At 71.5% G+C, this 113,114-nt stretch carries 108 protein-coding genes (1 of these 108 running past the window's edge); 49 read left to right on the top strand and 59 right to left on the bottom strand.

Features of this window, described 5'->3' with window-relative positions; genetic code table 11:
• A protein-coding gene (locus AB0I15_RS31975; protein WP_358103301.1) for a GNAT family N-acetyltransferase crosses the window boundary here: on the top strand, nt 1–436 show its 3' portion. 101 nt of this gene lie to the left of the window's left edge; 436 of the gene's 537 nt are visible here — the last part of the coding sequence; its start codon lies off the left edge, out of view; it ends in the stop codon at nt 434–436.
• 82 nt (nt 437–518) lie between these two features.
• On the opposite strand, the gene AB0I15_RS31970 is transcribed toward AB0I15_RS31975, so the two are convergent.
• Complete coding sequence (locus tag AB0I15_RS31970) at nt 519–1,352, bottom strand: helix-turn-helix transcriptional regulator (RefSeq protein ID WP_358103298.1); 834 nt, start codon at nt 1,350–1,352, stop codon at nt 519–521.
• 101 nt (nt 1,353–1,453) lie between these two features.
• Here AB0I15_RS31970 and AB0I15_RS31965 point away from each other — a divergent pair, with 101 nt between their 5' ends.
• Nucleotides 1,454–2,146 carry an SDR family NAD(P)-dependent oxidoreductase gene (locus AB0I15_RS31965; protein ID WP_358103295.1) on the top strand — a complete coding sequence of 231 codons (693 nt, stop codon included), beginning with the start codon at nt 1,454–1,456 and terminating at the stop codon, nt 2,144–2,146.
• Here AB0I15_RS31965 and AB0I15_RS31960 read toward each other — a convergent pair.
• Nucleotides 2,113–2,688, bottom strand: a complete 576-nt coding sequence (locus AB0I15_RS31960) for a GNAT family protein (protein ID WP_358103292.1) — start codon at nt 2,686–2,688, stop codon at nt 2,113–2,115. The genes AB0I15_RS31965 and AB0I15_RS31960 overlap by 34 nt on opposite strands.
• Before the next feature lie 58 nt (nt 2,689–2,746).
• Here AB0I15_RS31960 and AB0I15_RS31955 point away from each other — a divergent pair, with 58 nt between their 5' ends.
• Entirely contained in the window at nt 2,747–3,385 is a 639-nt protein-coding gene (locus AB0I15_RS31955; RefSeq protein WP_358103289.1) for a TetR/AcrR family transcriptional regulator, read from the top strand.
• Here AB0I15_RS31955 and AB0I15_RS31950 read toward each other — a convergent pair.
• The 4 genes from AB0I15_RS31950 to AB0I15_RS31935 are packed head-to-tail and all read right to left on the bottom strand — an operon-like array spanning nt 3,382 to nt 7,073.
• Nucleotides 3,382–3,609: a hypothetical protein gene (locus tag AB0I15_RS31950; protein WP_358103286.1), complete on the bottom strand. Its 228-nt coding sequence runs from the start codon at nt 3,607–3,609 to the stop codon at nt 3,382–3,384. The two genes, AB0I15_RS31955 and AB0I15_RS31950, sit on opposite strands and share 4 nt — an antisense overlap.
• 26 nt (nt 3,610–3,635) lie before the next feature.
• Nucleotides 3,636–4,973 carry a TRAP transporter large permease subunit gene (locus AB0I15_RS31945; RefSeq protein ID WP_358103283.1) on the bottom strand — a complete coding sequence of 446 codons (1,338 nt, stop codon included), beginning with the start codon at nt 4,971–4,973 and terminating at the stop codon, nt 3,636–3,638.
• A 40-nt stretch (nt 4,974–5,013) separates the two neighbouring features.
• Nucleotides 5,014–5,889: an aldolase/citrate lyase family protein gene (locus AB0I15_RS31940; RefSeq protein WP_358103280.1), complete on the bottom strand. Its 876-nt coding sequence runs from the start codon at nt 5,887–5,889 to the stop codon at nt 5,014–5,016.
• Nucleotides 5,886–7,073, bottom strand: a complete 1,188-nt coding sequence (locus AB0I15_RS31935) for a CoA transferase (protein ID WP_358103277.1) — start codon at nt 7,071–7,073, stop codon at nt 5,886–5,888. The genes AB0I15_RS31940 and AB0I15_RS31935 overlap by 4 nt, the downstream gene beginning before the upstream one ends.
• Before the next feature lie 68 nt (nt 7,074–7,141).
• Here AB0I15_RS31935 and AB0I15_RS31930 point away from each other — a divergent pair, with 68 nt between their 5' ends.
• Nucleotides 7,142–7,795 (top strand): GntR family transcriptional regulator, encoded by a 654-nt coding sequence (locus AB0I15_RS31930; protein ID WP_358103274.1) that lies wholly within the window; start codon nt 7,142–7,144, stop codon nt 7,793–7,795.
• Nucleotides 7,796–7,878: 83 nt separating this feature from the next.
• Here AB0I15_RS31930 and AB0I15_RS31925 read toward each other — a convergent pair whose 3' ends face one another.
• Together AB0I15_RS31925 and AB0I15_RS31920 are read right to left on the bottom strand one after the other, a co-directional pair.
• Entirely contained in the window at nt 7,879–8,682 is an 804-nt protein-coding gene (locus AB0I15_RS31925; protein ID WP_358103271.1) for an SAM-dependent methyltransferase, read from the bottom strand.
• Nucleotides 8,679–9,515 (bottom strand): helix-turn-helix transcriptional regulator, encoded by an 837-nt coding sequence (locus AB0I15_RS31920; protein ID WP_358103268.1) that lies wholly within the window; start codon nt 9,513–9,515, stop codon nt 8,679–8,681. Before AB0I15_RS31920 ends, AB0I15_RS31925 begins: the two co-directional genes overlap by 4 nt.
• Nucleotides 9,516–9,754: 239 nt before the next feature.
• On the opposite strand from AB0I15_RS31920, the gene AB0I15_RS31915 reads away from it, so the two are divergent.
• Together AB0I15_RS31915 and AB0I15_RS31910 are read left to right on the top strand one after the other, a co-directional pair.
• A complete protein-coding gene (locus tag AB0I15_RS31915; RefSeq protein ID WP_358103265.1) occupies nt 9,755–10,375 on the top strand; it encodes a hypothetical protein in 621 nt (206 codons plus the stop codon).
• Between the two features lie 34 nt (nt 10,376–10,409).
• Nucleotides 10,410–11,114, top strand: coding sequence for an HAD family hydrolase (locus AB0I15_RS31910; RefSeq protein ID WP_358103262.1), 705 nt, complete (start codon nt 10,410–10,412; stop codon nt 11,112–11,114).
• Between the two features lie 22 nt (nt 11,115–11,136).
• Here the strand turns inward: AB0I15_RS31910 and AB0I15_RS31905 are convergent, their stop codons facing one another.
• Nucleotides 11,137–11,910 carry an inositol monophosphatase family protein gene (locus AB0I15_RS31905; RefSeq protein WP_358103259.1) on the bottom strand — a complete coding sequence of 258 codons (774 nt, stop codon included), beginning with the start codon at nt 11,908–11,910 and terminating at the stop codon, nt 11,137–11,139.
• Nucleotides 11,911–11,996: 86 nt separating this feature from the next.
• On the opposite strand from AB0I15_RS31905, the gene AB0I15_RS31900 reads away from it, so the two are divergent.
• Nucleotides 11,997–12,737: a GntR family transcriptional regulator gene (locus AB0I15_RS31900; protein ID WP_358103256.1), complete on the top strand. Its 741-nt coding sequence runs from the start codon at nt 11,997–11,999 to the stop codon at nt 12,735–12,737.
• Here the strand turns inward: AB0I15_RS31900 and AB0I15_RS31895 are convergent.
• The 5 genes from AB0I15_RS31895 to AB0I15_RS31875 all read right to left on the bottom strand — a co-directional run bounded on the left by AB0I15_RS31895 (nt 12,681) and on the right by AB0I15_RS31875 (nt 16,659).
• Nucleotides 12,681–13,328, bottom strand: a complete 648-nt coding sequence (locus AB0I15_RS31895) for a DedA family protein (RefSeq protein WP_358103253.1) — start codon at nt 13,326–13,328, stop codon at nt 12,681–12,683. The genes AB0I15_RS31900 and AB0I15_RS31895 overlap by 57 nt on opposite strands.
• Before the next feature lie 87 nt (nt 13,329–13,415).
• Nucleotides 13,416–14,405, bottom strand: a complete 990-nt coding sequence (locus AB0I15_RS31890) for an aldo/keto reductase (RefSeq protein ID WP_358103250.1) — start codon at nt 14,403–14,405, stop codon at nt 13,416–13,418.
• A gap of 85 nt (nt 14,406–14,490) precedes the next feature.
• Nucleotides 14,491–15,240 carry a hypothetical protein gene (locus AB0I15_RS31885; protein WP_358103247.1) on the bottom strand — a complete coding sequence of 250 codons (750 nt, stop codon included), beginning with the start codon at nt 15,238–15,240 and terminating at the stop codon, nt 14,491–14,493.
• Between the two features lie 86 nt (nt 15,241–15,326).
• Nucleotides 15,327–15,785 carry a hypothetical protein gene (locus AB0I15_RS31880; RefSeq protein ID WP_358103244.1) on the bottom strand — a complete coding sequence of 153 codons (459 nt, stop codon included), beginning with the start codon at nt 15,783–15,785 and terminating at the stop codon, nt 15,327–15,329.
• 10 nt (nt 15,786–15,795) lie between these two features.
• Nucleotides 15,796–16,659 carry a hypothetical protein gene (locus AB0I15_RS31875; RefSeq protein ID WP_358103241.1) on the bottom strand — a complete coding sequence of 288 codons (864 nt, stop codon included), beginning with the start codon at nt 16,657–16,659 and terminating at the stop codon, nt 15,796–15,798.
• 183 nt (nt 16,660–16,842) lie between these two features.
• On the opposite strand from AB0I15_RS31875, the gene AB0I15_RS31870 reads away from it, so the two are divergent.
• The 10 genes from AB0I15_RS31870 (at nt 16,843) to AB0I15_RS31825 (ending at nt 28,180) form a co-directional block, all read left to right on the top strand.
• Complete coding sequence (locus AB0I15_RS31870) at nt 16,843–17,220, top strand: hypothetical protein (RefSeq protein WP_358103239.1); 378 nt, start codon at nt 16,843–16,845, stop codon at nt 17,218–17,220.
• Nucleotides 17,221–17,448: 228 nt separating this feature from the next.
• Entirely contained in the window at nt 17,449–19,383 is a 1,935-nt protein-coding gene (locus tag AB0I15_RS31865; protein WP_358103236.1) for a beta-L-arabinofuranosidase domain-containing protein, read from the top strand.
• Nucleotides 19,380–21,071 (top strand): ABC transporter substrate-binding protein, encoded by a 1,692-nt coding sequence (locus tag AB0I15_RS31860; protein WP_358103233.1) that lies wholly within the window; start codon nt 19,380–19,382, stop codon nt 21,069–21,071. Before AB0I15_RS31865 ends, AB0I15_RS31860 begins: the two co-directional genes overlap by 4 nt.
• Complete coding sequence (locus AB0I15_RS31855; RefSeq protein WP_358103230.1) at nt 21,072–22,007, top strand: ABC transporter permease; 936 nt, start codon at nt 21,072–21,074, stop codon at nt 22,005–22,007.
• The gene (locus AB0I15_RS31850; protein WP_358103227.1) at nt 22,004–23,002 is read left to right on the top strand and encodes an ABC transporter permease; all 999 of its coding nucleotides are present in this window, start codon (nt 22,004–22,006) and stop codon (nt 23,000–23,002) included. Before AB0I15_RS31855 ends, AB0I15_RS31850 begins: the two co-directional genes overlap by 4 nt.
• Nucleotides 22,999–23,799, top strand: a complete 801-nt coding sequence (locus tag AB0I15_RS31845; RefSeq protein WP_358103224.1) for an ABC transporter ATP-binding protein — start codon at nt 22,999–23,001, stop codon at nt 23,797–23,799. Before AB0I15_RS31850 ends, AB0I15_RS31845 begins: the two co-directional genes overlap by 4 nt.
• Nucleotides 23,796–24,608 (top strand): ATP-binding cassette domain-containing protein, encoded by an 813-nt coding sequence (locus AB0I15_RS31840; protein ID WP_358103221.1) that lies wholly within the window; start codon nt 23,796–23,798, stop codon nt 24,606–24,608. The genes AB0I15_RS31845 and AB0I15_RS31840 overlap by 4 nt, the downstream gene beginning before the upstream one ends.
• Complete coding sequence (locus tag AB0I15_RS31835) at nt 24,605–25,981, top strand: alpha/beta fold hydrolase (protein WP_358103218.1); 1,377 nt, start codon at nt 24,605–24,607, stop codon at nt 25,979–25,981. The genes AB0I15_RS31840 and AB0I15_RS31835 overlap by 4 nt, the downstream gene beginning before the upstream one ends.
• Nucleotides 25,974–27,293: an aminopeptidase P family protein gene (locus AB0I15_RS31830; RefSeq protein ID WP_358103215.1), complete on the top strand. Its 1,320-nt coding sequence runs from the start codon at nt 25,974–25,976 to the stop codon at nt 27,291–27,293. The genes AB0I15_RS31835 and AB0I15_RS31830 overlap by 8 nt, the downstream gene beginning before the upstream one ends.
• Nucleotides 27,290–28,180, top strand: a complete 891-nt coding sequence (locus tag AB0I15_RS31825; protein WP_358103212.1) for a dihydrodipicolinate synthase family protein — start codon at nt 27,290–27,292, stop codon at nt 28,178–28,180. Before AB0I15_RS31830 ends, AB0I15_RS31825 begins: the two co-directional genes overlap by 4 nt.
• Here the strand turns inward: AB0I15_RS31825 and AB0I15_RS31820 are convergent.
• Nucleotides 28,137–28,964, bottom strand: a complete 828-nt coding sequence (locus AB0I15_RS31820; protein WP_358103209.1) for an ACT domain-containing protein — start codon at nt 28,962–28,964, stop codon at nt 28,137–28,139. The two genes, AB0I15_RS31825 and AB0I15_RS31820, sit on opposite strands and share 44 nt — an antisense overlap.
• A gap of 185 nt (nt 28,965–29,149) precedes the next feature.
• Between AB0I15_RS31820 and AB0I15_RS31815 the strand changes: the two genes are divergently transcribed.
• The 5 genes from AB0I15_RS31815 to AB0I15_RS31795 all read left to right on the top strand — a co-directional run bounded on the left by AB0I15_RS31815 (nt 29,150) and on the right by AB0I15_RS31795 (nt 34,188).
• Complete coding sequence (locus AB0I15_RS31815; RefSeq protein WP_358103206.1) at nt 29,150–29,608, top strand: hypothetical protein; 459 nt, start codon at nt 29,150–29,152, stop codon at nt 29,606–29,608.
• Between the two features lie 150 nt (nt 29,609–29,758).
• On the top strand, nt 29,759–30,823 hold the full coding sequence (locus tag AB0I15_RS31810) for a hypothetical protein (RefSeq protein ID WP_358103203.1): 1,065 nt from the start codon (nt 29,759–29,761) through the stop codon (nt 30,821–30,823).
• Nucleotides 30,824–30,921: 98 nt separating this feature from the next.
• Nucleotides 30,922–32,055: a toxic anion resistance protein gene (locus AB0I15_RS31805; RefSeq protein ID WP_358103200.1), complete on the top strand. Its 1,134-nt coding sequence runs from the start codon at nt 30,922–30,924 to the stop codon at nt 32,053–32,055.
• A complete protein-coding gene (locus tag AB0I15_RS31800) occupies nt 32,052–33,581 on the top strand; it encodes a VWA domain-containing protein (RefSeq protein WP_358103197.1) in 1,530 nt (509 codons plus the stop codon). The genes AB0I15_RS31805 and AB0I15_RS31800 overlap by 4 nt, the downstream gene beginning before the upstream one ends.
• The gene (locus AB0I15_RS31795; protein WP_358103194.1) at nt 33,568–34,188 is read left to right on the top strand and encodes a hypothetical protein; all 621 of its coding nucleotides are present in this window, start codon (nt 33,568–33,570) and stop codon (nt 34,186–34,188) included. The genes AB0I15_RS31800 and AB0I15_RS31795 overlap by 14 nt, the downstream gene beginning before the upstream one ends.
• A gap of 27 nt (nt 34,189–34,215) precedes the next feature.
• Here the strand turns inward: AB0I15_RS31795 and AB0I15_RS31790 are convergent, their stop codons facing one another.
• Nucleotides 34,216–36,288: an alpha-galactosidase gene (locus AB0I15_RS31790; protein ID WP_358103191.1), complete on the bottom strand. Its 2,073-nt coding sequence runs from the start codon at nt 36,286–36,288 to the stop codon at nt 34,216–34,218.
• 134 nt (nt 36,289–36,422) lie between these two features.
• Nucleotides 36,423–37,871, bottom strand: coding sequence for an RICIN domain-containing protein (locus AB0I15_RS31785; RefSeq protein WP_358103188.1), 1,449 nt, complete (start codon nt 37,869–37,871; stop codon nt 36,423–36,425).
• A gap of 308 nt (nt 37,872–38,179) precedes the next feature.
• Between AB0I15_RS31785 and AB0I15_RS31780 the strand changes: the two genes are divergently transcribed.
• Nucleotides 38,180–39,076 carry a siderophore-interacting protein gene (locus tag AB0I15_RS31780; protein ID WP_358103185.1) on the top strand — a complete coding sequence of 299 codons (897 nt, stop codon included), beginning with the start codon at nt 38,180–38,182 and terminating at the stop codon, nt 39,074–39,076.
• A 37-nt stretch (nt 39,077–39,113) separates the two neighbouring features.
• Here AB0I15_RS31780 and AB0I15_RS31775 read toward each other — a convergent pair whose 3' ends face one another.
• Complete coding sequence (locus AB0I15_RS31775) at nt 39,114–39,893, bottom strand: hypothetical protein (protein WP_358103182.1); 780 nt, start codon at nt 39,891–39,893, stop codon at nt 39,114–39,116.
• A 141-nt stretch (nt 39,894–40,034) separates the two neighbouring features.
• Here AB0I15_RS31775 and AB0I15_RS31770 point away from each other — a divergent pair, with 141 nt between their 5' ends.
• From AB0I15_RS31770 to AB0I15_RS31760, 3 genes are all read left to right on the top strand, one after another.
• Nucleotides 40,035–40,619 (top strand): TetR family transcriptional regulator, encoded by a 585-nt coding sequence (locus tag AB0I15_RS31770; protein WP_358103179.1) that lies wholly within the window; start codon nt 40,035–40,037, stop codon nt 40,617–40,619.
• Between the two features lie 226 nt (nt 40,620–40,845).
• On the top strand, nt 40,846–41,169 hold the full coding sequence (locus AB0I15_RS31765) for an STAS domain-containing protein (RefSeq protein ID WP_358103177.1): 324 nt from the start codon (nt 40,846–40,848) through the stop codon (nt 41,167–41,169).
• Nucleotides 41,170–41,216: 47 nt separating this feature from the next.
• Nucleotides 41,217–42,638 carry an RNB domain-containing ribonuclease gene (locus AB0I15_RS31760; protein WP_358103174.1) on the top strand — a complete coding sequence of 474 codons (1,422 nt, stop codon included), beginning with the start codon at nt 41,217–41,219 and terminating at the stop codon, nt 42,636–42,638.
• A gap of 40 nt (nt 42,639–42,678) precedes the next feature.
• Here the strand turns inward: AB0I15_RS31760 and AB0I15_RS31755 are convergent, their stop codons facing one another.
• The 9 genes from AB0I15_RS31755 to AB0I15_RS31715 form a co-directional block, all read right to left on the bottom strand.
• Nucleotides 42,679–43,263 (bottom strand): helix-turn-helix domain-containing protein, encoded by a 585-nt coding sequence (locus tag AB0I15_RS31755; RefSeq protein ID WP_358103171.1) that lies wholly within the window; start codon nt 43,261–43,263, stop codon nt 42,679–42,681.
• Between the two features lie 129 nt (nt 43,264–43,392).
• Nucleotides 43,393–45,192, bottom strand: coding sequence for an ABC transporter ATP-binding protein (locus AB0I15_RS31750; RefSeq protein ID WP_358103168.1), 1,800 nt, complete (start codon nt 45,190–45,192; stop codon nt 43,393–43,395).
• Between the two features lie 410 nt (nt 45,193–45,602).
• Nucleotides 45,603–48,332 carry a DEAD/DEAH box helicase gene (locus tag AB0I15_RS31745; protein ID WP_358103165.1) on the bottom strand — a complete coding sequence of 910 codons (2,730 nt, stop codon included), beginning with the start codon at nt 48,330–48,332 and terminating at the stop codon, nt 45,603–45,605.
• A gap of 74 nt (nt 48,333–48,406) precedes the next feature.
• Complete coding sequence (locus AB0I15_RS31740; RefSeq protein ID WP_358103162.1) at nt 48,407–49,306, bottom strand: YegS/Rv2252/BmrU family lipid kinase; 900 nt, start codon at nt 49,304–49,306, stop codon at nt 48,407–48,409.
• Nucleotides 49,307–49,356: 50 nt separating this feature from the next.
• Nucleotides 49,357–50,250: a twin-arginine translocase subunit TatC gene (gene tatC / locus AB0I15_RS31735; RefSeq protein WP_358103159.1), complete on the bottom strand. Its 894-nt coding sequence runs from the start codon at nt 50,248–50,250 to the stop codon at nt 49,357–49,359.
• Nucleotides 50,251–50,281: 31 nt separating this feature from the next.
• Nucleotides 50,282–50,641 (bottom strand): Sec-independent protein translocase subunit TatA, encoded by a 360-nt coding sequence (gene tatA, locus AB0I15_RS31730; protein ID WP_358103156.1) that lies wholly within the window; start codon nt 50,639–50,641, stop codon nt 50,282–50,284.
• 29 nt (nt 50,642–50,670) lie between these two features.
• Nucleotides 50,671–50,880 carry a hypothetical protein gene (locus AB0I15_RS31725; RefSeq protein ID WP_358103153.1) on the bottom strand — a complete coding sequence of 70 codons (210 nt, stop codon included), beginning with the start codon at nt 50,878–50,880 and terminating at the stop codon, nt 50,671–50,673.
• A complete protein-coding gene (locus tag AB0I15_RS31720; protein ID WP_358103151.1) occupies nt 50,877–51,842 on the bottom strand; it encodes a WYL domain-containing protein in 966 nt (321 codons plus the stop codon). The genes AB0I15_RS31725 and AB0I15_RS31720 overlap by 4 nt, the downstream gene beginning before the upstream one ends.
• The gene (locus AB0I15_RS31715; RefSeq protein ID WP_358103148.1) at nt 51,839–52,789 is read right to left on the bottom strand and encodes a WYL domain-containing protein; all 951 of its coding nucleotides are present in this window, start codon (nt 52,787–52,789) and stop codon (nt 51,839–51,841) included. Before AB0I15_RS31715 ends, AB0I15_RS31720 begins: the two co-directional genes overlap by 4 nt.
• Nucleotides 52,790–52,827: 38 nt before the next feature.
• Between AB0I15_RS31715 and AB0I15_RS31710 the strand changes: the two genes are divergently transcribed.
• The gene (locus AB0I15_RS31710) at nt 52,828–53,895 is read left to right on the top strand and encodes a DUF3866 family protein (RefSeq protein WP_358103145.1); all 1,068 of its coding nucleotides are present in this window, start codon (nt 52,828–52,830) and stop codon (nt 53,893–53,895) included.
• Here AB0I15_RS31710 and AB0I15_RS31705 read toward each other — a convergent pair.
• From AB0I15_RS31705 to prcB, 9 genes are all read right to left on the bottom strand, one after another.
• The gene (locus AB0I15_RS31705) at nt 53,841–54,329 is read right to left on the bottom strand and encodes a DUF3291 domain-containing protein (protein WP_358103380.1); all 489 of its coding nucleotides are present in this window, start codon (nt 54,327–54,329) and stop codon (nt 53,841–53,843) included. The two genes, AB0I15_RS31710 and AB0I15_RS31705, sit on opposite strands and share 55 nt — an antisense overlap.
• 7 nt (nt 54,330–54,336) lie before the next feature.
• A complete protein-coding gene (locus AB0I15_RS31700; RefSeq protein ID WP_358103143.1) occupies nt 54,337–55,083 on the bottom strand; it encodes a helix-turn-helix domain-containing protein in 747 nt (248 codons plus the stop codon).
• Nucleotides 55,084–55,092: 9 nt separating this feature from the next.
• Nucleotides 55,093–55,443 (bottom strand): hypothetical protein, encoded by a 351-nt coding sequence (locus tag AB0I15_RS31695; RefSeq protein WP_358103140.1) that lies wholly within the window; start codon nt 55,441–55,443, stop codon nt 55,093–55,095.
• Nucleotides 55,444–55,482: 39 nt separating this feature from the next.
• Nucleotides 55,483–56,574 carry an FKBP-type peptidyl-prolyl cis-trans isomerase gene (locus AB0I15_RS31690; RefSeq protein ID WP_358103136.1) on the bottom strand — a complete coding sequence of 364 codons (1,092 nt, stop codon included), beginning with the start codon at nt 56,572–56,574 and terminating at the stop codon, nt 55,483–55,485.
• 88 nt (nt 56,575–56,662) lie between these two features.
• A complete protein-coding gene (locus AB0I15_RS31685; protein WP_358103133.1) occupies nt 56,663–57,580 on the bottom strand; it encodes an FKBP-type peptidyl-prolyl cis-trans isomerase in 918 nt (305 codons plus the stop codon).
• A 477-nt stretch (nt 57,581–58,057) separates the two neighbouring features.
• A complete protein-coding gene (gene pafA, locus AB0I15_RS31680) occupies nt 58,058–59,416 on the bottom strand; it encodes a Pup--protein ligase (RefSeq protein ID WP_358103130.1) in 1,359 nt (452 codons plus the stop codon).
• A gap of 127 nt (nt 59,417–59,543) precedes the next feature.
• Entirely contained in the window at nt 59,544–60,002 is a 459-nt protein-coding gene (locus tag AB0I15_RS31675) for a hypothetical protein (protein ID WP_358103127.1), read from the bottom strand.
• A 738-nt stretch (nt 60,003–60,740) separates the two neighbouring features.
• Nucleotides 60,741–61,571 (bottom strand): proteasome subunit alpha, encoded by an 831-nt coding sequence (gene prcA / locus AB0I15_RS31670; protein ID WP_358103377.1) that lies wholly within the window; start codon nt 61,569–61,571, stop codon nt 60,741–60,743.
• A gap of 21 nt (nt 61,572–61,592) precedes the next feature.
• Nucleotides 61,593–62,339, bottom strand: a complete 747-nt coding sequence (gene prcB, locus AB0I15_RS31665) for a proteasome subunit beta (protein WP_358103124.1) — start codon at nt 62,337–62,339, stop codon at nt 61,593–61,595.
• 317 nt (nt 62,340–62,656) lie between these two features.
• On the opposite strand from prcB, the gene AB0I15_RS31660 reads away from it, so the two are divergent.
• Genes AB0I15_RS31660 through AB0I15_RS31640 form a run of 5 tightly spaced genes read left to right on the top strand, consistent with a single transcriptional unit; the run spans nt 62,657 to nt 67,894 of the window.
• Nucleotides 62,657–64,024, top strand: a complete 1,368-nt coding sequence (locus AB0I15_RS31660) for an extracellular solute-binding protein (RefSeq protein WP_358103122.1) — start codon at nt 62,657–62,659, stop codon at nt 64,022–64,024.
• Entirely contained in the window at nt 63,999–64,925 is a 927-nt protein-coding gene (locus tag AB0I15_RS31655) for a sugar ABC transporter permease (RefSeq protein WP_358103119.1), read from the top strand. Before AB0I15_RS31660 ends, AB0I15_RS31655 begins: the two co-directional genes overlap by 26 nt.
• Nucleotides 64,922–65,740: an ABC transporter permease subunit gene (locus AB0I15_RS31650; protein WP_358103116.1), complete on the top strand. Its 819-nt coding sequence runs from the start codon at nt 64,922–64,924 to the stop codon at nt 65,738–65,740. The genes AB0I15_RS31655 and AB0I15_RS31650 overlap by 4 nt, the downstream gene beginning before the upstream one ends.
• Nucleotides 65,737–66,816 carry an ABC transporter ATP-binding protein gene (locus AB0I15_RS31645; RefSeq protein ID WP_358103113.1) on the top strand — a complete coding sequence of 360 codons (1,080 nt, stop codon included), beginning with the start codon at nt 65,737–65,739 and terminating at the stop codon, nt 66,814–66,816. Before AB0I15_RS31650 ends, AB0I15_RS31645 begins: the two co-directional genes overlap by 4 nt.
• Nucleotides 66,817–66,841: 25 nt before the next feature.
• Complete coding sequence (locus AB0I15_RS31640; protein WP_358103110.1) at nt 66,842–67,894, top strand: DNA polymerase IV; 1,053 nt, start codon at nt 66,842–66,844, stop codon at nt 67,892–67,894.
• Nucleotides 67,895–67,912: 18 nt separating this feature from the next.
• Here the strand turns inward: AB0I15_RS31640 and AB0I15_RS31635 are convergent, their stop codons facing one another.
• On the bottom strand, nt 67,913–68,599 hold the full coding sequence (locus AB0I15_RS31635) for an endonuclease VII domain-containing protein (protein WP_358103107.1): 687 nt from the start codon (nt 68,597–68,599) through the stop codon (nt 67,913–67,915).
• A gap of 346 nt (nt 68,600–68,945) precedes the next feature.
• Nucleotides 68,946–69,155: a ubiquitin-like protein Pup gene (locus AB0I15_RS31630; protein ID WP_185076845.1), complete on the bottom strand. Its 210-nt coding sequence runs from the start codon at nt 69,153–69,155 to the stop codon at nt 68,946–68,948.
• 146 nt (nt 69,156–69,301) lie between these two features.
• Here AB0I15_RS31630 and AB0I15_RS31625 point away from each other — a divergent pair, with 146 nt between their 5' ends.
• On the top strand, nt 69,302–69,706 hold the full coding sequence (locus tag AB0I15_RS31625; RefSeq protein WP_358103104.1) for a hypothetical protein: 405 nt from the start codon (nt 69,302–69,304) through the stop codon (nt 69,704–69,706).
• Between the two features lie 106 nt (nt 69,707–69,812).
• Here the strand turns inward: AB0I15_RS31625 and dop are convergent, their stop codons facing one another.
• The 6 genes from dop to AB0I15_RS31595 all read right to left on the bottom strand — a co-directional run bounded on the left by dop (nt 69,813) and on the right by AB0I15_RS31595 (nt 79,087).
• Nucleotides 69,813–71,327 carry a depupylase/deamidase Dop gene (gene dop / locus AB0I15_RS31620; protein ID WP_358103101.1) on the bottom strand — a complete coding sequence of 505 codons (1,515 nt, stop codon included), beginning with the start codon at nt 71,325–71,327 and terminating at the stop codon, nt 69,813–69,815.
• Nucleotides 71,328–71,413: 86 nt separating this feature from the next.
• A complete protein-coding gene (locus AB0I15_RS31615) occupies nt 71,414–72,493 on the bottom strand; it encodes an acyltransferase (RefSeq protein ID WP_358103098.1) in 1,080 nt (359 codons plus the stop codon).
• Nucleotides 72,494–72,577: 84 nt separating this feature from the next.
• Nucleotides 72,578–73,759, bottom strand: a complete 1,182-nt coding sequence (locus AB0I15_RS31610) for a pyridoxal-phosphate dependent enzyme (protein WP_358103095.1) — start codon at nt 73,757–73,759, stop codon at nt 72,578–72,580.
• Between the two features lies 1 nt (nt 73,760).
• Nucleotides 73,761–76,088 carry a carbamoyltransferase HypF gene (hypF, locus tag AB0I15_RS31605; protein ID WP_358103092.1) on the bottom strand — a complete coding sequence of 776 codons (2,328 nt, stop codon included), beginning with the start codon at nt 76,086–76,088 and terminating at the stop codon, nt 73,761–73,763.
• Between the two features lie 179 nt (nt 76,089–76,267).
• Complete coding sequence (gene arc / locus AB0I15_RS31600) at nt 76,268–78,031, bottom strand: proteasome ATPase (protein WP_358103089.1); 1,764 nt, start codon at nt 78,029–78,031, stop codon at nt 76,268–76,270.
• A 204-nt stretch (nt 78,032–78,235) separates the two neighbouring features.
• Nucleotides 78,236–79,087, bottom strand: coding sequence for a tRNA (adenine-N1)-methyltransferase (locus tag AB0I15_RS31595; protein ID WP_358103086.1), 852 nt, complete (start codon nt 79,085–79,087; stop codon nt 78,236–78,238).
• 55 nt (nt 79,088–79,142) lie between these two features.
• Between AB0I15_RS31595 and AB0I15_RS31590 the strand changes: the two genes are divergently transcribed.
• The 3 genes from AB0I15_RS31590 to AB0I15_RS31580 all read left to right on the top strand — a co-directional run bounded on the left by AB0I15_RS31590 (nt 79,143) and on the right by AB0I15_RS31580 (nt 82,254).
• Nucleotides 79,143–80,246, top strand: a complete 1,104-nt coding sequence (locus AB0I15_RS31590) for a GNAT family protein (RefSeq protein ID WP_358103083.1) — start codon at nt 79,143–79,145, stop codon at nt 80,244–80,246.
• A gap of 241 nt (nt 80,247–80,487) precedes the next feature.
• The gene (locus AB0I15_RS31585; RefSeq protein WP_358103080.1) at nt 80,488–80,985 is read left to right on the top strand and encodes a hypothetical protein; all 498 of its coding nucleotides are present in this window, start codon (nt 80,488–80,490) and stop codon (nt 80,983–80,985) included.
• A 435-nt stretch (nt 80,986–81,420) separates the two neighbouring features.
• Nucleotides 81,421–82,254 carry a sugar nucleotide-binding protein gene (locus AB0I15_RS31580; protein WP_358103077.1) on the top strand — a complete coding sequence of 278 codons (834 nt, stop codon included), beginning with the start codon at nt 81,421–81,423 and terminating at the stop codon, nt 82,252–82,254.
• Nucleotides 82,255–82,559: 305 nt separating this feature from the next.
• Here the strand turns inward: AB0I15_RS31580 and AB0I15_RS31575 are convergent, their stop codons facing one another.
• Together AB0I15_RS31575 and AB0I15_RS31570 are read right to left on the bottom strand one after the other, a co-directional pair.
• Complete coding sequence (locus AB0I15_RS31575; protein WP_358103074.1) at nt 82,560–84,011, bottom strand: FHA domain-containing protein; 1,452 nt, start codon at nt 84,009–84,011, stop codon at nt 82,560–82,562.
• Nucleotides 84,012–84,355: 344 nt separating this feature from the next.
• The gene (locus AB0I15_RS31570; RefSeq protein ID WP_358103071.1) at nt 84,356–85,492 is read right to left on the bottom strand and encodes a site-2 protease family protein; all 1,137 of its coding nucleotides are present in this window, start codon (nt 85,490–85,492) and stop codon (nt 84,356–84,358) included.
• A 115-nt stretch (nt 85,493–85,607) separates the two neighbouring features.
• On the opposite strand from AB0I15_RS31570, the gene AB0I15_RS31565 reads away from it, so the two are divergent.
• The 3 genes from AB0I15_RS31565 (at nt 85,608) to AB0I15_RS31555 (ending at nt 88,415) form a co-directional block, all read left to right on the top strand.
• Nucleotides 85,608–86,468, top strand: a complete 861-nt coding sequence (locus AB0I15_RS31565; protein WP_358103068.1) for a RecB family exonuclease — start codon at nt 85,608–85,610, stop codon at nt 86,466–86,468.
• Between the two features lie 109 nt (nt 86,469–86,577).
• Nucleotides 86,578–87,735 (top strand): sensor histidine kinase, encoded by a 1,158-nt coding sequence (locus AB0I15_RS31560; RefSeq protein ID WP_358103065.1) that lies wholly within the window; start codon nt 86,578–86,580, stop codon nt 87,733–87,735.
• A complete protein-coding gene (locus tag AB0I15_RS31555; RefSeq protein ID WP_358103062.1) occupies nt 87,732–88,415 on the top strand; it encodes a response regulator transcription factor in 684 nt (227 codons plus the stop codon). Before AB0I15_RS31560 ends, AB0I15_RS31555 begins: the two co-directional genes overlap by 4 nt.
• A 75-nt stretch (nt 88,416–88,490) precedes the next feature.
• On the opposite strand, the gene AB0I15_RS31550 is transcribed toward AB0I15_RS31555, so the two are convergent.
• The 8 genes from AB0I15_RS31550 to metH form a co-directional block, all read right to left on the bottom strand.
• The gene (locus AB0I15_RS31550) at nt 88,491–89,519 is read right to left on the bottom strand and encodes a dipeptide ABC transporter ATP-binding protein (RefSeq protein WP_358103059.1); all 1,029 of its coding nucleotides are present in this window, start codon (nt 89,517–89,519) and stop codon (nt 88,491–88,493) included.
• Complete coding sequence (locus tag AB0I15_RS31545) at nt 89,516–90,541, bottom strand: ABC transporter ATP-binding protein (RefSeq protein ID WP_358103056.1); 1,026 nt, start codon at nt 90,539–90,541, stop codon at nt 89,516–89,518. The genes AB0I15_RS31550 and AB0I15_RS31545 overlap by 4 nt, the downstream gene beginning before the upstream one ends.
• Nucleotides 90,538–91,551 (bottom strand): ABC transporter permease, encoded by a 1,014-nt coding sequence (locus tag AB0I15_RS31540; protein WP_358103053.1) that lies wholly within the window; start codon nt 91,549–91,551, stop codon nt 90,538–90,540. Before AB0I15_RS31540 ends, AB0I15_RS31545 begins: the two co-directional genes overlap by 4 nt.
• 84 nt (nt 91,552–91,635) lie before the next feature.
• Nucleotides 91,636–93,402, bottom strand: coding sequence for an ABC transporter substrate-binding protein (locus tag AB0I15_RS31535; RefSeq protein WP_358103050.1), 1,767 nt, complete (start codon nt 93,400–93,402; stop codon nt 91,636–91,638).
• A gap of 50 nt (nt 93,403–93,452) precedes the next feature.
• Nucleotides 93,453–94,445: an ABC transporter permease gene (locus AB0I15_RS31530; RefSeq protein WP_358103047.1), complete on the bottom strand. Its 993-nt coding sequence runs from the start codon at nt 94,443–94,445 to the stop codon at nt 93,453–93,455.
• A gap of 235 nt (nt 94,446–94,680) precedes the next feature.
• Entirely contained in the window at nt 94,681–95,208 is a 528-nt protein-coding gene (locus tag AB0I15_RS31525) for a cellulose synthase (protein ID WP_358103044.1), read from the bottom strand.
• A gap of 107 nt (nt 95,209–95,315) precedes the next feature.
• Nucleotides 95,316–95,960: an HAD family phosphatase gene (locus AB0I15_RS31520; protein WP_358103041.1), complete on the bottom strand. Its 645-nt coding sequence runs from the start codon at nt 95,958–95,960 to the stop codon at nt 95,316–95,318.
• Nucleotides 95,961–96,000: 40 nt separating this feature from the next.
• Nucleotides 96,001–99,465 (bottom strand): methionine synthase, encoded by a 3,465-nt coding sequence (gene metH, locus AB0I15_RS31515; RefSeq protein ID WP_358103038.1) that lies wholly within the window; start codon nt 99,463–99,465, stop codon nt 96,001–96,003.
• 220 nt (nt 99,466–99,685) lie between these two features.
• On the opposite strand from metH, the gene AB0I15_RS31510 reads away from it, so the two are divergent.
• From AB0I15_RS31510 to AB0I15_RS31500, 3 genes are all read left to right on the top strand, one after another.
• Nucleotides 99,686–100,147 (top strand): universal stress protein, encoded by a 462-nt coding sequence (locus AB0I15_RS31510; RefSeq protein ID WP_358103035.1) that lies wholly within the window; start codon nt 99,686–99,688, stop codon nt 100,145–100,147.
• Nucleotides 100,148–100,918: 771 nt separating this feature from the next.
• A complete protein-coding gene (locus AB0I15_RS31505; protein ID WP_358103032.1) occupies nt 100,919–101,773 on the top strand; it encodes a PAC2 family protein in 855 nt (284 codons plus the stop codon).
• Nucleotides 101,774–101,926: 153 nt separating this feature from the next.
• The gene (locus AB0I15_RS31500; protein ID WP_358103029.1) at nt 101,927–102,484 is read left to right on the top strand and encodes a TetR/AcrR family transcriptional regulator C-terminal domain-containing protein; all 558 of its coding nucleotides are present in this window, start codon (nt 101,927–101,929) and stop codon (nt 102,482–102,484) included.
• A gap of 68 nt (nt 102,485–102,552) precedes the next feature.
• Here the strand turns inward: AB0I15_RS31500 and AB0I15_RS31495 are convergent, their stop codons facing one another.
• Nucleotides 102,553–103,284 carry a CbiX/SirB N-terminal domain-containing protein gene (locus tag AB0I15_RS31495; RefSeq protein WP_358103026.1) on the bottom strand — a complete coding sequence of 244 codons (732 nt, stop codon included), beginning with the start codon at nt 103,282–103,284 and terminating at the stop codon, nt 102,553–102,555.
• Nucleotides 103,281–104,447 carry a uroporphyrinogen-III synthase gene (locus AB0I15_RS31490; protein WP_358103023.1) on the bottom strand — a complete coding sequence of 389 codons (1,167 nt, stop codon included), beginning with the start codon at nt 104,445–104,447 and terminating at the stop codon, nt 103,281–103,283. Before AB0I15_RS31490 ends, AB0I15_RS31495 begins: the two co-directional genes overlap by 4 nt.
• Nucleotides 104,448–104,646: 199 nt before the next feature.
• Between AB0I15_RS31490 and AB0I15_RS31485 the strand changes: the two genes are divergently transcribed.
• On the top strand, nt 104,647–105,162 hold the full coding sequence (locus tag AB0I15_RS31485) for a peptide deformylase (RefSeq protein ID WP_358103020.1): 516 nt from the start codon (nt 104,647–104,649) through the stop codon (nt 105,160–105,162).
• On the opposite strand, the gene AB0I15_RS31480 is transcribed toward AB0I15_RS31485, so the two are convergent.
• Genes AB0I15_RS31480 through AB0I15_RS31470 form a run of 3 tightly spaced genes read right to left on the bottom strand, consistent with a single transcriptional unit; the run spans nt 105,098 to nt 106,919 of the window.
• Complete coding sequence (locus tag AB0I15_RS31480) at nt 105,098–105,376, bottom strand: WhiB family transcriptional regulator (protein ID WP_358103017.1); 279 nt, start codon at nt 105,374–105,376, stop codon at nt 105,098–105,100. The two genes, AB0I15_RS31485 and AB0I15_RS31480, sit on opposite strands and share 65 nt — an antisense overlap.
• A 35-nt stretch (nt 105,377–105,411) precedes the next feature.
• The gene (locus tag AB0I15_RS31475; RefSeq protein WP_358103014.1) at nt 105,412–106,332 is read right to left on the bottom strand and encodes a glycosyltransferase; all 921 of its coding nucleotides are present in this window, start codon (nt 106,330–106,332) and stop codon (nt 105,412–105,414) included.
• A complete protein-coding gene (locus tag AB0I15_RS31470) occupies nt 106,329–106,919 on the bottom strand; it encodes an HAD-IIIA family hydrolase (protein ID WP_358103011.1) in 591 nt (196 codons plus the stop codon). Before AB0I15_RS31470 ends, AB0I15_RS31475 begins: the two co-directional genes overlap by 4 nt.
• A 171-nt stretch (nt 106,920–107,090) precedes the next feature.
• On the opposite strand from AB0I15_RS31470, the gene AB0I15_RS31465 reads away from it, so the two are divergent.
• The 6 genes from AB0I15_RS31465 to AB0I15_RS31440 form a co-directional block, all read left to right on the top strand.
• A complete protein-coding gene (locus AB0I15_RS31465) occupies nt 107,091–108,722 on the top strand; it encodes a carbamoyltransferase C-terminal domain-containing protein (protein WP_358103008.1) in 1,632 nt (543 codons plus the stop codon).
• A complete protein-coding gene (locus tag AB0I15_RS31460) occupies nt 108,719–109,720 on the top strand; it encodes a glycosyltransferase (RefSeq protein ID WP_358103005.1) in 1,002 nt (333 codons plus the stop codon). Before AB0I15_RS31465 ends, AB0I15_RS31460 begins: the two co-directional genes overlap by 4 nt.
• A complete protein-coding gene (locus AB0I15_RS31455) occupies nt 109,717–110,763 on the top strand; it encodes a glycosyltransferase family 9 protein (RefSeq protein WP_358103003.1) in 1,047 nt (348 codons plus the stop codon). The genes AB0I15_RS31460 and AB0I15_RS31455 overlap by 4 nt, the downstream gene beginning before the upstream one ends.
• The gene (locus AB0I15_RS31450; protein WP_358103000.1) at nt 110,760–111,947 is read left to right on the top strand and encodes a glycosyltransferase; all 1,188 of its coding nucleotides are present in this window, start codon (nt 110,760–110,762) and stop codon (nt 111,945–111,947) included. The genes AB0I15_RS31455 and AB0I15_RS31450 overlap by 4 nt, the downstream gene beginning before the upstream one ends.
• Before the next feature lie 2 nt (nt 111,948–111,949).
• Nucleotides 111,950–112,498, top strand: a complete 549-nt coding sequence (locus tag AB0I15_RS31445; protein WP_358102997.1) for an SIS domain-containing protein — start codon at nt 111,950–111,952, stop codon at nt 112,496–112,498.
• A partial coding sequence (locus AB0I15_RS31440; RefSeq protein ID WP_358102994.1) for a PfkB family carbohydrate kinase occupies nt 112,495–113,114 on the top strand: 620 nt, incomplete at its 3' end. The genes AB0I15_RS31445 and AB0I15_RS31440, both read left to right, overlap by 4 nt.

Genomic DNA, 113,114 nt, shown 5'->3' with positions numbered 1-113,114 from the left:
CCCCGCCGCCTGGCTGACCCCGGACGACCTCATCGGGGCCTGGGTGGCGACCACCCCGAACCCGGCTCTCAAACCCACCCCGACCGCACCGGCCACGACCTCAGCCCCCACCACGGCCACGGCGAACGATCACGCCCCGACCGCTCCGGCCACCGTGTTCGGCCACGTGGCCGTCACCCGGGACCTCGAGATCACCCGCCTGTTCGTCACTCCCGCAGCCCGTGGCCGTGGTCTGGCCGAAGCGCTCCTCGGCACCGTCCGCGCCGCCGTACCGGGCCCGCTCAAGCTCGAGGTCTCCTCCGAGGGCGAGGCCGCCATCCGCTTCTACGAGCGCTCCGGCTGGCGCAGGACCGGCACCACCCGCGCCACCTGGCTCAACGCGGCCGGCGAACCGGCCCTGCTGCACCACTTCGTCAGCCCACCGCCCGGCCGCTGAGGACGCACACGAGCACGCTCGCCGTTTCCGCGTCAGCGGACGCCGTGACGATCACCACCCTCAGGCCGCTTCGCCGGACCCGTCAGCCCACGAGCGACTGCGTCCCGAGGACGCCGAGCAGGGCGAGCCGCTCGGCGTCCTCGGTGCCGGGCTCGGCCGTGTAGACCAGGATGCGCAGGTCGCTGCCCGCCACGCTGAGCACGTCGCAGTCCAGCGTCAGCGCCCCTGCCTGCGGATGGTCGATGATCTTGCGGGCGCCCTGATGCCGCCCGACCACCCCCGTGTCCCACAGCTCGGCGAACCGCCCGCTGCTCTCGCGCAACCGCGCGACCAGCCGCCGCAGGTGCGGGTCGCCGGGGTAGCGTCCGGCGGTGGCGCGCAGGTCGGCGACCAGGGCGGCCTCGAACGCGCGATGCTCCTCCGGCGTGTGCCGGACCCGGCTGCCCGGCCCGACGAAGTTGCGCCACACGCCGTTGCGCTCGTGGCCGCGCCACCCGGACGGGTCGCCGAGCAGCGCCGCGTAGAGCGGATTGGCGAGCAGCAGCGTCCAGGCCGCGTCGTACACCCCGACGGCGGCGCCGGCCAGCCTGTCGAGCAGCCGCTGGACGCTGGGCGTGACGTACGCGGGCACCGTCTCCGGCCCCGGCGGCGCCAGCCCGGCCGCCTGGAACAGGTACGCCCGCTCCTCCCCCGACAGCCGCAACGCCCGGGCCAGGGCCTCGACGACCTGCGCCGACGGGCTGGTCGCGCGGCCCTGTTCGAGCCGGGTGACGTAGTCGACGGAGATCCCGGCCAGCAGGGCGAGCTCCTCGCGGCGCAGCCCGGCCGCGCGCCGGTGCCCTCCGGCGGGCAGCCCGGCCGCCTCGGGGGTGACCCGGTCCCGCCAGCGTCGTACCGCCTGCCCGAATTCGGTCATGTCACCAGTCAACACCGTGCGCCGGGGATGTGCCTGGCACCGGCGGTCCCAGGAAGAGGGGACGACTGGCTGCCCGTCCGGCCGCGCCGGAGCCTAAAGTCATGACAACGACACTGATCACCGGGGCGAACAAGGGGCTGGGCTTCGAGACCGCCCGCCGCCTCATCGCGGCCGGTCACACCGTCTACGCGGGCTGCCGGGACGCCGAGCGGGGCCGCCGCGCCGCGGAGCTGCTGGGCGCGCGGCCGCTCCTCCTCGACGTCACCGACGACGCCTCCGTCGCCGCCGCGGCCAAAGCCGTGGAGGCGGACGGCGGGCTGGACGTGCTGGTCAACAACGCGGGCATCGAGGGAGCCGTGGCCGGCGCCGCGGACTCGACCGCCGGCACGCTCCGCCCGCTGTTCGAGACGAACGTGTTCGGCGTGGTACGCGTCACCCACGCCTTCCTGCCCCTGCTCCGGCGCTCGGCGGCCCCGGTCGTGGTGAACGTCAGCAGCGCCCTCGGCTCGACGACCCTGGTCGGCACGCCGGGCACGCCCGCCTACCACTACCCGGGCATGGCCTACCCCGCCTCGAAAGCGGCGCTCAACATGGTCACCGTCCAGTACGCGAAGGCGTTCCCCGGCCTGCGGATCAACGCGGTCGAGCCCGGCTTCACCGCGACCGACCTGAACGGCCAGCGGGGCACGCAGACGGTCGAGGAGGGCGCGGAGATCATCGTCAGAATGGCCCAGATCGGCCCCGACGGCCCCACCGGCGGCTACTTCGACGCCGCAGGCCCGCTCCCCTGGTGAGCCAGCCACTCCGGCGCGAGCACCGACCAGACCTCCAGGTCGAGCCGCCTCCCGTGGTGCAGGTGGCTCTCCCTGAGCACGCCGTCCCGCGTCATCCCGAGCCGCCGCGCCACGGCGACGCTGGGCTCGTTCTCCGACGCGGCCTGCCACTCCACGCGGTGGATGCCGCGGTCCCGGACGGCCCAGTCGATGATCACGCGTACGGCCCTGGTCACCAGGCCCCGGCCGGCCGCCGACGGCTCCAGCCAGCAGCCCGCCTCGGCGGTGCCCTGTTCGACGTCCATGGTCCGGAAGAGCACCCCGCCGACGAGCCGGCCGTCCGTCCAGATGCCGTACAGGCGGCCGGTGTCGGTGGCGGCCTTGTCCGCGTACGTCCGGAGCCAGGTGCGGCCCGACTCCAGGTCCCGCACGATGTCGGGCAGCCCGACGTAGCGCCCGATGAACTCCCGTCCCCGGTCCATGTGGGCCAGAAGCTCCGCGGCGTGCCGCGGTTCGAGCGGCCGCAGTTCGGCGCCGTCGTCTCCCAGCGAGATCGCGAACATCGATGACCTTTCGTCCAGGTAATAGAACGGAACCTTACGTTCCCCGTACAATGGGGGTATGACCAGCGCACCCATGAGCGGCCGCAAGGCACAGGCCGCGCGTAACGACGAGTTGATCCTGCAGGCGGCGCGGGCCGTCTTCACCGCCGACCCCGGCGCCCCCATCGCGGCCGTGGCCGAGACCGCGGGCGTCGGGATCAGCGCACTCTACCGCCGTTACCCCAGTAAGGAAGCCCTGCTGCAGAAGCTGTGCGGCGACGGGCTGAAGCTCTACATCGCGGTGTCGGAGCGGGCGCTGGCCGACGTGGGCGATCCGTGGGAGGTGTTCGCCGGTTATCTGCGGGGCATCGTGGACGCCGACACCAACTCGCTGACGATCAAACTCGCCGGCACGTTCACGCCGACCGAGGAGCTGGGCCGCGACGCGGTCCGGGCCAGCGGCCTGGCCACCGAGGTGCATCACCGCGCGGTGGAGGCGGGCGTGCTGCGTCCCGACGTGACGGTGGCGGACATCGCGCTGCTGTTCGAGCAGTTGGCCTCGATCAAGCTCGGCGGCGAGGAGCGCACCTCCCAGCTCCGCCACCGCTACCTGGCGCTCGTGATGGACTCGCTGCGGGTGCCGCCGGCCCACCGGGAGCTCCCCGGCCCCGCCCCGGTGGACGAGGAGCTCACGGCGCGCTGGCGGCCGTCCGCCTAGTCCTCGCCCGTCTGCCAGTGGAACAGGTACGACATCACGAACCCGAGCAGTCCGGTCACCCCGGCCGACACGGTCATCGCCATGCCGAGCGCGGACACCGCGCCGGAGACCAGGCCGGGACTGCCCACGACGAGGCCGGCCGCCTGGACCAGCACGATGCCGACGCCCAGCGCCAGGAACAGCACGACGCCGATCTTGAACAGGACCATGGTGAGGCGTTTCATGGCAGGGTTTCCTTTCAGCTCGGCGGTCAGACCGGCAGCAGGCCGGTGGCCACCAGCACGCCGATGACCAGGGTCGGGATGACGAACCAGAGGATCAGCCGGCCGAACGTCCTGGCCGGGTCCACCTGGGCGATGCCGCTGGCGATGTAGATCGGCGCCGCCCCTGGCGGGGACGCCCCCTCGGTCGAGGCGAAGATCATGATCGCGGTGGCCGCGGCGGCTGGGGCGACCCCGGCCGCGGTCAGCGCACTGAAGGCCACGCCGCCCACCGCGGCGATGGTGGCGGTGCCGGTCAGCGGCGCGGCGATGATGACGAGCAGCAGGCCGACGAGGGTGGCGATGACGACGGTGGGCGCGTCCAGCGCCTGCATGATCGCGGTGAGCTGGTCGACCAGGCCCAGCTCGCCCAGGCTGGCGGCGGCCGCGAAGGCGAAGAACAGCGTCGCGCCGATGATGGCGTACCTGGGGGCCATGTCGCCGAGCAACTCGCTCCAGGCGCGGCCGGTGCGCGGCAGCCGCTTCCACGCCACCGCGAACGTGGCCAGCACGGTCAGCACCGGGATCCACACGATGATGTTGACGTCGTCGGCCGCCTCGCCGACCCGCGACTCCATGAGCGCCGCGCCGAAGTCGAGCGTCATCAGCACCGGGATCAGGATGCCCGCGTACACCAGCAGCGACGTCCACCCGGCCCGCAGCGCGGCGCGCAGCGGGACTATGTCGGCCGCGTCGGTCGCGGCGATGTTGTGCCGGCGCACCCACACGAACACCACCACGAACCGGTAGGCCACCGTCCACAACCCGCCGATCAGGGCGGGCACGAAGAGCTGGTCGGCGGTCAGCACGGGCGCCACGGCGGCGGAGCCGAGCAGCAGGAACATCGACGAGCTCGGCGGGATCGAGATGCCCAGCCCGGCGTTGCCCGCGACCAGCGAGGCCGCCAGGTCGGGGCGCCAGTTCGACCGGATCATCCACGGGATCGTCACCGAGCCCACGGACGCGGCGATGCCGGACCCGGACCCGGAGGGGCCGCCGAGCAGCGCGGCGGCGGAGGTCGAGACGTATCCGGCGCCGCCGCGCAGCCGGCCGAAGATCGAGTTCAGGACGGTGACCTGCTCCTGGATGAGACCCAGCTTGGTGAGCAGGTAGCCCATGAACACGAAGGCCAGGGCGGCGAAGACGACCTCCTCGGCGAGCGCGTCGGCCAGGCCGGCCCAGGCCAGCTCGAAGAAGCCGGTGCCGCCGAAGAGGCACACGCCGGCGAAACCGATGAGCATCGCCTCACCGATGTTGCGTTTCAGCACGCCGTTCCAGACGACGATGATGGCGATATATGCGATGAGCGCCCAAACGGCGATACCCATGGCGAATGTCCTCCAATGGGGGGTGAGGCTGGGGGTGGTCCTAGGCGTCGGAGTCGGTGTCCGGCGACGTGAGTGGGGCTGCCGCCGCCTCCCTGGGGTGGTCGGCGAGACGGCGGGCCAGGTCCAGCGTGCGGCGGGCCCTGGCGACGATCGGGGCGTCCACGAACCGGCCGTCGGGCAGCGCGACCGCGCCGATCCCCGACCGCTCGGCCTGTTCCGCCGCGGCCACGATCTCGGCGGCCCTGGCGGCCTCCTCCTCGGCCGGGCGGAACGCCCGCCTGATCACGGGGATCTGACGGGGGTGGATCGCGGTCCTGCCGAACAGCCCGAGCGCGCGGCCCGCCCGGCAGGAGGCGAGCAGGCCGGCCTCGTCCTTGACGTCCGGGTACACCGACATCGGCACCGGCGGCAGCCCGGCCGCCGCGGCGGCGAGGACGACCTGGAGCCTGAGGTGATTCATGGCCTGCTCGTCGGTGATGGCCAGCTCGGCGGCCAGGTCCTGCTCGCCCAGCGCCACCCCGGCCACGCGCGGGTGGGCGGCGATCGCGCCGGCGGCCACGATCCCGGCCGCCGACTCCAGCAGCGCGTACGCGGGCGCGCCGGTGACGGCGTCGAGCACGGCGGCCGACTCGACCTTCGGCAGCCGCACGGCGTCGGCGAGCTCCCCGACGGCGGCCAGGTCGTCGCGCCCGCGCTCGGTGACCAGGTCGTTGACCCGCACGTGCACCTGGACGCCCGGCCGCCTGCCCGATGGGCGGGAGCGCAGGTAGGCGACCGCGTGGTCCCTGGCCTCGTCCTTGCGTACGGGCGCGACCGCGTCCTCCAGGTCGATGATGACCACGTCGGCGCCGGAGTCCACGGCCTTGCCGAAGCGCTCGGGGCGGTCGCCCGGCACGTACAGCCAGGTCACGTTCACGCGATCACCCCGTCCGCACGCAGCGCGGCGATCCGCTCGCCGGAGTAGTCGAGCTCGGCGAGCACCTCGTCGGTGTCCCTGCCGAGGGCCCGTCCCGGCCAGCGGATCTCGCCGGGGGTGTCCGACAGGCGGAACAGCACGTTCTGCATGGTGACCGAGCCGAGCTCCTCGTCCGGCACCTCCACGAACGTGTTCAGCGCCGCGTACTGCGGGTCCTCGGCCAGGTCGGCGACGTCGTAGATGGGCGCGACCGCGGCCTGCACCTCCTCGAACCTGGCGATGACCTCCTCGGCGTCCCGCTCGGCGATCCAGGAGGCGACGGCCTCGTCCAGCTCGTCCACGTGCCGCACCCGCCCGGCGCCGCTGGCGAACCACGGCTGCTCGACCAGGTCGGCCCGCCCCACGAGGGTGACCACCCGCTCGGCGATGGGCTGGGCGCTGGTGGAGATCGCCAGCCAGCGCCCGTCGCGGGTCCGGTAGGTGTTGCGCGGCGCGTTGCTCGTGGACCGGTTGCCGGTGCGCCGCGGCACGACCCCGAGCGCCTTGTACGCGCTCATCTGCGGCCCCAGCAGTCCCAGGATCGGCTCGATGATCGCCAGGTCGATGACCTGCCCGCGCCCGGTCTCCTCGCGGGCCCGCAGGGCCACCATGATCGCGTACGACATGGCCAGGCCCGCGATGCCGTCGGCCAGGGCCAGCGGCGGCAGCGTGGGCGGCCCGTCCGGCTCCCCGGTCATGGCGGCGAACCCGCTCATGGCCTCGGCCAGCGTCCCGAACCCCGGCCGCTTGGACATGGGCCCGAACTGCCCGAACCCCGTCATCCGCGCCACGATCAGCCGCGGGTTGAGCGCCAGGAGGTCTTCGGGCGCCAGGTTCCAGCGTTCCAGGGTGCCGGGGCGGAAGTTCTCGATCAGCACGTCGGACCGTTCGGCGAGGTGGCGCAGGATCTCCTGGCCCTCGGGCCGCGACAGGTCCACGGCGGCGCTGCGCTTGTTGCGCGACAGCGTCTTCCACCACAGGCCCACCCCGTCCACGGCGGCGCCGTGCCCGCGCGACGGGTCGCCACGCCGGGGATGCTCGATTTTGATCACGTCGGCGCCGAAGTCGCCCAGCATCATCGCGGCGGAGGGACCGGCGAACAGCGTCGCCGCGTCGATGACCCGCAGGTCGGCGAGGCTCGTCATGAACATGTAACTTATAAGAAATATGTCATAGGTCAACCCTCCGTCTGTTGTGCGAGACACTTGGGGACATGTCACCCAGCGAGCCACGGCCGCCCATGAGCAAGGCCGAGTACGTCTACAGCGTGCTTCTCGAGGAGATCCGTTCGACGCGGATCCCCGGGGGCACGGCGCTGCGGGCCGGGGAGGTGGCCAAGCGGCTCGGGGTGTCGGTCACGCCGGTGCGCGAGGCGCTGCGCAGGCTGGAGAAGGACCGGCTGATCAGTTACGAGGCGCATCACGGCGCGACCGTGGTGGACCTGGGCGACGAGGCGGTGACCGAATATTACGGTCTGCGCGCGGTGGTCGAAGGGCTGGGGGCGCGGCTCGCCGCGGCCAGGATCACCGCCGAGGAGCTGGCCGGGCTGCGCGAGCTGCACGCGGCGATGGCCGAGGACGCCGACCTGGGCCGCAACGACCGGCTCGGCGAGCTGAGCCGGCGCTTCCACCTGCGCATCGTGGACATCGGCGGCCCGGCGTTCCTGGGCGCGCACGCCCGGTCGGTGCGCAACAGCTTCCCGGTGCCCGCCGAGGCGTCCTTGTGGCTGGACGAGACCCAGGTCAAGGCCCAGCTCGAAGCCCACGAGGGCATCCTGGCCGCGTTGGAGGCCGGCGACGCCGAGGCCGCGGAGCGCATCATGATCGACCACGTCCGCCGCGCCGGCGACTTCCGCCAGCACCACTGACCCGCCTCGGGAGACTCATCCGAGCAAAGCCCGCCACCTGCCCGCTCACCCGACGCGCGCCCGCCACCTGCCCGCGAGCCCGCTCACCCGACCCGGCCCACGCCCGTCAGCCACGCCGTCCGTTCGGGCGCTATGTCCACCTCGGTCCCGTCGGGCCGCCACTGCGGCACCCACACCAGCCCGGGTTCGAGCAGCTCCAGCCCTCCGAACAGCGCCAGCACCTCGTCCCGCCCCCGGAAGTACGCTGTCAGCCCCATCCGCCGGTTCACGTCCGTGACCGCCCTGCGCACGTCCTCCTCGAAGGCGTCCATGCTGAGCACGGTCAGCCACAGCAGACTCCCGGCGGCCAGCTCCCGCCGCAGCGCCGCCACCCACGAGGTGTCCTCGACCGGGATCTCGTGCACGGACAGCACCCCCACCGCCACCGGCTCGTCCCAGTTCACGAACGTCCGCACCACGGGGTCCGCCAGCAGCTCCGCCGGGCGCGCGAAGTCGCAGCCCACGATGCGGACCCGGTCGCCGCTCTTGCCGGTGACGGCGCGTGCATGGGCCAGCACGTACGGGTCTCGCTCCGCGTACACCACTCTGGCCTGCGGATAGACCGCGTGGATGGTCTCGTGGGCCGGGCCCGTGCTCGGCAGCCCGGTGCCGAACAGGACGAACTGCTCCATCCCCCGCGCCGCCAGATACCGCACCACGCGATGCACGTGCTGGTGGTGGGCGACGAGCGCGTTGGCGGTGTCGGCGCTGAGCCGCTCGGCCTGCTCCAGCGCCGCCCGGTCGGCACTGAAGTTCAGCTTGCCGCCCTGCGCGGCGTCGTACATGCGGGCGCCGCTGACCCCGCTGAGGATCTCGTCCGGCATGCGGTGGCCTCCGTCCCGGGTCATCCGGTGAGCGTGGCGCGCATCTCGTCCAGCACGGCGGAGGTGGCGTCGACCGGGAACGCCGAGATCGACAGCCGGGCGAACGCCTGCTGGTATTCCTCGACCCGCCGCCAGTCGTCGAGGACGATCGGGGCGTGCAGCAGGTGCAGCGCCAGCGCGTCGGGCCTGCCGCGCTCGGGGAAGCGCAGGATCGTGAACGGCGGCCCCTGGTAGAGGTAGCCGGTCTCGCCCGCGGACCGGATCACCTGCACGGCGATGTGCGGCTGCTTGGCGGCCAGCGCGACCGCGTCGAGCTGGGCGAGCCGGTCGTCGGGCGCGGGCAGCGGCGGGTCGAGCAGCCCCTGCCGGTCGGCCAGCGCCCACAGGTGCGGCCCGCGCTGCCGGTCGAGCGCCTCCTGCCGGACCGCCACCAGGCCGGCGCCTCCGGCGATCTGCTCGGACGTGGCCCCGGGGCGGAGCGCGGCGCGTACGGCGGCGGTGGCGTAGGGAGGGGTCTGCAGCAACGGGGGCACCGAGCGCGGGTAATAGGTGTAGATCACCTGCGCCTGGTCCTCCAGCTCCAGGTACGCCGACAGCCCGAGGGGCACCCCGGGCGCGTCGTACCAGCCGGCCACCCGCTCCTCCCGCAGCAGCGACAGCAGCCGGTAGGAGTGCTCGCCCTCGCCGTACAGCTCGAGGAGCAGGCGCACGGTCGACTCGCGGGGCGCGACGAGCCCGTGCTCGATGCGGAAGATCGTCGAGGTGTTGAGCCCGGCGGCCTGCGCCGCGGCCTTCATCGACAGCCCGCATCCCGTGCGCAACGACGAGAGCCGGGCCGCCACAACGCTCAACTGCATACGTACGTCATAGCCATCGATGACAAAAATCAGCGTTTACACCTGGTCTATTGCAACGGAGTGACGGGTGATGCACGATGGCCACTCTAGTGCTCTGACACGCAATGCATATGGCAATCGGAAAGGGCAGGACTGTGGCGGACGCGTGGATACTGCATCCCGACTATCGGACGCCTCCGATTCCCACAGACATGGCCGTCGCACCCGGCCCCTGGCGGCACCCCGACGGTGGCCAGATCATGAACGGGACCTATGAGCGTCCCCTTTCCCGGCGCCGGGTCGAGGTCGTGACCGTCTGGTTCGGCTACGTGCTCAGCCACTGGCGCGGCCCGCGCATGCCCCGCTTCAGCAGCCCGCTGGTGTCGGCCTGGAACCCGGTGCTGGCCCAGGGCCTGAGCGTCGACGCGAGCGCGCCGGCGCCCTACATGGACGAGCTGTGGTGCGACCGCTGGATCGCCGAGGCCCTGCTGTACGGGCGCAAGCCGTACGGCGCGTTCACGCTGCCCGCCGACGAGGCGCTGCGCTGGTTCGACAAGAGCGGCGGCACCGGCCTGGTCTATCAAGCGGAAGTGGCCGGCGACCTGGTCAGGGTCGTGGCGGGCACGGCCGACCGCTACGGCCGGCTCTTCGACCTCGACGCGCTGATCGCCGACTACCGCGACGCGCTGCCGCCCGGGCTGGCCGAGCCGGAGATCGCCGCCCTCGACTCGCACCGCGCCCAGTCCCCCGCGCTGCACTACATCCTGAGCGAGAACGCCGAGGTCCTCTTCACCCAGGCCCCGCTCTCGGTACGCGGCCTCACCCTCGGCTACCCGCCCCGGGAGACGGCCGCCCGCATCGCCGCCGGAGCCGCCACATGACCGGCGGGCCCGCCGGACGCCAGGGGGCGCGGTCGTGAGGTCGTCCCTGACCGGCGTCAAAGGGATCCTGTTCGACCTCGACGGCACCCTGCTCGACCACCGCGCCGCCGCCGGCACCGCCATCGCCGCCTGGCTCGACGAGCGCTCCCCCGGGCACCCGCGCCTGCCCGAGGTGGCCACGCTGTGGGCCGGCCTCGAGGAGCCCTACCTGGCGATGTGGCGGGCCGGCCGGTGCTCGGTCGAGGAGCAGCGGCGCCTGCGCCTGGACGCGCTCTGCCGGGAGCTGGCCGTGCCCGTCCCCGACGACCTGGACACCGCCTACGCCGACTTCGCCGCCCGCTACCGCCGCAACTGGACCCCCTACCCCGACGTGCGGGAGGCGGTGGCGCGGCTGGGCGGCTACGCGCTGGGGGTGCTGACGAACGGCGCGCAGCGGATGCAGGAGGACAAGGTCCGCGCGATCGGGCTCGGCGGCCTGGTGGGGCCGGTGCTGACGGGCGAGGTGCTGAACGGCTGCTTCAAGCCCGCACCCGCCTGCTACACGGCCGCCGCCGGCGTGCTCGGGCTGGCGCCGCACGAGGTGCTGCTGGTCGGCGACGACGTGGACAACGACGTGACCGGACCGGCGGTGACCGGCATGCGCTCGGTCTGGCTCGACAGACTCGGCGTGACACCGCCGCCCGCCGGCTTCCCCCGCATCACCTCGCTGTCCGAATTGGCCCACCTCGTCGGCGGCTGACGCTCACGGCGGCCTCGCCCGCTCACCTTCTCACCACCTCGCCCAGCGCCGACCTCTCCAGGTCGAACCCGCCCACGTGCGCCAGGTAATCGCCCCTGACCAGCGGATCTCCCACGTAGACGCCTCCTGCCTGCCGGACCAGCAGGGCGCCCGCGGCCACGTCCCACGGGTGCGAGCGGGTGCCGTAGGTGACGTCCGACCAGCCCGCCGCGACGTGCGCGAGGTTGAGGGCGGCGCTGCCCGGCCTGCGCACGGTGGCGAACGACATCACGAGACGGCCATAGCCCCGCAGCGCCTCCTCGCCGCCCGCGTCGAGGTCTTCGGGGGTCGGGTAGCTCGTCAGGAGCACGGCCTCCCGGTCGCCCGCCGCCCCGGCGCTGTCCAAGGGGGTGCCGTTGCACCAGGCGCCCTCGGCGGTGGCGGTGAACTCGTCGTCGCGTACGGGGTCGTACACGATGCCCGCCACCAGGTCCCCGCGGACGGCGGCGGCGATGGAGACGCAGAAGAACGGCAGGCCGGCGGCGAAGTTGGCGGTGCCGTCGATGGGGTCGACGTACCAGACGAGGTCGCCGGAGCCGGTGGTGCCGCCCTCCTCGCCCACGATCGCGCTGTGCGGCGCCCTGGCGTCGATGACGGCGCGGATGGTCTCCTCGGCGGCACGGTCGTGCTCGGTGACGGGGTCGTGGAAGTCGCGTTTGGTGTTCACCTCTGGGCGGGACCTGAAGGCCTTGCGCAGCCGGGGGCCGACGGCCCTGGCGGCCTCGGTGGCGATGTCGATCAGGTGAGTCGCGTCCATGCCCTCTCCCCTACCTCGCCCACGCCCTCCGCACACTCCCTTGACTCATTTGTCTGGACATTCTGACCTCGGTTAAGCTGATCAGCATGACCGCCAACCTGGCCATAGACCTGGACCGATCCAGCCCCGTGCCGCTCTATTTCCAGGTGGCCGAGCAGATCGCCGAGGCGATCAGGCGCGGTGATCTGGCCCCGGGCTCCCGGCTGGACAACGAGATCCTGCTGGCCGACAAGCTGGGCCTGTCGCGGCCCACGATCCGGCAGGCCATCCAATATCTCGTGGACAAGGGCCTGCTGGTCCGCAAGCGCGGCGTCGGCACGCAGGTGGTGCACGGCCAGGTGAAGCGCTCGGTCGAGCTGACCAGCCTCTACGACGACCTGCGCAGGGCGGGCCAGGAGCCGGCCACGCAGGTGCTGGCGCTGGAGCCGCGGCCGGTGGAGGAGGAGATCGCCCGCATCCTGGGCGTCGAGCCGGGCACGCAGATCCTCTACCTGGAGCGCCTGCGCTTCGCGGCCGGCGAGCCGCTGGCGGTGCTGCACAACTGGCTCCCGCTGGGCCTGGCCCAGCTCACGGCCGCCGCCTTGGAGGGCCGCGGCCTGTACGAACTGCTGCGCGGCGCCGGCGTGCGGATGCGGGTGGCCAACCAGCGCATCGGCGCCCGGGCCGCCACCCAGGCGGAGGCCAGGCTGCTGGAGGAGCGCCGCGGGGCGCCGCTGCTGACGATGGTCCGCACCACCTACGACGACCAGGGCCGCGCCGTCGAGCACGGCTCACACATCTACCGGGCGTCCCACTACTCCCTCGAGGTCACCCTCATCGAGCGCTGAGGCGGCGCGCCGCTTGAGATAGAGCGTGCCGGCGATCCCGAACACCACCGCCACCGCGAGCGCCACCCAGGAGAAGCCCTTCAGCCACCTCTCGGCGACGAGCCCGAGGTAGAAGATCACCGCGGTGGTGCCGCCCGCCCACACGATTCCGCCCAGCACGTTCGCCACCGCGAACTTCCAGTACGGCATGCGCAGCGCCCCCGCCAGCGGCCCGGCCAGGATCCGCAGCAGCGCGACGAACCGCCCGACGAAGACCGTCCACACGCCGAACCGCTGGAAGTAGCCCTCGGCCCGGCCCAGGTGCCGGGGCCCGAAGTGCTTGGGGAAACGGCGGCCGAGCCGGTCGAACAGGGCGGCGCCGCCCTTGCGGCCGATGGCGTAGCCGGCGGAGTCGCCGACGATGGCGCCGGCGCTCGCGCACGCCCCCACCCAGACCGGGTCCACGACACCCTTGGCGGCCAGGATCGCGGAGCTGACCAGGACGATCTCGCCGGGCAGGGGGATGCCGAGACTCTCGAACCCGATCACGAGGGCGACCGTCGCGTAGAGCCATCCGGCGGGGATCGCCTGCAGCCATTCGTCGATGTGCACCCGCGCCACCTTAGTGCCGCCGCCCGCCGCCGAGGCCGCCTTCGCGCCCTCTGCCGGGATGTGCCCGCTTGACGGCGAGCGCCGCCGTCAGCGCTCGCTGTCGAGGTGGGCCATCTGCGCCTGCGCGTACCGGGCGCCGGCCGCGGCGTCCGGCGGCACGGCGGCCTCGATGGCGGCCAGGTCCGCGGCCGTCAGCTCCACGCCGGACGCCCCCAGCGCCTCGGCGAGCCGCTCGCGCCGGCGCGCCCCGATCAGCGGCACGATGTCCTGGCCCCGCCCCAGCACCCAGGCGATGGCGAGCTGCGCCACCGTGGCCCCCTTGGCCTCGGCCAGCGCCCGCAGCGACTCGACCAGTGCCAGGTTGTGCGCGAGGTTGTCGCCGGAGAAACGCGGGCTGAAGGTGCGGAAGTCGCCCGCCGCCAGCTCCCGGTCCTTGCTCCAGTGCCCGCTGAGCAGCCCCCTCGACAGCACTCCGTACGCCGTCACGCCGATCCCGAGCTCCCGGCAGGCGGGCAGGACCTCCCGCTCGATCCCCCGGGACAGCAGCGAGTATTCGAGCTGGACGTCGGCGATCGGATGCACGGCGTGGGCGCGCCTGATGGTCGCGGCGCCGGCCTCGGACAGCCCGATGTGCCGGACGTGCCCCTTCCCGACCTCCTCGGCGATGGCCCCGACCGTCTCCTCGATCGGCACGGCCGGATCCACCCGGGCGATCCGGTAGACGTCCACGTGGTCGGTCCCGAGCCGGCGCAGCGTGTAGGCCAGCGCGTTCTTGACCGCCGCCGGCCGGCCGTCGTTGCCGAGCCAGTTGCCGTCGGGGTCGCGCAGCGCCCCGAACTTCACGCTGATCCGCACCCGCTCGCGCGGCCGGCCCCGCAGCGCCTCGTGGATGAGCAGCTCGTTGTGCCCCATGCCGTAGAAGTCGCCGGTGTCGAGCAGGTCGATGCCCGCGTCGAGGGCGGCGTGGATGGTGGCGATGGATTCGGCCCGGTCGGCCGGCCCGTACAGGTCGGACATGCCCATGCAGCCGAGCCCGAGGTCGGAGACGGCGGGTCCGCCGGTTCCCAGAGTTCTCATGCCGCCAGTATGCCTATTGGACTGACAGATTTCAATTTCTGTCAGCAAGTTAGAGCGGCGGCGGTGAGCCGGTCGGTCCCTCCGCTCAGGTGAGATCCCCGGTCTCCATGTAGACCTCCCGCACCACCTCGACCTCGGCGGTGAACCGGCGCTCCCCGATCCGCGAGACCCCCAGGAAGAACACCCCCTCGGCCCGGTCCCCCGCCACCAGCCGCCGCCCGGGCGTGTCCACCCGCCCGAACGTCACCGCCACGGGCGTCAGGAAGTCCTGGCGCAGCACGTCGCGGGGCTGCGGCGGCTCCGGCTCGTGCCGTACGGTCCCGGGGACGAGCCGTACCTCGAGGATCTGGTCGAAGTCGGGCCGCGCGGTGATCTCGTGGGCGAGATGCAGCGCGCCCGCCCGCCCGAAGCACAGGTACGCCAGCGGCGCGTCGTCGTCGTGCCGCGCCCTCGGCTCCAGCCGCCGGAAGAACGCCACCCGCTTCACCTCGGCCGCGACGTTCTTGACGAGGGGCCGGCCGCCCCGCTCGAAGTGCCCCCGGAACACGGTCCCGGCGATGGACGTCCTGGCCGGCCCGGGACTGTCCGGATCGAGTTCGAGGATGTCGAACGCCTCCGGCACGAACGTGTGGATGTCGTCGCCCGTCATGTCCCGCCGTACCGCCTCGCGCACCTCCGGCCGGAAGTCCACCTCCATGAGCACCTGGAAGCGGTGCGCGGGGTGCCGGAACATCGGCAGGTGCGAGAAGTAGAGCGGCTCGCCGCCGAACAGCAGCATGCCGTGGACGTCGAACGTCTCGTGGTTCTCGTGGTCGTGGCCGTGCTGGGTGCTCATCGTCGCCTCCGGCATGTCGTGGTCAGCGCCAGTAGAGCGCGGCCCGGCCATGAACGCCTGAGTAGACCCTACCTAGATGCCACCGTTCAGTCCTTGGCCCCCGCCAGATCGGCGTAGCCGACGATCTGGGTGGTCAGCAGGGCGATCGCGGCCACCTCGGCGAGGCGCGGGCCCAGGTCCGTCCGGATGTAGCGGCCGATCGCGGAGATCTTCTCGTCGTTGACGAGATAGGTCCAGCCGAGCACGAGCGACGCCGGTGGCAGCAACAGCAGCAGGCCGCTGTGCCCGCGCGGTTGCAGGGCGGCGGCGATGACGCCGGCCATCGAGGCCAGGGTGACGTAGATCAGGTTGTCGCGAAATCCGATGCGCGATTTCTGTTCGTCCTTGATGCGCTCGTATTCGGCGACGAGCAGGCTGATCCGCGCGGCGTCAGTGGCGTCATCGGCGTCATCGGCATGAGCGGTCACAGCTACCTCTCCGTCGCCCCGAGCCGCGTGGCCTCCCCCGGCTACGCCGATGGTCCCGAGGCGGCGGGAATCGTCCACCCTGCGGTTTTCAGAGAGGCTTGAGATTGTTGTCCCAGAAGTTGTCCCGGACCACGGAGACCTTCCGGCAGTCGGTCCACGCGCCATAAGCGCCGCCCTTGACGGAGAATTGGCGGCCGAAACGGTTTCCGACCACGCGGTAATCGCTGCTGCTCCGGCGCGGGCAATACAGCGTGTACGCCCCGCCGGCCAGGAAATTGTTCTCCACCAGCACGTTGGCGTTCTTCGTGGGGTGACTGATGATCGCCGCGGTGCCGCCGGGGGCGAATATCGTGTTGTGCCTGATGCGGATGTTCGAGCCGCCGGCGAGCTGGATGCCGTCGGCGTGGCCGGTGGCGCCCTCGTACAGGTCGTGGATGTAGGAGTCGAGCACGCTGGTCGTGTCGTCGGTGTCGAAGCCGTTCTCGCAGCCGTGGATGTCGAGCCGCCTGGCGGTCATCCCGTACGAGCCGACGCCGGTGGTGTGGTGGTCGCGGCAGTCCACCTCCACGTCCTCGATCAGCAGGCCGCCGCCCTTGTACTCCTCGACGAAGCTGCCGATGGCGTAGTGGCCGGTGCAGGTGACCTTGGAGCGGCGGATGGTCACGTTGGGGGCCTTGACGAGGACGCAGCCGCGAATGTCCTTGCCGTCTATCACCGTGCCCGCCTTGGTGATGGAAAGGTGACCGTTGACGACCGTCAGTTTGGTCCCGGCCGGAACTCCGGTGTTCGTGGCGTCGGGATATCCGCAGCGGCTGGGTTTCAGCGCGCAGTTCACCGGTTTTGCCGTTCTATTCGGCGGCGTGGCCTGCGCCCGGGCGTTCACCGTGGCGGTGAGCTGGACCGAGGAAACGATCAGCAGTAGCGCGGCGGCCTGGCGTACGGTACGCGGCATGGCGCGGCTCCCTGGAAAAGCGAGCAGTAGGGACGTCGCACACCATAGAACGCAAGAGTCTCAATGAGCCCGTAAATTCGATAATTCATCTAATTCCGGTGCAAGCGGCGATCAAGTGGCGTGCAATCCCGCCCGGTTACAACATCCTGGACGATCACCGAGACGAAGAAGCGGGGCGGGAACGTGAGCACGGGACTCTGGATGTCGGTGGCGATCACGGGCGGGACGATGCTGATCCTGGCGTGCGTCGGCCTGCCGTTCCTGATCATCGCGCGGAACGGCCAGCGGCTGCTGGCCACCGGCATTCCCGCCCAGGCGGTGGTGGAGTCGATGAGCGACACTGGGATGACGGTCAACGGGCAGCCGGTGGTCGCCTTCGCGCTCGGCGTCCGGATGGCGGACGGGCACGCCTACCGGGTCACGCATCGGCAGTCGCTGCCGCGCATCCCCATGGGCGTGGTGGCGCCCGGGGTGATGGTGCCGGTCAAGGTGGACCGGGAGCGGCGGGAGCGGGTCCGCATCGACTGGGCGTCCTGGCGGCCCACGTCGTACAACGCCTGAGCGCGCCGGCCCGAGCACACCCGAGCACGCCTGCGCACGCCGCCCCTCACGACCCGTGAACGCCCGCCCGTAGTGGCGGGCGTTCCGTCGTTTCCGGCCGGGTCCGGGCGTCGCCCCAGCCAGGTTCCGGACCGGTTACGTTCTCTTTTCGTCCATCCCCAACCCTTGGCAACACACCTCCCAGACACCTATGGTTCAGTGCAATGCCACACATTACTGGGAAGATTCATGACGTCTAAGCAGGTCAGACCCTTGGCCGGCGCCGTACGTACCGTCAGCGGGGCCGTGCGGCCGGTGCCGGGGGCGCGTATCACCGGTGGGCTGCTGCACCACTGGCAGCGCCGTAATCGCGAGGCCACCATCCCGCACACCATCGAGCAGCTCCGCGCGGCCGGCAACGTCGCCAACCTGAGCCGCCTGCTGGAGCGGGACCCCGCGCCGTACCGCGGCCGCTACCCCTTCCTGGACACCGACCTGTACAAGACCCTCGAAGGGCTGGCCTACGAGCTGGGCGGCGACCCAGCCGACGGCCCGGCCGACGACACGGTGCGGGAGTTCTTCGAGGAGGTCGTCACCCTCCTGGAGCGCGTCCAGGCGGAGGACGGCTACCTCAACTCCTTCTTCCAGGACCCGGCGGCCACCAAGAAGCCCTGGGAGGACCCGGCCTGGGGGCACGAGCTGTACAACCTGGGCCACCTCATCCAGGCCGCCGTCGCGGCGCGGCGCCGGATGGGCGACGACCGGCTGCTGGGCGTGGCGGCCCGGTTCGCGGACCTGGTGGTGGAGCGGTTCGGCGAGGGCGGGATCTGCGGGCATCCCGAGGTCGAGATGGCGCTGGTCGAGCTGTTCCGGGAGACCGGCGAGCGCGGTTACCTGAGCCTGGCGGGCGCGTTCGTCGACCGGCGCGGCAAGGGCGAGCTGAAGCACAGCATCTTCCCCGGCGACTACTTCCAGGACCACCTCCCCTTCCGCGAGCTGCCGTCGGTGACCGGGCACGCGGTGCGCATGGCGTACCTGGCGGCCGGGGCGGCCGACGTCCATCTCGAGACCGGCGACCCGTCGCTGCTGGAGGCGCTGGAGCGGCTCTGGGACGACATGGTGGCGGCCAAGCTGTACATCACCGGCGGCCTGGGCAGCCGGCACTCCGACGAGGCGATCGGCGACCGCTACGAGCTGCCGTCCGAGCGGTCCTACAGCGAGACCTGCGCGGCCATCGCCGTCATGCAGTGGGCGTGGCGGATGTTCCTGGCCACGGGCGGCGCCGCATACCTCGACGTGTTCGAGCGCGTGCTCTACAACGCCTACGCCGTGGGCCTGTCGGCCGACGGCCGGGCGTTCTTCTACGACAACCCGCTGCAGCGCCGCCCCGACCACGAGCAGCGCAGCGGCGCCGAGGCGGGTGGCGAGCCCCTGCGCCGCGCCTGGTTCGGCTGCCCGTGCTGCCCGCCGAACATCGTGCGCTGGATGGCTCAGCTCGCCGACTATGTGGCGGCCGAGCGGGACGGCGCCGTGCTGGTCGCCCACTACACCACGGCCAGGGTGGAGAGCGCGGAGCTGGACCTGGCGATGGAGAGCGGGTACCCGTGGGACGGCGACGCGCGGCTCACGGTCGAGCGCGCGCCGGACGGCCCGTACGGGCTGGCGCTGCGGATCCCCGGCTGGGCCCGCGGCGCGACGGTGACCGTCAACGGCGAACCCCAGGACGCGGAGCCCGCCGAAGGCTGGCTCACGCTCGAACGCCGCTGGTCGGCGGGCGACGAGGTACGGCTCACCCTGCCGATGCCGGTCAGGGCGCACGGCTCGCACCCCTACCTCGACGCCACCAGGGACGCGGTCAGCGTGGCCCGCGGGCCGCTCGTCTACTGCGTCGAGCAGCAGGACAGCCCGCAGGCCGCCGTCGACGACCTGATGGTCGGCGTGCCCGACATTGTTAACGCCAACATCGAGCGGCGGGACGAGGTGGTCGTCCTGCGGATGACGGCCCACGCCGCTCCCCCGCCCCCCGCGGAGCTCTATCCCGAGCTGCCGCTGGAGCGGGCGCTCCCGGAGACGACGGTCACGGCGACCTTCGTCCCCTACTTCCTGTGGGGCAACCGCGGCCCCGAGGCCATGCGGGTCTGGGTCAGGACCTTGAACGGAACCAACGGAAAGAAGGCGACATGAGGAGATCTGCGGCGCTCGTGAGCGTCACCATGACCGCCGTGCTGGCGCTCGCGGCGTGCGGCGGCGGAGGCGGCGGCAGTGCCGCCCCCGCGGCCGGCGCCCAGCCCGGCTCGGCGGCGACCCCCGCGACGGGCGGCACGGTCCACGTCCTGAGCGTCGCGGACTTCTCCCACCTGGACCCGGTACGCGGCTTCGACGGCGGCGTGAACAACTTCTACCGGCTCATCTACCGGGGGCTGACGACGTTCGGGGCGGGACCGGGCGCGGAGGGCACGAAGATCGTGCCCGACCTGGCCACCGACACGGGCACGGCCTCCGACGGAGCGAAGACGTGGACGTTCACCCTCAAGGACAACCTGTTCTTCGAGGACGGCACGCCCATCACCAGCGAGGCGGTCAAGTTCGGCTTCTCGCGGGCGTTCGACCCGGAGGCGGGGATCGGCTCGCCGTACGGCAAGCTGCTGCTCGACGCGCCCAAGGACTACAAGGGCCCGTACCTGTCGGGCGACCTCGACACGATCGAGACGCCGGACGACAAGACGGTCGTCATCCATCTCAAGAAGCCGTTCGCCGACTTCCCGAGCGCGCTGGCGCTGGCGAACTTCACCCCGTTCCCCAAGGGCACCGGGGCGGCCGCGGCGTTCGACAGCAAGCCGATCGCCAGCGGGCCGTACAAGGTGGCGAGCTACCAGCGGAACGTGTCGCTGAAGCTGGAGCGCAACCCGCAGTGGAAGGCCGAGACCGACACCGTGCGGACGGCCAAGCCGGACGCGTTCGAGTGGACGTTCGGCCTGGACGCGGCCACGATCGACGAGCGCATGCTGGCCGGGCAGGGCACCGACTCCGACGCGATCGGGTCGAGCATCCAGGCGGCGACCGTGGCACGGGTGCAGACGCCGCAGATCAAGGCGCGCACGCTGTCCGGGCTCAACGGGTGCACGACCTACATGGGGCTGAACACCACCAGGAAGCACCTGAGTGACGTGCGCGTGCGCCAGGCGATCAACCACGCGATCAACAAGGACACCATCGTCGCGGCGATGGGCGGGTCGACGCTGGCGGCCAAGGGCACCTCGATCCAGCCGCCGACGGTCGCGGGCCGGGTGGACTACGACCCGTATCCGTACGACGTCGAGAAGGCCAAGACGCTGCTGGCCGAGGCGGGCCTGTCGGGCGGGTTCTCGCTGAGCCTGGACAGCCGGGCACTGCCGAAGATGGCGGCGGTCGCCGTGGCCGTCCAGGAGGCGCTCAAGCAGGTCAACATCGACGTCAAGATCAACAACATCGACACCTCCACGTACTACGAGGTCATCGGCACCCCGGCGAAGCAGACCGACATGGCCGTGACCGGCTGGTGCCCGGACTGGGCCTCCGGCGCGACGTTCCTGCCGCCGCTGTTCGACGGCCGCAACATCACCTCCAAGGGCAACGCGAACCTCGCCCAGATCAACGACAAGGACGTCAACGCCAAGATCGACGAGATCGCCGCGATGACGGACGTGGCTCAGGCCAACGCGGCCTACGGCGAGCTGGACAAGCAGATCATGGAGCTGGCGCCGGTCGTGCCGCTGGCCTACGAGAAGCTGATCCTGGTCAACGGCGCGAACCTCGCGGGCGCCTACCAGTCCAACTCCTTCTCCGGCGGCATCGACCTGGTCTCCGTCGGACTGGCGAAGCCGACGAAGTAGATGACCGTCGCAGCTCATCCAGAGCAGGTGGCGGGCCCTCCGCCCGCCACCTCGGGCCGCCGCGTCGTGCGCGTGCTGCTGCGCGACCGCGGCGCCGTGCTCAGCGGCGCCTTCCTCGCCCTGATCGTGCTGATGGCGATCGGGGCGCCGCTGATCAGCGCGATCACCGGGCACGGCCCCAACGACTTCGACACGGCCGCGGTCAACACCGACCTGGGCGGCGTGCCGTACGGCTCGCTCGGCGGGATCAGCGCCGACCACCTGTTCGGCGTCGAGCCGCAGAACGGCCGTGACATCCTGGCCCGCATCGCCTACGGCGCCCGCGTGTCGCTGCTCATCGCGGTCTCGGCCACCGCGCTCACCACGCTGCTCGGCGTGGTGCTGGGCATGCTGGCCGGGTTCTACCAGGGCTGGGTGGACCAGGTGATCTGCCGGGTCATGGACTTCCTGATGGCCTTCCCGGCGCTCATCTTCATGATCGCGATCCTGTCCGCGCTGCCGCAGGGCAACCGGCCGGTGCTGCTGGTCGTGGTGATCAGCGTGTTCGGCTGGCCGTACCTGGCCCGGGTGGTGCGCGGGCAGACGATGACGCTGGTGAACCGGGAGTTCGTGGAGGCCGCGCGGGCCTCCGGGGCCTCCACGGGCGCGCTGGTGTTCAAGGAGATCCTGCCGAACCTGCGCAGCTCCCTCATCGTGATGACCACCCTCGCCGTGCCCGGCTACGTCGGGACCGAGGCGGGGCTGTCGTTCCTGGGCGTCGGCGTGACCCCGCCCACCCCGTCGTGGGGCCAGATGATCTCCAGCTCGGTCGGCTGGTACGCCGTCGATCCGATGTACTTCGCGATCCCCGGCACGTTCCTGTTCTGCACGGTGCTGTCGCTGACCGTGCTCGGCGACCGGCTGCGGGCCGCCTTCGACGCGGGGGAGGCGTCATGATGGCGCGTTACGTGGCCGGCCGGCTCATCTCGGTCGTGGTGATCCTCTTCCTGGTGTGCCTGTTCACGTTCCTGCTCTTCTTCACGCTGCAGCCCGACCCGGCGGTGATGATCTGCGGGAAGACGTGCACGCCGGAGCGCATCGACCAGATCCGCGGCGTGCTGGGGCTCAACGAGCCGATCCTGACGCAGTTCTTCCGCTTCCTCGGCGGCATCTTCGCCGGGCGCGACTACGGCGAGGGCGCGAACCTCGTGCACTGCGCGGCGCCGTGCCTGGGCTACAGCTTCCAGACCAACCAGTCCGTGATGGAGATGGTGGTGGAGCGGCTGCCGGTCAGCGCGACGGTCGCGATCGGGGCGGCGGCGCTGTGGCTGTTCATCGGGATCGCCGCGGGGCTGCTCAGCGCGGTCAAGGAGGGCACGTGGTGGGACCGTACGGCGATGGGGCTGGCGCTCGGCGGCTCCAGCATCCCCAACTACGTGCTGGCCCTGGCCCTGCAGTACGTGCTCGTGGTGCAGCTCCAGGTGCTGCCGTTCCCGCAGGCCGTGGCGTTCTCCGACGACCCGGTGGTGTGGTTCCAGTCGTACCTGATGCCGTGGCTCGTGCTGGCCACCGGCTACGCCTGCCTGTACGCCCGCCTCACCCGCGCCAACGTGATCGACACCCTGTCCGAGAACTTCATGCGGACGGCCCGGTCGAAGGGCCTGAGCCCGGGCCTGACCATGCGCAGGCACGCGCTAAGGCCGGCGCTGACGCCGATCGCCACGATCTTCGGCATGGACTTCGCCGGGCTGCTCGGCGGAGCGCTGATCACCGAGACGGTGTTCGGGCTGAACGGAGTGGGCAAGATGGCCGCCGACTCCATCGCCAAGAACGACCAGCCGGTGATCATGGCGGTGACGCTGCTGGCGGCGTTCTTCGTGGTGGTCGGCAACGTGGTGGTGGACCTCGTGTACACGAGGCTGGACCCGAGAGTGAGGATCACGGCCCAATGAGCGAGTTGCTTGTGGTGGAGGACCTCACCGTCACGTTCCCGACCACGCGCGGCCCGGTGGACGTGGTCAAGGGCGTGTCCTTCACGGTCGGCAGGGACGAGACCGTGGGCATCGTGGGCGAGTCGGGGTCCGGCAAGTCGATGACCAGCCTGGCGATCATGGGGCTGCTGCCCAAGGGGGCGGCGACCTCCGGCAGCGTCCGGCTGGACGGGAGCGAGGTGCTCGGCCGGCCGGACCGGGAGCTGCGGCGGCTGCGGGGCGAGCGCATGTCGATGATCTTCCAGGATCCGCTGTCGTCGCTGAACCCGTACTACACGGTGGGGTTGCAGATCGAGGAGATGTACCGCGCCCACCGCGACGCCTCCCGCAAGGCCGCGCGGAAGGTCGCGATCGAGGCCCTGGCCCAGGTCGGGCTGCCGGATCCGGAGCGGCGGGTGGACTACTACCCGCACCAGTTCTCCGGCGGGCAGCGGCAGCGTGTCATGATCGCGATGGCGCTGGTCTGCGAGCCCGCGCTGCTGATCGCCGACGAGCCCACCACCGCGCTGGACGTGACCGTGCAGGCGCAGATCCTGCGACTGCTGGCCGACCTGCGCCGCCAGAGCGGCACCGGGATGGTCTTCATCACCCACGACCTGGCCGTGATCAGCTCGATCGCGACCCGCGTCCTGGTGATGCGGCGCGGCGAGCAGGTCGAGTACGGCACCGCCGAGCAGGTCTTCGCCGAGCCCCGCCACGAGTACACCCGGATGCTGCTGGAGAGCATCCCCCGCATCGACGACGAGGTGACGGCATGACACTGCTGCGCGCCACGGACCTGATCAAGCGCTTCGTCTCGCGCGGCCCGCTGGGCGCCAGGGCCGAGTTCACGGCCGTGGACCAGGTGAGCTTCGAGGTGCGGCTGGGCGAGACGCTGGCCGTGGTCGGCGAGTCGGGCAGCGGCAAGTCGACCACCGCCCGCATGATCGCCAAGCTGATGGACCCGACCGAGGGCGTCCTCGAGTTCGACGGCGAGGACGTCACGCACGCCAAGGGCGCGGCGCTGGCCCGCTTCCGCGCCGACGTCCAGGTCGTCTTCCAGGATCCGTTCTCCTCGCTCAACCCGAGGCACACGGTGGAGCGCATCCTCATGGCGCCGCTGCTCTACCAGGGCATCGCCCCGAACGGCGGCAGGCGGGCGCACGCCAAGGAGCTGATGGAGCGGGTCGGGCTGAACCCCGACCACTCGCTGCGCTACCCGGCGCAGTTCTCCGGCGGGCAGGCGCAGCGCATCGGCATCGCCAGGGCGCTGGCCGTCAACCCCAGGCTGGTGATCTGCGACGAGGCCGTCTCGGCGCTGGACGTGTCGGTGCAGGCGCAGGTGATCGAGCTGCTGCGGCGGCTGCAGCGCGAGAGCGGCTTCAGCTACGTGTTCATCGCGCACGACCTGGCCGTGGTCCGGCAGATCGCGCAGCGCGTGGCGGTGATGAGCAAGGGCCGGATCGTCGAGCTGGGCTCCACGGAGCAGGTGTTCGGCGACCCGCGCGACGAGTACACGCGCACGCTGCTGGCGGCCATCCCGCGCATCGACCCGGAATGGGACCGCCGCAGGAGGGAGAGAACGTGATCACCGCTCAGTACACGATTCCCGGGATGCGGGTACGCGACCACGTCGAACGGGTCCCCCTCGACTGGACCGCGCACGCCGCCGCCATCCCCACCGCCATCCCCACCGCCATCCCCACCGCCATCCCCACCGCCATCCCCACCGCCATCCCCACCGCCGGCTCCGGGGCGACGATCACGGTGTTCGCCCGTGAGCTGGTCGATCCCGCCCGCGACGGCGAAGACCTGCCGTGCCTGCTCTACCTGCAGGGCGGCCCCGGCGGCAAGGGCCCGCGCCCGGTCGGCGCGACGGGCTGGCTGGGGCAGGCGCTGGAGCGCTACCGGGTGATCCTGCTCGACCAGCGCGGCACGGGCCGCAGCTCGCGGATCGACGGGCGGGTGATGGGCGCACTCGGCGCGGAGGAGGGCGCCGCCTACCTGGCGCACTTCCGGGCGGACTCGATCGTGGCCGACGCCGAGCACCTGCGTACGACGGTGTTCGGCGGGCGGCGCTGGTCCACGCTGGGGCAGAGTTACGGCGGGTTCCTGACGCTGACGTACCTGTCGCGGGCGCCGGAGGGGCTGAGCGCCTGCTACGTGGCGGGCGGCCTGCCGTCGCTGGACCCGGACGCCGAAGAGGTCTACCGGCGCACGTATCCGCGGGTCGCGGCGAAGAACGCCGAGTTCTACCGCCGCTACCCGCACCACGCGGAGACGACGGCGCGGCTGGCCGACCGGCTGGCCGGGGGCGACGTGCTGCTCCCCGACGGCGACACGCTGACCGTCCGGCGGCTGCAGTCGCTCGGCATCGACTTCGGCATGAAGCCCGGCTACGAGCGCATGCACTGGCTGCTCGACGAGTCGCTCCCGGATCACGGCGGGGCGCTGCCGGAGACGTTCCTGCACCAGGTGCTGGCCCGCTCCTCCTACGCCGACAACCCGCTGTTCGCGGCGCTGCAGGAGAGCATCTACGGCTCGGGCCCCGGCGCGACCGCGTGGGCGGCCGAGCGCGAGCGCGCCCTGCACCCGGCGTTCGCCGAGGACGCCAGGCCGCTGCTGTTCACCGGGGAGATGATCTATCCCTGGATGTTCGCGGAGATCCGCGCGCTGCGCCCGTTCCGCGCCGCCATCGAGCTGCTCGCCCGGCGCGGCGACTGGCCGCCGCTGTACGACCTGGACCGGCTGGCCGCCAACGATGTCCCCGTCGCCGCCGCGGTCTACTTTGACGACATGTACGTCGATTCGGGCCTGCAGCTCGACACCGCCGCCCGGGTCGGCAACACCCAGGCGTGGGTCACCAACGAGTACGAGCACGACGGCATCGGCGAGGAGCGCGTCTTCGCCCGGCTGACCAGGCTCGTACGCGACACAGGAGGAGGAATCAGCGATGAGTGACGGCAAGCTGCCCAAGCTGGCGGAGATCCCCGCGTTCGCGGAGTACATCGCGCAGGGCTGGGACTCCCCGGCCCGCACCCCCGACCTGGTGCCCGGCGCCGCCGGGGCCGCCGCCGCCCACCGGGCCCGGCTCGCCGAGGCGCTCCCCGGCCGGACGGTGGTCATCGCCGCCGGCCAGGCCCCGGTGCGCAGCAACGACACCTCCTACGACTTCCGCGTGGACAGCGACTTCTACTGGCTGACCGGCTGCGCCACGGAGAACGCGGTGGCCGTGGTCGGCGGCGGCGAGGCCACGCTCTACCTGCCGCCGCCCGCCCGCCCCGGCGACACCGGCTTCTACGCCGACGCCGCCTACGGCGAGCTCTGGGTGGGCCCGTCCCCGTCCCTGGCCGAGTGGTCGGCCGCGCTGGGCGTCCCGGTCAGGCCGCTGGCCGAGGCGCCGCCCGCCGACGTGCCCGCGGAGGTCCGGCGGGTCCTGGCCGAGCTGCGCATGATCAAGGACGACTGGGAGGTCGGCCAGTTGCGCGAGGCCGTGGACCGCACGGTCGAGGGCTTCGCCGCGGTCCTGGCCGAGGTCCCGGCCGCGATCGCGGGGCCGGGCGAGCGCTGGCTGCAGGGCACCTTCGACCGGTACGCCAGGGCCTACGGCAACGGCCCCGGCTACGCCTCCATCGTCGGCAGCGGGCCGCACGCCCCCACCCTGCACTGGGTGCGCTGCGACGGCCCCGTCCTGGAGGACGAGCTGCTGCTGCTGGACATGGGCGTCGAGACCCGCAGCCACTACACCGCCGACGTCACCCGCACCTTCCCCGCGTCGGGCACCTTCTCCCCCGCCCAGCGGCAGGTGCACGACCTGGTCGAACGGGCGCACCGGGCCGGGCTGGCGCAGGTGACGCCGGGCCGGCCGTTCACCGCCTTCCACCACGCGGCCATGGAGGTCATCGCCCGCGGCCTGCACGACTGGGACCTGCTGCCGGTGTCGGTGGACGAGGCCCTGTCGGACACCGGCCAGCACCACCGCCGCTACCTCATCTGCGGCATCGGCCACCACCTGGGCCTGGACGTGCACGACTGCGCGCGCTCGAGGCCCGAGGCGTACCACGGCGCGCAGATGACGCGGGGGATGGTGCTGACCGTCGAACCCGGACTGTACTTCCACGCCCATGACCGCACGGTTCCACCGGAGCTGCGCGGGATCGGGGCGCGGATCGAGGACGACCTGCTCGTGACGGAGGACGGCGCGGAGATCCTGTCCGCCGCCCTGCCCATCGACGCGAGCGGGCTGGAACAGTGGAACAAGGAGAGAACATGACAGCCCCCGTGTGGCACGGCGTGCACGTCGCGACCGCGCTGCCCTTCAACGACGACCTGTCCGTCGACTACGACGGCTACGCCGAGCACGTGCGTTTCCTGGCCGAGGGCGGCTGCGACGGTGTGTGCCCCAACGGCTCGCTGGGCGAGTACCAGACGCTGACGGACGAGGAGCGCGCCCGCGTGGTGCGCACCGCGATCGAGGCCGCCCCCCAGGGGTTCCACGTGATGCCGGGTGTGGCGGCCTACGGCGCGGCCGAGTCGCGGCGGTGGGCCGAGCAGGCCGCCGAGGCGGGCGCGTCGTCGGTGCTGCTGCTGCCGCCGAACACCTACCGCGCCGACCACGCGGCCATCGTCGGCCACTACCGGGAGGTGGCCAAGGCCGGGCTGCCGGTCGTCGCCTACAACAATCCGATCGACACGAAGGTGGACCTGACGCCCGACCTGCTCGCCGAGCTGTACCAGGAGGGGCTGATCGTCGGGGTCAAGGAGTTCAGCGGGGACGTGCGCAGGGCGTACGAGATCGCCGAGCTGGCGCCCGGCCTCGACCTGCTGATCGGCTCCGACGACGTGCTGCTGGAGCTGGGCATCGCCGGCGCGGTCGGCTGGATCGCCGGCTACCCCAACATGATCCCGCGGGCCACGGTCGAGCTCTACCGCCTGGCCGTCTCCGGCGACGTGGCCAAGGCGCTGCCGCTCTACCGGGACCTGCACCCGCTGCTGCGCTGGGACTCCAAGACCGTGTTCGTGCAGTCCATCAAGCTGTCGATGGACCTGGCCGGGCGCAAGGGCGGCGCCTGCCGCCCGCCGCGCACCGCGCTCGCGCCCGAGCTGGCGGACCGGATCACCCGCGAGACGCAGGCCGTGCTGGCGAAGGGTTACCGCTAGCGGTGTAGCGGGCGTGCGTGGCGGCGGCGGTCAGCGCCGCCGCCCTGGCCGCCTCGGTCGGCGTGAACGGCAGCTCGGGCCGCCTGATCAGCAGCGCCCTGTCGGGGTTGACGGAGATGACCATGGTGGTGTTGAGCCCGGCGCCCTCGTCCACGGTGTCACCGGGCCGGCGCCACTCGACCCGCGGGACGCGCAGCAACTCGGCCATGGCCTCGGGCAGCCGGTCGGGGTCGGCGCTGACCCGCTGCGCCAGGACCAGCGCCTGCACGCCGGGGTCGGTGAGGTCCTTGACCTGCGCGGGCACGATCACGACGCCGTGCCCGCCGGCCTCGGCCAGCGCCTTGGCCAGCACGGCGGTGGACAGGTCGTGCGGCGCCTCGATGACGAACTCGTCGAGCGCGTCGCATCCGGCCGGTGTGATCGCGCTGCTGCCGGTGGGGGCGATGTGCAGCGCCAGGATGTTGCACCCCAGCCCGCCGAACGCGCCCGCGACGGTGGCGAGCCTGCCGGGCCGCTCCACCACGCGCATGCGGACCCGCCACAATGCCATCGGGTCTCCCGCGCCCTGCCCGACCGGCAGCGGGGCTCTTCGGCGTACGCGGCCCAGCCGCTTGTGGATCGCCGCACCGGCGATCAACGCCACGCCGAGCCCGACCAGCACGACCGGGCCCGGATCCTCGTGTCCGAGCAGGGTGGCGAGCAGGTGCGCCAGCCCGACCGCCAGGAACAGCGCGGCGAGCTCCGCGAGCTCACGCCGCCATGTCACCTTACGTGTATCACTCATGACTCCGAGTATGGCCGCGGTGTGTTTCCTGATCACGAGCGCTGGGGTTGCGGCGACATTAAACCGGCCTCACCCCTTGACCGTTCGTTTCCAACCCGGCCACCAGTCCGGCCCGGCACCCCTGGACGGGTGACGCGTGAGAGACTCCCCCGGTCACGAAGTCGAGTCGTGGAGTTCCCGACCCCATGCGTTTCAGCGTCACCCTCTGGGCCCCGCTCCTGCTGTCCCTGGCCGCCTGCGCCCCCGCGCCGGCCATCACGCCCACCGCCTCACCTGGCACCTCTGAAGCGCGGACCCCTGAAGCGCGGACCCCTGAAGCACGGACGCCTGAGCCGACGGCGCGGGAGTCGCGCCGTCCGGCGATGGCCGGGCCCGGGACGGTCTGCGGGGAGGTCCAGCCGCAGCCCCCGGGCGCGCCGATGGCCGTGGTCGCGGTGCACAAGGGCCGCGCGGACTGCGCGCAGGCCCTGCGCGTCTTCCGGGCCTACCACCGCCCGCAGACTCCCAGGCAGGGCACCGCGGGGATCGCCACCGTCGCCGGCTGGGAGTGCGCCGGCAACACCGCCGCCGAGAGCATGCGGACCGGCAGGCTGACCTCGTGCCGCAAGGACGGCACCACCATCGTGGCCGACGTCATCCCCTGACCGATCGGTACATTCCGCACGTCGGGATAAATCGGAAAAACCGCCCGGCCACCGTGAACGGCGCATGAATTCTGCCGTACGGTCCACTTCACACCCGCGCGACCGCCGTGATCGCCCTCCCATAATCCGAGATATGGGGGTTATTTCACGATGAAGCGGTGGATAGGGGTCATTCTGGCGACCGTGCTCGCCGGGGTGGCGGTGGCCGCCGTCGTCGCCGGGAACCGGGGGGACGACAAGGCGGCCCTGACGGTCGTACGGGGGGTCATCGGGTCGGAGAAGAGACCGTTCTTCGACGACCCGAAGGTACGGGCGGTCTTCGCCCGGCACGGCCTGCGCGTCGAGGTGGACACGGCGGGCTCGCGGCAGATCGTCACCGACGTGGACCTGAGCCGGTACGCCTTCGCCTTCCCCTCCAGCGCGCCGGCCGCCGAGCGGATCAAGCGCGACCGCCGGGCCGCCACCACGTACGCGCCGTTCTACTCACCGATGGCGGTGGCGACGTTCGAGCCGATCGCCGCCCTGCTGACCAAGGCCGGCGTGCTACGCGGCTCGATTTTCGACGTCAAGAAATACCTGGAATTGGTCGCCAAAGGCACTCGCTGGGATCAACTTCCTGATAATTCGGCTTATAAGGCGCGAAAGCGCGTGCTGCTCACCACCACGGACATCCGTACCTCGAACTCCGCGGCCATGTACCTGTCGGCGATCGGTTACGTGGCCAACGGCGAGGACGTGATCAGCTCCGACGCGCAGGTGGCCGAGATCGCGCCCGTCCTCGCGCCGGCCGTGCTCGACCAGGGCTTCTCCGAGTCCACCAGCGAGGCGTCGTTCGACGACTATCTGGCCCTGGGCGCGGGCAAGACGCCGATGCTGGTCGTCTACGAGGCCCAGTACCTGGCCCGTGTCTTCGCCGGTGACGGCGCGATCAAGCCGGACATGCGGCTGGTGTACCCGTCGCCGACCGTGCTCAGCAAGCACACCCTGGTCCCCCTCTCCGGTCAGGGGAACCGGATCGGCGAGCTGCTGACCAAGGATCGCGAACTGCAGGCCCTGGCCGCCGCGTACGGCTTCCGCACCACCGACCCGCGGGCGTTCACCGACCAGGCCGCCAGGAGCGGCACGCCCGCCGCCGACCTGGTGGACGTCGTCGAGCCGCCCGCGTACGAGCGCCTCGACCGCCTGATCACCGCCATCGACTCCGCCCGGCCCTAGCGAACCGGCCCAGCGAACCGGCCCAGCCAACCGGCCCAGCCAACCGGCCCTGCCAACCGACTCCGACGAACCGGCCCTGACGAAGGAGATCCCGAACCGTGTCCGATCTGGTGCTCACGCCGCCCGCGCCGGTGACCCCGGTCCCGGCCGAGACGGCGGCCACCATGCTGCCGCTGGCCGACGAGCGCGCGGCGGAGCTGTCCGCCAAGGCCCGTGAGTTCGCCGGCGAGCTGAGCGGGCTCGACCCGCGCTCGCCCGACTTCTCCCGCAAGGTGCACGACATCTCCTCGATGGGCGACACCGAGATCAGGTCCGCCTCGCAGGTGGCCAACCGCATGCTCAAGCGCCCGGTCGCCGCGCTCTCCGCCGCCAAGGGCGAAGGCGCCGACGCGCAGGGCCGCGTCGCCGGCGAGCTGGTCGCGCTGCGCCGCACGATCGTGGACCTGGACCCGAAGCAGGCCACGAGCGGGCCACGCCGGCTGCTCGGGCTCATCCCGTTCGGCGACCGGCTGCGCGACTACTTCGCCAAGTACCGCTCCGCGCAGAGCCACCTCGACGACATCATCCGCGCGCTCAGGTCCGGCCAGGACGAGCTGCTGCGGGACAACGCCGCCATCGAGGGCGAGAAGGCGAACCTGTGGGAGACGATGACCCGCCTGCAGGAGTACGCGGTCATGGCCCAGGCCATGGACGCCGCCCTGGAGGAGCGGATCACGGTGGCCACTGAGGAGCAGGCCACGGCGCTGCGCTCCGACGCGCTGTTCACCGTCCGCCAGAAGTACCAGGACCTGCTCACCCAGCTCGCCGTCTCGGCGCAGGGCTACCTGGCCCTGGACCTGGTGCGCAAGAACAACCTGGAGCTCAGCAAGGGCGTGGACCGCGCCACCACGACGACGGTCGCGGCGCTGCGCACGGCGGTGACGGTCGCGCAGGCGCTGGCGAACCAGAAGCTGGTGCTCGACCAGATCACCGCGCTGAACGCCACGACCGGCGACCTGATCCTGGCCACCAGCGAGATGCTGCGCACGCAGGCGGGCGCGATCCAGAACCAGGCGGCCGCGGCCACCGTGGACCTGGACACGCTGCGGCAGGCGTTCGACAACGTCTACGCCACGATGGACACCATCGACGCCTTCCGCGCCAAGGCCGTGGAGAGCATGGCGGTCACCGTGGACAGCCTGTCGTCGGAGCTGGAGCACGCGAAGACGTACCTGGAGCGTGCGGCCTCATGAGATGGGCGGCCGTGCTCCTGCTCCTGCTGACCGCCTGCGCACCGGCGGCCGAACCCGAGAACGTCCTGCGCGTGCTGGCCGGCAGCGAGATCAAGGACCTCGAACCCCTGCTCCGGCGCGCCGAGAAGGAGGCCGGGGTGAGCGTGCGGCTCACCTACACCGGCACCCTCGACGGCGCCGAGCAGGTCGCGAGCGGGCGCGCCGACGGCCGGCTGGACGCCACCTGGTTCTCCTCCAACCGCTATCTGTCCCTGATCGACGGCGCCCAGGCCAGGCTGTCCACCCAGACCAAGGTCATGGTCTCCCCCGTCGTGCTGGGGCTGAAGCCGGCCAAGGCGAGCGAGCTCGGCTGGGACAAGGGCCCGGTCTCGTGGACCGACATCGCGACGGCGGCCAGGGACGGCCGCTTCAGCTTCGGCATGACCAACCCGGCCTCGTCCAACTCCGGCTTCTCCGCCCTGGTCGGGGTGGCCGCGGCCCTGTCGGACGCGGACGGCGCGCTCAGCGCCGGCCAGGTGGCCTCGGTGACGCCGCGGCTGAAGGAGTTCTTCTCCGCGCAGCGGCTGACCGCGGGCTCCTCGGGCTGGCTGGCCGACGCCTACGCCCGCAATCCGGGCGTGGACGGCATGGTCAACTACGAGTCGGTGCTGCTCGGCGCGCGCGAGCCGCTCACGCTGATCTACCCGGGCGACGGCGTGGTCAGCGCCGACTACCCGCTCACGCTGCTGGCCTCCGCCCCGGAGGCCAGGAAGGCCCTGTACGGCAAACTCGCCGCCTGGCTGCGCACGCCCGCCGTGCAGCGCGACATCATGACCGGCACCCACCGCCGCCCGATCGTCAACGGCGTCCCGCTGGACGCGCGCTTCGGCTCGGTCCCGCTCATCGAGCTGCCCTTCCCGAACCGGCGCGGCACCGCGGACGAGCTGATCGCCACCTACCTCAACCAGGTGCGGGTCCCGGCCGAGACCAGGTTCGTGCTGGACACCTCCGGCTCGATGGAGGGCGACAGGATCGCCGCGCTGCGGCAGGCGCTGATCGCGCTGACCGGCGCGGACACCTCGGTCTCCGGGGCCTTCTCGCGCTTCAGCAACCGCGAGGCCGTCACGATGATCCCGTTCAGCGGCACGACCGGGCCGCCGGTGCCGTTCACCGTCCCCGAGCGCGACCCGGGCCCCGTCCTCGCCCAGATCAAGCGGTTCGCCGAGAACCTGGACGCGGCGGGCGGCACGGCCATCTACGACAGTCTCGCGGCGGCCTACGAGCGCCCGGCCGCACCCGGCCACTACACCTCGATCGTGCTCATGACCGACGGCGAGAACACCGACGGCTCCGACTACGCCGCCTTCGAGTCCCGCTACCGGTCGCTGCCGGAGGAGCGGCGCCGCCCGCCGACGTTCGTGGTGCTGTTCGGGGAGAGCGACGCCGAGGAGATGCGCCAGGTGGCCGAGCTGACCGGCGGCGCCGTGTTCGACGCCCGGGAGACGTCGCTGACCAGCGCGTTCAAGGAGATCCGTGGCTATCAGTGAGCGGCTGCTGCGGTATCTGGGCTCGACCAGGAACATCGCCGGCTCGATCCTGGCGCTGCTCGGCCTGCTGGCCCACTTCGTGGGGCTGACGGGCGCGTTCTGGCCGGTCGTCGTGGCCGCCCTGTACGGGGTCGGCGCCCTGCTCGCCCCGCCCGAACGCCTCAAGCTGACGATCTCCCACGCCGAGGTGGAGACCCGCGCGCTGCGCGCCGACCTCGACGGGCTGCTCCGCCGGATCGACCGGCGCTTCCCCGACGACGTGCGCGCCGCCGTGCACGCCCTGGCCGAGGTCATCGGCGGCGTGCTGGCCCGGGCCGAGCAGCTCACCGCCTCCCCCGACCGGCTTCACGTCGTCTCGCAGACGATCCGCCGCTACCTGCCCGCCAGCCTCGAGGCGTACGCGAACCTGCCCCGCCGCTACGCCCTCACCCGGGCCGCCGGGCGGGAGCGCAGCGCGCACGAGGAGCTGCTGGCCCAGCTCGCGCTGCTCGACGCCGAGCTGGGCAAGGTCGCCGAGGCGATCCACCGGGGCGACGAGCAGGCGCTGCGCGACCAGGGCCGCTTCCTGCGCGACCGCTTCGGCGGCTCGGAGCTGGACCTCGGCTGATGCGCCCGCCGGTGAGATCGGCCGCCGCTACACCCGCTCCACCTCGATGAGCAGCGCGGACGTGGGCCGCAGCACGGGGGCGGGCAGCCCCAGCTCGGCGAGCACCGCTCCGGGCACCCGCACCGGTCCGGCGGCCCACTCCGGCAGCCCCGTCCGCTCGGGCACCGGTCCGGCGACGCGCACCTCGTATCCGGCCGCCGGGTCGAGGCCGGGCAGCCGCAGCGGGGCCGGCCCGATGTCGACCCGCGTGGTGAGCTGGACGAACGCGTACACCGCCCGCTCGGGCAGCACCACCCCGTGCAGCAGCGCCGACGGGTCGGGATGGTCGGCGTGCACCACCCGCCCGGCGTGCAGCAGCGGCCGCAGCCGCTTGTGCAGCGCGACCCACGTGGCCAGCTCCTCCAGCTCGGCCTCGCTCGCCGAGGTCAGGTCCCACTCCACGCCCATGTGGCCGAACAGCGCGGTCGCGGCGCGGAAAGCCAGCGGCAGCGACCGGCCCGAGATGTGGTCGTGCGGCGCGCCGACGTGGCAGCCCAGCCGCTCCGGCGGCACGAGCAGCCCGGTCCAGCGCTGGATGGCCTGCCGGTCGAGGGCGTCGTTGCTGTCGGAGGTCCACACCCGGTCGGTGCGCGCGAGGATGCCGTAGTCGATGCGCGCGCCGCCCGACGAGCACGACTCGATCTCCAGCCCGGGGTGCCGGGCCCGCAGCTCGTCCAGCAGCCGGTAGGTGGCCAGCGTCTGCGCGTGCACCCCGGGAGCGCCGTCGTGCACGGGCTCGGCGATGTCGCGGTTGTGGTCCCACTTGATGTAGTCGAGCGCGTATTCGGTGACGAGGGCGTCGATCCGCTCCAGCAGGTACGCGTACGCCTCGGGCCGGGCCAGGTCGAGCACCTGCTGATGGCGCTGCGGCGGCGGCATCCGCTCGGCCCGCCCGAGGATCCAGTCGGGGTGCTCGCGGACCAGGTCGGAGTCGGGGTTGACCATCTCCGGCTCGAACCAGAGCCCGAACTGCATGCCCAGCTTGCGCACCCGGTCGGCCAGCGGGTGCAGGCCGGCGGGCCAGACGCCCTCGTCGACGTACCAGTCGCCGAGCCCGGCCCGGTCGTCGCGGCGGTGGCGGAACCAGCCGTCGTCCAGGACGAACCGCTCGATCCCGGCCGCGGCGGCCTTGTCGGCCAGCTCCAGCAGCCGGTCGAGGCCGTGGTCGAAGTAGGTGGCCTCCCAGTTGTTCAGGGTGACGGGACGGACCGGGAGGGTGCGGGCGGCGCGCAGGTGGCCGTGCAGCCGGGCGCTCGCCTCGTCCAGCCCGCCGCCCGACCAGGTGAAGTACGCCCACGGCGTCTGATAGCTCTCCCCTTCGGCCAGGACGACCTCGCCCGGTTCGAGCAGCTCGCCCGCGGCCAGCAGCGACGCGCCCTCGACCAGCCGCTCGGCGTAGTGCACGTGGTTCCCGCTCCAGCCGGCGTGCACCGCCCACACCTCGCCGGCGCGGAACCCGAACCCCGCGGTCCCCGCCACCAGCAGCCCGGTGCCGTCGTGGCCGGTGCGCCCCCGGCGGTTCTCCCGCGACCACACCCCGAGGCCGAACCCGTGCCGCTGCGGCACCTTCTCCATCGCCCAGCGCCCGGTGAAGTCCAGCAGCTCCCCGGCCCGCCCCGGCACCGGCAGCGCGCAGACCAGCCCCTCCACCCGGTAGGGGGTGGTGGCGGTGTTGCGCACCGTGTGCCGCATCGTCACCAGGCCGCCGGCGTCCATGGCCACCTCGCTCACCAGCGCGAGCCCGGCCCTGGTGTCGGAGGCGGTGACGGTGACGGCGCCGCCCGAGCCGGGCTCGGCGTCCACGTCGAGGCCTTCCAGGGTCCAGCGGACCGGCCAGTGCTCGCCGTCCCTGCCGCCCGACAGGCCCGGCCGCCCGTACCAGGAGTCGCCCTGGGCGGGCAGCAGCGGCGGCGCGGCGGTCAGCGACGCGAGCACGGGCTCCAGGCCGGATCCGGTGACGGTGCCGAGGCTCGCGCCGAAGTGCCGCACCCGCGGCAGTCCGGGGCCGGAGGCGTCGAGCACCAGCGCGGTGCCCGCCGCTGAGAGGATCACGGGAGACAAGTCGGGCTCCTTAGATGGGGGGCAGGCGCGGACCTGCTTCTCGGCATCAGCGATATGACGCTACCGCCCGGATCTTGGAGACGCACGACGAGGCCCCTCCGGCGCCCGGACACCGGAGGGGCCGATGGGAGGCGTCAGACGGAGATCCGTCCCGCGCCCGCGCCCGCCGTCACGATCGACTTGACGCTGGAGGCGCCGTCGAGCGAGTAGGAGTAGGGGATGGAGGCGACACTGCCGCCGCTCTGGCCGCTGCCGGAGTTGACGAAGTGGTTGCCGCGCGCGACCAGGGTGCCCGGACCGGAGTCACCCTCGCCGAGGTGGAACGGGTCCTCGGTGTTCTCGAAGTAGTTGCCCTCGACGAGCACGCCCGCGCCCTCGGTGGAGGCCACGCCGTAGCTGGTGACGCCGCCGTAGAAGTTGTTGTAGACGTGCACGGGGTTGCCGAACCGCACGCGCGGGTGGCGCTGCCCGGTGCCGTCGAACCAGTTGTGGTGGTAGGTCACCCGCAGGTGCCCGCGGTCCTCGCTGCCGTTGCCGTCGTCGTGGCCGAGCAGCATGCTCTTGTCGTGGTCGGAGACCCTGTTCCACGAGATGGTGACGTAGTCGCTGGCCCGCTTGACGTCCACGGCGCCGTCATAGCCGTCGCTGAAGGTGTTGTGGTCGATCCACACCCGCGTCGAGTACTGGACGTTGATGGCGTCGTCGTTCCAGCCGCGGAAGGTGAGGTTGCGGACGATGACGTTGGAGGCCTCGGAGATGTTGAACCCGCAGCCGGAGATCGTCGCGCCGGAGTTGCCCAGCACGGTCTTGTTGGAGGCCACGCGGAGCATGCCCGAGCAGGAGATCGTGCCCGACACCCGGATCACCGCGGCGCTGCCGGACGACAGTGCGCTGCTCAGGGCCGAGGAGCTGGTGACGGTGGTCGGCGAGGCGTTGCCGCCGCCGCTGGTGCCGCCGCCCTGGGTGGCCCAGCCGACGAGACCGGTCGGGTTGCCGGGCGGGTTGGTGGGCGGGTCGGTCGGCGGGTCCGTGGGCGGGTCGGTCGGGTTGCCGCCGCCGGCCGGGACGAGCCGCCACTGCTTGGTCGCGACCGAGTCGCACGAGTTCTGCTGCACCAGGGCGCCGGAGGAGGTGGCGTTGTCCTTGGTGTTGAGGCACTTGCCGCCGTTGGCGTTGACGACCCTGACGGTGGAGCCCGACTCGGGCAGCGTCCAGGTCTGGGACGAGGCGCCGCTGCAGCTCTCCTGCTGCACGGCCTTGCCCGCCGAGGTGCTGGCGTCGCGCACGCCCGCGCACTTGCCGCTGTGGGCGGCCCTGAGCGTGTAGCCGCCGCCGCTGGTGGCCACGGCCCAGGTCTGACCGGCGCTGCCGCAGCCGGCCTGGGTGAGCTGTACGCCGTCGGACGAGCTGGATCCCGGTACGGTGAGACACAGGCCGCTGCCGTTGTTCACCACGGTGTAGTTCCCCGGTGCCAGCGCGGCGGCCGCCGAAGACGCCGCCGCGATGCCGGCCACCGCCGTGCCCGCCAGGGCGACGACGGCCGCGATGACGGCGGCCGTTCTGCCGTTGATTCTCTGTCGCACGATTCAAGCTCCTTGCCGGCCTCGGGCAGACCCTGTACGGGCCTGCTGCGTGGTGTCCCCCCAGCGAGCATCCGTTCACATATGTGACAGTCGTACGCGTGTCCGGACACGCCACAACATAGGTAAGCGCTTTCCCACTGTCAATGAGCGATGAAACTTTCAGCACAACGCTCGATCCACCCCGTGCGAACGCCTCCGACCAGCACTTCCCTGCGCACGGCGACGATCCGGGCACTCTCCGCCAACTGGCCATCGCCCTTTTGATCGATTAGGTTAGGCTCACCTAATTAAGATCGGAGTTTCCGGGGATGACCGAGCCGTACCGCATGTTCGACGTCCGAGTAGACCGCCTCCAGCGGCTGAGCCCGTCGTTCCTCCGCGTGACCTTCACCGGCGAAGATCTGCACCTGTTCGCCGACAACGGCTTCGACCAGCGGCTCAAGCTCATCCTCCCGCTCCCCGAGCACGGCCTGGCCCACCTGCCGACCGGCTCCGACTGGTTCACCCAGTGGCGGCTGCTCGACGACGACAAGCGCAACCCGATGCGCACGTACACCGCCCGCCTGGTCCGGCCGGAGGCCGCCGAGGTCGACGTGGACGTGGTCATGCACCCGGACGGCGGCCCGGCCGCCCGCTGGGCCGAGGCCGTCACCGTCGGCGACATCGCCGCCCTGTACGGCCCCGACTCCCGTTACGAGAGCCGCCACGGCGGCCTGGAGTTCCACCCGCCGGCCGGAACCGGCTGCGTGCTGATCGCCGGCGACGAGACCGCGGTGCCCGCCATCTGCGGCATCCTCGAGCGGATGCCCGCCGGCCTGGCGGGCGAGGTGCTCATGGAGGTGCCCAGCGAGGACGACTTCCTGCCGGTGGAGACCTCCGCCTCGGTCAAGGTGACCTGGCTGGCCAGGAACGGCGGCGAACGCGGCGCCGCCCTCGTCCCCGCCGTCCAGGCCGCCGCCGGCCGCCTGCTGCCGCCGCTGCCCACGCCGGACACCTTCGACGACGTGGACGTGGACGCCGACGAGCTGTGGGAGGTCCCGGAGGAGGAACTGCCGGACTACGGCCCGCTGTACGCGTGGCTGGCCGGCGAGGCCGCCGTCATCAAGACCCTGCGCCGCCACCTGGTGGCCGAACGCGGCCTGGACCGCCGCTCCGTGGCCTTCATGGGCTACTGGCGCAAGGGCCGCTCCGAACACAACGAGTGAGCACGACGAGCGGACGGGCCGGGCGGCCGTCGGCGCGTCAGCGCAGCTCCGGTGAGCCGCCCAGCACGGCCCGCAGTTCCTCGTCCGTGGGCGGTTTCGCCCAGGTGAGGCCGGGACCGCCGGAGGCGATCAGCCGGGGCACGATCTCGCGCAGCAGCGCCTCCGCCGCCGCGTCCGGCCGCTTGTCACGTTCCTCCCGGTAGAGGTCGAGCACCCGGGCCAGGTCCAGCATCATCGTGTTGGACGCGCCCGTCCTCACCTCGCCGTCCTTGGTCACCGGCTTGAGCGGCGTCCCGTTGACGTGCGACACCCGGTCCCCGGGCACGGGCACCTGCAACGCTCCAAGGGCGGCCTCACCCGTCCCGCCCAGCAGCCCGCCCACCGCGCCGGCGAAGCCGGCGGCGTCCAGGCCGTCCACCTCACCCTCCAGCCAGCCGGCCCGCAGGTGCAGCACCCCGGGCCGTTCGGCCGCCGCGAGCTGCTCCAGCAGCGTCGCGACCGTGCCCTGCGGGTCGTGCATCGCGGCGTCCCCCCGGGCCGCGAACGCGTCGGCGAGCAGGTGCAGCGAGATCAGCCGGGGCGGCTCGTACGTGGTGAGCACCCCCCGCTCCCCCTCCACCCGCAACGCCCCTCCGGCGTCGTGGTAGGCCCGCAGGCCCTCCATGAACGCGGCCCCCGCCTCTGCCCCGAGCAGCGAGGCCCACTCCCCCGCCCGCTCCGCCTCGGCCCAGGCCTCACCACCGGCCGAATCCCGGCGGAACCACCAGGCCACCACACCCACCACGGCGGCCGCCACCACTGCGACTGCGATCCACACGATGTCGTTGCTTTCCCCTCGTACCTGACAGGGCTAGCAGCGTAGTGTGATCGACCCCGGCAAACCCCCAAATTTCCCCAAAATACGCCCACCCGTATCTCCGTCGTCATGCATGCCCGAACGGCTGACAGAATTGGAAAGGTGACAGATGGCATCCTGACGGCCGACCAGATCCTCGCGGCGGCGCAAGACGTCCTGCGCCGCTACGGCCCGGCCAAGGCCACGGTCGTCGACGTGGCGCGCGCCCTCGGCGTCAGCCACGGCAGCGTCTACCGGCATTTCCCCAGCAAGACGGCCCTGCGCGAGGCTGTCACCCAGCGTTGGCTGGACGAGTCCCACGCCGCCCTGGCCACCGTCATGGCCGCCACCAGGCCGGCCGACGTGCGGCTGCGCGAGTGGCTGTCGGTGCTGTTCACCGCCAAGCGCGACAAGGCGCTCGACGACCCCGAGCTCTTCGCCACGTACATGGTGCTGGTCAAGGAGGCCAGCGCGGTCATCGACCGGCACGTCGCCGACCTGATCGGTCAGGTGGAGCGGATCATCGCCGCCGGTGTCGAGCGGGGCGAGCTGGCCGCGCCCGACCCGGCCGTCGCGGCGCGCGCCGTCTTCCACGCCATGAGCACCTTTCACAATCCCGTGCACGCCGCCGGCTGGAGCCGCCCCGGCATCGAAGCCGATTTCGCCGCTCTCTGCGACCTCATCCTGCTCGGACTGAAACCCCGATGACGGGTGAGGTTTTTCCCCACCGGTAATCGGAATTGTTTCCTGAGGAATTCTCCTGTCCCCCGAATCGGGGCTCATCTCTCGACGTGCGCGTATGGGCATGTAAACTCCATTCCGGAAGCGCGCGGTCGCTCTAGGTGACGCGCGCACGTACATCTGGTGTCTTTGGCAAGGGCGGGTCCGCGCGACCGACCGATGATCCGGGCCCTGTGAGAGCGCGGAGCCGGATATGGACCCACTGCACCTGACCACCTGCCGCCGTGACGGGGCACTGACCCTGAGCGTGTCAGGGGAGCTCGACATCGCCACCACCGAGCTGCTCCGCAGCCACCTGCTCGACCTGCTGCAGGAGGCCGGGCACGCCCGCCGCGGCAACGTGTCGCTGGTGATCGAGGTGAGCCGCCTGTCCTTCATCGACGCGGCCGGGCTCGGCATCCTCGTCTCCGTCCAGAACCAGGCACTCAGCCAGCGCACCCCGTTGCACATCGAGAACGTGCCGCCCCGCATGCGGCGGCTGCTGCGCATCACCGGCCTGGACGGCCACCTCACCTGACCGGCCACCCCACCTGACCGGTCGGGCGCGCCTGTAGGTTGTCAGGCGTGCCGACGATTCAGGTTCCCGATGAGATACCCCTGAAGCTGGAAGACGGGTTCGACCGGATCAGGCGGGAGTTCACGCTGCCCGGCGACTTCCCCGGCGCCGTGCTCGACGAGGCGGCGTGGGTGGCGCGGGTGCCGCGGCTCGACGCCGAGGACATGACCGACGTGCCGTTCGTGACCATCGACCCGCCCGGCTCGATGGACCTCGACCAGGCCCTCCACCTGGAGCGGCTGCGCGCCGGCTACCGCGTCTGGTACGCCATCGCCGACGTCGGCGCGTTCGTCCGCCCCGGCGGCGTGATCGACACCGAGGCCCGCTCCCGGGGCGAGACCCTCTACATGCCGGCGGGCAAGGTGCCCCTGCACCCGAAGGTCCTGTCGGAAGACGCGGCCAGCCTGCTGCCCGGCGCGCTGCGCCCGGCCGTGGTGTGGCGGATCGACCTCGACGCCGACGGCCGCACGGTGGGCGCCGACGTCCAGCGCGCCCTCGTACGCAGCCGCGAGCGCTATGACTACGACTACGTCCAGGCGGTGATCGACACCGGCACCGCCGACGGCGTCCTGGAGCTGCTGGCCGAGATCGGCCGGCTTCGGCTGGCCCTCGAGCGCGAGCGCGGCGGCGTCACCCTCCCCACTCCCGACCAGGAGATCGTGGCCGCCGACGGCGGATACCGGCTGGAGTTCCGGCTGCCGCTGCCCGCCGAGGCGTGGAACGCGCAGATCTCCCTGCTGACCGGCATGGCCGCGGCCTCCATGATGCTCGACGCGGAGATCGGCATCCTGCGGGTGCTGCCCCCGCCGCAGCCCGGCGACCTGGCCAAGGTGCGCCGGGTGGCCCAGGCGCTCGACGTGCCGTGGCCGGAGGGGGCCGGCTACGGGGCCGTGGTGCACGACCTGGATCCGAAGAAGGCGCAGCAGGCGGCGTTCCTGCACGAGTCACGGGTGCTGCTGCGCGGCGCGGGCTACGTGGCCTTCGACGGCGCGCCGCCCCGGCTGGCCGAGCACGCGGCGGTGGCGGCGCCGTACGCGCATGTCACGGCTCCACTGCGGCGCCTGGTCGACCGCTACGCGACCGAGGTCTGCCTGGCGATCGGGGCGGGCGAGCCGATCCCCTCCGACGTACGGGCGGCGCTGGCGGTCCTGCCCGACCTCATGTCCGCCTCCGGACGCCGGGCGGGGGCGGTGGACCGGGCGTGCGTGGACCTGGTGGAGGCGTTCCTGCTGCGCGACAGGATCGGGCAGGCGTTCGAGGCGGTCGTGATCGACGTGGACGAGCGGCGCGGCGGCGGGCAGGTGCAGCTCGTGGACCCCGCGGTGATCGCCCGCTGCGACGGGCCGCTGCCCCTGGGCGAGCAGGTCACGGTGCGGCTGGCCCGCGCCGACCCGGCCACCCGCGAGGTCCGCTTCACCCTGGCCACCTGACCTCTCCGATCGAGCACGACCTCAGGTGAAGCGTGCCCGGTCAGCTCGCCTTGGCCGCCCGCATGCCGTCGCAGACCACGTCCGCCATCCGCACCGCCGACCCCCTGGCCCGCGCCCTCCGCTCGGCGGCCAGGCACCCCCGCAGCAGATCCTGTACGTCCTGCGCCCCCAGATCCGGCCGCACCGCCCCGGCCCGCTGGGCCCGCACCAGCAGCCGCCCGAGCGCGGCGGCGAAGTCGCCCGCCAGTGTCGAGCCGGGCCGCAGTGTCATGCCCGAGCCGCTCTCCAGCATGTCGCACAGCGCCTGGTTGGCCGAGGCCTGCTCGACCACGCGGGTGAACCAGCCGAAGAAGGCCCGGCCCGCGTCCTCGGCGGTGGCCAGCGCGCGGGCGTCGGCCACGAACCGCTCGATCCGCCCCAGCAGCACGGCCTCGACCAGCGCCTCCTTGGTGGGGAAATGCCGGTAGACGGTGCCCACCCCGAACCCGGCCCGTCGCGCGATCTCGTCGAAGGAGATGGTCAGGCCGTCGCTGGCCAGGGCCTCCTGCGCGATCTGCAGGACCCGTTCGCGGTTGCGCCGGGCGTCGGCGCGCAGCGGCCTGGCGGCGCTGTGGTCGTCGCCCATGACATGAACCTGCCTCAGAACAAGCGGAGAGACTTCTCCGATTCTAGCGAGGAAATGTAAGGACATACCACCCCAAACACCCGACACCCGCCCCACGGAACGCGGCCGTGAGGCGGGTGCCAGGCGGTTCTAGAAAGGCGCGGCGCTCGTGCCCCGGTCGGGAACACCGACCCTCTTGAGCCGGATCCGCTCCTGCCTGGGCACCGGCTCCAGCTCCACCACGCGCGCCTCCTGCGGCACGTGCCGCAGGTCGTGCGTGATGAGCAGCGTCGTGCGCCCGGCCATGAGCCGCCGCAGCGGCCTCATGACCTGCGCGGCCATGGCCTCGTCGAGCCCGTTCATGGGCTCGTCGAGCACCAGCACCGGCGCGTCGCGCAGGATGGCCCTGGCGATCGCGATGCGCTGCCGCTGCCCGCCGGACAGGAGCCGCCCCCGCTGCCCCACCGGCGTGTCGTACCCCTGGGGCAGCAGCTTGACGAAGTCGTGCACGCCCGCCGCCTCGGCCGCCCTGATCACCTCGTCGAGCGAGGCGCCCGGCCGGCCGTAGGCGATGTTGTCGCGCACGGACCCCGAGAACAGCATCGTCTCCTGGTGCAGGATCGTGACGTTGTCACGCAGCGACTCCCGCGTCAGTCCCCGGATGTCGGCGCCGTCCAGCAGGACGCGCCCCGCGTCCGGGTCGTAGAACCGCAGCAGCAGCTTGACCAGGGTGGACTTGCCCACGCCGCTGGGACCGGTGAAGGCGACGACCTCGCCGGGCCCGGCGGTGAACGACAGGTCCCGCAGCACCGGCCGTCCCCGCCCCGGATAGGCGAAGCCGACCTGCTCGAACGTGACCAGCCCCCGGCCCCGGCCCGCCGGCACGGCGCCGTCGGCGTCGGTGACGTCCGGCCGGGCCCGCAGGATCTCGATCACCCGGTCGGAGCCGGCCGCCGCCTCGGAGACGGTCAGGGCCAGCTCTCCCAGCCCTTGGACGGCCGGGTACAGCAGGGCCAGGTAGGCCGCGAACGACAGCAGTCCGCCCAGCGTCAGGCGGCCCGCCGCGATCTCCCACGCGCCGAAGCCGAGGATCACGATCAGGCACACGGTCTCGATGAGCTGGACGGCGGGACCGTACAGGCCGGACAGCCAGGCCTGTGCCATGTTGGCGCCCAGCCAGCGGCGGCCCTCCCGGTGCAGGCGCCCCGACTCGGCGCCCTGCCGGTTGTACGCCTGCACGAGCGGCTGGTTGGCCAGCCCCTCCTCCAGGACGCTGTTCATCGCCCCGTTGCTGGCTCGCTCACGCGCCGCCGCCACCCTGAACCCGGCCGCGAACAGCTTCGAGGCCACCAGGAACAGCGGGATCAGCGCCATGGTGATGAGCGCGAGATCCCAGCGGACGAAGAAGGCCGCCCCGGCGAAGAACACCACGCTGGCGATCAGGGTGATCGCCTTGACCAGTCCGGAGCCGATGAGCTCCTCGATGGCCTCGACGTCGTCGGTCAGCCGGGCCATCAGGTCGCCGAGTCTCCGCTTCTCGGAGAAGTCGGGCGGGAGCGTCTGCAGGTGCTCGTACACGCGGTCGCGCAGGGCCAGCAGGAATCGTTCGGCGCCCAGTGCGGTGACGTACGCGCTCCCGAAGGACGCCACCCCGGCGAGCGCGGCGAGCCCGAGCCAGGCGAACGCCGGGGTCCAGAACGCCCCCAGGTCCCGGGTCGTCAGCACTTGGTCGGTGATGTGGCCGAACAGGCGGATCGCGGCGACCTCACAGAGCGCGGCCAGGACGGCGAACACCACCCCGGCCGCGAACAGGTGCCGCAACCCCTGAGTGTCCGGCCAGAACTCGCGGAACGTGCGGCGAAAGGAAATCGCCGGCGCGAGGTCACGGCCGGAGGCGCTCAAGGAGAGCCGGCGGCTCAGCCGCCGGCTCTCAAGGGGGTTATCTAGCACCCCCACCACCTACGACGGGAGCAGCCCCAGCCCCACCGGCGCCAGCGGCGGCGCCTGCGGCAGCCCCATCCCTGCTGGTGTCCGACCTGTGCGAAGCGAGTGCCAACCATGATTCCTCCCCCGTTGGTTGACTTGCATAAATCGGACGCTAGCACCTTAATTGCGACAAATCAGCAGATAAGAGTGTATTTCAAGAAGAATTGACCAGCCAATCCCGGCCAGAAAGGCGATGGCGCGACGGCGTTAAATGCCTTGTAAATGAGTAAAACGACTGGGAGAAGTCACTCGACCGTCAAAGATGCTACTGAGAACTGGTTCTCAGCAGCATGCGGTCACATCGGCCCGCGCACCGGGCGACACGAAGACCGCGACCGGCCCCATGGGCACGGTCGCGGTCTTCCCGGCATATGTCAGGTGAGCGACGAGTAGGCCACCACTCCGCGCCGCATCGCGTCCATCGCCTTGATCGCCGTCTGCTTGACCTTGCTGTTCTTCGGCGCCGCGCTGCCGAGCTGCCCGAGCAGGTCCATGAGCTGCTTGATCCACCGGACGAAGTCACCGGCCGCCAGCTCGTTGCCGTTGACGCCCTCCATGAGGACGGCGTCGAGACTGTGCCCCTTCGTCCAGCGGAACGCCGCCCACGCGAACCCCAGGTCCGGCTCCCTGATCGTGGACAACCCGTGGTCGGACTCGATGCCCTCCAGCTCGCCCCACAGCCGCATCATGGCCGACAGCGCGTCCTGCGCCCGCCCGGCGGGGATCTTGGGGCGGCGGGTGTCGTCGGACGCCCGCGACTCGAACACCAGAGCCGACACGCACGCGGCCAGCTCGGCCGGCTCGAGCTCCTCCCACAGCCCCTTGCGCAGGGACTCGGCGGTGAGCAGGTCGAGCTCGGTGTAGAGGCGACCCAGGCGGCGGCCCTCGTCGGTGACCGTCTCCCCGTCGAGGTAGCCGAGCTGCTCCAGCACCGAGCAGATCCGGTCGAACGTACGGGAGATGACGTGCGAGCGGCCCTCCACCCGGCGGCGCAGCCCCTCGGTCTCGCGCAGCAGCTTGTAGTAGCGCTCGGCCCAGCGAGCGTGGTCCTCGCGCTCGTCGCAGCCGTGGGCGGGGTGCTGGCGGATGCGCCGGCGCAGCTCGTTGACCTCGTCGTCCTCCACCGCGTGGTCGCGCGCCCTGGCCGGCTTGCCCAGGTCACGGTCGCCGACCTTGGCCAGCAGCGTGGAGACGAGGTTGGCGCGTTCCTTGGGCGAGCGGGCGTTGAAGTTCTTCGGGATGCGCAGCTTCTCCAGCGGCTCCACCGGCACGGGGAAGTCGGCCGAGTCGAGCTTCTTGACCTGCTTGCCGATCGTCAGCACGAGCGGGCTCGGGCCGTTGCCGCGCGGGTTGCGGCCGGGGTCGAGGACGATCGCCAGGCCCGCCCTGCGCCCGCCCGGCACCCGGATGACGTCACCCGGCTGCAGCGCCTCCAGCGACCGCGCGGCGGCGGCCCGGCGGGCGGCGCCGCGCTGGCGCGACAGCTCGGCCTCCCGGTCGGACAGGCGGCGCCGCAGCGCCGCGTATTCGGGGAAGTCGCCCAGGTGGCACGTCATGGCCTCCTGGTAGCCCTCCAGGGCCTCCTCGTGCTTGCGCAACTGCTTGGCCAGGCCCACGACCGCCCGATCGGCCTGGAACTGCGCGAACGACTCCTCCAGCAGCGTCCTGGCGCGTTCCCGGCCGAACTGCCCGACCAGGTTGACCGCCATGTTGTACGAGGGCTGGAAGCTGGAGCGCAACGGATAGGTGCGGGTGCCCGCCAGCCCCGCCACCGACAGCGGGTCCATGCCCGGCTGCCACAGCACCACGGCGTGGCCCTCGATGTCGATGCCGCGCCGCCCGGCCCGCCCGGTGAGCTGGGTGTACTCCCCTGGCGTCAGGTCGGCGTGGGTCTCACCGTTCCACTTGTCGAGCTTCTCGATCACCACGCTGCGGGCGGGCATGTTGATGCCCAGCGCCAGCGTCTCGGTCGCGAACACGGCCTTGACCAGGCCGCGCGTGAACAGCTCCTCGACGACCTCCTTGAAGGCCGGCAGCATGCCCGCGTGGTGGGCCGCCAGGCCCCGCTCCAGGCAGTCGCGCCACTCCAGGTAGCCGAGCACGGCCAGGTCCTCGTCGGGCAGGTGCGCGGTGCGCTCGTCGACGAGCTGCCTGATCTCGTGCCGCTCGCGCTCGCTGGTCAGCCGGATGCCGGCCTGCAGGCACTGCTGCACGGCCGCGCCGCAACCGGCGCGCGAGAAGATGAACGTGATCGCCGGCAGCAGGCCCTCGGAGTCGAGCTTCTCGATCACCTGCGCCCGGTCCGGCGGGCGGGAGCGCTGCGGCCGGCCGTAGCCGCGCCTGCCCCGGCCCGCGCTCAGCCGCTCGGCGTCGCGGGTGACCCGCATCAGCGTGGGGCTGATACGCGGCGTCGCGTCGCCCTCCTCGTTGACGAACAGGTCGTAGACGCGGGTGCCGATCATCATGTGCTGCCACAGCGGCACCGGCCGGTGCTCGTCGACGATCACCGTGGTGTCGCCGCGCACCTCGCCCATCCACTCGCCGAACTCCTCGGCGTTGCTCACGGTCGCCGACAGCGCCACCAGCCGGACCGACTCGGGCAGGTGGATGATGACCTCTTCCCACACCGCGCCGCGGAAGCGGTCGGCCAGGTAGTGGACCTCGTCCATGACGGCGAACCCCAGCCCGGCCAGCGTGGCCGAGCCGGCGTAGAGCATGTTGCGCAGCACCTCCGTGGTCATGACCACGATGGGGGCCTCGCCGTTGACGCTGTTGTCGCCGGTCAGCAGGCCGACCTTGGCGGTGCCGTAGCGTTTGACCAGGTCGTTGTACTTCTGGTTGGACAACGCCTTGATCGGGGTGGTGTAGAAGCACTTGCGGCCCTGCTCCAGGGCCAGATGGACGGCGAACTCACCGACGACCGTCTTGCCCGACCCCGTGGGCGCCGCCACCAGGACGCCGTCGCCGGCCTCCAGCGCCCGGCAGGCGTCTAGCTGGAAGTCGTCCAGCTCGAAGTCGTAGAGACCTCGGAACGATCTGAGAGCGGCCCCGTCGTCCCCGTGTCGTTGACGGAAGGCCGCGTAGCGTTCCGCTGGCGTTGTCATACGGCCCAGCCTACCGAAATCGCCATTCCGGTCCGTCCCGGCTATTCCGGCCCTGGTCCTTTACAATGTAGATCTCAAGAGATGACGCGCAGCGCCCCCGGTCGCACCTCACAGTGCACGGGCACCGCCCCGATCCGTTCGCCGTCGGCGTACGCGACGGTGTCCTGCGGGCCGTCGGCCACCTCCAGGCTCACACTGCGCACCCGCCGTACCGACACCGCCGGATGCCCCACGTGCGTGCCCCGGTAGACGCTCGGGAACACGCGCAGGAACTCCGCCTTGGACACCGCCTCCAGCATCATCACGTCGAGCAGCCCGTCGTCGGGGCTGGCGTCCGGGCACACCCGCATCCCGGCCCCGTAGGAACGCGTGTTGGCCACCGCCACCAGCATGGCCTCCCGCTCGATCACCTCCTCGGCGTCGAGCGTGATCCGAAAGGGGATCGGCCGGAACGCGCGCAGCTCCTCCATCATGGCCACCACGTACCGGGCCATGCCCGGGGGCCAGGTGCGCCGGTTGGCGCGCTCGTTGACCCGCGAGTCGAAGCCGCAGCACATCACCCCGGCGAACAACTCCTCGGCCCCGCCGGCCCGGATGCGGGCCGCGTCGAGCAGGCGCGTCTTCATCCGCAGGACCGTGCGGGCCGCGGCGACGGGGTCCTTGCAGGGCAGCCCGAGCGCGGCGGCGATGTCGTTGCCGGTGCCCGCGGGGATGATACCGAGCGGCACGTCGGTGCCGGCCACGGCCTGGACGGCCAGATGCACCAGGCCGTCGCCGCCGAAGGCCACCAGGGCGTCGGGGCGCTCGGACACGGCGGTGCAGGCGCGCTCCAGCGCGTCGCCCGCGTCGTCGCCGACGATCACGGAAAGCTCGGCCCCTCCGGCACGCAGCCGGCGCGCCACGGGCTCGAGCAGGCGCAGCGTACGCCCGCCGCGCGCGGCGGGGTTGACCAGCAGGGCGAGTTGTGGGGACACGCCCGGAACCTATCGCCTATCGCGCCGGACGGGAACGCCCCCGCTCGTGGTCATCGCTTGTCGGCGCCGGGCTCCTCGTCGAGCGGATCGGGGTCGTCGACCGGCCGGGTGTCCTCCACCAGCGGCGACGCCTCGTCGTCGGACAGGTGGGAGAAGTCCTCGGCGGGCATGCGCTTCTCGCGCATGAACATGAAGAACTCGGCCACGAAGTAGAGCACGATCATCGGCATGGCCAGTGCCAGCATCGTGAGCGGGTCGCCGCCCGGCGTGATGACCGCGCCGAAGATGAACATGGCGAAGATGACCCAGCGGCGGTGCTTCTTGACCGTGGCGTGGGACAGGACGCCGACGATGTTCAGGAACACCAGCAGCAGTGGCAGCTCGAACGAGATCCCGAAGATCACCAGCATGATGAGCACGTAGCTGACGTACTCGTCGATCTGGATGGCCGCGACGGAGTCGGTCGGCGCGAACCCCAGCAGGATCGCCAGGCTGGTGTCCATGATGAAGTACGCCAGCGCGGTGCCGAGCAGGAACAGCGGGACGGCCAGCCCGAGGAAGGTGATGGAGTAGCGCTTCTCGTTGCGGTAGAGCGCGGGCGTGACGAACGCCCAGATCTGGTAGAGCCAGACCGGTGACGACACGACGATGCCGACCAGCGCCGAGACCTTCAGCGTCAGGAAGAACGACTGGAAGATGCCGCCGAAGATGAGCGTGCACTCGCCGGGACGGAGCTGACCGGCCTGCGGCGTCTCGCAGAACGGCTCCTTGATGAACGCCCACACCGGATCGAAGACGATGAAGCCCACGACGATGCCGACGATCCCGGCGGCCAGCGCGATGAGCAGGCGGTTGCGCAGCTCCCGCAGGTGCTCCATGAGGGGCATGCGGCCCTCTGGATCAGGGTCGGGGGCCGGTCCGCTCGACCGTTTCAGCAGCGCCATCTAGCAGTCCAGGTGAGGAGAAGGGATGGGGTCAGGCGCGCTTGTCCGCCTGCGCGGCGCTGGCACGCAGCCTGGCGGCCTGCTCCTCGAGCTGGCGGGCCTGCTCCTCGGCCGAGGGGGCCGGAGCGGGGGCGGGCGCCGGAGCCGGAGCGGCCTGGATCGGCTGCGGCTGCACGGGCTGGGGCTGAGCGGGGGCCTGCGCCTGGGCCTGGGCCTGCACGGTGTGCTGCGTGTCCTCGTCGTCATCATCGCGGAGCTTGGCGGTCTCCGACTTGAAGATGCGCAGCGAGCGGCCGATGCCCCTGGCCATGTCGGGCAGCTTCTTCGCGCCGAACAGCAGCACGAGCGCCAGAAGGATGATCAGGAGTTCGGGAACTCCGAGGTTCGGCATGAAATGCCCTTTCTAGCGAGTTGCCTGTTTCAGCCACGATCGTACGCTGCCGGGGGCGTGGTCTCATCCCCCCGGGCGGCCAATCTGGCCCGCCGCGGCTCAAGCTGGGCCTTCGCCTCGGCGATTTCCCTATTCAGGGTACGTGCCGCGACCGCGACCCGGGCACCGGCGACGGCGAGCACGGCCAGCCCGGCCAGCCCGGCCACGCCCGCCCCCACGGCCAGGTAGATCCACGTCATGACTGGTGAGCGTACAACGCCAGGGCCCGCTCGGCCTCCACGCGCACGGTCTCGGCCATCTGGGGCGGTGCGACGACCCGGCCGGTGTCGCCCAGGCGCAGCGCCAGCTTGATGATCCAGTCTTCGTCGCGGGCCCGCAGCGCCACCCGCAGCCGCCCCTCGCCCAGCTCGGTCACCCGCTCGCACGGGTAGTACTCGGCCACCCACCGGCCGGCCGCGCTGAGCTCCAGCTCGACCAGCTCATCGGTCGGCGAGGGCCGGAAGACGCCCTGGGTGACGTCGATGGGCTCGGCCTCCGCGGGCGGGTCGGCGGGCACGTCGAGCACGTCGACGCCGAGCACCCGGTCGAGCCGGAACAGCCGCATCGCCTCGGCCCGGTAGCACCAGCCCTCCAGGTAGGCGCGGCCGTCGACGACCACGAGCCGCATCGGGTCGACCTCGCGCGGCGTCACCTCGTCGCGGCCCGGCACGTAGTAGCGCAGCGACAGCCGCCGGCCCCTGGTGAGGCCCTCGCGCACACGCGGCAGGGCGTCGGGGGCGGCGTCGACGTCGACCGCGACCTGGCTGCTGACGGTGGCGGCGCCCTCGCCCGCGGCCCGCTCCAGCTTGGCCGTCACGCGCGGCAGCGCGTCGCCCGGCACCTCGGCCAGCTCGGGGGTGGCGGCCAGCATCCGCAGCGCGACCAGCAGCGCGCTGGCCTCGTCGATGCCGAGCCGCAGCGGCCTGGCGATGGTGTCGGCGTTGTCGATGATGATCTCGCCGCCGTCCCAGGACACGTCGATGAGATCGCCGGGGGTGTGGCCGGGCAGCCCGCACATCCACACGAGCTGCAGGTCGTCGATGAGCTGCTTCTCGCTCAGCCCGAACACCGCGGCGACCTCGCCGACCTGCGCCCCCGGATGGGACATCAGGTACGGCACCAGCGCCAGCAGCCGCGGCAGCCGATCGGCGGACCCACTCATGCCATTGCCCCCTTCAGTCTGCGGATGACGGCCTCGCGGGCGTCCGGCGGCTCGACGACCTCGACGTCGGCGCCGAGGCTGGCCATCCAGCCGGCCAGCCGTTCGGGGTCGGAGAAGGGCAGCTCGGCCTCGTCCCACCCGCCGGCGCCGGGGCGCACGGCCCTGGCGAGCTGGCGCACCCCTTCGCACGCCCCCTGGCGTACGCGCACGACGGCGACCCGCTCGTCCATCGGCTCGTCGGGGAAGCCCACCATGGCGCGCAGGTCGACGCCTTCGGGCACCTCGACCGCGCCCGGCCGGCCGATCGCGGTGACCTGGCCGCTGATGCGGCTGAGCCGGAAGGCGCGGGGGGCGTTCCTGTCGCGGTCGAAGGCGGCGAGGTACCAGCGGCCGCGGCGGCTGACCACGCCCCACGGCTCGACGGTGCGGACGCGCACGCTCTCACTGCCGGCGCCGCGGTAGTCGAAGCGCACCACGCGGCGGTCGCGCACGGCGTCCCACAGCGCGGGGAAGGCCGGGTCGCGGGTGTCGACGCGCAGCTCCAGCGCCCCGGTGCCGATGGGCTGGTCGGTGGCCACGCCGCCGGCCCGCAGCTTCAGCAGCGCCCCCGAGGCGGCCTCGGCCAGGCTGGCCCGCTGCCACACCTGGGCGGCCAGGCCCAGCACGGCGGCCTCGTCGGGCTCGAGGGTGATCTCGGGCAGCTCGTACGACTGCCGCTCGATCCGGTAGCCGGGCTCGTCCTCCCACGGGTCGCGGACAACGTCGATGGGGATCCCGATCTCGCGCAGCTCGTTCTTGTCCCGCTCGAACATCCGCTGGAACGCCTCGTCGCCGTCGCGGTCGTATCCGGGCACGGCCTGGCGGATCTGCTCGGCCGACAACGGGCGCCGGGTGGCGAGCAGGCAGATCACCAGATTGAGCAACCGTTCTGTCTTCCGGCGCGACATCTGCCTCACTCCTCCTTCATCGACGCTACCCTGCCCCCGTGATCAGATGGCGCAAGGGCGAGGTTGTACGGATCCGACGCGAGTGGCCGGGAGCGGTGGAGCTGGACGTCGCCGTCCCCGAAGGGGAGTGCCGGGCCCTGGCCTATCCGTCGTTGGTCGGCCACCCGGAACCCGGCGACGAGGTGCTGCTCAACACGACCGCGCTCGCGATGGGTCTCGGTACGGGAGGTTACGCCATGGTGGTGGCCGTCCCGAACCGTTTGCCGCAAGATCCGCGGGGTCCCGGGCACCTGGTGAAGGCCCGGTACACCCCGCTGCAGGCCACGGTGCAGGGCGCCGACGAGCAGGATTCCCCTTATCACGACCGGTTGCGCGAGGCGGACTCGGTCGACGGGATGCCGGTGATCGTGGCGGATCTGCACTCGGCGCTGCCGCCGATCCTGTGCGGCCTGTACGCGGACCGGCCCGGCGTGCGGGTCGCGTACGTGATGCTCGACGGCGGGGCGCTGCCCGCGTGGTTCTCGATGGCGGCGGCCCGGCTGCGCGAGATCGGCTGGCTGGCGGGCGTGGTCACGGTCGGCCAGTCGTTCGGCGGCGACCTCGAGGCCGTCACCACCCACACGGGGCTGCTGGCGGCCCGGCACGTGCTGGAGGCCGACGTGGCGATCGTCACCCAGGGGCCCGGCAACCTGGGCACGGGCACCAAATGGGGCTTTTCCGGGGTGTCGGCGGGCGAGGCGGTGAACGCGGCGGGCGTGCTGCTCGGGCGGCCGGTGGCGGCGCTGCGGGTCAGCGAGGGCGATCTGCGGGAGCGCCACTACGGCGTCTCGCACCACTCGCTGACCGCCTACGGCCGGGTCGCGCTGACGCCGGCGGACGTGCCGGTGCCCGAGCTGCCGGGCGAGTTCGGTGAGCGGGTCCGGGACCAGGCCGAGCTGCTGGCCGTACGGCATCGCCTGGTGCCGGTCCCGGTTGACGGCCTGCACGAGGCGCTGCGGGAGTCCCCGGTCAGGCTGTCGACGATGGGCAGGGGCCTGGAGGAGGACCTGTCCTACTTCCTGGCCTCGGCCGCGGCCGGAAGGCTGACGGCCTCGCTGCTGGCGTAGGAGTCCTTGAACGTGAACGCCTCCGGGCTCGGCCCCTCGGCCTTGAGGCGTTCCAGCCGCCGCATCGCCTCCGCGAGCGACGGAACGCACCCCTCGGGGACCCACCACATCACCATGTACGGCTCCATCGCGCGCAGGAACCACTCCCTGCGACGCCGCAGCACGCCCAGATGGGCGCTGCGGTAGGCGAAGTCCCACAGCGACTCCAGGGACTCCCACACCGAGAAGTTGAGCAGCAGGTGGTCGCCGTAGTCGTGGGTGAGCGTGGCGGTGGGGTCGGTCTCGCTCTCCTTCATCCGCCACACGAACCCGGGCGAGTCGTCGGCGAGGGCGTTGACGGGCTCGAGGAGGGCGACGAACTCGGCGAGCTCGGGGCTGTCGATGGGCGCGCGCAGGTGGGCGATGTTGAGCTGGGCGAGGTGCATGGGGTTCAGCACACCATCACTCGCCTTCTATGTCAACGCTCTTTTGTTTTAGAGATCCGGGCGACTCGGGAGAGATGCCGGGCTCGGGGGCGGCACCCGGCTCGGGGGCGGCACCCGGCTTGAGGGCGGCACCCGGCTTGAGGGCGACGCAGCACTCCCCCGGTCGCGGATCGAGGCCGGCTCTGGCCGGGTCGTCGCCGAGCCCCTCGAGCAGCCCCTGGCACAGGGCCAGGTTCATCGAGCACACCAGCAGCGGCTGCTCCTCGGCCAGCACGTGGAAGGGGCAGTTGCGCAGCCGCAGCGCGCCGTCCTCCTCGTAGGGCTCGTAGCCGCGCTCACTCAGCACGTGCTCGACCGGCTCCCCGGCATGACTCCTGGCGAGCCTGGCGCCGGCGCCGCGCGCGACCTGCTCGGCCTGCTCCTCGGCGCCGAGCAGGTCGACCACGCCGGCCAGGACGGAGGCCAGGGTGGCGTAGTCGCGCGGCGGCAGGCTCACCGTCCGCTCTCCCCTGGCCCTGCGGTAGATCTTCGCGGGCCGGCCGCTGCCGGGCCCCTTCTTCTCCTGCCGCCGGAAGCCGCTCTCCAGCAGCCCGGCCTCCACCAGCTTGTCGAGATGGTGGCCGGCCAGCGTCCTGGACACGCCCGCGGCCTCGGCGGCCTCCCCGCGGCCCACGTCGCCGCCGCTGGAGGCGACGACGTCGTACAGGCTGCGGCGGACGGGGTCGTGCAGCAGGGCCAGCGCCTCAAGGTCGTCGCTACTCACAGCGGGAGTCTATGAAAGCCTGCGCTCGACGTGCGCCTGGACGCAGGAGCGGCGGGGCTTGGCGGTGCCGCCGCCGTACTTGCGCCAGCAGGCGCCCTTCTTCACCACGCGGATGTCGATGTACTCCGGCGCGCCGTATTCGCGGTGCACGGCCTGGGCGTTGCGCAGCAGGCGGGCGGCGATCTTGCGGCCCTGGGCGGCGGAGGAGGCGGCGGCGTTGACCCAGGTGACGCCGGCGTCGCCGCCGATGACGCAGGGTTTGACGCCCTTGCAGAACGGCGGGTTGGCGGCGTTCGCGGCGGGCGCGAGGCCGAGCAGGACGGTTAAGACGGAGGCGGTGACGATGAACGCGCGCATCATGACCTTCATCCTGCCCCGGCCGACGGCTCAGGAAGCCGTTCAGTAGGCGGCGATGAGGTCCACGACGAAGACGAGCGTGTCGGAGCCCTTGATGCCGTACGCGGGGTGGCCGGCGACGCCGTAGCCGTAGGCGGGCGGGACGATCATCAGGACGCGGCTGCCCGCGGGGACGCCCGTCAGCGCCCGGTCCCAGCCCTTGATCACACTGCCGTCGCCGAGTTTGAACGCCTTGGGCCTGCCGGTGGACCAGGTGGCGTCGAAGACGCGGCCGCCGTTCCAGAGGGCGCCCGCGTACTGGGTGACGACGAGCTGCCCGTTGCGCGCGGCGCGCCCGTCGCCCCGGGCCAGGACCTTCGCGGTGAACCGGCCGGGCGGCGCGGTCGCGGGCACGGACAGGACCGGCCGGGCGGCACCACTGACGCGCACGCCCGCGAGGGTCCCGCCACGAGCCTGTACGGAGGCGCCCTTGTGGTGGGCGCCGAGGATGTCGACGACGTAGAACAGCTCCTCGCCCGCCGTGATCCCGCGCGGCGGGTTGGGGCCGAACCCGTCGCCCGGCGGGATGGCGGCGATGACCCTGCTGCCGACCCGGCGCCCGCGCAGCGCCGCCTCCAGCCCCGGCAGCAGCTCGCCCACCGGGAACGCGGCCGGCGTGCCCCGGTTGAAGCTGGAGTCGACCAGGCGGTTGCCCCTGCCGTCCCACACGTGCGCGGTGTACTGGACGATCGCCACGTCGTCCTTCTCCAGCGGCTCGCCCTTGCCCGTGGCCAGCTCGTCCACCTGCAGCCCTTCGACCGGCTTGCCGTCGGGGAAGACGATCGTCGGCCGCCCGCCGAACGGCCCGCCCACCCGCAGATCCAGCTCACCGCCGGGCGTGCCCGTACATCCGGCCAGCACCAGCACCAGCGCCGGCACCAGCAACAACGCGGCGGATCGGCGGCACAACGACACCGGCGACACCGGGGACGCCGAGGGCTCCGGCGACTCCAGCGGCACCGGCGGCACCGGCGGCACCGCGGTGGGACGGCCGTATGACGGTCGCGGGAGCAGCGTGGCGGCCTGCCACGGCGGCCTCGCGGCGGCACGGTGGCGCGGCGGATTCAGGAACAGCGCGGCGGGGCGGCGGCGCATCGGTCCTCCCGGCACGGGGCGGCACGGAACGGCCCGGCGGCGTCACGCCACCGGGCCTCGCGATGCTACCGCGCCGTCAGATCACCCGTCAGTAGGCCGCCAGGACGTCCACCACGAACACCAGCGTGCTCTTGGCGGGGATGCCCTGCTGCGCCTGGTCGCCGTAGCCGAGGTCCGGTGGGATGCTCATCACGACGCGGCTGCCGACCGGCACCCCGGCCAGGCCCTTCTGCCAGCCCTGGATGACGTTGCCGAGCGGGAACTCGGCCGGCTGGCCACGGTCCCAGCTCGAGTCGAACTGCTTGTCGGTGCCCCAGATCTTGCCCGTGTAGTGGACGGTGAGCGTCTGGTTGGCCTGCGCCTTGGCGCCGGTGCCCTGGATGACCGTCTTGACGACGAGGTCCTTGGGCGCCTTCTCGTCCGTCTTGGTGCTCAGCGTGGGCGCCTTCTCGCCGCCCGGGTTCTCCACCTTGACGCCCTTGATGCTGTCGCCGGTCTCCTTGCCGGTGGCGGCCTTCAGCGCCGGCGCCTGGGTGCCGACGACGTCGAACACGAACACCTTGGTCGGCTCGGCCGGCTGCGAGGGCTGCGGCTGGGCGACGGTGTCGTTGGCCAGCACCGCCAGCAGCCGCCCGCCGTGCTTGACCTTGGTGAAGCCCTCCTGGAGCACCTGCGGGAGCTGCTCGTTGATCGCGATCGTCTCGGGAGCCTTGGTGTCGTAGGAGGAGCCCTGGACGGCGTTGCCCTTGCCGTCCCAGTTGTAGACCGTCAGGTTGACGATCACCCGGTCACCGGACTTGAGCCCGGTGCCGGCGCCCGGCTGGATCACCTCATAGGAGGATTTGGTGGCGGGTGTGCCGGTGGGGAAGGTCACCGTGGGCTTGGCGCCCACGTTCCCGGCGACCTTGACCCCGGCCGACCCGGCGGCAGTGCTGCCGGTGGCGACGGCGCCGGTGCTCGGGCCGTCGTCGGAGCCGCACGCGGCGGCGAACAAGATCAAAGGCACGGCGGCCATTACGGCCAGAGCGCGGCGCATCGGTTTCCCTCGGAAAGACGTCAGATTCGCCTGACCCTACCCGACTTCACGGTAGGGCCGAGGTAAACGAAGCCCCACCGGCCCGGCAACGCCCAGTTCCAACGGCGTCGCGCCCCGCCAGCCTCCCATCAGCGCCACCCCGCAACCGTCCCAACGGCACCCGCCACCGCCGCCGTCTCATCAGCACCGCGCCACCATCACCGTCCCAGCGGCACCGCGCCACCGCCGCCGTCCCAGCGCCACCGCCGCCGTTACATCGGCCCTGCGCCGGGACGTACACCGGGCCCGGGCCGCTTCCGCGAACGCAGGCCGGCACGCTCACCCCACCGGAGGCGCACCGGCCCTCGCCACCCGCACCGACCCTGGCCACCCCACCGGCCCGCGCCACCCAACGACCGCCGGAACGGGCACCGGCCCCACGGCCTCGGGTGTGCGCAGCCTCGCGGGCTACATGCCGGCGATCAGCTTGTCCACCCGCTCGTCCACACTCCGGAACGGGTCCTTGCACAGCACCGTGCGCTGCGCCTGGTCGTTGAGCTTGAGATGCACCCAGTCGACGGTGAAGTCGCGCCGCTTCTCCTGCGCCTTGCGGATGAACTCGCCGCGCAGCCGCGCCCTGGTCGTCTGCGGCGGCACCGACTTGGCCTCGAAGATCTTCAGGTCGGACGCCACCCGCTCCACCGAGCCGCGCTTCTGCAGCAGGTAGAACAGGCCGCGCTTGCGGTGCACGTCGTGGTAGGCCAGGTCGAGCTGGGCCACGCGGGGCGAGGACAGCGGCAGGTCGTACTTCTTCCGGTAGCGCTCGATGAGCTGGTATTTCGTCACCCAGTCGATCTCCCGCGCGACCAGGTCGAGGTTGCCCGTGTCGACCGCGTGCAGCGTGCGCTCCCACAGCTCCAGCACCCGGTGGGCGATGGCGTCGCCGCCGCGCCGGTCGACGAAGTCCTTCGCCTTGGACAGGTATTCCTGCTGGATCTCCAGGCTCGAGGCCTCACGCCCGTTGGCCAGGCGCACCCTGCGCCGGCCCGTCATGTCGTGGGAGACCTCGCGGATGGCCCTGATCGGGTTTTCCAGCGACAGGTCGCGCATGACCGTGCCCGACTCGATCATGCGCAGCACCAGGTCGGTGGCGCCGACCTTGAGCAGCATGGTGGTCTCGCTCATGTTGGAGTCGCCCACGATGACGTGCAGGCGGCGGAAGCGCTCGGCGTCGGCGTGCGGCTCGTCACGCGTGTTGATGATCGGCCGGGACCGGGTGGTGGCGCTGGACACGCCCTCCCAGATGTGCTCGGCCCGCTGCGAGACGCAGTAGACCGCGCCGCGCGGCGTCTGCAGCACCTTGCCCGCCCCGCACACGATCTGGCGCGTGACCAGGAACGGGATCAGTACGTCGGCCAGCCGCCCGAACTCCCCGTGCCGGCCCACCAGGTAGTTCTCGTGGCAGCCGTAGGAGTTTCCGGCGGAGTCGGTGTTGTTCTTGAACAGATAGATGTCACCGGCGATGCCCTCTTCGCGCAGCCGTTTCTCGGCGTCCACGAGCAGGCCCTCGAGGATGCGCTCGCCCGCCTTGTCGTGGGTGACGAGCTCGATGACGTTGTCACACTCGGGTGTTGCGTATTCAGGATGGCTGCCCACGTCGAGATAGAGGCGGGCGCCATTGCGGAGGAAGACGTTGCTCGATCGGCCCCAGGACACGACTCGCCGGAACAGGTAGCGCGCGACCTCGTCCGGCGACAGCCTGCGCTGTCCCCTGAACGTGCAGGTCACGCCGTACTCGTTCTCCAGCCCGAAGATGCGACGATCCATCACCTCACACTATGCCCACGGATCGGCAAGCGGGAGAGATCTTCCCAGGTGTTTTCCCGCCCGGACCCGTATGACCGGCTTCGTCCCCCGCGCCCGCCCCCACGGGGCGCGGGTGCCGCCGCGCGTGTCAGGGGGTGTAGATCTCCTGAACCTGGACGATCTTCCCCTTGTGGACGGTGATGAGGGAGGGCCTGGGCTGGGCGCCGTGCCGCTTGATCAGCACGGCCCTGGAGCAGCGCTTGCCGCCCAGCCCCGTCTTGCTGCTGACGGTCAGATCGCCCATGGCGGGCTTGCAGCCGAACGCCGACAGGAAGACCACGTCCTTGGCGACGGGCGAGGCGTAGGCCCTGACGTCGCCCTCGGGCGGGCTCACGAAGTAGCCCTCGGTCTGGGTGCCCTTCTTCCACTTGATCGGCTCGTACTCGGCCACGCCGCCCCGCACGTCGGTGATCCAGCCGCGCAGGATGCCGTCGTGGCGGGAGTGGATGCGCTTGGTGAAGTCGTGCTCAGGGTCGGCCTGGAAGGTGGTGCCGAAGGTCTTCGGCGCCTTGTACTTCGGGAACGCGGTGGCCGCTTCCGCGGCCACACCGGAGGTCATCATCACTGCGGCGGCTGCACCGGCCGCGAGAAGACCACGCAAGGGAGTGTTCACGGATTTTGAGATCCTCGATCACCCGGCAGAGTTCAGGCGAACCAGAGTGAAACAGATCACACTCCACATCCACCGCACAGCCCCCCAGAGTCCCAGAATCCCCATCAAACCCATGAGCGCTCCCCGCTGCCGCACCCACCCAACAACCCCGGCCCGCCCAAAGCCACCGTTCACCACGTGATCGCCCAGCAGATCCACCCCACGCGGGAATACGGCACCACGCGAGCCGACCAGACGAACCAGCCTCGGCCCTCCCCCCGGGAACACGCCCCTCGAACACCTCAACCCCACAAGCAGCATGGACGTGATGCGTGTGGTGGCCGCGGCGGTCGTGGATCGGGGGCGGCTGCTCGTCGTGAGCAAAGACGGCGGCCCCGAGCCCAAGCCCCACACGCCCGGCTCGCAGCCGCCCTCCCACACGCGGGCGCGCCGCAGAGCCCCTCACAGCTCCCCCGCGCCGACCCCCCACCCCCAGTCCACACCACGCCTCACCCCCGCAAACGACTCACGACTCATCACCACCGCACCGCCCACACCCCACCCCCGCAGAACGCCCCCAACTCACCCGCCGCCGGCCCGTCGATTCCTCGCCCGCCCCGGTCCGTCAGGTGGCCGGAAACGGCGGCGGGGACCGCCGTGGCGGTCCCCGCGTGATGTCCTGGCCTTTGAGGGCTACAGCGGCGACGATCCGTCGTCCACGTCCCCCTCAGGCCCCGTGGGAGGCGGTGTGCCGGGTGTGGAGTCCCCCGAAGACGCCGGAGAGTCCGTGGAGCCCGCGGAGTCGGCGGGCGGCGGGGTGGTGGCGGCGGGCGGCGGGGTCGTGGTCTGGGCGAGCAGGCGCTCCAGGCGCGCCCCCGTCAGCCGCAGGAACTTGCGGTGCTCCCGGTTGCGGTCGAGCACCGCCACCTCGAGCTGCCCCACCGGCGGACGCTCCCCGCCGGGCTCCGTCAGCGCCATCAGCGCCACCTCCAGCGCGTCGGCCAGCGACATCGACTCCCGGTAGCGCTCCTTCAACCGGTTGGACACCGCGTCGGCCTGGCCGCCCATGGCGGCGAAACCGTGCTCGTCGAAGACCGACCCGTCGAAGGTCAGGCGGTAGATGGCGTCGCCGTCCTTGTTCTCGCCCACCTCGGCGACGACGACCTCGACCTCCAGCGACTTGATCGACTCGGTGAAGATGCGGCCGAGGTTGGAGGCGTAGAGGTTGGCCAGGCCGCGACCGGTCACGTCGGAGCGGTCGTAGGTGTAGCCGTTGATGTCGGCGTAGCGGATGCCTCCGAGCCGCAGCTCCTCGAACTCGTTGTAGCGTCCCACGGCCGCGAAGCCGATGCGGTCGTAGATCTCACTGATCTTGTGCAGCGCCCGCGACGGGTTGGGGGCGACGAACAGGATGCCGTCCACGTACTGGAGCACCACGACGGAACGGCCCCGCGCGATGCCCTTGCGCGCGTAGTCGGCCTTGTCCCGCATGATCTGTTCGGGGGACGCATATCCAAAAGGCATGGACACGTGCGGTGGTCCTTTCTAGCGCAGCGGGGCGATGGGGCCGTCGGGCGAGATCATGCGCGCTTCCAGCATCTGGGTGACGTGGCCGGCGACCTCGTCGTCGCTCAGGCGGCGGAAGCCGTCGCCGTCGATCACCGACACCATCGGCCAGATCTTCCTGGTCACGTCGGGCCCGCCGGTCGCCGAGTCGTCGTCGGCCGCGTCGTAGAGCGACTGGATCAGCGTTCTGACCATGTCGTCGGCCGACGACCCGTCACGGTAGAGCTTCTTCAGCGCCCCGCGGGCGAAGATCGAGCCGGACCCGATCGCGTCGAACCGGTCCCGCTCGTAGGGCCCGCCCGCCACGTCGTAGCTGAAGATGCGCCCCTCGTCCCTGTCGGCGTCGTAGGCGGCGAACAGCGGCACCACCACCAGCCCCTGCATCGCCATGGCCAGGTTGCCCCTGATCATGGTGGCCAGCCGGTTGGCCTTGCCGGCCACCGACATCGTGCGCCCCTCGAGCTTCTCGTAGTGCTCGAGCTCCACCCGGTAGAGCCGGGCCATCTCGATGCCCGTGCTGGCCGTGCCCGCGATCCCCATGCACGAATAGTCGTCGGCGCGGAACACCTTCTGCACGTCTCGCTGCGAGATGATGTTGCCCGACGTCGCCCGCCGGTCGCCCGCCATGACCACGCCACCGGCGAAGGTGGCGGCCACGATCGTGGTCGCGTGCGGAACCTGGTCGCCTATCGGGGTGGCCAGCACCTCATCCCGCCGCGGCAGCAACTCAGGCGCGTAAGAGCTGACGAACTCCGTGAACGAGGAACTTCCGGAGTTCCGGAAAAGCTGATTCACCAAGCCGACGGGCAGATCCCTGTGCGATGCCACGCGACTCCCTCCAAACGTCAGTGTTCCTAGGGCGACCCTACTCATGTTGGGTTGTTGTCTGCACTTCCCACGATCAGCTCACGGCGAACCCTCCACCGCCGGCCCGCTCGAAAGATCCCCTTGGCGCGACAGGTCCGTGTTCAGATCGTTTCTTTACGCCCGCCACCGCCCATGCGATTGTCGGTATGTCTGCACGTCCTGAACAGGAGGCCGACATGAGACTCCCCAGCCGACCTGCGCTGATCGGGGCGGTCACGGTTCTCGCCCTCACCTCCTGCGGCACCGGCACGGACTCCGGCGGGGGCAGCACCACCCTCACCATCGCGGCCAACTCCATCGAAGGCGGCAAGAACTCCGAATCCGCCCAGTGGATCAAGCAGTGGGTCATCCCCGAGTTCGAGAAGACGCACCCGAACGTCAAGGTGCTCTTCCAGCCCAGCGGCGTCGACGACGAGCAGTACAAGACCAAGATCGCCCTCGACCTCAAGTCCAGGACCGGCGCCGACGTCATCGACCTCGACGGCATCTGGGTCGGCGAGTTCGCCCAGGCCGGCTACGTCAAACCCCTGACCGAGGTCGGCGGCGCCACCATCGAGCAGTGGGAGGGCTGGGCCCAGATCCCCCAGGCCGTGCAGGGCCTCGGCATCTTCGACGGCAAGAAGTACGGCCTGCCCCAGGGCACCGACGGCCGCGTCCTGTTCTACAACAAGACCCTGTTCGAGAAGGCCGGCCTGCCCGCCACCTGGCAGCCCGCGAGCTGGCAGGAGATCATCGACGCCGGCACCAAGCTCAAGGCCGCCGGCGTCCCCACCCCCATCCAGCTCAACGCCGGCACCGCCATGGGCGAGGCCACCACCATGCAGGGCGTCCTCCCCCTCCTCGCCGGCGCCGGATCCGAGATCTACGCCGCCGGCAAATGGACCGGCGCCTCCACCGCCATGAAGGACGCCCTCGGCCTCTACCGGCAGATCTACGGCGGCAGCGGCCTCGGCGACCCCAGACTCCAGCAGGAGGCCAAGGGCCGCGACAAGTCCTTCGCCCAGTTCGCCGCCGGCAAGATCGGCATCCTCGCCGAAAGCGACTACTTCTGGCGCTCCGTCGTCGAACCCCAGGCCGGCGTCGCCCCCATGAAGGACCGCGACCAGGTCGTCGGCTACGCCAAGATCCCCGCCAAGCAGCCCGGCGCCGGCATCCGCGGCCAGGACCACGTCAGCATGTCAGGCGGCGCCGTACGCGTGCTCAACCCGTTCTCCAAGAACCCCAAGCTCGCCTGGGACCTGCTCGCCTTCATGCACTCGGCCGCCGCCACCAAGTCACAACTCGCCGGCCAGGTGCGCATCAGCTCCCGCACCGACGTCAACGACGAGGTCCTCACCGCCGACCCCATGCTCAAGTACGTCGCCGACGAGGTCCTCCCCCTCACCGCCTACCGGCCCGGCCTGGCCGTCTACCCCCAGGTGTCCACCGCGCTGCAGGAGGCCACCGCCGCCGTCGTCAGCGGCACCGCCCCCGACGAGGCGGCCACCGCGTACCAGGGCAAACTGGAGGGACTGGTCGGTGGCGCGGCCAACGTCGGCGGCTGACGCCGCCGGGCTCGGCAGGACCAGGGCCGTCGCGTTCGTCCTGCCCGCCCTCACCCTCATCGCCGTCTTCCTCATCTTCCCCGCCCTCTGGACGATCTACCTCGGCCTCACCGACTACCGCCTCACCGGCCTGGCCGCCGCCGACCCCCAGATCGTCGGGCTCGACAACTACACCGGCGCCCTCACCGACCCCCGCTTCCTCACCTCGATGTGGCTCACCGTCCTGTACGTCGGCGGCTCCGCCATCATCGGCCAGGCCGGACTCGGCTTCACCCTCGCCTGGATCCTGCGCAGCCGCACCGGCCCCGTCCGCCGCGTCGTCGAAGGCGTCGTGCTGCTGTCGTGGATCCTGCCCAGCACCGTCGTCGGATTCCTCTGGTTCGCCCTGCTCGACCGCGACGACGGCACCCTCAACGCACTCCTGCACACCCCGGGCTTCGCCTGGCTCCTCGACCATCCGCTGCTGTCGATCATCGTCTTCAACGTCTGGCGCGGCACCGCGTTCTCGATGATGCTCTACTCCGCCGCCCTCGAGAACGTCCCGCCCTCCCACCTCGAGACCGCCCGCCTGGCCGGCGCGAACGTCCCCCAGCAGCTACGCGACGTCGTCCTCCCCCGCATCCGCCGCCACATCCTGACCAACCTGCTGCTCATCAGCCTCTGGACGTTCAACGACTTCACGCCGTTCGTCCTCACCGGCGGCGGCCCCGAAGGCCGCTCCGAGATCCTGCCCGTGTACGTCTACCGCGTCGCCCTCAGAGACGGCCAGCTCGGCGTCGGAGCCGCCATCTCCTTCCTCATCCTGCTCATCAACCTCCTCTTCGCCCTGGCCTACCTGCGCCTGCTCCGCGGCCGGCGCCGCGACCGGGAGGCCGCCGCCACCCCAGGACCACCCGCATGATCCGCCACACCCTCGGCAGGCTCGCCACCACCATCCTCATCGCCGTCGTCCTGGCCTTCTTCACCCTCCCCATGCTGTGGCTCGCCAGCGCCCCCTTCGACGACACCCCCACCATCACCACGTCCATCCCCGACTTCACACTGCGCAACTTCTCCGCCATCCTCGACAACCCCTACGCGCTCGGCTCCATCCGCAACAGCCTCATCCAAGGAGGCGGCGCCGCCGCACTCGTCGTCGTCCTGGCCGCCCTGTCCGCCTACGCCCTGTCCCGCGTCCGCGTACCCGGCCGCGACGCCCTGCTCTACCTGCTCCTGCTGCTGTCGTCCGTGGTCACCGGAACCGCCGCCATGGTGCCCATCTTCGAACTCGCCACCCGGCTCGACCTCATCGACACCCACCTCGGCGTCATCCTCGTCGTCTCCGGCGGCCTCCTGCCCGCCGCCATCTTCATCCTCAAGGACTTCATGGACGAGACGCCCACCACGTACGAGGAGTCCGCCCGCGTCTTCGGCGCCTCACCCCTGCAGATCCTGCGCCACATCGTCATCCCCCTCGTACGCCCCGGGCTCGCCACCATCGCCGTCTGGGCCCTGGCCAGCGTCTGGGGCGGATTCCTCTTCCAGTTCATCCTCCTGCGCGACCCCGAGAAGGCCCCCGGCTCCGTCATCCTCTACACCCTCTACACCGAAGGCGGCGCCCCCAAGCTCGACCTCATCTCCACCTTCTCGCTGCTGTACTCGCTGCCCGTCGTCGCGATGTACCTGTTCGTCTCCCAGCGCTACGGCTTCCGCTTCCACGGAGGGATCAAACGGTGATCTCCCTGCACGGCCTCACCAAGATCTTCCCCGGCGGAGTCCACGCCCTCGACGGCATCGACCTCACCATCGCCGACGGCGAGTTCTTCGCCCTCCTCGGCCCCTCCGGCTGCGGCAAGACCACCCTCCTGCGCACCATCGCCGGCCTCGAGACCCCCACCACCGGACACGTCCACATCAACGACGCCGACGTCACCGCACTCCCCCCGGGCCGCCGCGACGTCGCCATGGTCTTCCAGGACTACGCGATCTTCCCCCACATGGACGTCACCACCAACATCGCCTACCCCCTGCGCATCAAGAAGATCCCCCGCGCCGAACGCACCACCAAGGCCGTCGCCGTCGCCGCCCGGCTCAGCCTCACCGACCTCCTCCACCGCCGCCCCGCCGAACTCTCCGGCGGCCAGCAGCAACGCGTCGCCCTCGCCCGCGCCATCGCCTGCCACCCCGCCGCCTTCCTCTTCGACGAACCCCTGTCCAACCTCGACGCCCGGCTCCGCCTCGAAGCCCGCACCTTCCTCAAGCGCCTGCAGCGCGAACTCGCCGTCACCACCGTCTTCGTCACCCACGACCAGGCCGAAGCCCTCGCCCTCGCCGACCGCATCGCCGTCATGTCCCACGGCCGCATGATCCAGGTCGGCACCCCCGCCGACATCTTCCACCGCCCCGCCACCACGTTCGTCGCCTCCTTCATCGGCTCCACCCCCATGAACCTCCTCCCGGCCCACGCCACCCCCACCGCACTCCACGTGGCCGGCGCCGCACTCCCCCTCCCCACCGGCCTCACCCCCGGCGACCCCATCACGTACGGCGTCCGCCCCGAATACATGGACCTGTCACTCACCGAACGCCCCGACGCCTTCCCCGGCACCGTCTCCGTCCTGGAGAACCTCGGCACCCACACCCTTGTCACCCTCGAACCCGGCCCCCACACGCCCGGCCCGCCCGCCCCCAGCCCTGTCCTCATCCAACTCGTCGTCCCCGAAGGCGACGAACCCCCCATCGGCACCCACGCCTGGGCCATCCCCCGCCGCGCCCTCATCTACCGCGACGGCACCCTGCACACCACCCACTGACCCGGCCCCCGCCATACTGGGCACCATGGCCACCGGCGCCTCCACCAGGGACTGGATCCTGCACGTCGACCTCGACCAGTTCATCGCCGCCGTCGAGATCCTCCGCCACCCCGAACTCGCCGGCAAACCCGTCGTCGTCGGCGGCTCAGGAGACCCCACCCAACCCCGGACCGTCGCCGCCACCGCCACCTACGAAGCCCGCGAACACGGCATCCACTCCGGCATGCCACTACGCGCCGCCCACAAACGCTGCCCCGACGCGATCTTCCTGCCCAGCGACCCACCCGCCTACGAAGCCGCCTCAGAACGCGTCATGGCCGTCCTGCGCGAATTCCCCGTCCGCGTCGAGATCTGGGGCTGGGACGAAGCCTTCCTCGGGGCCACCACCGACGACCCCGAAACCCTCGCCGCCGACCTCCAGCACGCCGTCCACGCCCGCACCCGACTCACCTGCTCCGTCGGCATCGGCGACAACAAACACCAGGCCAAACTCGCCTCCGGCCTCGCCAAACCCGCCGGAATCCACCGCCTCACCAGCGACAACTGGGCCGAGACCATGAACCACCGCCCCACCGACGCCCTCTGGGGCATCGGCGCCAGGACCTCCAAGAAACTCGCCGCCCTCGGCCACCACACCGTCGCCCAGCTCGCCGCCGCCGACCCCGCCGAACTCGCCCGCCACTTCGGCCCCACCAACGGCCCCTGGTACCGCTACCTCGCTCTCGGCAAAGGCGAAGCCGAAATCCTCACCACGCCCTGGATCGCCCGCGGCCACAGCCGCGAAACCACCTTCACCCACGACCTCACCGACCGCGACGACATCACCCGCCACCTCACCGACCTCGCCCAGCACGTCGCCCACGACGCCATCGAAGCCGGCCGCGACATCACCCGCGTCTCCGTCAAGATCCGCTTCACCCCGTTCCTGACCCGCACCCGCCAGACCAAACTCCCCACTCCCACCACCGACCCCGCCACGATCACCCGGACGGCCCTCGCCATCCTCGACCGCTTCGACCTCACCCGCCCCATCCGCCTCCTGGGCGTGGCCGTCGAATACACCATGCCGAAAAAGTGAACCCCGCCGCCCCGGACCTCAGCCCACTCGCGTCACCGCACCATAGAACTCCGAACGAAGCCGCTCCTCGGCCGCGACCAACTCCCGCAACTCCGCCTCCGAGACCTCGGCTTCATCAACCTCGGGCACGGTCGCCTCGATATACGAAAGCGCCCGCCGCACCACCCCCGGATCATCCCGGAACTGCCCGATCCCGGTATTGCACGGCAAACACAACGCATACCGCACATCACCAGTGCGATGACAATGATCCACATGCTCCGGCGGCCGATCCCAGCACACCACGCACAAACCATGCTGAGCCGACACCATCCGCTCGACATCCTCAGGCCGCACCCCATAACGCCGCGCCAGGTGATAACCCCGCGTCGGCGCCACAGGCGCATCCGCCCGCCCCTTCGGCAACACCACGAACTCCGGCCAGAGAACCTCCCCGTCCAGATAGAGCGCGGCCAATTCCAGCAACACCGTGTTGTCGCCGAAATGACCGAGCCCGTTGTTGCAGTTGAAACAGAGCACGCCCCTGACCTGGCCGGTCTGGTGACAGTGATCGACGAACACCCCTGGAACGGTCCTGCAGATGGCGCAGAGCCCGCCCTGACGGGCGAGCATGCGCTCGAAGTCGTCCTCGGTTATGCCATAACGGTAGCGGAGCAGATAGTTCCGCTCGCTTCCGTATTTCTTGATCTTGTTCTCGCGCGCCACGATGGAGTGACATGGTCGGCAGTATGTGGTCAGCCCGTCCCTGCTGGACCTGTTACCGCCGAAGTCACCCTGAGGCTTGATCTCCGCACACCGAGCACAGTACTTATGACCGTCCGGAACCTCGATCCGTTCGCGCACGGCCTTACCCTGCTCGGCCTTCCGCTTTCGGTAACTCCGAGTGGAACGCCGCCTGAAGCAGACTCTGCAATAGCGTGCAAGCCCATCGGCCATCCGCTTATTGAGCCCGAACGCGGAGACCGGCTTCAGTCCTCCACAGTCAGGACACCGCTTCGTCTCCTCCGGCGCTTCCACCCGTTTCACCCCCCTTTGAGCTGTCCGCTTTGCCCTACTCTCCGCCCTTCTGGACGTAACTGCGCACGAACTCCTCTGCGTTCTCTTCGAGAACTTCGTCGATTTCGTCCAGAATTGCGTCGACATCGTCCGTGAGCTTCTCCTGCCGCTCCTGAACGTCCGGCGTCGCCGAGGCCTCGGTCTCCTCGACTTCGCTCTCGCGCCGACCGGCCTGCTTCTGACCGCCGGTGTCCTTGGTTGCCATGTCTACCTCCGCTTGGGGGACTGCCTCTGACCCATATCTTCCCCGAACCGGGCGACATTTCGCGCCGAACGCCCGTCGATCTTGCCCGGTTGACTAGATAGCACTCCTATCCAATAATGGACCTCCATCCCCACAGGAGGTGTGGAATGTCCCCTTCGTCCCTGAGCACGGCAGGTGTGCTCCTCATCACAGTCCCGCTGGTCGCCTTCGGCGGCGTGTCGCTGCTGACGTTCCTCATGCGGAACGTGCCGGGCTACCGGGACAACCCGGTGCGGCGTGGCCTGTGGCGCGCGGGGCATGCCCATGCGGGTGTGCTGGTGTTGTTCGCCCTGGTGGCGCTGCTCTACATCGATCAGGCGAGTCTGCCGGAGGCGGTGAAGGGCCTGACGAGGACGTTGATCGTGGCGGCTCCGATCCTGATGCCGCTGGGCTTCTTCCTGTCGGTGGCGCGGCCGGGTGACACGAAGCCGAACAGGCTGATCTGGCTGGTGCCGGCGGGTGGGGTGTGTCTGGCGGTGGGCACGCTGACGCTGGGGATCGGCCTGCTGTGAGGACCGGCTCCTCCGGGGGGCCGCTGTGGGCCGCTGTGGGCCGCTGTGGGCCTGTGAGCCTTCGGGAGCCCGCTGGGGGCTTCTCGGAGGCCCGAGGGCTCGGGGCCTATTCTCCGCCGGTGAGGGCGGCGACGAGGTCGGCGGCGGTGCGGCAGCGGTCGAAGAGTTCTCCGACATGGGCCTTGGTGCCGCGGAGCGGTTCGAGGGTGGGCACGCGCTGGAGTGATTCGCGGCCGGGGATGTCGAAGATGACGGAGTCCCAGGAGGCGGCGGCGACGGCTTCGCTGTATTGGCGCAGGCATCGGCCGCGGAAGTAGGCGCGGGTGTCGGTGGGCGGGTTTTCGACGGCGCGCTGGACTTCGTCCTCGGTGACGAGGCGTTGCATGCGTCCGCGGGCGACGAGGCGGTTGTAGAGGCCGCGGTCGGGGCGGATGTCGGAGTATTGGAGGTCGACGAGCTGGAGTCTGGGGTGTGACCAGGTGAGGCCGTCGCGGGTGCGGTAGCCCTCGAGGAGTTCGAGTTTGGCGACCCAGTCGAGTTCGCGGGCGAGTTGCATGGGGTCTTCGGCGAGGCGGGTGAGGACGGATTCCCAGCGGTCGAGGATGTCCTTGTTCATCTCGTCTTGGGCGGTGCCGCGTTCTTCGACGTATTTGCGGGCTTGTTCGAGGTATTCCATCTGGAGCTGGATGGCGGTGAGCTTGCGGCCGTCGCGCATGGGGATCTCGTAGCGGCAGGTGGGGTCGTGGGAGACGGCCCTGAGTGCTTGCACGGGGTTCTCGACGGCGAGGTCGCGGGTGAGGAAGCCCTCTTCGATCATGGCGAGGACGAGGGCGGTGGAGCCCAGCTTCAGGTAGGTGGAGATCTCGGACATGTTGGCGTCGCCGATGATGACGTGGAGGCGCCGGTATTTCTCGGGGTCGGCGTGGGGCTCGTCGCGGGTGTTGATGATGGGCCGCTTGAGCGTGGTCTCGAGGCCGACCTCGACCTCGAAGAAGTCGGCGCGCTGGCTGATCTGGAAGCCTTCGCCGCGGGAGTCCTGGCCGATGCCGACCTTGCCGGCGCCGACGACGACCTGGCGGGAGACGAAGAAGGGGGTGAGGTGCCGGACGATGTCGGCGAAGGGGGTGGCGCGCCGCATGAGGTAGTTCTCGTGGCAGCCGTAGGAGGCGCCCTTGGCGTCGGTGTTGTTCTTGTAGAGCTGGATGGGGGCGTTGGAGGGGATGGCGGACGCGCGGGTGGCGGCGTCGTACATGACCCTCTCGCCGGCTTTGTCCCAGATGACGGCGGCCCGCGGGTTGGTGCATTCGGGCGAGCTGTATTCGGGGTGGGCGTGGTCGACGTAGAGCCGGGCTCCGTTGGTGAGGATGACGTTGGCCAGGCCCAGGTCCTCGTCGGTGAGCTGGCTGGGGTCGGCGACCTCTCTGGCCAGGTCGAAGCCTCGCGCGTCGCGAAGGGGGTTCTCCTCTTCGAAGTCCCATCGTGCTCTGCGCGCGCGGGCCGCCGAGGCGGCCAGGTAGGCGTTCACCACCTGCGAGGAGGTCACCATCGCGTTGGCGCCTGGCTGACCTGGTACGGAGATGCCGTATTCGGTCTCGATGCCCATCACCCGACGCACCGTCATGCAACACCCTCTGTTCGTCCGGGTCTGTCTATCCGCCGTTTATATGCCCGAGCCTATGCCCTTCACAGTGCCCCGAGGCCACAGAGTTATGGCACCGACGCCTTTTCCGCGTGTACGACCGGAGCTGATGGGGTTTGTGTAGATCTGCGGGGCTTGAGTAGTCGCTGGATGGGGCGTTCGGCAAAGGAGTAGACGAGATACGAGAGCAGAATCGCGGCCAGGGTCGTGACGGTGGCGACCGCCCATGGAGGCATGTCGCCGGTGAGCAACGGGATGAGGGCCACCGCGACGACGCTATGGAAGAGGTAAAGCGGGTATGTGGTGCCGCCGAGAGCGGTGAGGAGTCTGGAGGGTTTGAGGCGGAGCACCCCGAGCGCGACGACGGCGGTCACGACGTAGATCAGGGTGATGGTGATGATCACACTGGTGTCGGTGACGGGCATGTTCTTGAACCCGGCCAGGTCGATGCGGCGGTGTACGCGGTCGAGCGCGGAGCCGATCGACAGGGCGTAGCCGGCGGCCACGTACAGCCAGGGGAGCCAAGCGCTGCCGTGTTTGTGGATGAGATAGAGGGCCATGCCGGCGGCGAAGTAGGGCGCGTAGTCGGGCATGACGATCTCGTTGAGGAGGTCGTTGTCGAGCTGTCCGGCGGCGAAGGCGGCGGCCAGCCAGAGGCCGATGAAGACCAGCACGCGCCCGTACGTGACGCCGATGATCACGAGGATGGCCATCAGGAGGTAGAAGCGGAGTTCGGCCCAGAGGGACCAGTAGACGCCGCTGGCATCGGTGATCTTGAACAGCCGCTGGAACATGGTGGCGTTCACCAGGTAATCACCTGGGGAAAGTTTTGGGTCGAGCGCCTTGGCCCCCGTGAGGCCGTAGAGAGCGGCGATGGCGGCCAGGCTGAGCCAGTACGCCGGGTAGAGCCGCACCAGGCGGGACCGCGCGAACGCGCCGAGGCCGCGTCCCCAGACGCTCATGAGGATGACGAATCCGCTGATGATGAAGAACAGTTCGACGCCGAGGATGCCGAGGCCCGCGATGGGTGCGAGGGCGGGGAAGAGCTCGGCGGGCCGGTCGCCCCAGACGGACGCGTACGCGACCAGGTAGTGGAAGGCGACGACGGCCAGGGCCGCGAGGAAGCGCAGGAGGTCGAGTTCGGCCAACCGGCCGTCCCCCCGAGCATGCTTCGGCCGGTTAGGTTGATGCACGCCCCTTTGACGTAACGCTGATCACTTTGGTTCCACCTGTCACACAAGTCCCTCTGTTCCCACGAGCAGCACGCGGGAGGCGTCGTCGAGGGTGAGCGCGTCGCGGGCGGCGGGGCCGAGGGCGAGCAGCCCGGCGGCTCCGGCGGCGCCGCAGCCGGACAGGGTGAGGCCGTGGCCGGCGAGCAGGGTGACGGCGGCGTCGGCCTGGTCGTCGGTGATGGTCACGTAGAGGTCGGCGAGGTGCCCGAGGAGCCGGTGGGCGAGCAGGGAGGGTTCGCGGCAGTCGAGCCGGCCGAGCCGCGTGGGGCCGCCCTCGACGCGGACGGGGGCGCCGGCGCGGGCGCTCTCGAGGAGGCAGGGGGCGCCTTCGGGTTCGACGACGACGATCCTGGGCTGCTCGCCCCAGCGGTCGCGTACGTACGCGGCGCCGGCGGCGGCGAGCCCTCCGACACCCGCCTGCACGAAGACATGCGTGGGACCACCCTCGATCACACCGCCCTCCCGCGCGGCACCGGCCCGTTCGGCGCCCTCAGGATCGGAACCCTCCCGTTCACCGCCGCTCCGAGCGCCGCCGCCCAGACCGCCACCGCCCGGTTCGCCGCCCAGACCGCCACCGCCCGAAGCGACGCCACTCGGATCGGCGTCGTTGAGTTCGTCGAACAGGACGCTGTAGCCGCGCATGACGTCCAGGGGGACGTCGGTGTAGCCCTCCCATGAGCTGTCGGCCACGAGCCGCCAGCCGTGCTCCTGAGCGGCTCGCAGGGCGGCCGCCATGCTCGCGTCGTAGTCCGCGCCCTCGCGCCGCACGCGGGCGCCGAGCGCGCGCAGCCGCCGGGCGAACTCCTCGGGGACGCCTTCGCTGAGGTACACGACGCAGTCGACGCCCGCCTCGGCCGCGCCGGAGGCGACGGACAGGCCGTGGTTGCCGGCGCTGGCGCACACGAACGGCGCCCCGCCGCCGTCGCGCTGGGCGAGCAGGTGGACGGCGTAGGCGCCGCCGAGCGCCTTGAAGCTGCCCAGCCCCATGCGGCCGCTCTCGTCCTTGACGTACGCGGCCCGCGTGCCGGCCAGGCCGGGGACGGTGCGCAGGGGCGTGGGCCGGTAGCGGGGGTGCCGGGTGAAGCGGGCGCGGGCCTGCCGGGCGTGCCCGGTGCCGATGAGCGCGCGGTCGTGCGCGGAGTACGGGGCGCGGGCCGGGTTGAGGTACTCCATGATCGTCATGCTAGGCGCGGTCGCGGGCGGCGGCGACGGCGGCCTGGCCGAGGCTGATGCCGCCGTCGTTGGGCGGGACGCGGGTGTGCGTCAGGACGCGGAAGCCGGCCGCCCGCAGCCGCCGGACCGTGCGGGCGAGCAGCAGGGCGTTCTGGAAGACCCCGCCGGACAGGGCGACCGCCGTCAGGCCGGTGGACCCCCTGAGGGTGACGCAGGAGCGGGTGATGGCGTCGGCGACGCCGTGGTGGAAGCGGCCGGCGATCACGTGGGTGCTCACGCCGGCGCTCAGGTCGTCGGCGGCGGCGCGGAGCAGGTCGCCGCCTTCGACGACGAGCGACCCCCGGGTGGTGATCGCGGCGTGGTAGGCGCCGGGTTCGGTGGGGTCGGCGTGCTGTTCGAGCTCGATCGCGGCCTGCCCCTCGTACGTGATCTTGTCGCGGATCCCGAGCAGTGCCGAGACGGCGTCGAACAGGCGGCCGGCGCTGGAGGTGAGGGGCGAGTTGAGGCCGTTGGAGGCGAGCGTGAGGACGTCGGCCCAGCGGTCGGCGTTGCGTTTGACGACCTCCAGCCCGGGGTGGTCGTCGCCGAGGTAGGCGGCGGCCATGCGCCAGGGCTGCCGGATGGCGGCGGTGCCGCCGGGCATGGGGACCTGGGCGAGGTGGCCGAGGCGGTCGAAGGTGGTCAGGTCGGCGCGGAGGAACTCGCCGCCCCAGATGGTGCCGTCGGTGCCGTAGCCGAGCCCGTCGAAGGCGACGCCGATCACGGGCCCGGGGTCGCCGTTGTCGGCCAGGCAGGAGGCGATGTGGGCGTGGTGGTGCTGGACGCCGACGAGTTCGACGCCGGGGATCTCCAGGGCGTGCTTGGTGGACAGGTATTCGGGGTGCAGGTCGTGGGCGACGATCTCGGGGCGCAGGTCGAACAGCCCGCAGAAGTGGTCGATGCCCTCGACGAAGGAGCGCAGCGTCTCGTAGTTCTCCAGGTCGCCGATGTGCTGGGAGACGAAGGCGCGGCGGCCGTGGGCCAGGCAGAAGGTGCTCTTGAGCTCGGCGCCGCAGGCCAGGACGGGGCGGGGCGCGGGGCTGCGCAGGGCGAGCGGCTCGGGCGCGTATCCGCGGGCGCGGCGCAGCACGGTGACCTCGCCGGCCATGGGCCGTACGACGGAGTCGTCGGTGCGGACGTGGATGGCGCGGTCGTGGATGAGGAAGGCGTCGGCGACGCCGCTGAGGCGGGTGAGCGCGTCGGCGTCCTCGTAGGCGATGGGCTCGTCGGAGACGTTGCCGCTGGTCAGGACCATGGGCCCGCCGAGTTCGGCGAGCAGCAGGTGGTGCAGCGGCGTGTACGGCAGCATGAGGCCGAGGCTCCGGTTGCCGGGCGCGACGGAGGCGGCGACGGAAGCGGTGCCCGAGGTGGCGCCCAAGGTGGCGCCCAAGGTGGTGACGGAAGCGCCGGCAGGCGCGGTGGCGGGTGTCCCCGGCAGGCGCGGCAGCAGCACGATGGGCCGGGCGCGGCTGGTGAGCAGCGCGGCGGCGTGGTCGTCGACCTCGCACAACTGCCGGGCCTGGGCCAGGTCGGCCACCATGACGGCGAACGGCTTCTCCTCGCGGTGTTTGCGGCCGCGCAGCGCGGCGGCGGCCCGCTCGTCGGAGGCGGCCACGGCCAGGTGGAAGCCGCCCAGGCCCTTGACGGCGAGGACGCGTCCGGCGCGCAGCAGGGTGGCGGCGCAGACGACGGGGTCGCCGCACAGTTCGGTGCCGCGGGCGTCGCGCAGCCGCAGCCGGGGGCCGCAGGCGGGGCAGCAGGTGGGCTGGGCGTGGTAGCGGCGGTCGCCGGGGTCGTGGTATTCGCGGGCGCAGGCGGCGCACATGCCGAAGCCGGCCATGGTGGTCAGCAGCCGGTCGTAGGGGACGCCGCGCACGATGGTGAAGCGGGGCCCGCAGTTGGTGCAGTTGATGAACGGGTAGCGGTGGCGGCGGTCGGCCGGGTCGACCAGCTCGCGCAGGCAGTCGTCGCAGGTGGCGGTGTCGGCGGAGACGAGGGCGCGGCGCAGCCCGGAGGGGTCGCTGGCGGCGATGGTGAAGCCGCTGCGCCCGGCCGGTTCGCCGCTGACGACGGTGACCCGCTCGATCTCGGACAGGGCGGGCGCGTCGCGTTCGAGGGCCGTCAGGAACTCCTCGACGCCGGCGAGCGCCCCTTCGATCTCGATGTGCACGCCGTTGACGTCGTTGCGCACGTGCCCGGCCAGCCCCAGCCGGTGGGCGAGGGTGTAGACGAAGGGGCGGAAGCCCACCCCCTGGACGATGCCTTCGACGTGCACGTCGACCCGTTTGAGCGTGGTCACAGGCCCAGTGTGCGCCTCATCGGGGTGGCGCGCATGCGTATCGGCCGTGTCGGGGTGTCTTGCCGTGGGTGAAGAGGGCGCGAAGAGGGGGTGACGTGACCTCGACGAGGCCGCGAACGGGTCGTGAACAGGCGGGAGGGCCGCGCGGGTGTCCGCGCGGCCCTCCCGTCCAGAGCTGTTTACAGGTATTGGCCGGTGTTGGCGACGGTGTCGATGGACCGGCCGGCTTCGGTGCCCTGCTTGCCGGAGACGAGCGTGCGGATGTAGACGATCCGCTCGCCCTTCTTGCCGGAGATGCGGGCCCAGTCGTCGGGGTTGGTGGTGTTGGGCAGGTCCTCGTTCTCGGAGAACTCGTCTACGCAGGCCGTGAGCAGGTGCTGCACCCGCAGGCCCTTCTGGCCGCTTTCGAGGAACTGCTTGATGGCCATCTTCTTGCCCCGGTCGACGATGTTCTGGATCATCGCGCCGGAGTTGAAGTCCTTGAAGTAGAGGACTTCCTTGTCGCCGTTGGCGTAGGTCACCTCGAGGAAGCGGTTCTCTTCGCTCTCGGTGTACATCCGCTCGACGACGCTCTGGATCATCCCCTGGATGGTGGACTCGCGGGAGCCGGAGTGCTCCGTGAGGTCCTCGGGGTGCAGGGGCAGATCGGAGACCAGGTATTTGGAGAAGATGTCCTTGGCCGCCTCGGCGTCGGGCCGCTCGATCTTGATCTTGACGTCCAGGCGGCCGGGCCGCAGGATCGCCGGGTCGATCATGTCCTCGCGGTTGGAGGCGCCGATGACGATGACGTTCTCCAGGCCCTCGACGCCGTCGATCTCCGACAGCAGCTGAGGGACGATGGTGTTCTCCACGTCGGAGGACACGCCGGAGCCTCGGGTGCGGAAGATCGAGTCCATCTCGTCGAAGAACACGATCACCGGGGTGCCCTCTGAGGCCTTCTCGCGGGCCCGCTGGAAGACCAGGCGGATGTGCCGCTCGGTCTCGCCGACGTACTTGTTGAGCAGCTCCGGGCCCTTGATGTTGAGGAAGAAGCTCTTGCCGGACTGGCCGGTCTTCTCCGCGACCTGCTTGGCCAGGGAGTTGGCGACGGCCTTGGCGATGAGCGTCTTGCCGCAGCCGGGCGGGCCGTAGAGCAGCACGCCCTTGGGGGGACGGAGCTTGTGCTCGCGGAACAGGTCGGCGTGCAGGTAGGGCAGCTCGATGGCGTCCCTGATCTGCTCGATCTGCCGCATGAGGCCGCCGATCTCCTCATAGGAGATGTCGGGGACCTCTTCGAGCACGAGTTCTTCGACTTCGGACTTGGGTATGCGCTCGTAGACGTAGCCGGAGCGAGGTTCGAGCAGGAGCGAGTCGCCCGCCCGGATGGGCTGGCCGACCAGCGACTCGGCCAGTCGCACGACGCGCTCTTCGTCGGCGTGCGAGATGACCAGGGCCCGCTTGCCCTCGTCGAGCAGTTCTTTGAGCATCACGATCTCGCCGACCTCTTCGTAGCCGAGTGCCTCGACCACGTTGAGCGCCTCGTTGAGCATGACCTCCTGGCCACGCCGCAGCGAGTCGACGTCGACGGCTGGACTGACGTTCACCCGTAGCTTGCGGCCGCCGGTGAACACCTCGATCGTGCCGTCTTCTCTGGCCTCGAGGAAGGTGCCGAATCCGGATGGCGGCTGCGCCAGCCGGTCGACCTCCTCCTTGAGTGCGACGATTTGGTCCCGGGCCTCCTTGAGTGTGGCCACCAGGCGCTCGTTCTGGCCGGTCACGGCCGCGAGGTTCGCCTGTGCCTCATGGAGACGCTCTTCGAGGACCCTGGCCTGACGGGGTGACTCGGCCAGCTTCCGCCTCAGCGCGGTGATCTCCTCCTGGAGGAAGGAGACCTGTGTTGAAAGATCAGCGACCTCCCGTTCGCGCTGCGCGGCTCGAGCCTCAGCATCATCGCGAGCTGCCACGCCCCGTCACCTCCTTCCCAGTCGAGGGCGACTACTAAGGACCTTACCTATCTCGGGCCCCTCCGTAACCTGGCCGGGCAGTGTTCGTAGAGTGACATTCAGTATTCGTTGAATAATCCCCAATAGTGCGTTTAATACTCCCAGCATATGAACACGGCGGTCTGTTCCCGTGTCACGCACCAACGCACCCTCGTGGCCAAATTGTCATAGTTCCTCGGTGGTCCCCTTCGGTCGTCGACGGCGCGGCGGCGGGGTCACGCCGTCGGCCATGCGGCGGGCGCTGACGAGGAAACCGGTGTGGCCGATCATCCGATGATCGGGTCTCACCGCGAGCCCTTCGACATGCCAGTCGCGAACCAGGGTCTCCCACGCATGCGGCTCGGTGAAACACCCGTGATCGCGAATGGCCTCGACGGTCTTCGACATCTGCGTGGTCGTGGCCACGTAGCAGCAGATCACGCCGCCCGGCGTGAGGGCCTTGGCGGCGGCGTCGACGCACTCCCAGGGGGCCAGCATGTCGAGGATCACGCGGTCGGCGTCGATCTCGTCGATCGAGGCCACGAGGTCGCCGACGACCAGGCGCCAGTTGTCGTCCATGGGGCCGCCGTAGAACTTCTCGACGTTCTTGGCGGCCACGTCGGCGAACTCCTGGCGGCGCTCATAAGAGGTGACGTGGCCCTCGGGGCCGACGGCGCGCAGCAGGAAGCAGGTGAGCGCGCCCGAGCCGACGCCGGCCTCGATCACCCGGGCGCCCGGGAAGATGTCGGCCATGCCGACGATCATCGAGGCGTCCTTGGGGTAGATGACGGCCGCGCCGCGCGGCATGGCCAGGGTGTAGTCCTGCAGCAGGTGGCGGAAGGCCAGGTATTGGGTGCCGCCGGAGGAGCGCACGACGGAGCCCTCGGGCTGTCCGATCAGCTCGCTGTGCGGGATGGCGCCCTTGTGGGTGTGGAAGACGCCGTCCTCTTTGAGCGTGATCGTGTGGCGCTTGTTCTTGGGGTCGGTGAGCTGCACCTGATCCCCCACCTGGAAAGGCCCATGCCTGCGGAAACCCATGGCGGCAAGGTTATAGGGCTTTCGAGCGGGTCCGGACGCGCGATATCTATGGGGGATGCTCCCGCGCGACGTGATCTTGACCGGTCCCCTGATCCTGCGGCCCCCGGTGGAGTCGGACGCCGGTGAGATCGCGCGGATGTGCGACGATCCGGTGACCGCCCGGTTCATGCCGCTGCTGCCGCGGCCGTTCCTGCCGGAGCACGCGCTCGACTACGTCAACGGCGCGGCGGCGCGGTGGGAGGCCGGCGGCGCCACCTACGCCATCACGCGGGACGAGCGGTTCTGCGGCATCGTCACAGCGCGGCCCCCCGACCACTGGGACGTGGCGGAGCTCGGCTACCTGGTGGCGCCGTGGGCGCGCGGCGGGGGCGTGGCCGCGATGGCGGCGCGGGCGCTCACCGACTGGCTGTTCGACCAGGGGGTGCGCCGGGTGCAGCTCGAGGCCGAGGTGGAGAACGTGGCGAGCCTGCGGGTGGCGTACAAGGCGGGGTTCCTCGAGGAGGGGCGGCGCAGGGACGCCAAGCGGCTGCGCGACGGGCGCTACGCCGACTTCGTCATGTTCGGGCGGCTCAAGGGAGACGTGGCGGGGCCGGCGGAGCCGTACCTGCCGTTCTTCGAGGGCGGCTTCGAGCGCGGGGAGCTGACCGACGGCGTGGTACGGCTGGCACCGCTGGCCCCGGGCGACGCCGGCGACTTCAACCGGATGCTGGCCGAGCCGACCGTGGCGGCGTACGCGATGGCCGAGACGAGCACGCTGGAGGACGACGAGCGGCGCTGCCGTTACACCGGCTACTGGTGGGCGTCGGGGCAGCGGATCGAGCTGGCGGTCAGGGACGCGGCGTCGGGGGCGTTCGCGGGGCATCTGCAGCTCCGGCAGGTGGCGCCGGTCATGGGGCAGGCGATGATCGGCTATTCGCTGGTGCCCGCCTTCCGCGGCAGGGGGTACATGTCGCGGGCGGTCGGCCTGCTGGCGGAGTGGGTGTTCGCGCACACGGCCCTGCACCGGCTCACGGCCGGCACCGACGTGACGAACACGGCCTCGCAGGCGGTGCTGGAGCGGTCCGGGTTCCGGCGGGAGGGCGTGCACCGGGAGCTGTTCCCGAAGGTGGACGGCAGGCGGGCCGACGAAGTGACGTGGGCGCGGCTGCGGCCGTCCTAGCCGCGCGGTGAGGTCTGTACGGCACCCCGGACACGGAGGTACGGCGGCACGGGCATGCCGGGCCGGGCACGACGCCCCGACCTGCGGCGGCCCGGGCCCAGCGCGGGCCACGCAGAAATTCCGATTTCCAGTTGAGGGCTAGTCAAGGGCCGCGTCGAGGGCGATAGTCAGGGCACCCGCACGTGAGCCTCGCGCGATCGGGCCGCGCGATCTCACCTCCTCCGCCACAGGGATCACCGCGATGCCACACAACCGCGTCGATGTCGCCATGCGTGAACTCCTCGCCACGTTCGCCTGCCTGGAACCCGTGGGCATGACCGACCGGCTCGCGCGTACCGCCGCGGCCGTGGCCGGCACCGCGTACGCGGGGTTCGTACGCGTCGATCCGCTCCGCCAGGAGGCGTGGCCCGTCCACGTGCACACCCCTCCCGGCGACCCGCAACGGGTGCGGCGGTGGCTGGTCGAGTCCGGGGTGCTGAAGGAGCTGGCGGTCTCCTCCGTCGCGGTACGGCTGGCGCGCGACGTCACGGTCGGCGAGCCGGGGTTCCTGGCGACGCCCGTGCCGGTGGCGGCGCGGGACCACACGTTCGTGTGGGTCGCGGGGCGGGGGTTCGCGGACGGCGACGTGCATCTGCTGAGCCGGTTCGCGACGGCGGCGGGGCGGGCGCTGGAGGCGGCGAGCGGGCTGGAGGCGGCGGTGCGCCTGTTACGGGGCGTACGGGCTTTCCGACCGGCCTAGCCGCGCCGCGCCGCTTCGGTACGGCCCGGATCCCGCGCAAAGGGACGACCGCTTCCCGGCCGCATTTCCCGAAATATGCTCGTGATCCGCCTTCCTCCCCCATCTCCATTCCGAAAGATCTTCACCTATTCCGGAGTAAAGCCAGAAATTCCCGCCATTTCATGAGAAGGCGTTATACAACCTGCTCCGCCCTTCCCCGGCTTCCGGACCCCCGTACCCGCCGACGCTTCCGCGCCACCCCGCCCTCCGGCCTCGTCACGCCGGACGTTGACAAACGATCCGACATCTCCCCGCACCGGCAGATATGGCTTTTCCGTCCCGGCGGGTCCGACGACGAGAAATAAGTGATCACCTGCGTGCGCTCCCGCCACGCGACCGGGGCCGGGCGGCGAACCGCCGCACGTGGCGAGCAGCGAGAGGGTAGCGTGACGGTCCGTGAAGGTGATCATCGTCGGCGGGAGCGGGTTCCTCGGCCGCGAGCTCGTACGGCTGTGCGCGGCGGCGGGGCACGAGGTGGCCGCCACCTACCTCACCCGGCCCGGCGAACCGCGCGAGGCGGCGTGGCTGCCCATGGACGTCCGGTCGCGCGAGGACGTGGCGGCCGTGCTGGAGGCGTACCGGCCGGAGGTGACGGTCAACGCCGCGTACCGGCAGGACGCGTGGGCGGTCACCGCCGACGGGGCCGCGCACGTCGCCGTGGCCGTCGCGCGGACGGGCGGGCGGCTGGTGCACGTCTCCAGCGACGCCGTCTTCTCCGGCTCGGCCTCCCCCTACGACGAGACGTGCGCCCCCGACCCGATCACCCCGTACGGGGCCGCCAAGGCGGCGTCCGAGACGACCGTGCGGGCCGTCCTGCCCGCGTCCGCCGCCGTCGTGCGGACGTCCCTGATCGTCGGTCACGGCCGGTCGGCGCACGAGGGCCTGGTGCGGTCGCTGGCGGCCGGGCGCGGCGGCGGGGTGCTGTTCACGGACGACGTGCGCTGTCCCGTGCACGTGAGCGACCTGGCGGCGGCGCTGCTGGAGGTGGCGGCGGGCGGCCACACGGGCGTCCTGCACGCCGCCGGGGCCGACGCCGTGACCCGGTACGACCTGGGCGTCCTCATCGCCCGCAGGGACGGCCTGGACCCGGCGCGCCTGCCGGCCGGCCGCCGGGCCGACGCCGGGGTCCCGGGGCCGCTCGACGTCCGCCTGGACTCCACGGCCACCCGGCGCCGCCTCACGACCAGGCTGCGCGGCGCCCGGGAGTTCCTCTCCCGCCCCGCCCCCTGACCGCCCCCAACGCCCACCGCTCAGCCGCCCCCGCCCGTGAACGTGGACCGCCCGGACGACCCACCCGATCACCGCGGCCCCCGAACCCCCGCCGCGGGCCGGCCGCTCACCGCCGCTGACCGTCCACCGCGAGCCACCCGGTCACCGCCGCTCGCCGTCCGCCGCGGGCCGGCCGATCGCTCCGCCGGCGAGGGCTCGCCGTCCATCACGCCGGGCCGCCGTCCTCCTCCCCCGCGACGATCAGGTGCCCGGAACACGCGAACGCCCGCGCCCCATTCCGGGGACGCGGGCGTTCGCGAACGGGTCTAGCCTCGGTGCGCCTCGAAGCGGAGGGTGCGGGAGACGCCCACCCGGACCGTCGTGCCCGGGGCGATGGTGACGGGCTCGTTCGGCGGGATGTCGTAGAAGTTGGGGTCTCCCGGCGGCTGGATCTGGGTGCCGTTGACCGAGCCCAGGTCCACCAGGTTGACGTCCCACCCGTCCAGCGCCACCCGCAGGTGGCGGCGGGAGACCGAGCCGTCGGGGCTGGTGACCTTGGCGGGCCTGGCGGTGCCGCCGGCCACCTCGGGGGCGCGTTCGGGGTCGCGGCCCAGCAGGTAGTCGGTCTCCAGGGGCAGCGCAGTCCCGTCGTCGAGGATGAGGACGCCGAGCGACGGGCGGGGCCCCTTGTAGGGGACGAGGGTGCGCTGCACGAGGGCGATGCCGCAGACCGCGCAGTAGGGCACGCGGGGGTCGTTGAAGTGGTCGTTCTTGCAGTCGACGCCGTAGACCAGCGGGCGGTCCCCATGGTCCTGCTGCTGCTCCTGCTGCTGCGGCGGGCCCGGGTGGTCGTAGTGGTCGGGCTGGCCGAGCAGGGGCGGGGCGGGCTGGTCGTAGTGGTCGGGCGGGCCCAGGTGCTGCGGGACCGGCTCGCCGGCGCCGTTGCCGGAGGGCGGCGGCTCGTCGTAGGACGGGAACTGCTGCTGCTCGGGCAGGGGCGGCGGCTGCTCCTGCGGCGGCTGGTAGGGCGGCTCCTGCGGCGGGAAGTAGGGGGACTCCTGCGGCGGCAGGTAGGGCGGCGCCTGGTCCTGCGGGGTGTGGTAGGACGGCTGCTCCAGCGGGGGCGCCGGCTGGGGGCCCGAGGGCGGGCCGGGCGTGATCGGCGGCTGGTCGGCCAGCGGGTAGGGCGGGCGCTCGACGGGCTGCTGCGCCGGCGGCTGGATCAGGTCGGCCTCGAGGTGGAAGGCCGTGGCGGGCATCTCGCTGGTCAGCGGCCTGGACGGGGCGGGCGCGGGGGCCGGGGGCTGGTCGGTGAGGTCGCCGACGAGGCCGCCGCCGTGCACGACGCCGCCCTCGAAGCGGACGGCCGGGTGGGGGCTGCCGGCGCCGGGCAGGCTCAGCTCGACGCGCTCGACGGTGCCGGTGACGAGCCGGTCGGCCCAGGTGAGGGAGTCGCTGCCGGCGAGCCGGGTCTCGCCGCCCGCGGTGCGGATGGTGGCCGCGGCCGAGCCGCTGACCAGGACGGCGACACCGCCGCCGACGGGGCCGGCGACCGCGCACGTGGCCGGGTCGCCCGCCATGTTGGCGGCCAGCACCTGGGCGGCTCGGCGGGCCAGCGCCCTGCCGTCGCCGCCGGAGGCGGCCGTCTCGCGCAGCGCGGCCAGCAGGTCGTCGGCGGCGGACTCGTCGGCGTCGCACACGAGCAGCAGCCCGCCCAGGTAGGCGACGAGGCCGTTTCCAGGAAGCGGACGCACCACTCCGAAGCCTTGGTCGGTCATGCGTCCTCCCTCATGACGACCGTGCTGCGCTCATCGGTGCCCTCGCTGCGCTCGGTCACTCAACTCTCCTCCCCGGAAGCCGGCGATATGTACGGCACCCGCACTGCCGTGCTGGCCCCACCAGCCATACGCATACCCAGACGACGAGGCCGTGTCGCGGCCCCCTCGTCTCGATTCGGTGAACCGGTGGACCCGCAACAAACCCCTTAACTGTGCAAGTTTGGCCAAACAGAACACTATCGGCCAGTCGTCGCATCGCAGAAATCGCCGGAGTCGGCCCCGGCCACCTGAAACCGCTGGACACGACCCTATCGAGGGGCCGCGCCTTAAACGAGTGGGACAAATCAGACGCCGCTGAAAACCCTGTTCACATCCGCCGTGGCGAGCACCCCGTAGATCTCGCCGCTGTCCTCGACGAGCAGGTATTCGCTGCCCGGGGCCGCGCGCATGGCGTCGATGAGCGGCTCACCCGTCAGGCCGGCCGCGAGCACCATGGTGGGCTCGAGGGACTTGGCGAGGGAGGCCACGTTGACCCACGGGCGGCGGTGCTCGGGGGTGGCCTGGACGGAGGCCTCGTTGACGATCGCCAGGGGCTTGCCCTCGTGGTCGACGACGACCAGGGCGCCCGCCCGGCTCTCGCCGGCCTGCCGCAGCGCCTCCGACAGCGGCGTCTCGGCGGTCACGGGGATGGCCCTGCGCGCCAGGGCGCGCGCGTCGACCTGCGGGATCCTGGCCCGGATCTTGGCCACGCGCAGCGACTGGCTGGCGCCCATCCAGATGAACGAGGCCAGCACCAGCGGCCACACCAGGTCGACCGGGTCGATGTCCTGCCCGCTCGACAGCGAGGTGGCGACCGGGAAGACCACCAGCAGCACCGCCAGCACCCGCCCGCCCCAGGCGGCCACGATGGTGCCGGAGCCGGGGTTCCTGGTCAGCCGCCACACGCCGGCGCGCAGCATCCGGCCGCCGTCGAGCGGCAGCCCGGGCAGCAGGTTGAAGACGCCGACGATGAGGTTGGCCACCCAGAGCTGCCAGGTCAGCGCCTCCAGGATGCCGCCGCTGTCGATCAGGTAGACGTCGGCGGCCAGGCCGATGCCGGCCAGGCCGAGCGAGAGCGCGGGCCCGGCCGCGGCGATGGCGAACTCCTTGCCGGGCGTGGGCGGCTCCTTCTCGATCTCGGAGACGCCGCCGAGGAGGTAGAGGGTGATCCTGCGCACCGGCAGGCCGTACCACTTCGCCAGGACGCTGTGCGCGAGCTCGTGCAGCAGCACCGAGACGTACAGCAGCACCGCGAACACGAACGCGACCGCGTACGCCACGGTGCTGTCGAGCTCGGGCAGCATCTGCTGCATCCGTGGCCCGAACATCACGGTGATGAAGGCGGCCACGAGGAACCATGTCCACGAGACATAGACCGGAATGCCGAACGGCTTCCCCATCCGAAGACCGGAGAACTCCTGCCGGGGGCTCTGCTCGCTCACCGCACTCCTTGAACGTCCATTACGTGCTGTTGCTGCCTTGATGCTACGCGCCGGATCACGTGATCCTCGTCCCGCGGGAGTTATTCTGTCGGGGTCTTGACCTAGAGTGCGGTGCATGACGTTGACCGAACCGGTGATCATAGGAGCTCTCTCCCCTTCCCGGGCGGGCGACTTCATGACGTGTCCCCTGCTCTACCGCTTCCGGGTGATCGACCAGTTGCCCGAGAAGCCGTCGCAGGCGGCGGTGCGTGGCACGGTGGTGCACGCGGTCCTGGAGCGCCTCTACGACCTGCCGGCGCCCCGGCGCTCGGTGCAGGCGGCGCTGGAGCTGCTGGAGCCGCAGTGGCGGCGGCTGCTCGACGATGACGCGCAATACGGGCAGATGTTCGCCGACGAGGCGGAGCAGGCCGAGTGGCTGGCGCAGGCGCGCGGCATGCTGGAGCGCTACTTCACGCTGGAGGACCCGACGCGGCTGGAGCCGGCCGAGCGGGAGCTCTACGTGGAGGCGGTGCTCGACGGCGGGCTGATGCTGCGGGGCTACGTCGACCGGCTCGACGTGGCGCCGACCGGCGAGGTCCGGGTGGTCGACTACAAGACGGGCAGCGCGCCGGGGCCGGACTTCGAGGCCAAGGCGCTGTTCCAGATGAAGTTCTACGCGCTGGTGCTGTGGCGGCTGCGCGGGGAGGTGCCGCGCCTGCTGCAGCTCGTCTATCTGGGCGGCCAGGGCGAGGTGCTGCGCTACGCGCCCGACGAGGCCGATCTGCTGGCCACCGAGCGCAAGGTGATGGCGTTGTGGGCGGCGATCGAGCGGTCGCTGGAGACGGGCGAGTGGCGGGCGCGCCGCACGCGGCTGTGCGACTGGTGTGATCATCAGGCGCTCTGCCCCGAGTTCGGCGGCACTCCGCCGCCGGTGCCCGACCGGCAGCCGGGCGACACGGTCCGCAGCAGCCGCCGCGCGGCGACCGACGAGCTCTGACCCGGGCGGCGCGGGCAGGGTGTGCCGGGCCCGGTCCCGGTCGGCGTGTGCGCGGTAATCCTCCCGAGGTAGGAGGTTATGGGCTCTCACCTGGACCTACAGTGAAACGGTGCGCATAGACCGGACCAGGCTCCACGACACGGTGCTCGCCGGGATCGTGGCCGCGGCGTCGGTGGCCGTGTTCGCACTCTACGGGCCTGATCGCCTGGCGGCGGGCATGCGGCCGCCCGACGCGTTCGGGGTGGCGCTGGTGCTGCTGGCGTGCGCGCCCGTCGCGGTGCGCCGTGCGTGGCCGCTGGCGGCCATGTGCGCGGCGCTGGTCCCCGAGACGCTGCTGAGCGCGCTGGGCTACACCACGGGCATGCTGGGGCTGTCCTGCGTGGTGCTGCTGTACTCGGTGGCCTCCCACCGGGGGCTGGCGATGGCGCTGGGCGCTCTGGTGGTCACGCTGATGACCTATGTGCTGAGCGCGGTGTCCGGGCCCGTACGCGTGGGCGGCTGGAGCGAGCACGTGGTGGTGGCCGTGGTGCTGGTGGCCGTGTGGGGGGCGGGGCGGAGCCTGCGCCTGCGGCGGGCGTACCTGGAGGAGCTGAAGGACCGGGCGGCCCGGCTGGAGCGGGCGCACGCCGCCGACACGCGGGCGGCGCGGGCCGAGGAGCGCTCCAGGATCGCCCGCGAGCTGCACGACGTGGTCGCGCACCACGTGAGCGTGATGACCGTGCAGGCCGCGGCGGCGCGGCGGGTGCTGGCCGCCGATCCCGACCTGGCGCGCGAGGCGCTGTCGGCGATCGAGCACACGGGCCGGATGGCGATGACGGAGATGCGCAACATCGTGGGCGTGCTGCGGACGGACGCGCGTGCCGAGCTGGGCCCCCAACCGGGGGTGCGGGATCTGCCGGCGCTGGTGGAGCAGATGCGGGAGGCGGGGCTGCCCACGCAGTTGCTGATCGAGGGCGAGCCGCGGCCGATGCCCGCGGGGGTCGACCTGGCCACCTACCGGCTGGTCCAGGAAGGGCTGACGAACAGCCTGCGGCACGCCGGATCCGATGCGAAGGCCGTGGTGACGATCCGCTACGATCCGCGCGAGCTCGACGTGCGGGTGGAGGACGACGGGCGGGGTGTGGTGGAGGTGTCGAGGCGGTCAGGCCATGGTTTGGTGGGCATTCGCGAGCGGGTGGCCCTCTATGGTGGAATCCTGAGCATCGGTCCGCTACCCGGGGGCGGTTTCGAGGTGCGGGCGAGGTTCCCGTTGAAGGACGGCCAATGACGATCAGAGTGCTGCTGGTGGACGACCAGCCGCTGCTGCGTACCGGATTCCGCCTGATCCTCGAGGCCGAGCCCGACATCACGGTGGTGGGACAGGCGGGCGACGGCAAGGGGGCGCAGGAGCAGACGAGGGCGTTGCTGCCCGATGTGGTGCTGATGGACATCCGGATGCCCGGGGTCGACGGCATCGAGGCGACCCGCAGGATCGTGCGGGAGGCGGCGCCGACGGCGCACGTGCCGAAGGTGCTGGTGCTGACGACGTTCGACCTGGACGAGTACATCGTGGAGGCGCTGCGGTCGGGCGCGTCGGGGTTCCTGCTGAAGGACGTGCCGCCGGACGAGCTGGTGCAGGCGATCCGGGTGGTGGCGGCCGGAGACGCGATCGTGGCGCCGAGCGTGACGCGGCGGCTGCTGGACCGGTTCGCGACGCGGCTGCCGTCGGCCTACGAGCAGTCCGCTCCGGCGCGGCTCGACCGGCTGACCGAGCGCGAGCTGGAGGTGCTGCGGCTGATCGCCAAGGGCATGTCCAACGCGGAGATCGCGGCCAAGCTCGTGGTGAGCGAGACGACGGTCAAGACGCACGTGGGCAACGTGCTGACCAAGCTGGGGCTGCGCGATCGCGTGCAGGCCGTGGTGCTGGCCTACGAGACCGGGCTGATCACGCCGGGCGCGTTATCGTGACGTGAGCCCGACGACGACGGCCCGCCCGCAGCTTCCGGGCGGGCCGTCGTCGTGCTTCGGCCGATCGTGCCGGTGTCAGCCGGTCGTCGCCGCGGGCGTCTCGGAGGAGGCGACCGCCGGGGCGTTCTCCGGGAAGTGGCAGGCCACGCGGTGGCCGCTGGCCAGCTCTTCCAGGGGCGGCTCGACCGTCTTGCAGATCTCCTGCGCCTTCCAGCAGCGGGTGTGGAAGCGGCAGGCGGGCGGCGGGTTGAGCGGGCTGGGCACGTCGCCGGTCAGCCGGATGCGATCGCGGTCACGGCGCGCCTTCGGGTCGGGCACCGGCACGGCCGACAGCAGCGCGTTGGTGTACGGGTGCATCGGCGCGCTGTAGAGCTGCTTGCGGTCGGCGATCTCGACGATCTTGCCCAGGTACATGACGGCGACGCGGTCACTGATGTGCCGGACGACGGACAGGTCGTGGGCGATCACGACGTAGGTCAGGTCCAGCTCGGTCTGCAGGTCTTCCAGCAGGTTGACGACCTGGGCCTGGATGGACACGTCGAGCGCGGAGACCGGCTCGTCGGCGATGATCAGCTTGGGCTTGAGCGCGAGGGTGCGGGCGATGCCGATGCGCTGCCGCTGCCCGCCGGAGAACTCGTGCGGGTAGCGGTTGTAGTGCTCGGGGTTGAGCCCGACCAGCGCCAGGATGTCCTGGACGGCCTTCTTGATGCCGTGCTCGGTCTTGACGCCCTGGATCCGGAACGGGGCGCCGACGATGGCGCCGACCGTGTGCCGGGGGTTGAGCGACGAGTAGGGGTCCTGGAAGATCATTTGCATGTCGCGGCGGAGCGGGCGGAGCCTGCCCTGCCGCATGTGCGTGATGTCCTGGCCCTCGAACTCGACCTTGCCGCCGGTGGGTTCGAGCAGCCTGGTGACCAGCCGTCCCGTGGTGGACTTGCCGCAGCCGGACTCCCCCACGAGCCCGAGCGTCTCGCCCTTGAACACGTCGAAGCTGATCCCGTCGACCGCCTTGACGGCGCCGACCTGCCTTTTGAGCAGGCCCTTCGTCACGGGGAAGTGCTTCTCCAGGTTCTGCACGGAAAGAAGCAGCTCGTTGTCACTCACTGGGTCTCCAGGACTGGCTTGATCTCGTTCGCCCACAGGCTCTGCCGCTCGGCCTTGTCCATGTGGCAGCGCACCAGGTGGCCGCCCTCGGTCTCGGACAGGGCAGGGACCTCGGTCATCGCCTTGCCGTCCGTGCGCTCGGCGTACGGGCAGCGGGGGTGGAAGGCACAGCCGGGCGGCACGTTGATCAGGGACGGCGGCGAGCCCTTGATCGGCAGCAGCCGTTCGGTTCGCTCGCGGTCGAGCCGGGGCATGGAGCCCAGCAGTCCCCAGGTGTAGGGGTGCTCGGGCCGGTAGAAGACGTCGTCGGCGGTGCCGTATTCGACGCATTTGCCGCCGTACATGACGAGGATGTCGTCGGACAGCTCGGCCACCACGCCCAGGTCGTGCGTGATGATGATCAACGCGGAGTTGAACTCGCGCTGCAGGTCGCGCATGAGGTCCAGGATCTGGGCCTGCACGGTCACGTCGAGCGCCGTGGTGGGCTCGTCGGCGATGAGCAGCTCGGGGTCGCAGGAGAGCGCCATCGCGATCATGGCGCGCTGGCGCATGCCGCCGGAGAACTCGTGCGGGTAGCCGTCGACGCGCCTGGCCGGCTCGGGGATGCCGACGCGGCCGAGCATGTCGATGGCGTGCTTGCGGGCGACCTGCTTGGAGACGTCGTTGTGGATCCGGTACGCCTCGATGATCTGGTGGCCGACCGTGTAGTAGGGGTGCATCGAGGACAGCGGATCCTGGAAGATCATCGCCATCTTCTTGCCGCGCAGCCCGCGTACGTGCTCGGCGGAGGCGCCGATCAGCTCCTCCCCGTCGAGCCAGATCTCCCCGGAGAGCCTGGCCCGGCCGCCCTTGTGCAGCCCGAGCACGCCGAGGCTGGTCACGCTCTTGCCGGAGCCCGACTCCCCCACGATGCCCAGGGTCTTGCCGCGCTCGACACTGAACGACAGCCCGTCCACGGACCTGACGAGCCCGTCGTCGGTCGGGAAATGGATCTTCAGGTCCTTGACCTCAAGAAAGCTCACGACAACCTCACCCTCGGGTCGACCACGGCGTACAGCAGGTCGACGATCAGGCTCGCGACCACCACGAAGCCGGCGGCCACCAGGACGACGCCCATGACCTGGGGCAGGTCCTGGTTCCTGATGGCCAGGATGGCGAACTGGCCGAGCCCGGGCAGAGTATAGGTGGTCTCGGTGAGGACGGCGCCGCCGATGAGCAGGCCGAAGTCGATGCCGAACAGCGTCAGGATGGGTGTGAGCGCGGCGCGCAGGCCGTGCTTGACCACGACCTGGTTCTCCCGCAGGCCCTTGGCCCGGGCCGTGCGGATGTAGTCCTCGCCCATCGTCTCCAGCATTCCGGCCCGGGTGAGCCGGGCGTAGCCGGCGGCGAACAGGAACGCCAGGGTGATCCACGGCAGCAGCAGGTTGAAGGCCCACTGCGCGGGATTGACCGTGAAGTCGGTCCACGCGCCTCCCGGCGGCGTCCAGCCCAGGCCGTAACTGAAGACGACCAGGGAGATCATGCCGGTGAAGAAGATCGGCAGGGACACGCCGGCCAGGGCGGTGCCCATCGAGAGCCGGTCGAAGAAGCTGCCTCTGCGCAGCGCGGAGATCACACCCACGCTCACCCCGGCCACCACCCAGATGATCGCGGCGCCGATGGCCAGGGAGAAGGTGACCGGCATGCGGTCGACCAGGTCCGGCCAGACGGGCTGCCCGCTGATGAAGGAGTAGCCGAAGCAGGGCGCGGGGCACTGCTCGACGCCCGCGCCGTAGTCGTACTCGGCGCCGGCGACCAGGCCCTTGAGGAACCTGCCGTACTGCACGACCACCGGGTCGTTGAAGCCGAGACGCTCGGCCACCAGGTGGACGGTCTCCGGTGTGGCCGCGCGGCCGACGTACCGCGAGGCCAGGGCCTCGGGTGTCGCCCCCGCCCACTGCGGCACCACGAAGAAGATGCCGAAGGTGACCATGCTGATCACGATCAGCATGGCGAATGCGCCGATCAGACGCCTGATGATGTATGTGACCACCGCTACCGGCCGAGTGGCCCGCCCGACGTGGGCGGGCCACTCCTGCCTTCACCTGCCTTCGCTAGATCCCCGAACCTCGCCTGGTCACTCGACGCCGAGCAGCACGTAGTCGTACATGCTCTGGCCCTCGTTGTAGGCGATGTTCGTCACGCCCTGGCCGCGCATGAGCAGCGACTTGGCCCACACCACGGGAAGGATGGAGGCGTCCTCCATGACCTTCTTGTCGACGTCGACCCAGAGCTTCTCGCGGGCGGTGGCGTCGAGCTCGGCCGAGGCCTGGTCGATCAGCTTGTCGACCTCGGGGTTCTTGACGCTGAGGTTGTAGTTGCCCGCGGCGCGGATGGTACGGCTGTCGACGATGGCCTGGAGGAAGCCGTAACCGTCGGGCCAGTCGGAGCCCCAGCCGTGGGTGGCCAGGCCGATGCCGTTCTTCTTCACGTACGCGACGTTACCCGCGTAGTCGGAGAAGTAGCTGGAGGCCGGGAAGCCCTTGAGCGTGAGCTTGATGCCGACCTTGTCCAGCGCCTGCTGCATCGCCTCGGCCAGCGCCTTCTCGCGCGGACGGTCGGAGCGGAAGGACATCGTGGTGGAGAAGCCGTTCGGCTGGCCGCAGGCGGTCAGGGCCGTCTTGGCCTTGGTGACGTCGCCCTTGCTCTCGGGGGAGGCGTACAGGTCGAACTTCTCCTGGCCGACGATGGGCGGCGGCATGACGTTCGTGGCGAGGTCGCCACCGGCCAGCGGGCCGCCGAAGGCGGTCTGGTTGGCGACGCGGTCCGCGGCGAACTGGACGGCCTTGCGGCACTCGACGTTGTCCAGCGGCGGGGTGTCCGGGATGACCGAGACGTACCAGAGCCTGGGGATCGTCGGGTTGTCCGTACGGGCCTTCAGCGCCGGGTCCGGCAGGACCTTGCCCAGGGCGGCCGGCTGCATGCCGGTGCCCGGGATGTCGAGCTGGATGCTGCCCGAGATGAGCTGGTTGTCGAGGTCGTCGGCGTTGACGTTGAGCTGGACCTCGATCTTGTCGGGAAGCGCGGGACGGTTCGGGTCCGTCGCCGGGTCCCACTGGTCGTTGCGGACCAGGGAGAAGCGCTTGCCGATCTCGTTCGTCTCGAACTTGTACGGGCCCGAGGAGACGACCTTCTCCTTGTACTTGGCGCCCGTGTCCTTGTCCTTCGGCACCGGGGCCGTCATCGGCATCTGGACGACGTAGTCCATGGACGCGAACGGCTTGGTCAGGTGGAAGACGACCGTCGTGTCGTCGGTGGCCTCGACCGCCGACTTGTAGTCCACGTCAGGGGTCTTGTAGACGCCCTTGAAGTCCTTCGGCCAGGCGAGCAGCTCGTTGAGGTAGGAGGGGCCGTGCGGGAAGGTCTCCTTGTCGAAGCTCCGCGCCACCGCGTACGCCACGTCCTTGGCGGTGATCGGCGTGCCGTCCTCGAACTTCAGACCGGCCTTGAGCTTGTACGTCCACGTCTTGCCGTCGGTGCTGGGGGTGCCGAGCCCCTCGGCCAGGTCGGGCACCACGGTGTTGCCGTCGGGGCCGGGCCCCGTCTTGTACATCGTCAGCGTCCGCCAATAGAACCGGCCGAAGTTGAACGAGTAGCCGTAGTAGGTGTCACCCGGGTCGAGGCTGTCCCAGTCGGAGGAGTGGGCCGCCTTCAGCGTCCCGCCCTTCTTCGTGGACGGGTTGTACACCTGGGTGAGGGCGGTGTTGAACGCGGGTTGCGCGGCGCCGCCGGAGGCCGACTGGGCGGGCTGCTGTGGTGTACCGCCACCTCCGCCGCCACAGGCGGAGAGCACCAGGGCCAGCGCCGCTGTCGCGGCTCCTGCCAGTGCGTGTTTCCTTCTCATTGACTAACCCCTTGTTAGTGGGATGCGGGGGATGAAGCGTTGGCGAAGGTTCAGTGTGCCCGCGGGTCGAAGGCGTCCCTCAGCCCGTCGCCGAACAGGTTGAACGCCAAGACGGTGACGAAGATCGCCAAGCCCGGGAAGAGCACGAAGTGGGGCAGCGTGTAGAAGCGAACCGCCTCGGAGAGCATCCCACCCCAGGTCGGGGTGGGCGGGTTGATGCCGACGCCCAGGAACGAGAGCGCGGCCTCGAACAGGATGTTGGTCGGGATCAGCAGGGTCGAGTACACCAGGATCGGCGCGATCAGGTTCGGCAGCACCTCGCGGAAGAGGATGTAGCCGTTGCGCGCTCCCAGGCTCTTGGCCGCGTCGACGAACTCGCGCTCGCGCAGCGACAGGGTCTGCCCGCGGACGATGCGGCCGATGCTGGGCCAACTGAAGAAGCCGATGATGAAGATCAGCATCGCGATGCGCAGGCCGTTGCCCTCCAGGCCGAATCCCTTGTCGGGGATGACGCCCGCCAGCGCGATCGCGAAGACCAACAGCGGGAAGGCGAGGAAGACGTCCATCAGCCGGCCGATGATCTGGTCGACCCAGCCGCCGAAGTAGCCGGCGATGACGCCCAGCGTGGTGCCGATGACGACCGAGACGATCGTGGCGAGGAAGCCGATCAGCAGCGAGATCCAGGCGCCGGCGACGATCCGGCTGAAGATGTCGCGGCCGTTGACGGGCTCGACGCCGAGCGGGTATTCGGCGCTCACGCCGCCGAAGGTGCCCTTGGGCAGGAGCGTGCTCTGGTCGATCTGGTCCTGGTGGAACTCCAGCGGAGGGTGCCCGAAGGCCGAGATGATCGGCGAGGAGAAGACCGCCACGAGGATCAGCAGCACGACGAAGACGCCGCCGGTGAGGGCGACCTTGTCACGCCGGAGCCGCATCCAGGCGATGCGGGTCAGCGATCGGCCCTGGATCGCCTTGCCCGCTCCCGCGAGCACAGACTCCGGATGCGCTTCTGCGGCGGAACCGGAAACGTCTAGCGGTGCGGTCATGCCTAATTGCCCCCTGGTACCAGACGACGCTGTCTTTACGTACTGACTTTAGACCGCGAGTCGCGACCTCAGGAGGCAGAATCTATGGCCTGAGCTGCGCTGACTAGTCCCTCAGGCCGCTATGTGGCTAATCTGTGATTGATGCGAAACGCATTCGTATCGATCTTGAATGGAATGTCTAGGGCGCGTCCCGGTTACGTCTCAGAACCGTGACACAGTCTCCACGCCATCCGGTTCAACTGATGCCCCTGCGCTTCAGCAGTTCTTCGATGTCGGAGAAGTCGTCGTCGCCCTTGCCGGCCTTCTTCGAGGTCACGGCGGGCTGCTGCGGAGCGGTCGTGGCGGCGGGCCTGCCCGCGGCCTGCTGGGCGGGCTTGCGCGGCGTCTGCTGGGTGGCCTGCTCGGGCGTGTCGCCCGCGGCGGCCTTCTTCCTGCCGCCCTTCCTGACACCGGCCAGTTTCCTGCCGCGCAGGAACCCCGACGCGACGAACAGCACCACCGACAACCCGGCCACCGCCACGCCTATCCAGACGCTCGGGTTGAACACCAGGCTGGTCACGAAGCCGACCACGGTGGTGCCGATGGTCCACAGCGCTTGCAGGGCCCCGGTCAGATAGGCGGCGATCGGCAGCAGCGCCCACGCCGTCACTCTCATGCCCGCCGCCGCTCCCCTGCGCCTGAAGGCCAGGAAGGCGAGCACCAGGCCGGCGATGCTCACTCCGGCGCACAGCGGCAGCCAGGCGATCGCGCCAAAAGTCTCCATAGAGTCGTCCCCCTTGTCGTGGCTTTTGTCTCCATCCTGGCACGCGAAGGCGTACTCGCCTCCTCCGTGAGAACCACTTTTCCCTTAGGGGAACGGGGACGAAACCCTCAGCCGGGCAGCAGCGCCCTCAGGTCGGCGACCCCGATCTCCGTCAGGGACGCGACGACCCGGCGGCCGGGGGCCGGTTCGATGGGCAGCAGGCTGGGCACGGCGACCACCGCGCAACCGGCGGCGGTGGCGGCCGCCACGCCGTTGGGAGAGTCTTCGAGCACGACGCAGCGGACCGGCTCGACCCCGAGCAGCCGCGCGGCCGTCAGGTAGGGCTCCGGGTCCGGCTTGGTCCGCGTCACGTCGTCGGCGGTGACCACGAGGTCGAAGCGGTCTCGGCCGACGCCCTTGAGCACGGCGTCGGCGATCTCCTTGAGCGAGGAGGTGACCAGCCCCACGGGCACGCCCTCGTCGCGCAGGGCGTCGAGCAGCTCGGAGGCGCCCGGCAGCACGCGCACGCCGCCGGACAGCCGCGCCACCATTCCGGTCACCATCCACTCCTGGACCGTCTCAGGAGGGACGTCGGCGCCCGACACGGCCAGCATGTAGCCGACCGTGCGTTCCATGGACCCGCCGACCAGGTGGGCCTGGTGCTCGGGCGTCCATTCGGCGCCCAGCCTGGCCATCACCTCGGTCTCGATCGTCAGCCAGACGCGCTCGCTGTCGACCAGCAGCCCGTCCATGTCGAAGAAGACCGCTTCCATGCTCCGCCCCCGTATCGTCCGTTCGTGGCCCGCCCGCGTGTCAGACGTTGAAGTATTTGGCCTCCGGGTGGTGGGCGACCAGCGCTGAGGTGGCCTGCTCGGGGTGGAGCTGGAACTCCTCCGACAGTGTCACCCCGATGCGCTCGGGGTCGAGCAGCTCGAAGAGCTGCTTCTGGTCCTCCAGGTTGGGGCAGGCCGGGTAGCCGAAGGAGTAGCGGCAGCCCTGGATGTTGACCTTGAGCATGTCGTCGAGCGACTCCTCGCCGCCGATCCCCCACTCCGAGCGCACCCGGGCGTGCCAGTATTCGGCCAGCGCCTCGGTGAGCTGCACCGACAGGCCGTGCAGCTCGAGATAGTCGCGGTAGGCGTCCTTGGCGAACAGCTCGGCCGTGGCGTCGGAGATCTTCGAGCCCATGGTGGCCACCTGGAAGCCGACCACGTCGACCTCGCCGGAGTCCTTGGCACGGAAGAAGTCGGACAGGCACAGGTGGCGGTCGCGGCGCTGGCGCGGGAAGGTGAAGCGGGTGCGCTCGTTGCCGTCGTCGCCGAGGATGATCAGCGAGTCGCCGTCGGAGACGCACGGGAAGTAGCCGTAGACGACGGCCGCCTCCAGCAGGCCCTCGGTCTGCATGCGCTCCAGCCACATGCGCAGCCGCGGCCGGCCCTCGGTCTCGACCAGCTCGTCGTAGCCGGGCCCGTCGCCGCCCCTGGTGGGCTTGAGGCCCCACTGGCCGAGGAACAGCGCCCGCTCGTCGAGGAAGGCGGAGTATTCGGCCAGCGAGATGCCCTTGACGACGCGGTCGCCGGCGAAGGGCGCGTTCGGCACCGGGTTGTCGGCGACCACGTCGGAGCGGGCCGGCAACTGCTCGACGGGCGTGCGCTGCAGCACCGCGCCGGTCTTGACGCGCCGCTCGCGCAGCGGCGGCAGCGTCGCGCCCGCCACGCCGCGCTTGACGGCCATGAACGCGTCCATCAGCCGCAGCCCCTCGAACGCGTCGCGCGCGTAGCGCACCTCGCCCTCGAACAGCCCGGCCAGGTCCTGCTCGACGTAGGCCCGGGTCAGGGCGGCGCCGCCCAGCAGCACCGGGTAGCGCTCCGACAGGCCCCTGGAGTTCATCTCCTCCAGGTTCTCCTTCATGATGACCGTCGACTTCACCAGCAGCCCGGACATGCCGATGACGTCGGCCTTCTGCTCGTCGGCGGCCTCCAGGATGGCCGAGACCGGCTGCTTGATGCCGAGGTTGACGACCTGGTAGCCGTTGTTGGACAGGATGATGTCGACGAGGTTCTTGCCGATGTCGTGGACGTCGCCCTTGACCGTCGCCAGCACAATGCGGCCCTTGGTCTCGCCCTCGACGCGGTCCATGTGGGGCTCGAGGTAGGCGACGGCGGACTTCATCACCTCGGCCGACTGCAGCACGAACGGGAGCTGCATCTGCCCGGAGCCGAACAGCTCGCCGACGGTCTTCATGCCGTCGAGCAGCACGTCGTTGATGATCTCCAGGGCCGGCCGCTGGTCGAGCGCGGTGTCGAGGTCGGCCTCCAGGCCCTTCTTCTCCCCGTCGATGATGCGCCGCTTGAGCCGCTCCCACAGCGGCAGCGCGGCCAGCTCCTCGGCCTTGCCGGCGCGCATGGCGGCGGCGTCGACGCCCTCGAACAGGTCCATGAACCGCTGCAGCGGGTCGTAGCCCTCGCGGCGGCGGTCGTAGACCATGTCGAGCGCGACCTGGCGCTGCTCGTCGGGGATGCGGGCCATCGGCAGGATCTTGGAGGCGTGCACGATGGCGGAGTCGAGCCCGGCGTTGACGCACTCGTTGAGGAACACCGAGTTGAGCACCATGCGGGCGGCCGGGTTGAGGCCGAAGCTGATGTTGGACAGGCCCAGCGTGGTCTGCACGCTCGGGTGGCGGCGCTTGAGCTCGCGGATGGCCTCGATGGTCTCCACGCCGTCGCGCCTGGTCTCCTCCTGGCCGGTGGCGATGGGGAAGGTGAGGCAGTCGACGATGATGTCCTCGACCCGCATGCCCCAGTTGGTCGTCAGGTCCTCGATCAGGCGGGAGGCCACGCGCACCTTCCAGTCGGCGGTGCGGGCCTGGCCCTCCTCGTCGATCGTCAGGGCCACGACGGCCGCGCCGTGCTCGCTCACCAGCCGCATGATCTTCTGGAAGCGGGAGTCGGGGCCGTCGCCGTCCTCGTAGTTGACGGAGTTGACCGCGGCGCGCCCGCCCAGCATCTCGAGGCCGGCCCCCAGCACCGCGGGCTCGGTCGAGTCGAGCATGATCGGCAGCGTGGAGGCGGTGGCGAAACGGAAGGCCAGCTCCTTCATGTCGGCCACGCCGTCGCGGCCGACGTAGTCGACGCACAGGTCGAGCATGTGGGCGCCGTCGCGGGCCTGGTCGCGGGCCGTCTCGACGCAGTCGTCCCAGCGGCCCTCCAGCATGGCCTCGCGGAAGGCCTTGGAGCCGTTGGTGTTGCAGCGCTCGCCGATGGCCAGGTAGGAGGTGTCCTGGCGGAACGGGACGGTCTGGTAGAGCGAGGAGGCGCCCGGCTCCGGGTGCGGGCGGCGGCGCGCCACCTGCTTGCCGCGGACCTGCTCGACGACCTGGCGCAGGTGCTCGGGCGTGGTGCCGCAGCAGCCGCCGACCAGGGACAGCCCGTAGTCGCGGGTGAAGGTCTCGTGCGCGCCGGCCAGCTCTTCGGCCGACAGCGGATAGTACGCCCCGTCGGCGGTCAGCACCGGCAGGCCCGCGTTGGGCATGCAGGACAGCCTGAGCCGCGAGTGGCGGGCGAGATAGCGCAGGTGCTCGCTCATCTCGGCGGGGCCGGTCGCGCAGTTGAGGCCGACGACGTCGACGCCGAGCGGCTCGATCGCGGTCAGGGCGGCGCCGATCTCGGAGCCGAGCAGCATCGCGCCGTTGGTCTCGATCGTCACCTGCGCGATGATCGGCACGTCGCGGCCCGACGCCTCGATGGCCCGCCTGGAGCCGACGACGGCGGCCTTGACCTGCAGCAGGTCCTGACAGGTCTCGATGATCAGCGCGTCGGCGCCGCCGGCGATCAGGCCCGCGGCGTTGTCGCGGTAGGCGTCGCGCAGCGTGGCGTAGGGCAGGTGGCCGAGCGTGGGCAGCTTGGTGCCCGGGCCCATCGAGCCGAGCACGAAGCGCGGCTGGTCGGGCGTGGACCAGTGGTCGGCGGCCTCGCGGGCGATCCTGGCGCCCGCCTCCGAGTATTCGAAGACACGATCGGAGATGTCGTATTCGCCGAGGGCCGCCAGGTTCGCGCCGAAGGTGTTGGTCTCCACGCAGTCGACGCCGACGGCGAAGTAGGCGTCGTGGACGCCGCGCACGATGTCGGGGCGGGTGACGTTGAGCACCTCGTTGCAGCCCTCGTGACCGTGGAAGTCGTCGAGCGTCGGGTCCTGGGCCTGAAGCATCGTGCCCATCGCCCCGTCGGCCACGACGACGCGCTGGGACAACACTTCTCGGAAGGACGGGGAGATGCTCATGGGGTAGAGCTTATCGGGTGCGGTTCGAGCGCTGGTCGTGCGCGGGGGGCGCGTGAATCGGCAGGCACGCCCAACTGCCCGTTCCGCCCTGCGCGTACGGCGGGCGGGTACGGCGGGCGCGGGTTTGCGGGGCGCGCTTGCGGGGGCGGGCTTACCGGGGGCGGGGGTGGGCGTTAGGGTGTCGGGCAGCAATTGAACTTCGCGTCCAATTGGGGGCTCCATGGCCTACCGCACCGTGCTCGTCGGCACCGACGGGTCGCCCTCCTCCTTCCGTGCCGTCTCGGCGGCGGCGTCCCTGGCCGCTGCGACCGGGTCCACGCTCGTGCTGGCCTGCGCCTACCTGCCCATGAGAGGGAGCGAGCGGGCCGCGGCCGCCGAGCGGCTGGGGGAGCTGGCGTACAAGGTGAGCGGGTCCACTCCGGCGGACGACGCCTTACGGGCGGCGCGCGAGCACGCCGTGGCGGCGGGTGCGGCGGACGTGGTCCTGTCGGCCGAGCAGGGGGAGGCGGTGGACGTGCTGATCTCCCTGGCCGCCCGGCACCGGGCCGACCTGCTGGTGGTGGGCAACCGGGGGCTCAACAGCCTGGCGGGGCGGCTGCTGGGGTCGGTGCCTTCCACGGTCACGCATCGGGCCTCGTGCGACGTACTGATCGTGCACACGACGGACGGCGGACGCTGCTGACGACGGCTCGCACCCTCACGTACACGCCCGGGTTCGCGCCGGTCCTGCCTCGCGGACGCACCCGGGACCGCGTCACGTGCGCGCCCGAGCCCGTTCCCCGCGTACGCGTCCGTGCGCTCGCGCGCGCACGCACACACGCGGGCCCGCGCAGGCGCCCGAGCGCGTGAATCAAAGCGTGCGAATCACCGCACACGCGGCCGAGCAAGCCAAGCCGAGCATGCGGGCCACCCGACCAGGCCGGGGACAGACCCGACCAGGTCCGGACTCGGACCCGCCTGGGTGCCGACCAGCCCGGCCGGGCACGGACCGACCCGCCCCGGAACGGCCAAGCGCGAGCCCAGGGGCTGCGTGCGGGGCAAGGAGGCCGGGCGCCCGAGAAAGGGGGCTGGGCGTGGGACGAGGGGGCCGGGCGTCTGAGGAAGGGGCCGAGTGAACTGAGGAAGGGGGCGGTGGTGGTGTTCAGGCGGGGGTTGTGGGCGTGATGGAGGCGGTGGGGTGGATGGCGGTGTGCATGGGGCCGTAGGTGAGGGTGGGGGTGGTCGGGGGTGGGGGGTGGGGGTGGTGATGGGGGTGTGGTGTGCGTGTGGTCGTGAGTGGGGCTGGGTGTGGGGGTGGTTGGGGGTGGGGATTCAAGCTGGTGGCCTGCTCGTGCTCCCCCTACACCGCCTGTGGCCGTGGGAGGGGGGCCTGGTGGGTTCGGCGGGAGATCCGTGACGCTGACGGCCCCCGACCGCATAGGCTTAGCGGGACGATGGAGAGAGGAGGCGACACGTGACAGAGCTCGAAGGGCTCCCCGAGCTCGTCGACCCGGTGCTCATTGCCGCGTTCGAGGGGTGGAACGACGCGGGCGAGGCCTCCAGCGGTGTGATCGCCCATCTCGAGTCGGCATGGAAGGCCGAGCCGCTCATCGCGCTCGACCCCGACGACTACTACGACTTCCAGGTGACGCGGCCCGTGGTGGAGATGACCGACGGGCTGACCCGGTCGATCGTGTGGCCCACGACGCGGCTGCTGCGCGCCCGGCCGCCGGGCCTGGAGCGCGACGTGGTGCTGCTGCGCGGCATCGAGCCCAACATGCGCTGGCGCTCGTTCTGCGCCGACATCATCCTCATCTGCCGCAAGCTGGGCGTCGACCTGGCCGTCATGCTGGGCGCCCTGCTCAACGACTCCCCGCACACCCGGCCCGTGCCCATCCTCGGCGGCGCGACCGATCTCGAGCTGGCCCGTTCGACCAATCTGGAGCTGAGCCGCTACGAGGGCCCGACGGGCATCGTGGGGGTGCTGCAGCACGCGTTCGGCGAGGCCGGGCTCGACGCCGTCTCGCTGTGGGCCTCGGTGCCCCACTACGTCGCCCAGCCGCCCAACCCCAAGGCCACGCTGGCGCTGCTGCGCCGCCTGGAAGACGTGCTGGAGATCCCCATGCCGCTGGGCGATCTCGACGAGGAGGCGCGCGCCTGGGAGCGCGGCGTCGACGAGCTGGCCTCGCAGGACACCGAGGTGGCCGAATACGTCAAGGAGCTCGAGGAGCGCAAGGACGCCGCCGAGTTGCCCGAGGCCAGTGGCGACGCGATCGCGGCCGAGTTCGAGCGCTATCTGCGGCGCCGCGACCGCGACACTGACAGCTAACCCTCAGGCGTTAAATCCCGCAAATTTCTGTGGTTTCGGGTAATAATCGGTGACCGTACAAGATTGCACCAAGTTGGGACCCCAGATCTAACCCAGACACCCTCGGCTTCGCATGTGATGCCTACTCAACTGACCGCGCACGTTAGGCACGCCATGGCGACTTCACACGTAGATCCGCACCAGAGGAGCCAGGACACCAGGCGGCGCATCCTGGAGATGGCCGTCTCGCTCCGGGAAGACCGCAACGGCGGCTCGGTGGACCACTACCTCGCCCTGCTGCAGGACCGGCTCCCCCTCTGGCTCAGCATTCTGCACGAGCTCTCTCATCGCTCCGGAAAAGGGTCTGTTTCCGACAATCTTCTCCCGGTGGCGCAAGCCGGGATTGACTATTACCTCGAGGTTCAGGGCGCGGCGCTGCCCGCGTTCACCTCCCCCACCGTGACGGTCCGATTCCGCGAGGCCATCCGTGACACCGGCCTCGGGCCGCGCGAGGAGATCGCGCCGCTGGCCGCCTACCTGGCGGCCGAGCAGCAACTGGGACGAATACGTCCCGACGTGGACCCGGAGGCGAGCGCGCGACTGCTGGTCGCGGGCTGTTTCCACCGGGCCTACATCGAGATGTTCATCGGCGCCGACAGCGGGCCCACGCGCGAGGCCAGCGCACGGGAGATCGTGCGCGAGCTACGCCTGGAACCCATGGTCCACGCCTGACGGGCAGCGCTGCCGCACAGGTGCACGTGCATGGTGCACGTCTGACGGCAGCGCTGCGCAACAGGCGTTCACGCCTGGCGGGCGCCGGTGCGCAGGATCCGGGGGTCCGGTACGGCGGCGCGGCTTCGGTGCAGTGCCTCGTCGTAGCGGTGCCAGATCAGCGCCGCCACGTCCGGGTCCGCGCCCAGGGGCTCGCTGACCAGGTCCGCGCCGGCCGTGGCCAGCCGGTCGTGGAAGAAGCCGGGCGCGAGCACGTACGAGGCGATCGCCACCCGCGCGGCCGGGGTCGAGGCCAGCCGTTCCATGGCCTCCTCCAGGGACGGCGCCCCGGCCGAGGCGAAGGCGGCGGTCACCGGGCGGGCCAGGCGCACGGCGAGCCGGTGGGCCGCGGCGCGTACGTCGGCCAGGGCCGACGGGTCCGAGGAGCCCGCCGCGCCGAGCACGACCGCGTCCGTGGAGCGCAGCCCGGCGCGGTCCAGCTTGCGCGCCAGCGCGGAGGTCAGCAGCCGGTGCGGCCCCAGCCATCCGGCCACCACCGCGTCGGGACGGTGCTCGGCGATGACCTCGGGCAGGTCGATGTGGACGTGGTAGCCGCCGGCCAGCAGGAGCGGCACGACGACCACGGGACCGCGGACCGCGGGCAGCACCTCCGACAGCGGGGGTGAGCTGATCTCGAGGTAGCTCAGCTCCACCCGCTGCCCCGGCCGGGCCCCTCTGACGGTCTCGGCCAGGGCGGACAGGGTCCGCTCCCCCGCCGTGCTGCGCGTGCCGTGCGCGGCCAGGACGAGCGAGGGCGTCACAGGCCCGCCTCGTAGAGGCAGGCGAGCCGGTAACCGCGCTTGACCACCGTCTCGACGATCCCGCTCGGCCCGAGGGCGCGGCGCAGCCGGGTGATGGCCATCTCGACGGCGTGCTCGGCGGAGTCGCGGGCGACGCTGCCCGGCAGCACGGTACGCAGATCGGCCCGGGACACCACGTGCCCCGGCTTGTCGGCCAGCCGTTTGAGCACCGCCATCGGCGCCGGCGGCAGCGGCCGCAGCTCCCCGTCGACGACCACGGCGTGACCGCGGATCTCCAGCCGGTGATCACCGGCCACGAGCCGGGTGACGCCGTGCTCGGGCAGGTGCCTGGCCAGGGCGCGGGCCAGCGCGCCGAGCCGCGAGCGGTCGGGCTGCAGCGTCGGCACGCCGCGCGAGGTCAGCGGGTCGGCGGTGACGGGCCCCACGCAGGCGGCCACGACCGGGCCGCTGAACGCCGCCAGCAGCGCCTCCTCCAGCCCTTCGGCCCGGGCCGCGCCCAGCATGGCGTGCACGGCGGGGGCGCTGGTGAAGGCCACGGCGTCGACCGAGCCGGAGATCGTCTGGCTGATCAGGCGGCGCAGCGGCGAGATGTCCCGGTACGGCAGCCACCGGTAGACCGGGATCTCGATCACCTCGGCCCCGGCCCCGCGCAGGTCGGCCACGAACTCGCCGAGCGGCTCGCCGTGCTGCTGCACCGCGATGCGCCGCCCCCGCAGGTCCTGCTCCAGCAGGTACTGCTTGACCTCCTCGCACGACTCGGTCGCGGGCGTCCAGTGGTCGTTCAGCCCGGCGGCGCGCACCGCGCCCCTGGCCTTGGGGCCGCGGGTGAGCAGGCGCGACTTGGACAGGTGCTCGCCCAGGTCGCCGGACAGGCCCCAGCCCTCGGCGGCGGCCATCCAGCCGCGGAAGCCGACACCGGTGGTGACGACGACGTCGTCGAGCGGCCGCTCCAGGCTGAGCCGGGTGGCGGCGAGCAGGTCGGTGTCCTCGGCGAGGGGCACGAGCCGGATCGCGGGGGCGCTGACCACACGGGCGCCGCGGCGCTCCAGCAGCGCGCCGAACTCCTCGCGCCGCCTGGTCGCGGTCACGCCGATGGTGAAGCCCGCCAGGGCGTCGGGCGCCGTCTCCGGGGGAGATCCGCCCTCATGGGGAAGTGCGGTCATGCGTGCACCTCCAGATAGTCGGGGATGCCTGGCCGGGCCCCGAGCACCCGGCCAGGCATCACAGGCGCGTGTGACGCAAGTGAGAACACCCTCCGATACTGCTTTCGGGTGGTTTCGCCTCTGGGTCTCTTCTGTTACCGCTGTGCTACAAGGCAGGGCCTTCGCGGTTGGCCGGGCGCGCTCAGGGGAAACGTTCACCGTGACGACGCCGCCTATCGGGGAGTTGCGGGTGACGGTCCGGCCTATTCGCGTGTTCGACGACCCGGTGCTGCGATCGGTGGCGGCTCCGGTCCAGGATTTCGACCGGGAGCTGCGGCGGCTGGTCAAGTCCCTGACCGCCACGATGCGGGCGGGGGCCGGGCGGGCCGGTCTCGCGGCTCCGCAGATCGGCGAGCCGGTGCGGGTGGTGGTCTACTCCTACGACGGCAAGTCGGGCCACCTGGTCAATCCCCGCCTGGAGCTGTCGGCGCGGCGCGTCACCGCCGATGAGGCGTGCCTGTCGGCGCCCGGCCTGTGGTGGCCACTGGAACGGTCCTACATGGTCACGGCGCGTGGCCGCGACATGTTCGGCAAACCGGTGACCGTGCGGGCGCTGGGCATGCTGGCCAGAGTGCTGCAGCACGAGGTCGATCACCTCGACGGCGTGCTGTTCAGTGACCACCTCGAAGCGGGCGAGCGCGAACGGTTTCTCGCCGAGGCTCTGACGGCGGGCTGAGCTCCCGCCGCTGGGCGGGGTCCGTGCCGCCCCACACGCCGTAGGCCTGCCGCGTGCCGAGCGCGTACGCCAGGCACGGCTCACGCACCGGGCAGCCGCCGCACACCTGTTTGGCCTCCTCGACCTGCGACTGGCTCGGCCCCTCCATGGAGATGGGGAAGAACAATTCCGGGTCCAGGTCGAGGCAGGCGGCCCTGCGGGTCCAGTCGAGCATCATCATGCTCCTGGCGCCTACCCAGATTCCGCAGGTCATACCTCGCCGAGCAGCCGATCCCAATCGGACAGGAACCTGCCGAGCCCGTAGCGGGCCAGCGCCGCCGCCCGGGCGGCCTTGCCCGCCTGGGCCGCGCGCTCGGGATCCCCGGCGAACGCATGCAGCGCGTCGGCCAGCACGTGGACCTTCGTGGACAGCACGCCGGCCTCCGGCGGGACGGCCTCGATCGCCTCGGTGGCCGCCAGCGCGACCACGGGCAGACCGAGCGTCATGGCCTCGACGAGGGCCAGCCCGAGCGAGGTCCAGCGGTAGGGGTGCAGGTAGACGCGGCGGCGGGCCAGCTCGGTGTGCATGACGTGCTGGGGCAGGTCCTCGTAGGTGCCGTACGGCAGCCCGTCCACCTTCATCCCGAACACGTCGAGGGGCACCCGCTCGGCGAAGCGGGGCAGCAGGTCGGTCCCGGCGACCCGGGTGCGGCGCACCGGCTCGTTGACCACGACGCCCGCGCGGGGCAGCTCTCCCGTGTACAGGTGGCCCGGGTCGGGGACGCCGTGCTCGATGACGCGGGTGGGCGCCTTGCCGTTGTCCCAGTACAGCTCGTTGAAGTGGGTGACGTGCACGAGCCTGACGTCGCTCCGGTCCGCCAGCGGGTGGCGGGTGCGGGGCACGTCCCCCGCCGGGGTGTTGTGCTCGACGTACACGGCCGGGACGTCGCGGCCCAGCCAGTCGCGGGCCAGGCCGATCTCGTGCGGCCGCTGGTGCACGACGACGTCCACGGGCTCGTGGCGCAGCCGGTCCCACGGCACCTCGCGGGCGCTCGCGGGCCAGTCGTAGGTGTCCGCGCGCCCCCGGCCGTCGGGACCACGACCGGGGACTACCGGGAGCACGTACTCGTGGCCTCCCCTGACGAACGCGTTGGTCCATGAGCCGTGCACGTGCCAGAGGAGGACCCTCACCAGCGGCTCCAGCCCATCGCGCGGGCCCAGGGGGCCGACACGGCCGGCACCGGCCCCTCGGCGTCGCTGAGGACGCGGTCCACGACGTCGGTCAGGTCGTCGGCGACCTCGGCGGCCTCCTGGATCTCCACCCGCAGCGTCTGCGGGGTGGGGACCAGGATCCCCCGGGCCCCGGCGGCCCTGGCCGCCTCCATGTCCCTGCCGATGTCGCCCACGACCACGCAGTCGCGGGGGCTGACGTCGAGCACGGCGGCGGCCCTGATCACGAGGCCGGGCGCCGGTTTGCGGCAGGTGCAGCCGTCGGCGTCGTCGTGCACGCAGATCGCCCACGCGTCGAACGGCCCGAGCAGCTCCTCGACCTTGGCGTTCACCTGGTCCATCTCGTCGGCGGACAGCAGGCCCTTGGCGACGCCGGACTGATTGGTGACCACGGCCAGCGGCACGTCGGCCTGTCTGAGGCGGCCCAGCGCCTCGACGGCGCCGGGCATGGGCTCGACGAGGTTCGGATCGCCGTTGTACGGCACGTCCCTGATCAAGGTCCCGTCCCGGTCGAAGAGCACGGCACCGGGGCGTCGCTTTTCGAACACCGCTCACCTCCGTCGCGTGCCGGGCAGCTACCCGGGCGCCGAACCGGCAAACAACTACTTAGAGTGACTGTTTTCCAGCTTCTTTGCGTGTTTCCGCACCTCGGAGAGATGGGGAAGGTTTGAGCACCGCTTCTCTCGGTAGCGGTCTCCCACATCCTTGGGGGAGGAAGCATGAGATTTCTCGGCATCAACGCGATCTTCCACGACCCGGCCGCCGCCCTGGTGGTCGACGGGAAGATCGTGGCCGCGGCTGAGGAGGAGCGCTTCAGCCGGCGCAAGCACGGCAAGCGGCCGCTGGCGTTCTCCGCCTGGGAGCTGCCCGAGCAGGCCGCCGCGTGGTGCCTGCGCGAGGCGGGCCTGTCCCCCGAGGACATCGACGCGGTGGCCTACTCCTACGACCCGTCGCTGGTGGTGGGGAGGCCGGACGGCGACTGGGAGGACCTGCGCACCAGGTACGCGCTCCGCGCCCCGGCGTTCCTGTCCACGGCCCTGCCGGGCCTGGACCCGGGCCGGGTCTCGTACGTGCCGCACCACGTCGCCCACGCCGCCTCGGCGGGCCTGGCCTCGCCCTGGCGCGACTGCGCGGTGCTGGTGTGCGACGGCCGCGGCGAGAACGTCTCCCACCTGGCGGGCCGCTACCGGGGCGGCGAGCTGGAGGTGCTGGCCACGCAGGAGCTGCCGCACTCGCTCGGCCTCATGTACGAGGACGTCACCGAGCACCTGGGCTTCCTGCGCTCCAGCGACGAGTACAAGGTCATGGCGATGGCCTCCTACGGCCGGCCCCGCCACCTGGAGGCGCTGCGCGAGGTCGTCCACACGACCGGAGACGGCGGCTTCCGGGTCGAGCCGGTCGACTGGAACGGCTACGCCAAGGCCCTGCCGAAGGGCGCCGAGTGGACCTCCGACCACGCCGACCTGGCCGCCAGCGTGCAGGCCCGGCTGGAGGAGGTGCTGCTGGAGCTCGTGCGCTGGCTGCACGAGCGCACCGGTGAGCGGCGGCTCGCGCTGGCCGGCGGCGTGGCGCTCAACTGCGTGGCCAACACCCGGCTGCTGGACGAGGGGCCGTTCGACGAGCTGTGGGTGCAGCCGGCCGCCGGCGACTCGGGCACCGCGCTGGGCGGGGCGCTGCATCTGGCGCAGGCGTACGGCGAGCCGGCCGCGCCCATGCCGGGGGCGGCGCTCGGGCGCGGCTTCACCGACGAGGAGCTGGGCGCCTGGCTGGACGTGGCCCGCGTGCCGCACACCCGCCCCGCCGACCTGGCCGCCGCCGTGGCCGCCGAGCTGGCCGCCGACCGGATCGTGGCCTGGTTCCAGGGGCGCTCCGAGTACGGGCCCCGGGCGCTCGGGCGGCGGTCGCTGCTGGCGCATCCGGGCCACGCGCGCAACACCGAGCGGCTGAACGACGTCAAGGGGCGCGAGCAGTTCCGGCCCATCGCTCCGATGGTGCTGGAGTCGCGGGCCGCGGAGCTCTTCGGGCGGGGGCCGGTGCCGTCGCCGTACATGCTGTTCGTGCACGACGTGCGGCCGGACTGGGCGGCGCGCATTCCGGCGGTGGTGCACGTGGACGGGACCGCGCGCGTCCAGACGGTCTCGCCCGTGACGGAGCCGCTGATGGCGCGGGTGCTGAGCGCGTTCGAGGCGCGCACGGGGCTGCCGGTGGTGGTCAACACGAGCCTCAACACGGCGGGGCGGCCCATGGTGGACGATCCCCGGGACGCGCTGGAGTGCTTCGGCTCCTCGCCGGTGGACGTGCTGGCGCTGGGGCCGTACCTGGTGCGGCGCGGGGAGGTGTTCGCGTCGTGATCACCGTGGTGGTCCCGACGATCGGGCGGCGCACCCTGCGCGACACGCTGGCGGCCGTCGGGCCGGGCACGCCGGTGATCGTGGTGGACGATCGCCGGCGCGGGTCCTCGCTGGGGCCCTTTCCCCGGCACGTACGCGTCGTCCGGTCGGGCGGCCGGGGGCCCGCCGCGGCGCGGAACACCGGCTGGCGGGCCGCCGGCACGCCGTGGGTGGTGTTCCTGGACGACGACGTGATCCCGGGGCCCGGATGGGCCGAGGCGGTCTGGAAGGACCTGGTGGACCTGCCCGGCGACGTGGCGGGCAGCCAGGGGCGCATCGTGGTGCCCCTGCCCGCCGGACGCCGGCCCACCGACGCCGAGCGGAACACCGCCGGGCTGGAGGACGCGCTGTGGGTGACGGCCGACATGGCCTACCGGCGGTCGGTGCTGGAGTCGCTGGGCGGGTTCGACGAGCGGTTCCCCCGGGCGTACCGGGAGGACGCCGATCTCGCGCTGCGGGCCACGCTGGCGGGGCACCGGCTGGTGCGGGGCGGGCGGGTGACGCGGCATCCGGTGCGTCCGGACGGGTTCTGGGCCAGTGTGCGCTTCCAGCGGGGCAACGCGGACGACGCGCTCATGCGGCGGCTGCACGGGCCGGGCTGGCGCGAGGCCATCGGCGGCGGGCCGGGGCGGCTGCGTACGCACGCGGCGACGACGGCGGCACTGGCGGCGGCCCTGCTGGCCGGAGCGGCGGCGGGCGTGCGGGCGGCCGGAAAGGCGCGGGCGTCCGGAAAAGCGTGGGGGCCGGGACGGGCGGGACGGGCAGCGCGGGGGCCGGTCGTGGCGGCGGGGGTCGCGGCGTTCGTGTGGGCGGCGCTGACCGGGGAGTTCGCGTGGCGGCGGGTCGCGCCGGGGCCGCGTGATCCGGCCGAGGTGCTGCGCATGGCCGTCACCAGCGTGCTGATCCCGCCGGTCGCCTGCGCGCACCGGCTCCGGGGCGAGTGGAAGGTGCGGCGATGAGCGGGCGACGGGACCGGGGGCGCGTGCTGGTGGCGCGGCTCGACGACGCCGGGGACGTGCTGCTGGCCGGGCCCGCCGTCAGGGCCGTACGGACGCTGGCCCGCGAGGTGGTCTTCCTGGCCGGGCCGCACGGCAGGGCGGCGGCCGAGCTGCTGCCCGGCGTGGACCGCGTGATCGAGTGGCGGGCGCCGTGGATCGACCACACCCCGCCGCCCGTCACCGCGGAGCAGACCGCCGCCCTGGTGGAGCGGCTGGGCGGCCTGGACGAGGCGGTGGTCCTCACCTCCTTCCACCAGTCGGCCCTGCCGCTGGCGCTGCTGCTCAGGCTGGCGGGGGTGGGCCGGATCACGGCGATCAGCGAGGACTACCCGGGCTCCCTGCTCGACGTGCGGCACCGGGTGGACGAGAGCGCCGACGTGCCGGAGGCGGAGCGGATGCTGGCGGTCGCCCGGGCGGCCGGGTTCGAGCTGCCGGAGGGCGATGACGGCGAACTCGCAGTTCAGCGGCCATTGCCGGATATAGAGAGATTTACGGGGCACTCTCTAGGCGTCGGCGCCGATGCCGACAAAGGCACGTATGTCGTGGTGCACCCAGGAACGTCGGCCCCCGCCCGGACCTGGCCTGCCGAGAGGCATCGGCAGACCGTCCGGGAGCTGGCCGGAGACGGGCATCAGGTCGTCGTGACCGGCACAGAGCGTGACCTCACCGCCTTCGTGGCCGGCGATGTGGCGGCCGACCTGGGCGGCGTGACCACATTCGCGGAACTGGCCGCCGTGATCGAGCGTGCCAGCGTGCTCGTGGCGGGCAACACCGGCCCCGCGCACCTGGCGGCGGCCGTCGGCACGCCGGTCGTGAGCCTGTTCGCCCCCGTCGTCCCGGCGGCACGGTGGGCCCCGTACCGGGTGCCCACGGTACTGCTCGGCGACCAGCAGGCGCCCTGCCGCGGCAGCAGGGCGCGTACCTGCCCGGTGCCCGGACACCCGTGCCTGTCCCAGGTGACAAGTGAGCAGGTGGTCAAGGCAGTGAGGGAGCTGACTCAGTGAAGGTCGATCTCATCTCCGAGCACGCGGATCCGCTGGCGGCGGTCGGCGGCGTCGACTCCGGCGGCCAGAACGTCTACGTCGCCGCGCTCGCCGTGGCCCTCGCCGAGCGCGGGCATTCGGTCGTCATCCACACGCGGCGCTCCTCAGAGTCACAACCCGGCTCGGTACGCCTCGCGCCGGGCGTCACGGTCGAGTACGTCAGGGCCGGTCCCGCGGTTCCCGTGCCGAAGGACGACCTGCCGCCGTACATGCCGGAGTTCACCGAACGGCTGGCCGCGAGCTGGGCCGGGCGCCGGCCGGACGTCGTGCACGCGCACTTCTGGATGAGCGGGCAGGCGGCACTCAGCGCCGCCGCCGGGATCCCGGTGGTGCAGACGTTCCACGCGCTCGGCACCGTCAAGCGGCGCTGGCAGGGCGAGGCCGACACCAGCCCCGCGCACCGGATCGACACCGAGCGCGAGCTCGGGCTGCGGGCCGACGCCGTGCTGGCCACCTGCAGCGACGAGGTGAGCGAGCTGCGCTCGATGGGGATTCCCGAGCAGCGCATCGCGGTCGTGCCGTGCGGGGTGGACCTGTCGGCGTTCTGCCCGGACGGGCCGGTGGCGCCGCGTACGGGCCGCAAGACGGTGCTCAGCATCGGCCGGATGGTGCCGCGCAAGGGCGTGGACACCGTGATCGCGGCGATGCGCCGGCTTCCCGACGCCGACCTGGTGATCGCCGGGGGCGGCCCGGACGACGAGGAGGCGGACAGGCTGCGCGAGCTGGCGCGGGCGTACGGGCTCGACCACCGCGTCCACGTCATCGGCAGCGTGCCGCGCCACCATGTGCCCGCGCTCATGCGCTCGGCGGACGTGGTGGTGACGGTCCCCTGGTACGAGCCGTTCGGCATGGTGCCGGTGGAGGCCATGGCCTGCGGCGTGCCGGTCGTGGCCTCGGCGGTCGGCGGCCACCTGGACACGGTCGCGGGCTGTGGCGTCCTCGTGCCGCCGCGCCGCCCGCGGGCGCTGGCCAGGGCGCTCAGGTCCGTGCTCGGGGATCCGGACCGGCGCGCGGCGCTCGGCGCGGCGGGGGCCCGCCGGGCCCGCGAACGATACGGCTGGCCGTGCGTGGCCGAGCGGACCGAGGCCGTGTACACGCAGGTCATCGACGGCAAGGTCTGCCGTCTGGCGGCTCTGGGGGGCTGATCATGGACGCGCATCTCGAGAAACTCTGGAACACGCTGGAGAAGGTGGACGATCACGCCCTCGCCGTGCGGGCCTGGGGTGGGAAGCTGGCCGGCGTGCTGGCCGCCGGGGGCAGGCTGCTGGCCTGCGGCAACGGCGGCTCGGCGGCGGAGGCGCAGCATCTGACGGCCGAGCTGGTCGGCCGGTTCAGGGAGGACAGGCCACCGTACGCGGCGATCCCGCTGCACGCCGACGGCTCGTCGCTGACGGCGATCGCCAACGACTTCGGCGCCGACCAGGTCTACGCCCGCCAGGTGCGGGCGCACGGCCGGGCGGGGGACGTGCTGCTGTGCCTGTCCACCAGCGGCACCAGCGCGAACGTGCTGGCCGCGGCGCGGGCGGCGCAGGAGGCCGGGCTGGTGGCCTGGGCCATGACCGGGCCGGCGCCGAACCCGCTGGCCGGCCTCTGCGACGAGGCGGTGGCCGTACCCGCCGGGGAGACGGCCACCGTGCAGGAGGTGCATCTCGCCCTGCTCCACTTGTTGTGCGACGCGGTGGAGGAGGCGCTGTGAGCCCGCGCCTGGTGGTCATCGGGGACACCTTCCTCGACGTGGACGTCGAGGGCGCGGCCGACCGGCTCTGCCCGGACGCGCCCGTGCCGGTGATCCAGGTGGCCACCGAGCAGGCCCGCCCCGGCGGGGCGGGCCTGGCGGCGCTGCTGGCCGCGCGCGACGGCGCCGAGGTCGTGCTGATCACGGCGATCGGCGACGACCCCGACGGCCGCCGCCTGTGCGGGCTGCTGTCGGAGGAACTCGACCTGGTACGGCTGCCGCTGCGCGGCGGCACCGTCCGCAAGACCAGGATCAGGTCACGCGGCCAGACCCTGGTCAGGCTGGACACCGGCGACGGCGTGGCCCGCTACGCCCCCACTTCCGAGGCGATGGAGGCGATCGGGAGCGCCGGGGCGGTGCTGGTCTCCGACTACGGCAGGGGCGTGGCCAGGATGGCCCGCGACCTGCTGCGCGACGGCGCCGTCCCGGTGGTGTGGGACCCGCACCCCCGGGGCGAGCCGCCGATGCCCGGCTGCGCCCTGCTGACGCCGAGCGAGGCGGAGGCGAGGCTGCTGTGCCCGGCCGGCTGCAACGGCCCGGACGAGGCGGCCCGCCGCCTGGTGCGGGCGCTGCGGGC

This window comes from Nonomuraea sp. NPDC050643, assembly GCF_040654715.1.
Lineage (GTDB): Bacteria > Actinomycetota > Actinomycetes > Streptosporangiales > Streptosporangiaceae > Nonomuraea.
This window is presented reverse-complemented; position numbering and strand designations above follow the sequence as displayed.

Bases quoted from the DNA above. Each gene is read 5' to 3' on its own strand.
- AB0I15_RS31970 (WP_358103298.1), bottom strand. From the start codon at position 1,352: ATGACCGAATTCGGGCAGGCGGTACGACGCTGGCGGGACCGGGTCACC.
- AB0I15_RS31965 (WP_358103295.1), top strand. From the start codon at position 1,454: ATGACAACGACACTGATCACCGGGGCGAACAAGGGGCTGGGCTTCGAG.
- AB0I15_RS31960 (WP_358103292.1), bottom strand. From the start codon at position 2,688: ATGTTCGCGATCTCGCTGGGAGACGACGGCGCCGAACTGCGGCCGCTC.
- AB0I15_RS31955 (WP_358103289.1), top strand. From the start codon at position 2,747: ATGACCAGCGCACCCATGAGCGGCCGCAAGGCACAGGCCGCGCGTAAC.
- AB0I15_RS31950 (WP_358103286.1), bottom strand. From the start codon at position 3,609: ATGAAACGCCTCACCATGGTCCTGTTCAAGATCGGCGTCGTGCTGTTC.
- AB0I15_RS31945 (WP_358103283.1), bottom strand. From the start codon at position 4,973: ATGGGTATCGCCGTTTGGGCGCTCATCGCATATATCGCCATCATCGTC.
- AB0I15_RS31935 (WP_358103277.1), bottom strand. From the start codon at position 7,073: ATGACGAGCCTCGCCGACCTGCGGGTCATCGACGCGGCGACGCTGTTC.
- AB0I15_RS31930 (WP_358103274.1), top strand. From the start codon at position 7,142: ATGTCACCCAGCGAGCCACGGCCGCCCATGAGCAAGGCCGAGTACGTC.
- AB0I15_RS31925 (WP_358103271.1), bottom strand. From the start codon at position 8,682: ATGACCCGGGACGGAGGCCACCGCATGCCGGACGAGATCCTCAGCGGG.
- AB0I15_RS31920 (WP_358103268.1), bottom strand. From the start codon at position 9,515: ATGCAGTTGAGCGTTGTGGCGGCCCGGCTCTCGTCGTTGCGCACGGGA.
- AB0I15_RS31915 (WP_358103265.1), top strand. From the start codon at position 9,755: ATGAACGGGACCTATGAGCGTCCCCTTTCCCGGCGCCGGGTCGAGGTC.
- AB0I15_RS31905 (WP_358103259.1), bottom strand. From the start codon at position 11,910: ATGGACGCGACTCACCTGATCGACATCGCCACCGAGGCCGCCAGGGCC.
- AB0I15_RS31900 (WP_358103256.1), top strand. From the start codon at position 11,997: ATGACCGCCAACCTGGCCATAGACCTGGACCGATCCAGCCCCGTGCCG.
- AB0I15_RS31890 (WP_358103250.1), bottom strand. From the start codon at position 14,405: ATGAGAACTCTGGGAACCGGCGGACCCGCCGTCTCCGACCTCGGGCTC.
- AB0I15_RS31885 (WP_358103247.1), bottom strand. From the start codon at position 15,240: ATGAGCACCCAGCACGGCCACGACCACGAGAACCACGAGACGTTCGAC.
- AB0I15_RS31875 (WP_358103241.1), bottom strand. From the start codon at position 16,659: ATGCCGCGTACCGTACGCCAGGCCGCCGCGCTACTGCTGATCGTTTCC.
- AB0I15_RS31865 (WP_358103236.1), top strand. From the start codon at position 17,449: ATGACGTCTAAGCAGGTCAGACCCTTGGCCGGCGCCGTACGTACCGTC.
- AB0I15_RS31860 (WP_358103233.1), top strand. From the start codon at position 19,380: ATGAGGAGATCTGCGGCGCTCGTGAGCGTCACCATGACCGCCGTGCTG.
- AB0I15_RS31855 (WP_358103230.1), top strand. From the start codon at position 21,072: ATGACCGTCGCAGCTCATCCAGAGCAGGTGGCGGGCCCTCCGCCCGCC.
- AB0I15_RS31850 (WP_358103227.1), top strand. From the start codon at position 22,004: ATGATGGCGCGTTACGTGGCCGGCCGGCTCATCTCGGTCGTGGTGATC.
- AB0I15_RS31845 (WP_358103224.1), top strand. From the start codon at position 22,999: ATGAGCGAGTTGCTTGTGGTGGAGGACCTCACCGTCACGTTCCCGACC.
- AB0I15_RS31840 (WP_358103221.1), top strand. From the start codon at position 23,796: ATGACACTGCTGCGCGCCACGGACCTGATCAAGCGCTTCGTCTCGCGC.
- AB0I15_RS31830 (WP_358103215.1), top strand. From the start codon at position 25,974: ATGAGTGACGGCAAGCTGCCCAAGCTGGCGGAGATCCCCGCGTTCGCG.
- AB0I15_RS31825 (WP_358103212.1), top strand. From the start codon at position 27,290: ATGACAGCCCCCGTGTGGCACGGCGTGCACGTCGCGACCGCGCTGCCC.
- AB0I15_RS31820 (WP_358103209.1), bottom strand. From the start codon at position 28,964: ATGAGTGATACACGTAAGGTGACATGGCGGCGTGAGCTCGCGGAGCTC.
- AB0I15_RS31815 (WP_358103206.1), top strand. From the start codon at position 29,150: ATGCGTTTCAGCGTCACCCTCTGGGCCCCGCTCCTGCTGTCCCTGGCC.
- AB0I15_RS31810 (WP_358103203.1), top strand. From the start codon at position 29,759: ATGAAGCGGTGGATAGGGGTCATTCTGGCGACCGTGCTCGCCGGGGTG.
- AB0I15_RS31800 (WP_358103197.1), top strand. From the start codon at position 32,052: ATGAGATGGGCGGCCGTGCTCCTGCTCCTGCTGACCGCCTGCGCACCG.
- AB0I15_RS31780 (WP_358103185.1), top strand. From the start codon at position 38,180: ATGACCGAGCCGTACCGCATGTTCGACGTCCGAGTAGACCGCCTCCAG.
- AB0I15_RS31765 (WP_358103177.1), top strand. From the start codon at position 40,846: ATGGACCCACTGCACCTGACCACCTGCCGCCGTGACGGGGCACTGACC.
- AB0I15_RS31755 (WP_358103171.1), bottom strand. From the start codon at position 43,263: ATGGGCGACGACCACAGCGCCGCCAGGCCGCTGCGCGCCGACGCCCGG.
- AB0I15_RS31745 (WP_358103165.1), bottom strand. From the start codon at position 48,332: ATGACAACGCCAGCGGAACGCTACGCGGCCTTCCGTCAACGACACGGG.
- tatC (WP_358103159.1), bottom strand. From the start codon at position 50,250: ATGGCGCTGCTGAAACGGTCGAGCGGACCGGCCCCCGACCCTGATCCA.
- tatA (WP_358103156.1), bottom strand. From the start codon at position 50,641: ATGCCGAACCTCGGAGTTCCCGAACTCCTGATCATCCTTCTGGCGCTC.
- AB0I15_RS31725 (WP_358103153.1), bottom strand. From the start codon at position 50,880: ATGACGTGGATCTACCTGGCCGTGGGGGCGGGCGTGGCCGGGCTGGCC.
- AB0I15_RS31720 (WP_358103151.1), bottom strand. From the start codon at position 51,842: ATGAGTGGGTCCGCCGATCGGCTGCCGCGGCTGCTGGCGCTGGTGCCG.
- AB0I15_RS31715 (WP_358103148.1), bottom strand. From the start codon at position 52,789: ATGTCGCGCCGGAAGACAGAACGGTTGCTCAATCTGGTGATCTGCCTG.
- AB0I15_RS31695 (WP_358103140.1), bottom strand. From the start codon at position 55,443: ATGATGCGCGCGTTCATCGTCACCGCCTCCGTCTTAACCGTCCTGCTC.
- AB0I15_RS31690 (WP_358103136.1), bottom strand. From the start codon at position 56,574: ATGCGCCGCCGCCCCGCCGCGCTGTTCCTGAATCCGCCGCGCCACCGT.
- pafA (WP_358103130.1), bottom strand. From the start codon at position 59,416: ATGGATCGTCGCATCTTCGGGCTGGAGAACGAGTACGGCGTGACCTGC.
- prcA (WP_358103377.1), bottom strand. From the start codon at position 61,571: ATGCCTTTTGGATATGCGTCCCCCGAACAGATCATGCGGGACAAGGCC.
- AB0I15_RS31660 (WP_358103122.1), top strand. From the start codon at position 62,657: ATGAGACTCCCCAGCCGACCTGCGCTGATCGGGGCGGTCACGGTTCTC.
- AB0I15_RS31650 (WP_358103116.1), top strand. From the start codon at position 64,922: ATGATCCGCCACACCCTCGGCAGGCTCGCCACCACCATCCTCATCGCC.
- AB0I15_RS31640 (WP_358103110.1), top strand. From the start codon at position 66,842: ATGGCCACCGGCGCCTCCACCAGGGACTGGATCCTGCACGTCGACCTC.
- AB0I15_RS31630 (WP_185076845.1), bottom strand. From the start codon at position 69,155: ATGGCAACCAAGGACACCGGCGGTCAGAAGCAGGCCGGTCGGCGCGAG.
- AB0I15_RS31625 (WP_358103104.1), top strand. From the start codon at position 69,302: ATGTCCCCTTCGTCCCTGAGCACGGCAGGTGTGCTCCTCATCACAGTC.
- dop (WP_358103101.1), bottom strand. From the start codon at position 71,327: ATGACGGTGCGTCGGGTGATGGGCATCGAGACCGAATACGGCATCTCC.
- AB0I15_RS31610 (WP_358103095.1), bottom strand. From the start codon at position 73,759: ATGACGATCATGGAGTACCTCAACCCGGCCCGCGCCCCGTACTCCGCG.
- AB0I15_RS31595 (WP_358103086.1), bottom strand. From the start codon at position 79,087: ATGGGTTTCCGCAGGCATGGGCCTTTCCAGGTGGGGGATCAGGTGCAG.
- AB0I15_RS31590 (WP_358103083.1), top strand. From the start codon at position 79,143: ATGCTCCCGCGCGACGTGATCTTGACCGGTCCCCTGATCCTGCGGCCC.
- AB0I15_RS31585 (WP_358103080.1), top strand. From the start codon at position 80,488: ATGCCACACAACCGCGTCGATGTCGCCATGCGTGAACTCCTCGCCACG.
- AB0I15_RS31575 (WP_358103074.1), bottom strand. From the start codon at position 84,011: ATGACCGACCAAGGCTTCGGAGTGGTGCGTCCGCTTCCTGGAAACGGC.
- AB0I15_RS31565 (WP_358103068.1), top strand. From the start codon at position 85,608: ATGACGTTGACCGAACCGGTGATCATAGGAGCTCTCTCCCCTTCCCGG.
- AB0I15_RS31555 (WP_358103062.1), top strand. From the start codon at position 87,732: ATGACGATCAGAGTGCTGCTGGTGGACGACCAGCCGCTGCTGCGTACC.
- AB0I15_RS31535 (WP_358103050.1), bottom strand. From the start codon at position 93,402: ATGAGAAGGAAACACGCACTGGCAGGAGCCGCGACAGCGGCGCTGGCC.
- AB0I15_RS31530 (WP_358103047.1), bottom strand. From the start codon at position 94,445: ATGACCGCACCGCTAGACGTTTCCGGTTCCGCCGCAGAAGCGCATCCG.
- AB0I15_RS31525 (WP_358103044.1), bottom strand. From the start codon at position 95,208: ATGGAGACTTTTGGCGCGATCGCCTGGCTGCCGCTGTGCGCCGGAGTG.
- AB0I15_RS31520 (WP_358103041.1), bottom strand. From the start codon at position 95,960: ATGGAAGCGGTCTTCTTCGACATGGACGGGCTGCTGGTCGACAGCGAG.
- metH (WP_358103038.1), bottom strand. From the start codon at position 99,465: ATGAGCATCTCCCCGTCCTTCCGAGAAGTGTTGTCCCAGCGCGTCGTC.
- AB0I15_RS31510 (WP_358103035.1), top strand. From the start codon at position 99,686: ATGGCCTACCGCACCGTGCTCGTCGGCACCGACGGGTCGCCCTCCTCC.
- AB0I15_RS31500 (WP_358103029.1), top strand. From the start codon at position 101,927: ATGGCGACTTCACACGTAGATCCGCACCAGAGGAGCCAGGACACCAGG.
- AB0I15_RS31490 (WP_358103023.1), bottom strand. From the start codon at position 104,447: ATGACCGCACTTCCCCATGAGGGCGGATCTCCCCCGGAGACGGCGCCC.
- AB0I15_RS31480 (WP_358103017.1), bottom strand. From the start codon at position 105,376: ATGCTCGACTGGACCCGCAGGGCCGCCTGCCTCGACCTGGACCCGGAA.
- AB0I15_RS31465 (WP_358103008.1), top strand. From the start codon at position 107,091: ATGAGATTTCTCGGCATCAACGCGATCTTCCACGACCCGGCCGCCGCC.
- AB0I15_RS31455 (WP_358103003.1), top strand. From the start codon at position 109,717: ATGAGCGGGCGACGGGACCGGGGGCGCGTGCTGGTGGCGCGGCTCGAC.
- AB0I15_RS31445 (WP_358102997.1), top strand. From the start codon at position 111,950: ATGGACGCGCATCTCGAGAAACTCTGGAACACGCTGGAGAAGGTGGAC.